The sequence below is a fragment of the Streptomyces sp. NPDC002680 genome (genome assembly GCF_042889145.1).
GTDB classification, from domain to species: domain Bacteria; phylum Actinomycetota; class Actinomycetes; order Streptomycetales; family Streptomycetaceae; genus Streptomyces; species Streptomyces adonidis.
This window is the reverse complement of sequence record NZ_JBIAQP010000013.1, coordinates 1-113834: the sequence shown is the minus strand read 5'-3', so window position 1 is coordinate 113834 and position 113834 is coordinate 1. Positions and strand designations below refer to the sequence as shown.

Below are 113834 nucleotides of genomic sequence, written 5' to 3'. Positions count from 1 at the left end.
TCGAGGAGATGAGGAAGTCGTTCCAGGCGCTGAGGCCGACGATGACGCCCACGGTGATCAGCCCCGGCCGTACGACAGGCAGCAGCACGCGGTGGATCAGCTGGAAGAGGTTGGCGCCGTCGATGCGTGCCGCCTCTTCGAGTTCTTTGGGGACGTTGAGGAAGAAGGTGCGCATCAGGAAGGTCGCGAACGGCATGTTGATCGCTGCGAGGATGACGCCGACCACGAAGACGTTGTCGAGCAGGCCCAGTTCGGCGACGCCGGCGTAGAGCGGGAAGATGAACAGCTGGATCGGGACCGTCATGGCCATGGTCAGGTAGACCATGACGGCGGGCCACATGCGGATCTTCTGTCCGGCCAGGACGTACCCGGCCAGGGACGAACAGACCAGCACGACGACGACCGTGGTCCCGGTGAGCAGCACGCTGTTGAGGAAGCCGCTGCCGAACTTGCCGTACTCCCAGGCGGTCTTGAAGTTCGTCAGGCTCAGCGACTTCGGGAGCGAGAACGGGCTGCTGGTGACACCGGCGTTGGTCTTGAAGCTGTTGAGGAGGACCAGCAGGAGCGGGAAGAGGGCGGTGGCGGCGAACACCAGGAGCACGACGTGGGCCACCACGCCCTTGGAACGGTTGGTCATGCTGTGCGTGTTCATGCTGTGCTTGGTCATGAGGTGAGTTGCCTCCGGCTCAGCCAGGTGTAGACGCACGAGGCGATCAGTCCGAAGAAGCTCATGATGATTCCGACGGCGGCCGCCTTGCCGAACTGGAACGCCGAGAACGCGAAGGCGTAGGCATAGGTGCCCATCACCTCGCTGCCGTGCGCGGGGCCGCCCTGCGTGAGCAGGTAGACGTAGTCGAAGGCGAGGAAGGAGAAGATGACCGTCATCACGCCCATGAGGAGCAGCGTGGGGCGGATGCTGGGGAGGTAGACGTGCCGGAAGACCTGCCAGGAGCCGGCGCCGTCGACGACGGCCGCCTCCACGTGTTCGAGCGGGGTCTGTCGCATGGCACCGAGGTAGACGACGGTGAGGAAGCCCCAGTAGTGCCACATGTCGACGGCGGCGGCAGCGTAGAGCGCGCCGTGCACGCTGGACAGCGGTGAGTCGATGTGCAGCGCCCCGGTGACCCCGCCGGTGGGGTTGTAGATGATGCTCAGCCACACCATCGCGTTGACCACGGGTGCCAGGACGTACGGCATGAGGAAGACGACCTGGTAGAAGGTGCGCGTTCGCCGTCTGTGGAGCAGGAGGGCCGCGGTGAGCAGGCCGACGGCGGCGGGGACGGTGAGGAAGAGGGCGAGCCATTTGATGTTGTTGCCGAGGGCGGTGGCGAAGACGGGGTCGTCCAGGATGTCGCGGAAGTTGTCCAGGCCGACGTAGTTCGCGCGGAAGCCCACGCCCGTCCAGTCGGTGAACGCGGCCAGCGCGGTCAGGACGCCGGGTACGACGACGACCAGGACCGACAGGAGCAGGGCCGGTGCGACCAGCAGATGGTTGACCAGGGACCGGCGCCGTCGGTAGGAGCGCCGGGCCTTGGGGTCCGGCCTGGGGGTGTGGCCCGTCGGGTGGGGCGCCAGAGTTGCCGAAGCTGTCATGCTCGCATTCCTCCGAGCGTCGGATGCCGCTGTGCGTGCCCGCGGCATCCGACGGGTCTGGGTCGGTGGGACCGGGCTGTCAGCCGGCGGGCTCGGGAATCGGCGGCACCAGCCCCTTGGCCTTCTCGGCGGCGAACGTCGTCTGGATCTTGTCCAGGAAATCGGTCGTGCTCTCGGTGCCGAGCCAGACCCCGTCGATGTCGGTGAAGGCGGTGGCGGTGGCCGGCGGGAAGAAGGTGCCGGCGAAGAAGCCGTAGTTGCCCTTGGCGACGGTGGCGACCGTGTCCTTGACCGACTGGACGTACGCCTTGGACAGGCCGGTGTAGGAGGCGGGGTCCAGGTCGAAGTTCTTCAGCGGGACGCCCCAGTATCCGGGCCAGGTCTTGTTCATCTGCTGGGCGAACCTGTCGCTCATCATGTAGTCGATCACCTCGGCGGCCCCGTCCTTGTGCGCGGAGTGGGCGTTGATCGACAGCGAGGCGGTGGTGCCCAGGGTCCCGCTGGGTGAGGGCAGGCCGGGCGTGATGTTGGGGAAGGGGGCGAACCCGAGGTCCGAGGTGTTCCCGGCGGCGTCGTTGAAGGAGTCACTGGCGAACTGGAAGGCCAGGGTGGGGCCGAAGAAGAACGGCGACTTGCCCTGGGCCAGGAGCTGCATGGACTCCTGGAAGTTCAGGTTCGCGTAGTCCTTCCCGCCGAGGTAGCCCTTCTTGTAGAAGGCGGCGGAGTCGTCGACGGCCTTGACGATCTTCGGGTCGGTCCACTTGATCTTGCCCTGCAGCGCGTCGTAGACGGTCTTGCCGCCCGCCACATGGGTCAGGAACATCGAGATGTAGTTCTGGTTGACGGGCTTCCAGCCCTTGTTGCCGGTGACCGAGGGATACATGCCCGCCTTGGCGGCCTTGTCCATGGCGGCGGTCAGCTCGGCGTAGGTGGTGGGCACCCCGACGCCCAGCTTGGCGAGGACCTTCTTGTTGTAGAACACCCCGAGGTTGTTGATCGAGTTGGGCAGCGAGTAGAGCTTGCCGTGCACGGTCCCCGACTCGTACATCGGCGCCAGGATCCGGTCCTTCCACCCGTACTTCGTCGCGTACGGGGTCATGTCGGCCAGCTTGTTCTGCACGGCGTAGGCGGCCGAGAAGGCGGGTCCGGACCCGTAGACGATGTCGGGTCCCTCGTTGGCGGACAGCGCCACCTGGACGTTCTTGTCCACGGCGTTGTTGAAGGTGACCTTGAGGGCGTACTTGCTCTGCGACGCGTCGAACCCGTCGACGAGGACCTGCTGCATGGTCTTCTGCTGCTGGGGCGACGCGCCCCAGAACCACAGCTGGAGGGTCTGACGACCGCCGGAGGCCGAGGAGTCGCCGTCGGAACACGCGGAGAGCACGGCCGCCATTGCGGCCAGTCCCGCGCCGAGCACTCGGATCCCTGATCTGCTGCTCATGTACCCGCTCCTTCTGCTACCGCACACCCGGCCCGTGCCCGGGCCGCCAGGAGCACCGCTAACTCCGTCGTTATTGGTACTGACTTCAGGACCATAGGACCATTGATTTGTGGTGTCAACGATTCTCGGCCACCGATTCGAACGACGCGGGCACCCAATGGGCACCCCCCGACGCGGCCCTGGCAGCATCGAGACGGGCGAGCTGGACCACTCCGCGCAGTGCGACGTCGATGGCGGCCACATGGCCCGATCCGGCGACAAAGGGCTTGTCGGCAATGGCGTTGTCGGCGACGGAACAGACCGATCCACTGCGTTTGCCGAACAGGCCGGCGAGCGTCACCACGGCCGCGGACTCCCGGTCCCCGTTGAGTACGCCGGCCCGGGCCCAGGTCTCCAGGATGTCCAGATGCCATGGCTGAAAGTAGCCACCCACTCCGGGGCGGCCCACCCCGCAGAAGTCGGAGTCGCTGGACCTGGTGACCCCCTGGTGGAAGGCGCAGCCGAGTTCGACGGCGGCCCGCGACATCGCGAGGACCACCTCGTGGTGGGCGACCGCCGGAAAGGACGCCGGGATGTAGGCGCGGGTCATCCCCTCGTCGCGGACGACCCCGGTGCTGACCACCACGTCCCCGGGGTTCACCCGGGGATGGATGCCGCCCGAGCCGCCGACCCGTACGAAGGTGTCCGCGTCGGTGAACTCCAGCAGCTCGTGCATGATCAGCTCGGCCTCGGGAGAGCCGCTACCGCCCGCGACGACGGTCACGGGCACGCCCTCGCTGAGTCCCGAATACGTCGTGAACATCCCCGAGTCGCCGATCCGTTGGGCTTCGTCGAGCCGCCGCGCGATCTGCTCGGCCGGATACTCGTCGTAGGCGCAGAGCGGATCGCGCACGGTCAGCAGGACATAGCGGGCCACGCGCCGCGGGTCGATGCCGGACAGGGCCGGCCTGCCGTTGCGGAGCAGTCCCCGGCGAGGCAGATGACCGGCGAAGCGGTACTCGTCGTAGAGCCGGGCGGGGTTCCAGCCCGGGCCGCGGGCGCCGGTCTCATCGGCGGTCACCGCGCCCTTGGCCATGCCTTGCTCGGTGGGTGCACCTGCGGCATCGGGCATGTCTGCTCCTTCGTCATGTGGTGATCGCGGTCACCGTCACTTGGCGGGCGGCGCGCCGGGTCTCTTCGCGCTCGCGGGGACCGACGGACGGGGCGCCGTACTGGGCGATGGTCAGGGAGGCGGCGGCCGCGGCTGCCCGCGCCGATGCCGGGGCATCGCCGGTCGCCGCGTACGCGGCCAGGAAGGCGCCGGAGTAGGCGTTGCCGCCGCCGGTCGGATCGGTCACCGGTCCGGGAGCCACCCCCGTCCGCCAGGTCCTGCGGCCGTGCCGGACCAGGGACCCGGCGGCGCCGCACCGCAGGACGACCACGAGCCCGTTCCCGGGCAGCGCGGCCAGCGCTTCACGTGGGTCGGGCTCCCCGGTCAGGGCCGTGGCCTCCGTGATGTTGAGCGACAGGACGTCGACGAACTCGGTCAGCTCCCGCACCCGGGCGAGACCCGCCGGGGTGCATGAGTCGGCGGAGATCTCCCACAGGACCGGGCCGCTCCACAGCGGGCGGTGCGCGGAGACCTCGTTCCAGTACTGCTCGTCGGTGTCGTGGAAGAGATACGCGCCCGTCAGCCGTTCCGGTCCGACCGGTGACCGGCTGGGGAACGGGGTGTGCGCCGCGAAGTGGGCGTCACCGAGTACGGACTCCTCGACGCGTTCCCCGTCGTCGAGGTAGCGCACGCGGGTGACGGGACTGTGCTCGCCGACGTCGAACAGTCCGGCGGGGTCGATCTGGCGCCGCCGGAACCACGCGCTCAACCGCTCCCGGTCCGCCGCGCCCACGCCCGACACGATGGCCGTGGCCCAGGGCGCCGACACCAGGCTCGCGCCGACCGCGGCGTAGGCCCCGGCCCCTCCGACCGCGCGGGCCGCCAGTGCGCCGTCCGCCGTGTACACCTCGTCGGTCACCACATGGGAGAAGACCGCAACCAGCCCCTGGGACACCGTCGTTCCTCCGCGTGCTGCCACCGCCCGTTGATTCTTCTGGTTGTTATACCTACCATACCTTTCGCGGTCCCGGTGCGAACCGGGCGCAGGCCCGGTACGGGCCCGGTGCAGGAAAGGCGCACATGAAGAACCTTCTGATCGACACCGACCCAGGTATGGACGACGCCCTCGCGATCGTCCTCGCGCTCAAGTCACCCGAACTGCGGACCCGCGCGATCACCGCCGCGACCGGCAACCTGACCTCGGACAGGACCGCCGCCAACGCGCTGCGCGTCCTCGACCTGCTCGGCCGTGACGACATCCCGGTCGGCCAGGGCCCCCTGCTTCCACTGGACGGCGACTACCCGGTGGACCCCTTCTCGCACGGCAGCGACGGCCTCGCCGAATCCCACTTCCCGGCCTCGACCCGGACCGTCGACCCCCGGCCGGCCGCGCAGTTGATCGTGGACACCGTCAACGCCCACGCCGGCGACATCTCCATCGCGGCACTCGCGCCGCTCACCAACATCGCCCTCGCCCTGGACATCGACCCGCAGCTGCCCGAGAAGGTGACCGACCTGGTCATCATCGGCGGCTCCTACGGGCTCACCCCCTACGCCTGGTCCCAGGCCACCGGCGACAACGCGGTCAGCGAATGGAACATCTTCGTCGACCCCGAGGCGGCCCACCGGGTCTTCAGAGCCGGGTTCCACCTCGTGGCCGTCGGGCTCGACATCGCCACGCATCCCCGCATCAACTTCCGCGCCGGCGACCTCGACCGGCTGCGCCGCGCGCGGACCCCCGAAGCCGCTCTCGCAGCCCGGGTCGTCGACTACGTCGAGGGCCGCGGCTACCAGTCCTACTGCTCCCTCATCGACAGCGTTGCCGTCGCCGCTCTCATCGACCCCACCCTCATCGAGTGCGTCGAGGTCCGCTGCGACATTGAACGGCGCGGTGAACTGACCCGAGGTATGACGGTCGTCGAGCGGCGCGCGCATCACGGACGCGAGGATCTGCCCGTGATCAAGGCGGTGTCCGGACTCGACTTCGACCGCTTCCTCGACCTGGTGACCACAGCGCTCAGCGAACCACGTCCCTGACTTCCGGGACGCCGATCGCAACCTTGTGCAGGGTCGGCCGTGTCACGCCAACGGGCCCCGGATCTGCGCTCGGTTCACACGTGAAAGCCGATGCACCGGATTGCGGTCTGCTCCTGCGGGAGCAGTCCGTCGACGGCTTGGACGATGTCGCTCATGTGCTCGCGGCGGGTGTGGCCAACCCCGTCGTCTCCGGCTCTGGTTCTCCTCACCTTTCGGAACCCGGTGAGTCACCGGAGCAGACGGCCGAGGTGGCCCGGCCGGCGTTTCCCAAGGGCTGCCTGTGCAGTCCGATGGCGGTGGAGTCCAACCCCGCGCGTGCGAGGACCACCACGACCGTGGCCGGAGCGAGGATCGCCGTCCGCTTGTAGTCCGTCTATGAACGCCGGCCCCAGGTCACTCAACAACTTCACATTGGCAGCGGAAAGGAAGACCGCACCCGCTCGAGCTGCCATGCTCACAGGCGCCGAAGGAGGTGGCTGTGACCTCGATCGCGGAAACTCTGGGATCGTCCGAGCCCGCTGCGCGTACCACCGCGGAGCGTCTCGTGGACCTTGCCGCCCGACAGCAGCGAGCCCTTGCCGGCGGCTCCGCGCAAGCTGTCGCCCGGCAAGCTGCCCGTGGCCGGCTCACGGCCCGCCAACGCGTCGAGCGGTTGCTGGACGCGGGTTCCTTCGTGGAGACCGGCGCCCTGGTGCGCGCCCGCACGGGGACCGGCACCGATGCCGGTGCGTACGGCGACGGCGTGGTCACCGGGACCGGGACCGTCGGCGGACGCCAGGTGTGTCTCTTCGCGCAGGACGCCACCGTCCACGGCGGGAGCATGGGTGAGGCGTTCGGCGAGAAGGTGGTCAGGACGATGGAGCTGGCCCTGAGCATCGGGTGCCCGGTCATCGGCCTCAACGACTCCGGCGGGGCCCGCATCCAGGAGGGCGTGGCCTCCCTCGCCCTCTACGCGGAGCTGGCCCACCGCAACGTCCAGGCGTCGGGCGTCATTCCGCAGATCTCCGTGATCATGGGCCCGTGCGCGGGCGGCGCCGCCTATTCGCCGGCCATCACCGACTTCACCGTGATGGTGGACGGCACCTCGCACATGTTCGTCACCGGCCCGGACGTCATCGAGGCCGTGACCGGGGAACGTACGACGGCCGAGGAACTCGGCGGCGCCCGCGCCAGCAACTCCGGGAACGGCAACGCCCATTTCCTCGCCGAGGACGAGGACGACGCCCTCGACCTCGTCCGGGTCCTGCTCGCCTACCTCCCGGCGAACAACCGGGAGGGTCCGCCCGAGTACGCCTTCGCACCGCGCACCCTCGACCCCACCCCCGACGACCTGCGCCTCGACGGCATCGTCCCCGACCGGCCGGAGGCCGCCTACGACATGCGCGAGATCCTGCGCACCGTCGTCGACGACGGCGAACTGCTCCAGGTGCACGAGCTGTTCGCGCCCAACATCCTCTGCGCCCTGGCCCGCGTCGAGGGCCGCTCCGTCGGAGTCGTCGCCAACCAGCCGCTGCACGGTGCCGGGGTGCTCGACATCGACGCCTCCGAGAAGGCCGCGCGCTTCGTACGGTTCTGCGACGCCTTCGGCATCCCCCTGCTGACCTTCGCCGACGTCCCCGGCTATCTCTCCGGCACCCACCAGGAGCAGGCCGGGATCATCCGGCGCGGCGCCAAACTGCTGTACGCCTACGCCGAGGCCACCGTGCCCAGGGTCACCGTCGTGGTCCGCAAGGCCTACGGCGGGGGATACGCAGTCATGGGCTCCAAGCACCTCGGAGCCGACGTCAACCTCGCCTGGCCCACCGCAAGGATCGCCGTGATGGGCGCCGAGGGCGCGGTCAGCGTGCTGCACCGCCGCGAACTCGCCGCGGCGGCGGCCGTCGGCGAGCAGGCCGCGGCGGAGCTGAGGGCGAAGCTCGTGGCGGAGTACGAGACGGCCTGCGCCACCCCCTACGCGGCTGCCGCGCGCGGCTACATCGACGCGGTCATCGCGCCCAGCACCACCCGGGCGCACCTCACCCGGGCCCTGCGCACACTGCGCGGCAAACGTGCCGCCGTCCCCGACCGGAGGCACGGCAACATCCCGCTGTGAGTGCGGCGCAGCCGTAACAGCACCCCCTGACCAGGGGACACGACCAGTGACGTGAGGAGCTCCCCCATGCCCGCGCGCGCCCTTCCGCACGCCCCCAGCACATCCCCCGCAGCACCGGAACACCTGGCCACCCTGCCCGCCCATCTCGCGCACTGGGCGCACCACACACCCGGCCGCCGCGCCTTCACCTTCGCCGACCACCCCTCTTCCGGCCTGCGCGGCAGCCTCCGTACGCTCACCTGGCATCGCCTCGACATACGAACCCGCGCGGTCGCCGCCCGACTGGCCGAGACCGTGGCCCCCGGCGAACGCGTCGCGCTTCTCTGCCCCCAGGGCACCGACTACGTCATCGGCTTCCTCGCCGCGCTCAGGGCCGGCATCGTCGCCGTCCCCCTGTTCACCCCCGATCTGCCGGGACACGCCGACCGCCTCGCCGGGGTCCTGGCGGACGCGCGGCCCGCCGCAGTCCTCACCACCAGCGGCGCGGCCGGGACCGTACGCGCCTTCCTCGACGCGCACGGCCTGCCCCTCCGTCTGATCGTCACCGACCTCGTCCCCGATGATCAGGCCGGCGCCCCGCTGCCACCCGCCCCGGACACACAGGCGACCGCCTATCTCCAGTACACGTCCGGATCCACCCGGTTCCCCGCCGGCGTCGAGATCTCGCACGCGAACGTCGTGGCCAACGCCCGCCAGGCGCTCACCGCGTACGGCGCCGACACCCGCCCCGTCACCATGGTCGGCTGGCTGCCGCTCTACCACGACATGGGACTGGTACTCAGCGTCGCCGCTCCCCTCGTACGCGGACTGCTGTCCGTCCTGATGGACCCCGTCGCCTTCCTGCGGCGGCCCGCCCGCTGGCTGCACCTGCTCTCCGACCATCCGGGCGCCTTCACCGCGGCGCCGAACTTCGCGTACGACTACTGCGCGGCCGTCGTCACCGACGAGGACAAGGCAGGCCTGCGGCTCGACCGGGTCGCCGTGCTCGCCAACGGCAGCGAACCCGTACGGCCCGAAACCGCCGACCGATTCCACGCGGCCTTCGCCGGGCAGGGCCTTCCGGACACCGTCCACTGCCCGTCGTACGGGCTCGCCGAGGCCACCGTCTTCGTCAGCGCCCACCGGCCCGGACAGCCACTGCGCCGGTATGTGCTGGACCGCGAGGCGCTGGCGGCGGGCAAGGCCCTGCCCGTCGCTCCCGACGACCCCGGCGCTGTCCTGCTCGCGTCCTGCGGCGAACCCGTCGGACAGTCGGTGCGCATCGTCGACCCGGGGTCCGCGATCCTCCTGCCAGCAGGAGAGGTGGGCGAGATCTGGGTCCAGGGACCCAACATCGGGCGTGGTTACGCGGGCCGTGAGCAGCAGACCCGCAAGACCTTCCACGCCCGGCTGGGGCGGCTGCCCGGCCATTGGCTGCGCACCGGCGATCTCGGCACGATCCTCGACGGGCAGCTCGTGGTCACCGGACGGCTGAAGGGCCTGATCATCGTCGACGGCCGCAACCACTACCCGCAGGACGTCGAAGCCACCGTCCAGGCCGCCCATCAGGCGATACGTCCCGACCGCCTCGCCGCTTTCGCCGTCCGCGCCGGCCAAGCCCCCGGTGACGGCCCGGTGGCCGGGGCCACCATCGCCGTGGAGCACGCGGTGGTCGTCGCCGAGCACGGCCGCGACCTGCCCCCGCAGGACCGCGACCCCAAGGAGGTCGCCGCCGCCGTGCGCGCCGCCGTCTCCGCCCGGCACGGCCTGCGACTGGCCGACGTACTGCTCGTCCCGCCCGGGGCCGTGGCCCGCACCTCCAGCGGGAAGGTCTCCCGTACGCTGACCCGCTCGCGCTATCTCGACGGCTTCTACGACAGCGTCGAGCGGGGCACGGAGTGAGCGCGCTCCCGGCCGACTCCGCCGCCCTGCGGCGGCTGGTCGTCGAACGGATCGCCCACTGGTCCGGGGTGCCCGATGCGGACATCGCGGGGGACCGGCCGCTGGCGGAGCTGGGGATGTCCTCCCGGGACGCGGTCGCCATCGTCGGAGAGCTGGCCGACCTGCTCGGCCGGGAACTGCCCGCGACGCTGCTGTGGGAGACGCCCACCGTCGACGGGCTGGTCACCCTCCTCGGCGGTGGCACGGCCCCCGGTCCGGAGGCCGTGCGCATCCCTTGGTCCGACACAGAAGAGGAACCGGTCGCCGTGGTCGGCGTCGGCTGCCGCCTCCCCGGCGGGGTGCGCGGACCCGACGACTACTGGCGGCTGCTCGTCGAGGGCGCCGACGCCGTCGGCCAGGTGTCCGAGGAGCGGCGGCGGGACTTCGTCACCCGGGTGCCGCCTGACGCCAGTCCCTGGGGCGGTTATCTCGACGACGCCACCCTCACCGGATTCGACTCCGCCTTCTTCCGCATCCCCCCGCGCGAGGCCGACGCGATGGATCCGCAGCAGCGGATGCTGCTGGAGGTTGTCCAGGAGGCTCTGGACCACGCCGCCATCCCCGCCGCCTCGCTGGCCGGAACCGCCACCGGGGTCTTCGTCGGCGTCTCCGCCCCCGACTACGGCCGGCTCACCAGCGCCGACCCGGCGGCCGTCGACGCCTGGGCGACCACCGGGGCCGCCTCCTCGGTCGCGGCGGGCAGACTCAGCTACGTGTACGACCTGCGAGGCCCGAGCGTCGTCGTCGACACCGCCTGCTCCTCCTCCCTCGTCGCCGTCCACCAGGCCTGCGTCGCACTGCGCGGCGGCGACTGCGACACCGCGCTCGCCGCCGGGGCCAACGTCCTGCTCTCCCCGGTCGTCACCGTCGCGTTCGGCCGTGCCGGTGCCCTCGCGCCCGACGGCCGGTGCAAGCCGTTCTCCGCCACCGCCGACGGCATCGGCCGCGCCGAGGGCTGCGCCGTGGTGGTCCTCAAGCGGTTCAGCGACGCGCTGCGCGACGGCGACCGGGTCCTCGCCGTCATCACGGCCACCGCCGTCAACTCCGACGGCCGCTCCAACGGCCTCACGGCACCCAACCCGGCGGCCCAGCGCGCCCTTCTGGAGACGGCGTACGCGCGCGCCGACATCGATCCGGCGATCGTGGACTACGTGGAGGCGCACGGCACGGGCACCCCGCTCGGCGACCCCATCGAGGCAGGCGCGCTGGCCGCCGTCCTGGGCCGGACCCGTCACCCCGACCAGCCGCTGCTGCTCGGCTCGGTCAAGGGCAACCTCGGCCACCTGGAGGCGGCCGCCGGGCTGGCGGGGCTGGTCAAGGCCGTCCTCGCCCTGCACCACGGCGTCATCCCCGGCTCGTTGCACTGCGACCGACCGGCCCTGGACGAACAGCCGTTGAGGGTCGTCACCGAACCCGAACCCTGGCCCCGCTACGGCGGCACCGCGACCGCCGGAGTCTCCGCCTTCGGCTTCGGCGGCACCAACGCGCACGCCGTACTGGAGGAGTGGCAGCCCGGCCGACCCGCACCTGTACGCACCCCCCTCGTCCACGGCACCGCCACCCTGGTGCAGCTCAGCGACGCCGATCCGGCCCGGGTCCGGCACACCGCCGGACGGCTCGCCGACTGGCTCGACACACCCGACGGGAGCGCCACCAGGCTCCAGGACATCGGACGTACCCTCGCCGGGCGCGCGGGCCGCGGCCCCGCCCGCGCGGCCGTCGTCGCCCCCGACCGCCTCGCACTCACCGCCGCCTTGCGCGCACTGGCCACAAGCCGCCCCCATCCGTACGTCAGCACCGGCGACGGGGACCGGCTCGGACCCGGCCCGGTCTGGGTCTTCTCCGGCTACGGCACCCAGTGGGCCGCCATGGGCCGCCAACTGCTCGACCGCGAGCCCGCGTTCGCCGCCGCCGTGGAGAAACTGGAGCCGGTCCTCGCGGCCGGGTGCGGCATCTCCCTCCGCGAACTGCTCGACACCTGCACGGACGACGACCTGCGACGGGTGGAGACCGCCCAACCCCTCCTCTACGGCACCCAGTTGGCGCTGGCCGAACTCTGGCGCTCCTACGGCGTCGAACCCGCCGCCGTCATCGGGCACTCCATGGGCGAGGTCGCGGCAGCCGTCGTCGCCGGAGCGCTCGACCCCGCCGACGGCGCCCGCGTCATCGCAGTACGGTCCCGGCTGCTCGCCACGTTGCGCGGCGGGGCGATGGCGGTCGTGGACCTGACCGACGACGAACTCGGCGACCTCGTAAGGCAGTTCCCGGGCGTGCATGTCGCCGTGCACACCTCGCCCGGACAGAAGACCGTCACGGGTGAGGCAGCGGCCGTCTCCCGGTTCGTCGAACACCTCACCGCGCTCGGCCGAACAGCTCGCGTCATGCCCGTCCAGGGCGCCGGGCACTCGCCCCAGGTCGAGCCGCTGCTGCTCGAACTGGCCACTCGCCTCAGCGGCATCCGGGGCCGGACCGGCGGTGCCGTACGCGTCTACTCCACCGTCCACGAGGACCCCACCGGCCCCTGCGACTTCGACGCCGCGCACTGGGCGGCGAATCTGCGCAACCCGGTCCGGCTCGCCGGTGCGCTGGCCGCCGCCGCGGCGGACGGGCACACCACCTTCATCGAGATCTCCCCGCACCCCGTGCTCCTGCACCCCCTCGCCGAGAACCTGCCCGACGCCCTCCACCTGCCCACCCTGCGCAGAGGCAACGACCCCGCCCTCACCTTCCGTGCCCAACTGGCCGCCCTGCACGCCGCGGGCCACCCCTTCCCGGCCCGCCTCCTCCACCCGCACGGCGAGGTCGTCGACGTACCCCTCCCGTCCTGGCGCCACACCCGGCACTGGTGGACGCACAACGAGTGCACGCTCCCGGTGGCCGATTCCCTGCCGCCGCCGGAGCCGGGGACCGGTACGGGTGCCGGGTCGGTCACCGAACGGCTCATCCGCCATATCGCCGCCGTCACCGGACACCCCCCGGAGCGGATCACCCCCGACACCCCGCTCACCGACCTCGGCCTCGACTCCCTCATGGCCGTACGGCTGCGCGAGGCCGCCGTGCGTGAGTTCGGCGCCCCGCTCTCGCTGAGCGACCTGCTGCTGGCCGGCACCGTGCAGGCCGCCGCCGACGTGATCGCCCTCTCCCCGCACGACGACCGGCGGGACCGCCTGCCGGCCGCTCCCCGCCCGGCGGCCAGGTCCATGCCGTACCCCCTGCGGGCCCTCCGGCCGGACGGCGACCGCCCGCCGCTTGTCCTGGCCCACGCCGCCGGCGGCACCCCGGACGTCTACCGGCCGCTCGCCGCGCTGCTGGCCCCCGGGCAGCCGGTGTACGGCCTCGACCGGGTCGAGGAGGCGGACACCGTCGACGCGAAGGCCCGGCTGTGCGCCGAGGCGATCCGCAAGGCATGGCCCGACGGCCGCTACCGGATCGGCGGCTGGTCCTTCGGCGGGTTCGTGGCCCAGGAGACCGCCCGGCTGCTCGCCGCCGAGTTCGCACCCCCCGACGCGGTGGTGCTCATCGACGCCGTACGCCCGCTGCCCCGCCCGCCCGGCCGGACCGCGTGGGACGTGGCACGCGAGCACTTCGAAGGCTTCGCCGCGTATGTGTCCCGCACCTACGGCGCCCGACTGGACCTGCCGTACGGGAAACTCGCCGGGCTCGACGACCGGGCCCGCATCGACCTGGTGCTGGACGCCCTGAGCGCGGTCGCCGACATCCCGCCCGCCGCGCTGGAGCACCAGCGCACCTCGTACCTCGACCTGCGGACCGGCGAGGCGCACACCCCCCGCTCCTACGACGGCCGGGTGATCCTCTACCGCGCCACCGAACCCGCGCCGCACACCGTGCGCGACCCGGCGTACGAGCGCACGGACGACGCCCTCGGCTGGGACGAACTCTGCCCGGACCTGGAGATCGTCCGCATCCCCGGACACCACCTGTCGCTGCTCGACCCGCCGCACGCCCAGGCCATCGCCGACCACCTGAACCGGGTGCTCGGCTGAACACCCCGCTCCCCGACAGCACACCGCAAGGAGCCGCCCGTCATGTCCGACCGCCCGTCCGTTCCCTGCCTCGGCCTGTCCCGCCGCACCCTCGCCAAGGCCGCCGCCCTCGGTGTCGCGGGCGCGCTCACCGGCACCTGGAGAGCCTCGGCCGCCGACGTCACCGTCACCCAACTGGGGCCCCGCACCTACGACTTGGGCATCCCCTCGGCCGCACTGGGCCGCACCGCGCCCGTACGGATCATCCTGCCGACCTCCTACGCCGCCCGGCCCGACCGCACCTGGCCGGTGCTCCATCTGCTGCACGGCGCGCACGACGACTACAACTCGTGGACCCGTGAGACGGACATCGAGGCGTTCACCGCGAACCGGGATCTGATCGTCGCCATGCCGGACGGCGGGCCCACCGGCATCCCCACACGCTGGAAGACGGGCCCCGACTACGAGACCTTCCAGCTCCAGGAGGTCACCGCGGTCCTGCGCGCCGCCTACCGGGCCTCCACGGTCCAGGCCGTCGCCGGGGTCTCGACCGGCGGATACGGCGCCATGGCGCACGCCGCCCGCCATCCGGGAACGTTCGTGGCCGCGGCGTCGTACAGCGGAATACCCGCCACCACCGTGACGAACATGCCGACGATCGTCCAGGCGATCGTGGGCCGGGAGGGCCTCAACCCCCTGTCGCTGTGGGGCGCGCCGGCGCTCGACGCCGCCACCTGGCAGGACTTCAACCCCGTGGCACGTGCGAGCGCCCTGCGCGGCACCGCGCTCTACGTCTCCGTCGGCACCGGCAGCCTCACCGGCGGGCTCGACACCGTCATCGCCCTCGCGCGGCTCATCAGCGGCGGCATCGCAGCTGTGCTGCCCGGGGTCCTGGAGAGCCTGGTGGCACCTTCCACGCAGAACTTCGTCACCGCTCTCGGGCAGTTGGGCATCCCCGCCACCCAGCACCTCTACCAGGGCGGCGGGCACCAATGGAGCGACTGGCAGCGGGAGTTCACGGCCTCATGGCCGGTCCTCGCCGGGGCGCTCGGGCTGCCGGTCTGACCCGTACGGAATTGTCCGTACGGCTTTGTCACGCTCGGACAACACCTGGGTTTCGACTTGTAACTCCGGTACAGGCCAGGGCAGTTGGGTGGGGGATATCGTCGGTGGTGCCGCCTGACCGACGGCTAGGAGCAAACTGTATGGACCCTTTCGCCGTTGCCCCCCGCCAACTGGCAGAATTTCTGCGCCCGCATCTCGACGAGATCGCCGACGAAGTCGCCCGCGAGGTGCAGCTTGAGGTGCCCGAGTACGCACGGCCGGCCGACGACACGTACGTGCGGACCATCAGGGCCGGAGTCACCCAGGCCCTGACACTCTTCGTGGACCGCATCGCCGGCAGTGGCCAGGAGCACGACCGGGAGCGCGTCGTCCGTACCTACCAGGAGATCGGGCGCGGCGAATCCGGTGAGGGACGTGGCCTCGAAGTGCTCCAGGCCGCGCTCCGGCTCGGCGGGCGGGCCGCGTGGCGGCGCATGATGAAGGCCGCCGACGAACTCGCCCTGGACTCCAGCGACGTGGCCGCGCTCGCGGACGCGGCCTTCACCCACATGCACGAGATCATGCAGGCGGCCACCGAAGGCCACACCGAGGCCCGGTTGCGCAGCACCGGTGAGTTACAACGGCGCCGACAGCGCCTCCTCGACCTGCTGTTCGCCGATCCGCCGGCCTCGGCGGAGGCGGTCGGGGAACTGGCCCGCACCGCGCGCTGGCCGCTGCCGCAGCGGGTCGCCGTCATCGCCGTGGGCGGGCCCGAACGGGAGGACGACGAACGACTGCTGCTGCCTTCCGGAGTGCTGGCCGACATGACCGCCCGCCCGGCCCGGCTGGTCATCCCGGACCCGGACACGACCGGCCCCTCGCACGGGCGCGCTCTCGCCCCGGCACTGCATGGCCGGCTTGCCGCGGTCGGCCCGACGGTCCCGCTCGCCCAGATCGCGGACTCGCTGCGCTGGGCGGCCCGCGCTCTCTCCCTCATGCGGCGCGGTGTGCTGCCCGCCGAGGGCCTGATCCGGTGCGCCGACCATCTCTCGACGCTGATCCTGTACGCGGACGAGCCCCTGGTACGGGCCCTGTCGTACCGGGTTCTCGCGCCGCTGGCCGGAATTCCGGCCCCTCAGCGCGACCGGCTGGCGGAGACGCTGCTGGCGTGGCTGCAGAGCGAGAGCAGTGTCGGGGGCACCGCCCAGCGACTGCACCTCCATCCGCAGACCGTGCGGTACCGGATGCGCCAACTGGAGAAACTGTTCGGTGAGGCCCTGCGGGACTCGGAGACCCGTTTCGAGCTGGAAGTGGCCCTGCGGGCCGGCGCGGCCTCCGGGCCGTCGCGCGAGCACGCCCGAACGGCACCGGAATCCGTCCGCTCCCCGGTCTCCCCGCTGCACCCGACCGACGCCTGACCCCCGGGCCGTGGGGCTCGCCGTTGCCCGGGGATCAGGCGTCCGGGGCCAGACAGACCGGGAGGGGATTGGCCGAGGGCGCCGGGTCGGCGAGGTGGGCGGCGGCGCGTTCCGGGCCGAGGAAGGGAGCCAGCACGGAGAAGGTCAGTCCGGGCAGGAGTCCGGGCAGTTCGGCGGTCCGGCCGGCGGCGATCCGCCGGTGGATCGCGGAGTACACCCCGCCGACGACCGTGTCGACCAACTCCTGTGCGGGCACGGGCAGTTCGACTTCGGGAAGGTCGGTGAAGAAGTCCCGGAAGCGGGCCAGCAGCGCCTCGCGGGCCTCCCACCCGGCGGGTCCGACCGCGTCGATCTCCACGATGGCCATGACCGCGAACGCGGGCGCCTCCGCGAGGATGCCGAGCAGCGCGCCGAGCCCGGCGCGCACCGCGCCCGGCCAGTCGGCGGCCTGGGCGTGGGCCTCCTCCATGGCTTCGACGACCAGGGCGGTGCCGTACCGGTGGGCGGCGAGGAAGGCGTCCTCCTTGCCCTTGAACAGCTCGTAGAACACCGGCCTGGTCACGCCCGCCGCCTGGCAGATGTCGCTGACCCGGGTGCGGGCGTAGCCGGCCTGGGCGACGGTGCGGACGAAGCCGTCGAGCAGCCGGTCGCGCTGGTTCGCGGCGACCACCTCGGGCGGGGTACGTCGCGGACCTCGCCGCAGCGAGCGCTCCGGGTCACGTCCCGTGCGCGTGCCGGGCAGCACCAGGGGCGGTTGCGCCGACGTGCCTGTGGCCATTCCACATCCTTCTCGGGAATTGGCACGCAGTGTGCCTTGACTTGAATACCCGTCAGGTTTACAACTCTCACAGGTTTTCTTCTTGCGCGGACCTCCGGCGGGGAAGCCGCCGGCGCCGCCAGTTTCACGCACCCGCAAGGCCGCCAACAAGTCACCCGCGTCCCTGACGTCGGATCAGGAACGCGCACCGGTCCGGCCGTTCCCGTAGCCCGGGGACCGCCATGCCCGGGCACCGCCCTCGCCCCGAGTCGGGAGGGCGGCGACCCGGCCGCACCGCCCACCCTCGTCCCTAGGACACCCGCATGCGCAGAAACACCGTCTCCGCTCTCGCCGCCACGGCCGCCCTGACGGCCCTGGCGCTCCTCCCCGGCACGGCCGTCTCCGCGGACAGCGCCGTGCTCACCCACGGCAGCGCCGCCGGCACCGCCGTCTCCGTCGGCGACGTGCTCACCGCCTCGCTGGCGAGCGGCACCACGGCGACCCTCGCCTCCAGCAGCAGCGGCACCTCCGGCATCACCTGCACCGGCTCCTCGCTCGCCGCCACGGTGACGTCGAACCCCGCCGCGCCGGGCACCGCCACCGAGTCCGCGACCTCCCAGACCTTCAGCGGCTGCACCAGCAACGTCCTCGGGGTCACCTCGGTCCGGAGCATCACGGTCAACGGCCTGCCCTACACCACCTCCGCCTCCTCCGACGGCACCGTCACGGTGACCCCGTCCTCGGGCGGCACGATCCGGACCACGGTGGTCCTCGCCACCCTGCTGGGCTCCGTCACCTGCGTCTACCAGGCGCCCAGCCTCTCCGCGGTGAGCTCCAACAGCTCCAACAGCCTGACCTTCACCAACCAGGCGTTCACCAAGGTCTCCGGCTCGGTGCTGTGCAACGCGAACGGCTACTTCACGGCCACGTACGCGCCCGTGGTCGACAGCAGTGTCGGCGGCGCCCCCGCCATCTACACCAACTGACATGCCGTCCGGGAGGACTCCCGTGAAACCGTTCCCGCAGAGGGCGCTCATCGCCGTCCTGGCGCTCGTCGCCTCGATCACCCTCGGCCTCGCCACCCCCGCCCAGGCCATATCCGCCAACCCCTACCAGCGCGGCCCGGACCCGACCTGGGCGAGCATCACCGCTGTCACCGGCCCGTTCGCCATCACCTCGGTCAACGTGCCGTCGGGCAGCGGCCCGGGCTTCAACAACGGCACCGTCTACTACCCCACCGACACCGGCCAGGGCACCTTCGGCGCCATCGTCGTCATGCCGGGCTTCTTCGCCTCGCAGTCGCAGATCGCCTGGTACGGGCCCCGGCTGGCCTCCCAGGGCTTCGTGGTGATGACCCTGGACAGCAACGCGCCGTGGGACCCCCCGGCCGACCGCGGCCGGCAGCAGCTCGCCGCGCTCACCTATCTGACGACCAGCAGCGCGGTGAAGAGCAGGATCGACCCGTCTCGGCTGGCCCTGATGGGCTGGTCGATGGGCGGCGGCGGCACGCTGCAGAGCGCGGCGAGCACGCCCTCGCTCAAGGCGGTCATCCCGCTGGCGCCCTGGGACGTCACCAACGTCGGCGATCAGATCACCGTACCCACCATGATCTTCGGTGCCGACGGCGACACCGTCGCCTCCGTCGACACCTTCGCGCTGCCCGCCTACAACGCTCTGACGAACGCCCACGACAAGGCGTTCATCGAACTCAAGGGCGCCGACCACTTCACCTTCGCGAGCCCCAACACCACGGTCGCCGAGTACAGCCTGTCCTGGCTGAAGCGCTTCGTGGACAACGACACCCGCTACGACCAGTTCCTCTGCCCGAACCCGAACGACCCCAACACGGTCGTCTTCGAGAGCACCTGCCCGCTGTAGACCGATCCCGGAGCGCGGCAGGCACGGGCCGTCACCACGGCCCGTGCCTGCCGCGTTCCCGCACGTGGCCCCACGAGCTGGACAAGAGCGCCCAGGGCACACCGGGATTCGGCCCCGTGCCGTCGAACGCCGTCGACGGGCTGCGACGCAACACAGGGGTCGGCCATCTGCGGCCTGCCCTCGACCGCCCGAACCTGACGGTGGTGGGCGACTGCCCGGTGCTGAGGGTGGTCATCACCGGGGGCCGTGCCACCGGGGTCCTCGTCGAACGGGGCGGGCGGCGCACCGTGCTGGAGGCGGGCGAAGTCGTGCTCTGCGCCGGGGCGTTCGCCACCCCGCACCTGTTGCTCCTGTCGGGTGTCGGACCGCGTGCGGATCTCCAACGCCTGGGCCTGCCTGTGGCGAAGGACGCCCCCGCCGTCGGCGCCCGCCTCAGCGACCATCCCCAGGTGGTCCTGGAATGGGCCCCGCGCCAGGATCTGCCCGACCCCACCGACTCCTGGCTCGGCGGCTGCCTCCACCTGTCCACCTCCGACGGCGCCCACCCCGGTGATCTGGAGGTCCTCCAGTCCCTGGCCCCGATGGCGGCCCTGGTCGGCGGTACCGTGACCGCCCCGGGAGCCCCTCTGGCCTTCCTGGTGTCGGCCCAGACCCCTCGGCGGACGGGCAGGCTGCGCCTGGGCTCGGCCGACTCCGCGACGCCCCCGCGCATCGACTACGGCTATCTGCGGGCACCCGAGGACCGGCGCCGACTGCGTGAAGTGGTCCGCGCCACGGCGTCGTTGACCGCCACCCACGCATTCGGCGAGGTGTCCCGTATCCTCCTCGGCCCCGACCCCGGCACACTCGCCGACGACCGTGCCCTCGACGCGTGGATCTCGGCGCACCTCGGGACCGCCCAGCACACCTGCGGCACGGCACCGATGGGACCGGCCGACGACCCCGCCACCGCCGTCGACCAGTACGGCCGGGTCCATGGCATCGCCGGGCTCCGCGTCGCCGACACGTCGATCCTCCCGGAGGCACCCGTGCGCGGCCCCGCGGCCACGGCCGTCCTCATCGGCGAACTCGTCGCCCACGCCATGCGTCACGACCTGCGCTGATCAGTGGTGCGAGACGTGGGTCCCGCCGCTCCTCAGGCCCCACCCTGGGCCGGGGTGCGCATGGCTGTTATTCGGCCGGTTCCATACCTGCTTCAGTGGTATGGACCATCGATGTTCGGTGGGTGGGCCGCCGGGCTCACCTACTCGTGTAACGGCGTGCTGACCAGCACTTGAGCCCCTCGCGCCCTATCCGCCCCATCGGCAGCCCCGACGGGAAACAGTCGAATCGGTTGCCTGGTCGACCTGTTGAACACCTGTGGTTTTCCGCCATGTCTCACAGTGCGGCCACAAAGGGCTCACAGTTTCTCCACTATGTTGACCAAGTCGAAGCGGAACGGCTGGCCCCTGAGGGAGATGCCGGCGTCCCGCCCAGGAGTTACGTCCGCTCCCAAGGAGCCGAACTCCGTCCCGCGCAAGGAGTATGTCCGCTCCCAGAGAGCCGTGCTCCCCCCTGCCCCGAGAGGGAACCTCACCGCATGAAGCGGACCACACGCACTGCCGCACTGGCGGCGGGCGCGCTCATCGCCGCGCTCGGCCTGCCCGCCGGTACGGCACACGCCGACACGACACCCCGAGTGGACCTGCGGGTCCTCGTGGTGAGCGATGGGGGACCGGCGACCGACGCCATCACGGCGGAACTCGACACCGTCGGTACGCCGTACACGGAGATAGACCTCGGTGCGGCCGGCCGGCCGATCATCAACGCGGCCTTCCTCGCGGACACCGTGGGCGGCCTGCCGCGCGCCAAGTTCCAGGCCGTCGTGCTGCCCAACGACAACCCGTTCGCGGCCGGTTCGGCGGAGATGGCGGCGCTCGCGGCCTACGAGCGGACGTACGGCATCCCCCAGGTCGACGCGTACACCTATGCCCGCCCGGCGGCGGGACTGCAGGACGTCGCCCAGGGCGGCTACGCGGGCACCGTCGACGGCGTGCAGGCCGCGGTGACCACGGCCGGTAAGGCGGGCCCCTTCGGCTACCTCGACGGCCCGGTCCCCTTCGAGAACAACTCCCCTACGGTGAGCGAGAGTTACGCGTACCTGTCGACACCCGCGGCGGGCGCCGACTTCACGTCGTACGTCGACGCCCCGATCCCCGGGAAGTCGACGCGGGGCTCGCTGGTGGGGGAGTACCGGCACGACGGACGGCGCGAACTCGTCGTCACCTTCGTCTACAACCAGAACCAGCAGCAGTTCCGGCTGCTGGCCCGCGGCATCGTCGAGTGGATGACCGGCGGGGTCCATCTCGGCGCCACCCGCAACTACTTCGCCGTGCACGTGGACGATGTCTTCGCGTCCGACGACCGCTGGAACAGCACCCTCAACTGCACGCCCGGCGACGTCGACTGCACCGACCCGAACGCCACTTCGGACCCGATCCGCATGACCGCCGCGGACGTCACCTTCGCCACCGACTGGCAGACCCGGCAGGGCCTAACCCTGGACCTGGCCTACAACGCGGTCGGCACCGTCGACCAGCGCGCCGACAACAACGGCGTGGACCTCCTGGCCGACTCGCTCCTCGCCAGGAAGACCCAGTTCCGCTGGATCAACCACACCTACACCCACGCCTTCCTGGGCTGTGTGCAGAACATCACCGTGGTGCCGTGGAAGTGCGACACCAACGCCAACGGCACCACCAAGTGGGTCAGTACGGCCGACATCTCCACCGAGATCGCCACCAACCGCGCCTGGGGCCAGACCGCCGGACTCCCGCTGAACAACAAGGAGTTGGTCACCGGCGAGCACTCCGGCATGAAGGTGCTGCCGCAGCAGCCGGTCGACAACCCCAACCTGGCCCTCGCCCTCTCCCTGAACGGCATCACCTGGCTCGGCTCGGACAACTCCCGTGAGCCCGCCCAGCGTCTGCTCGGCCCGGCCACGACCGTGCCCCGCTACCCGGTGAACGTCTTCTACAACGCGGGCCGCGCGGCCGAGCAGGTCGACGAGTACAACTGGATCTACACCAGGCGCGCCCAGGGCGGCAGCGGCATCTGCGAGGACAACCCGGCCACCACCACCTGCCTGCCGGCACCGCTGAACACGGCCACCGGCTACGCCGGCCACATCGTGCCGCAGGAGGTCCGCGCCGCGCTCGGGCACGTGCTCTCGGGCGACCCCAAGCCGCACTTCATCCACCAGTCGAACCTCACCGAGGACCGCCTCGCCTACCCGGTCCTCAACGGCGTCCTCGACGGCTACCGAGCCCTGTTCGCGGACAACACCCCCGTGGTGAACCCGCGGATGGAGGACATCGGCATCGAACTCCAGCGCAGGGCCGCCTGGCAGAAGGCACTCCAGGCCGGCCAGGTGACCGCCTACCGCATCGGCAACGCGGTCACCGTCCAGGCACCGTTCGGGCTGGCCGTCAGCGGCTCCGCGCCGATCGGGACCACCGTGGCCGGCGTTGCCTTCGGGACGCCGTACGCGGGCCGGCTCTCCGGCTGGAACATCTCCAACGGCCTCCCGGTCACGCTCACCGTCCCGGCCTCCGCCACGGCCACCGTCGCCTCCGGGAGCCTCACGGCGACGACGCCCGCCCCGGACACCCGCGTCCCCGCAGGCGTCACCGAGCAGGCTCCGGACACCGCGACCAACTGAACGGCGCACCGACCCACGCACAGGACCGAACGGTGCGCCCCTCCACCGGGGGCGCACCGGGCGGGAACCACCCCACACCTCGGCCGTGGAGCCCATTGATGCACGTTCCCCACGACGCGCGACGCCCCAGCCGGGCGCGCGTCACCCTGCTCACCGAAGGCACCTACCCGCACAGCCACGGCGGCGTGAGCGTCTGGTGCGACCAACTCGTCCAGGGCATGCCCGACTTCGACTTCGACGTCATAGCCGTCACCGGCACCGGACGCGAACCGCTCGTCTGGGAACTGCCCACGCACGTCTCGCGGGTCAGCTCCGTCCCCATGTGGGGCGATCCGCCCGAGGGCCGCGCGCCCCGGGGCCGTGCCCGCGCCCGACTGGCCGACGCCTACGAGGAGTTCCTCACCGCCCTGCTCGACCCGCACGCCGAGGCCCGCTTCCCGCGCGCCCTGTACGTGCTGGCCCGGGCGGCGGCGGGCCGGACCCTCAGCCCCTTCCTGCGCGGCGACCGGGCGATCACGATCCTCACCTCGGTGTGGAACCGGCCGGGACCGGCCGTGCGCGAGGCCGCCCCGAGCCTGCACGACGCGCTCACCGCGACCGCCCTCCTGGAACACGCCCTGCGCCCGCTGGCCGTACCGCTCCCGCGCACCGGTGTCACGCACGCGGTCAGCGGGGGTCTCGCCGTCCTGCCGGGCCTCGCGGCACTCGACCAGCACGGTGTGCCCCTGCTGCTGACCGAGCACGGCGTCTATCTGCGCGAGCGTTACCTGGGCTACCGCATCGCGCCCTACCGCTGGCCGGTGAAGGCGGTAGTGCTCGGCTTCTTCCGGCTGCTGGCGCAGGAGAGCTACCGGCGGGCCGCCCTGATCACCCCCGGCAACCGCTACAACCGGCTGTGGGAGGAACAGGGCGGCGCCGCACCGGAGTCGATCCGCACGGTCTACAACGGCGTGGACCCGACGGCCTTTCCACCCGCCGGACCCGAGCCGCAGGGACTCACCCTCAGCTGGGCCGGCCGGGTCGACCCCATCAAGGACCTGGAGACCCTGATCCGCGCCTTCGCGCTCGTACGGGCCCAACTCCCGGACGCCCGGCTGCGGTTGTTCGGCGGTACACCGCGCGGCGGCGAGGCCTACCGGGAGCGCTGCGAGGCGCTGGCCGCCGAACTCGGGCACGCCGACGCCGTCACCTTCGAGGGCCGCGTCGACGACATCCGGGACGCCTACGCGGCCGGCAGCGTGGTGATGCTGTCCAGCATCAGTGAGGGCTTCCCGTTCACCCTGATCGAGGCTATGTCGTGCGGGCGGGCGACCGTCTCCACCGACGTGGGGGGCGTACGGGAGGCGGTCGGCGACGCCGGATTCGTGGTGCCACCGCGTGATCCGGCGTCGATGGCCGCGGCGGCGCTGGAACTGCTGGGCGACCCGGCGCGGCGCCGGGCGATGGGCGAGGCGGCGCGGTTGCGGGTGATCGAGCAGTTCACGCTGCGCCACACCATCGACACCTTCCGCGCGATCTATCGTGAACTGCCCACGCTGGACCGCGAGTTCGAGTGCGTACCGGTCCTGGCGGAGCCCCTCGTCGGGGTCGCCGGATGAGCGGGCCGATCTTCCTGGAGCCCAGCGGTGCCGAGCAGGACACGCTGATGCTGCGGCTCTCCGACCTCCAGCCGCCACGCCGTCGGCCGCGTTGGGCCGTGAACGACTCCACGCTCACCATCCGGCTGCCCTGGCTCGGTCCCGACGAGGAGGCGGTGAGCCGCCTCGCCGCCGAACTCGCCGACCGTATCGGGCCCGCCGTCCACCCCTACGAGGTGGCCGCGATCCTGGAGGCGGAGGGCCTTTCGGCATCGACGATCAGGAACCGGTACGGCCACCCCGACCTGTTCTCGCTGGCCGCCGCGCTGTTCGAGCTGGTGCCACGGACGTTCGCGGAACCGGCCCCGGCGGCCGACCCGTGGCGTCCCGACACGGCGCGCTGTCTGCTGCGGGGGGTGCTGTTCGCCCTGCCGGGCCTCGCGTACCTGCTCACCGCGCCGCTGTGGAACGCGGGGGAGCACGCCGCCGCGCTGATCATGGCGGGGCTGGTGTCCTGGGCCTGGGGCCAGGCGCTCGGTCACCGCGCCCACCTGCGGCTGGCGACCGGACGGCGCGAAGGCGGCCGTACCCTGCTGGCAGGTGCGCCCCTGGGTGCGCTGGTGGCCACCGCGGCTGCCGCACCGCTCGCCGACAGCGGGCCGTTGCTCCTGGCGGCGGCAGCGCAGTCGGTGTATCTGGCGGCGGCCGGGGTGCTGCTGGTGCTGGGCCGCGAGCGACTGCTGCTGGCCGCGCTCTCCCCGCTGATCGCCGGGGCCGCCGTACTGCCCTGGTGGGAGCCCGGGGACCTCGTGCGGGCCGAGCTGCCGACGCTGGCCCTGATGGGCACGCTCGTCGCGGCCGTCCGGGCGCTCAGGGAACCCCTCGCGACGCCCGCCGTGCCCGGCGCGGTCCGGCCGCGGGTGCGGTCCTCCCTGCCGTACGGCCTGTTCGGCCTGGCGGCCGGGGTGCTGGTGCTCTTGGAGGCGCGCCAGGAGCCGTACGCGGTGATCGTGCTGACCGTCAGCATGGGGCCTGCGGAGTGGCTGCTGTACCGCTACCGAGGGTTGTCGGTGGCCGCGCTGCGCGCCGCCGCGACACCGGCGGAGTTCCTGCTGCGCACGGCCGGCATCCTCACGCTCTGCCTGATCGGCCACCTGCTCCCGCTGTGGCCGGTGGCCCTGCTCACCGGCGTCGGACCCGCCGCGCTGCTGTCGCTCGCGGCGGTCCTGTGGATCGCCCTGCTGCTCCAGGCGTTCGGGGCGGCCTGGCCGTCGGCGCTCGTCTGCCTCACCGCGGCGGGCGGCGCCGGGGCCGTGACACTGCTCGGCCTGCCGCCGGGCCCGGCCGACGCGCTCGCCCTGTGGTGCGGCACCGCCGCGCTGTATCTGTCGGCCTGCGCGCTGTGGCTGCTCGGCCGTCCCGCGCCCCACGCGTGAGCGGCCCGCCCCACACGCGTTCGCCGCTCACCTCCCCACACCTCAACTCATCGGAAGGACCACCGAGTTGACCTCCGCACCGATCGCCGCCGTCACCGGAGCCGAGGGGTTCATCGGCTCCCATCTCACCGAGGCACTGGTCGCCTCCGGGCACCGGGTCCGGGCCATGGCCCAGTACAACTCCTTCTCCTCCTACGGCTGGCTGGAGACGCTGCCGAGCGACGTCCTCGACCAGGTCGAGATCGTCCTCGGTGACGTACGGGACCCCGGCTCGGTCCGCGGCCTCCTCGAAGGCGCCGACTGCGCCTACCACCTGGCCGCCCTCATCGCGATCCCGTACTCCTACCAGGCACCCCACAGCTACGTGGACACCAACGTCACCGGCACCCTCAACGTCCTGGAGGCGGTCCGCGCCCTGGGCACACCCCGGCTGGTGCACACCTCCACCAGCGAGACGTACGGCACCGCCCTGACCGTACCGATCACCGAGCACCATCCGATCAACACCCAGTCGCCGTACGCCGCTTCGAAGGCGGGCGGGGACCGGCTGGCCGACAGCTACCACGCGAGCTTCGAGACGCCCGTGGTGACACTGCGGCCCTTCAACACCTTCGGGCCGCGTCAGTCGATGCGGGCCGTGATCCCCACCGTCATCGGTCAAGTGGCCGCCGGGGAACGGACGATCACCCTCGGCGACCTGCGCCCCACCCGGGACTTCACCTATGTCAAGGACACCGCGCAGGCCTTCCTGGCCGTCGGCACCGCGCCCGCCGAGCGGGTGGTGGGACGCACCTTCAACGCCGGTACCGGCGGGGAGATCTCGGTCGGCGACCTGGTCGCGCTGATCGGCAAGGTGATGGACACCGCGCTCGACGTACGCGAGGACAGCGCACGCGTCCGGCCCGCCAACTCCGAGGTGATGCGGCTGATCGCGGACGCGAGCCGGCTCACCGCCGCGACCGGCTGGCAGCCCCTGCACACCCTGGAGGAAGGCCTGGCGCACACCGTGGAGTTCTTCCGCGACCCCGCCAACCTCGCCCGCTACAAGACCGGCATCTACAACATCTGACCCGTCGGGCACCGCCCTCACGAACCTCACCAACCCCACGAAGGAGGAGTCCCATGCACGCGGTGATCCTGGCGGGAGGCAAGGGTGTCAGGCTGCGGCCCTACACCACGGCGCTGCCCAAGCCGCTCGTCCCCATCGGCGACCAGCACGCCATCCTGGAGATCGTGCTGCGCCAGCTGGCCACGGCAGGCTTCACCCACGTCACCATCGCCATCGGCCACCTCGGCGAGATCATCCGCGCCTACGTCGGCGACGGCGCCCGGTGGGGCATGGACATCGACTACGCCACCGAGGAGAGCCCGCTGGGCACCATGGGCCCGCTGCTCACCCTGCGCGAGAAGCTGCCCGAGACGTTCCTGGTGATGAACGGCGACGTCCTGACCGACCTCGACTACGCGGACATGCTGCGCACGCACGAGGAGTCGGGGGCGCCGCTGACCATCGCCACGTACGCCCGCAAGGTGCACATCGACTTCGGGGTGCTGACCACCGACCTGTCGAAGGTGGTCGCCTTCACCGAGAAGCCGAGCATGGACTACCGCGTCTCCATGGGTGTCTACGGAGTCTCCCGCGACACCCTGGACGGCTACACGCCCGGACTGCCGCTGGGCTTCGACGAGTTGGTCCTGGACCTGATACGGGATCAGAACCAGCCGCACGCGTACGACTTCGCGGGCTACTGGCTCGACATCGGGCGTCCCGACGACTACGACCGGGCCAACGCCGAGTTCACCTCCCGCAAGTCCCATCTCCTCAAGGGGGCCTGAGCAAAACATGCGCATTCTCGTCCTGGGCTTCACCGGCTTTCTCGGAGCCCATGTCGCCGAACGGCTGCGCGCCCTGCCGGGCGCTCAGGTCCTCGGTGCCGGCCGCTCCTCCGACGCGGACCACGGCGTCGACCTCGCCTCCGTCCGTCCGGAGGAGCTGGCCAAGACCCTGGCCTCGGTGGAGCCCGACGCGGTGGTCAACTGCGCCGGCGCGACCGGCGGCGACGCCGTGACCCTCGCCGAGGTCAACGCCCGTGGCCCGGCGGTACTGTGCGCCGCGCTGCGGGAGGCGGCCCCGGAGGCCCGGCTGGTCCACCTGGGCTCGGCCGCCGAGTACGGGCCGGGCGAGCCGGGAATCCTGGTGACGGAGTCCGCGGCGACCCGCCCGACAGGCCCGTACGGGGCGACCAAACTGGCGGGCACGGTCGCCGTCACCGCCTCCGGACTCGACTCGGTGGTACTGCGGGTGGGCAATCCGGTCGGCCCCGGGGCGCCGCCCGCCGGGCTGCCGGGTCGGCTGACCGCGCTGCTGCGGGACGCCGGCCGCGGCTTCGACGCGGTGCTGCGGGTCGGCGACCTGTCCACCCACCGGGACTTCGTGGACGTACGCGATGTGGCGCGGGCGGTCCAACTCGCGGTCACCGCGCCCGAACCGCTGCCACCGGTGCTGAACATCGGCTCCGGCAGGGCCGTCCCGGTGCGCGAACTGGCGCACGGCCTCGCGGCGAAGGCCGGTTTCCGGGGCCGGGTGGAGGAGAACGCCGGGAGCGGACGCTCGATCCGCTCCAGCGAGGTGTCGTGGCAGTGCTCCGCGATCGGCGCCGCCGAGGAGGCCCTGGGCTGGCACCCCCTCCACACCCTCGACGAGGCGCTCGCCGCCCTGTGGGAAAGCGACGGCTCACCGTGAGTCTGCTGGTCCCGCTGTATGTGCACCCGACCGAGGACCCGGCCGCCTGGCACCGCCTGATCCAGACGGCCGGGCGGCACACGTACGGCGTGGTCCTCAACCCCGCGAACGGGCCCGGCGAGCATCCCGACCCCTCGTTCACCGCGGCGGCCAGGGCGCTCAGGAAGGGCGGCGCGCGGCTCCTCGGCTACGTCGACACCGACTACGGGGTGCGCCCACGGGCCGAGGTCGCGGCGGACCTGCGGCGGCACCAGGAGTGGTACGCGGTCGACGGCTGCTTCCTCGACCGGGTGACGGCGACACCGCACGCGCTGCCCGCCTGCCGACGGCTGGTGCGGACGCTGCGCAAGCTGGGCGCCGGGACGCTGGTCCTCAACCACGGGATGCACCCGGCACCCGGCTACGCCAAGCTGGCCGACCTGACCGTCACCTTCGAGGGCCACTGGTCGACGTACGTGTCGGTGTTCAGCCGCCCGTCGTGGGCGATGCGCCTGCCGCCCGAGCGGCTGTGCCACCTCGTGTACGGCGTTCCCGAGGCGCTGGTGCCGCTCGCGGTACGCACCGCGAGAGAGCGGGGCGCCGGGATCAGCGGCCCCGTGACCGGTGGACTACCCAACCCCTGGGCCGAGTTGACGCCCGCACTGACCGGAACGGATCAATGAGGCACACGGCACGAGCGATCCTGTTGGCACTGGCCCTGTCCCTGGCGCTGGCGGGCTGTTCCGGCACGGAGCCGGAGGACGGCCGCTGGCAGCCTGGCCCCGGGCTCGACTGGCAGTGGCAGCTCGACAGCAGGGTGGACCCGTCGGTGGACGTGCCCGTCTACGACATCGACGGCTTCGAGAACACGGCGGCGGACGTGGCCCGGCTGCACCGCGACGGCCGCAAGGTCATCTGTTACGTCAACGTCGGCGCGTGGGAGGACTTCCGGCCCGACCGGGCCGCCTTCCCCAAGTCGGTGCTGGGTGAGGAGAACGGCTGGGCGGGCGAACGCTGGCTGGACATCCGGAAGCTCTCCGTGCTGCGGCCGATCATGGAACGCCGCTTCGACATGTGCCGAGGCAAGGGCTTCGACGCGGTGGAGCCGGACCTGGTGGAGGGCTACAACAACGACACCGGGTTCCCGCTCTCCGCCACCGACCAGCTCCGCTACAACCGCGTGATCGCGGACATCGCCCACGACCGCGGACTGTCGGTGGGCCTGAAGAACGACCTGCCCCAGATCCCCCAGCTCCTCTCCGACTTCGACTTCGCGGTCAACGAGGAGTGCGCCCAGTACGACGAGTGCGCGGAACTCACGCCGTTCGTCGCGGCCGGCAAGGCGGTGTTCCACGTCGAGTACGCCGTTCCGACGGGCCGTTTCTGCGCCGAGTCGCGGCGGCTGAACCTGTCGTCGATGCAGAAGCGACTGGAACTCGGGGTGTGGCGCAAGCCGTGCTGAAGCGGGAACACGTGGACGTCGCCGTGTGGATCAGGGCCAGGACGGACCGTGTCACGTGCCTCGCAGGCCGGGGAACAGCGCGCGGGCGCGGTCGGGGTCCGGTGAGACGAAGACGCCGTCCGCTGCCACCAGGACGGTGGAGAGGTCCTCTTCGGTGGTGATGGTGCCGGACACGGAGATCCTGCGGTCCTCGACCCCGGTGACCCGGGCGTACACGCGCAGGGGCGTCTGCAGGGGAACGGGACGGCGGTAGCGGGTCTGGAGAGAGACGGTCATCCCTGGCATCCCGGCCGCGGCGCAGGCCCACCCCATCAGCTCGTCCAGGAGCATGGCGCTCATGCCTCCGTGTCCGTAACCGGGCGGCCCTTCGTGGGCGATGCCGAGGACGCAGGTTCCCGCGACTCCGCCATCGGCCGGTGCGACGCGCACGGGGGGTGCGAGCGGGCTGCCGGCTCCGGTGACGGGGCTGTACATCCGCACTCCTCCCGGGAACTCGTCCACCGACGGGATCTCGGCGCGGGCGCGGCGTCGCCCGGTCAGCTGACCGGTGAGCGTGCGGACTCCGTCCGCCACGCGGTGCAGGGTGTCCGGCGAGGCCGCGGTACGGACGGTGGCGTCGACCAGGGCACGCAGTTCGTGACCCAGTACGGCGATCGCCGCCCGTTCGTGGTCCGGTTCCTTCCGCGCCGGTCGTTCCTGGACGGTGCTCGTCGTGGAGTGGTGGTCGAGGGGTGATTTCATCGGTTTGTCTGGGTGTCCTTGTGCCGTGTGCCGCGGCTCGGTGGTGTGGGGTCAGCCTGCGGTGGGGGAGAGGGGGGTGTCGCGTACGAAGACGGGCTTGAGGTGCTTCTCCGGTAGTGCGTCGGGGAGTTGTTCCCAGTCGAGGACGTGGGAGACGACGCGTTCCGGTGAGACCTTGCCGGAGGCGGCGAGTTCGAGGGCGTCGGGGATGTGGTTGCGGACGTTGTCTCGGGCGATACGCAGCGTGACGCCGGTGAGGTACATGTCGAGCAGGGGTAGTTCGCCGGGGCGGAAGTGGTTGCCGGCGGACTCACAAATGCCTTCGGGAGCAAGGGACTTGACGGCGAGGGCGAGCTGGTCGACGCGGCCGGTGGCCTCGACGGCGATGTCGAAGCCGTGTCGCACCGGTTCGAGCGTCTCGGCGGTGGCGGCACCGTAGCCCCGGGCGAGTTCGCGGTGTACGGGGTCGGGATCGACGTACAGGACGTCGGAGGCGCCGAGCGCGCGGGCGATGTCGCAGACGTAGAGGCCGATGCTGCCGCGGGCGACGACGAGGACGCGGGCACCGGGCTTGTTCTTGAGGTGCGGGGCGACCAGGCGCCAGGACAGGGACCAGTTGTCGCTGGCCGAGGCCATGGCGACCGGGTCGAGGCCGGCTGGCAGGGGTACGAGCATGGCGTCCGCGAACGGGACGCGGACCAGGTCGGAGAAGAGTCCGCCCCAACTGCCGCCGAGCGGCGCGCCGTACATGGCCATGTGCGGTACGGCCGTGCAGTGCGCGGTGAGTCCGGCGAGGCAGTGGTCGCAGGTCCCGCAGTTGATGGACCAGGGGACCACCACCAGGTCACCCGGGGTCACGGTGGTGACGTCGTCGCCGGTCTCGACGACCCGGGCCACGCACTCGTGGCCGAGGGCGAAAGGCGGGTCGATGAAGCCCCGGCCGGCCAGGATCATGGAGTCGACGTCGCAGGAGGTGGCGGCCACCGGAGCGACGATCGCTTCCCGGTCGGCCTGGAGCTTGAGGTCGGGCGCCTCACGCCACTCGACGGTGTTCCGGGCGACGTAGTTCAGCTCACGCATCGGCCTGCTGCCCCTTCGCCAGCGCCACCAGATCGGCGTAGCGGATGACGGAGCCGCTGGCGCCCCAGGTGCCGTCGGGCTGCTCGTGCACCAGCACCCACACGCGTAGGGCATCGGCGGGGGAGAGCCCGGCCGAGTCGAGCACGGTCCTGGTGGCGTCCTCGACCAGGCCGGCCTTACGCCGCTCGGACAGCGCGCCCTGCGGAACCGTCACGTCGACGAGGAAGCGCGGTGTGTCGTCCTCGGCGGTGGTCTGCGCCCCTTCGGGCAGCTCGACGAGGTAGCTCCAGGCCTGGGCGCGGAAGAACGCGGTGTCGGGTGCCCCTTCCCAGCGCAGCAGGACGGCGGCCAGGTCGCGTTGGACGGTCTTGCGGCTCCCCTCGGTGAGGGAACCGTGCGGGACGGTGAGCCGGATCATCGGCATGAGGAGATCTCCTTTCGGCGGGCGCGCGGGCTATGACGATCGTTATAACCGGAGATCACGCTAGACTATGACGAGCGTTATATCCAGATGGGAGTACGGTCTTGGCCAAATCCAGCACGCCGTCGCGCGAGCGCATCGTGGCCGGTGCGGCCGACCTGATCAGCAGGCGCGGCCTGAACGCCGCGAGCATCCGCAACCTCGCCAAACACGCCGGGGCGCCGCTCGGTTCGACCTACCACTACTTCCCCGAGGGCAAGCAGCAACTGGCCACCGAGGCGGTGCGGTACGCGGGCGGGACCGTCTCGCGCATCCTGCGCAAGGAGCTGGGGGAGGGCCCGGTCGCCGGATTGCGCGCCTTCCTGTCCCTGTGGCGCGGCATCGTCGTCGAGAGCGACTTCCGTGCCGGTTGCCCCGTACTGGCCGTATCCGTCGAGGAACCGCCGGCTGACGGGATCCCGCCCGCCCTCGTCGCCGCCGCCGAGGCGTTCGAGGACTGGGAGCGACTGCTCACCGCGTCGCTGCGCGAGCGCGGAGTGGCCCCCGACCGGGCCGAGGGTCTCGCGGCCCTGGTCGTGGCATCGGTCGAGGGCGCCACCGCCATGTGCCGCGCCAAGCGCAGCGCGCGACCCCTGGATCAGGTCGCGCAGCAGCTCGAAACCCTTGTCGTCGGCGCGCTCGACGGACCGGCTTGACGGCGCGGTTCTACCGGGTCAGGCGTCGATCGCCGCGCGGATCGCCTTGGCCTTCTCCTCGGTGAACACGCCGCCGGCCAAGAGGGTGAGGATGGACAGGACGCCGCCGCTCGGGCCCCAGCTGCCCTCGTCGATGACCCGGAAGTTGACCCACCAGGCCGGCGACGGCCGCGGCAGACCGCAGGCCTCGGCAAGGGCAGCTCAGGCTGTCGTCCGCGCCGTGCGGTGGTACGACGCCACCAGACCGGCCGTCGAACTCGGCGCCCCCCGGGGGGTCCAACTGCCCCCGGGACACGTACTCGTCGACCTGTTGGTGACGGCCGCTCCGGAGGTCCGGTGCGTCGCCCTGGACGAAGGCATCGACCGCGTCGCGCGTACCCCGCCCCGACACCAGGAAGGAACCACACCATGACCGCCCCCATCGTCGCCACCACGGCAGGAAAGGTCAGCGGCATCGAGATCGACGACGGGATCGTCACCTGGCGGGGCATCCCCTACGCGGCGGCCCCGCTCGGCGACCTGCGCCCGCGTCCGCCCCGGCCGGCCGAGCCGTGGAACGGGACGCGCGCCGCGACACGGTTCGGCGCGCCAGCCGTCCAGCCACCCCTGGCTGGAGTGGCTGCCCTCGCTGCTGCCCGCAGGTGCACTAGTCGGTAGGGGCCCGTCCCACGGGGACCGGACCGTCGAGGATCTCGGACACGTGATCAGCCAGGTCCGGCGGCAGCGCGGGGCCCGTGGGCGCGGAGAGTTCCGGCAGGGTGCACCAATGTGCGCCGTGGCGTGGTGGTCCCGGCCGGCGCAACCTGACCACGAAGAGGAACTCCTCGTGTCGGGTCACCTCGCCCGCCACGACGGACGAGACCGTCCGCCGGTGCGGGTGCCGCGGCCCTGGCTCCGTCGCCGGAAGGGCGAGGTCGGCGAGCAGGGAGTCCGCTGTCCCTTCGGCGGATTCGTCCGGTCGGCGGCGAACGCCTGGCAGGGTCCAACGCGGTGCGGTGCCGGGCCGCTCTTCTCCGACCAGGAGTATCCGGTCGTCGGTGTCGACGGCGATGAGCCGGACCCAGTACTCGGTGGGCCTACGAGGAATGATCACCCGGGCCGCACAGGGGTCCGGGAACCGGTGGAGTGCGCGATCGAGGCCGGGAGCGGTGTGCCGGAGCACGCGGCCACGAAGGCGGCGAAGAGCGCCTCGTCGCCGGAGATCTCGGGGTGCCACTGCACGCCCACCACGAACCGTCTCTCCGGATCCTCGACGGCTTCCGGCAGACCGTCGTCGCTGCGGGCGGTGACCCGGAGCCCGCCGGGGTCGGCGACACCCTGGTGGTGATGGGAGTTGACCCGCGTGGAGGGCCCGTACACGGCGGCTGCCCTGCTGCCCGGGGCGAAGGTCAGCTCGTGTTCGCCCAGAACCCCTTCGCGGGGGAGATGCCGGGTGTGGCCGAGGACGTCCGGCAGATGCTGGTGCAGCGTGCCGCCGTACAGGACGACGAGCAGTTGCAGGCCGCGGCAGACGCCGAGCACGGGCAGGTTCCGGTCCAGGGCCGCGCGGAGCAGCAGGAGTTCGCCGGCGTCCCGGTCCGGGCGGGGTTGGTCCGTGGCAGGGTGGCGGTCCTGGCCGAGGTGCGCCGGGTCGATGTCCGCGCCCCCGGGTAGGAGCAGACCGTCCAGCCGGTCCAGCACATCGGCGTCCCGGTCGTCCGGCGGCAGCACGACGGCTCTTCCGCCGGCCTGGGTGACGCCGTGGACGAAGGACTGCTGGATGACCGTGGCGTCGGTGTCCCAGATGTTCCAGCGGGCCTGCTCGCGATAGGCGGCAATGCCGATGACGGGGCGACGGCTCATGAGGCCACCCCCACGGCGTCCAGCGCCACGGTGTCCGGACCCACCGTGTCCGGACCCACCGTGTCCGGACCCACCGTGTCCGGACCCACGGAGTCCAAGCCGCCCTCGCGCAGGGTGCGCAGCGAGTTCGAGGCGAGGGCCAGGGCCGTACGCAGGAGAGGGGAGTCCGCGTCGAGGCGGGCGCCGACCCGGGGGCGGCGGCGGAGCCGGGCGGTGCGGTCGGCCAGTTCCCCGTACGATCCGTCTCCCTGTACGGCGGCCGAGAACACGTCGGCGAGTTCGACGAGGTCGGTGCCCGACAGGCCCTGATACGTGGGTTCGTTCAGGCCGATCCGTACGCCCTGTCCGGTGAACCCAGGCAGCCCGTCCAGGAAGTTGACCTTGATACCGGCCGCGGCGAGCCGGTCACTGGCCGTCTTCGGCGGTATCCCGTCGGCCGTGGTGTCCAGCCACAGTTGGTGCCCTGCGGAGTAACCCCGGTCGGCCGCCACGACCGTGAGGCCGCGCTCGGTGAGCAGCCGGCCGAACTCCTTGGTGTTGGCGACCACGTTCCGGGCGTACTCGATGCCGCCGAAGTCGCGGAACTCCAGCAGGGCGATGCCGAGACTGATCGTGGCGGCGAAGTGATGGCTGCTGATCAGAAAGTCCTGGGTGTCCCGGATGCGTTTCTCGATGTCGGGGTCCCTGGTGAGCAGGACCGCCTTCTGGGGCCCGGGGAACGTCTTGTGCGTCGAGCCGCCGTAGCTGTCCGCGCCCAGGTCGAGCGGATTGGGGAACACCCCGGCGAGGATCAGCCCGAACCAGTGGCTGGCGTCCACGTGCACCAGGGTCTCCGGGGAGGCCTTGCGCACGGTGGCCACCAGGCTCGCCACGTCCACGGGGAAGAGGCAGTGCGACTGGTCGACGTAGACGAGCGCGGGCCGCACCCGGCCGAGCAACTGTGCCGCGTGGTCCAGGTCGAGGCTGTGCGGGTCGGGCCCGCGCAGGTATTCGACACGCAGTCCCAGCCGCTGGGCGACGCTGGGGGTGGCGTAGTGGCCGCCGTTCTCGGGGGCGATCGTGACCACGGTGGAGCCGGGCTCCCCGCCGAGTGTGCCCAGCGCCAGCGTCATGGCGTTCAGTCCGCTGAGCGGCCGGGCGGACACATAGCGGGCCCCTCCGAGCTCCTCCAGGAGAGGCACGGTGAGGGCCGTCTCCAGGTCGCGCAGGCGCTCAGCGCCACGGAAGTGCCAGCGGTCGTCCTGGCCGCTCTCGTTGAAGAAGTAGCGGTGGTACGGGTCGAGTAACAGGGGGAGTTTGGCGAGGCCCGAGGTCGCGTTCTCGGAGGGGACCATGCTCAGGGTCCGGCCCGCCTCCTCCTCGTGTTCGGCGAGGAGCCGCAGGATGTCGTCGAGCGTCAGAGCGGTTTCTGGCACCTGTCTGCCTTTTCTCGTGTCGGGGAGGAGTGGTCAGTGGGAGCGGAGGGAGCCGCGCAGCTCGGTCAGCTCGACGTTGGTGGGGGCGGTGATCCGTACGCCGGAGACACGCCCGGGGCTCGTCCCGTCGAAGGCGCGGACGACCACACCGCGGTCCAGGAAGAACCGGTGGGCGGCGAGCGAGTCGTCGACCGCGACGAACCGGTAGTGGACCGGGACTCCGCGCACCACACCGTCGAACCGCTCGGCGAGGATCCCCTCCAGCTCGGTGGCGTCGCGCAGCAGGGCCGAGCGGGTGCGGTCGACCCAGGCGAGGTCGGTGAGGGCGGCGGTGGCCAGCACGCTGTCGATGTGCGAGAGCGTCCAGTTGAGCTTGCGCTCGGCGACCCGGCGCGCGATGTCGTCGTTGAGCGTCCACAGCGCACCGGTGCGGGTGCCCGCGATGCCGAACAGCTTGTTCGGCGACCTCAGGACCACCACGTTGGGCAGCCCGCCGCGCACCATGGACAGCTCGTGGTGGTCGGGGACGAACTCGATGTAGGCCTCGTCGACGATGAGGACGGACCGGGGGTTGGCGCGGGCGAGCGCGGTCAGGTCGTCGCGGTGCAGATAGAGGCCGAGCGGGTTGTTCGGGTTGGACAGGAAGACGTACGGATGGGTCCGCAGCGCCCGGCCGACCCGTTCCAGGCGGGTCCGTACGGTCTCCGTGGTTCCGGGCGGCGGGGGCAGATGGGTGGGGAACCAGCGGATGGTGTCCGTGTAGTCGGGGGTGATCACCGCGACCCGGTCGGTCGGCAGCAGCTGGGCGAGGACCCGGATGAACTCGGTGATGCCGCGACCCGGTACGAGCCGCTCCGGGTCGGCTCCCATGAACGCGGCGTAGGCCTCGGTGAACGCCTCCTCGGAGCCGTAGGGGTGGGCGAGGATGTGTTTGGGGTCGATGTCGCGCAGGGCGGTCGCGACGGACGGCGGGGGCCCGTACCGGTTCACGCAGGTGCCCAGGTCGAGATAGGGCCCGGCGGGAAGGCTCCGGAGGTCGCCGCCCTGGGACTCCAGCAAGGTCTGCACGGTCTGTTTCTCCTCAGGCGGGGGTGGGTGACGGGGGCCGTGCGGCGCGGCGGTACCGGTTCCAGACCACTGCCAGCGCGATGAGGGTGAAGACGACCATGCCGCGGATGAACACCCGGTAGCCGAGGACCGAGCCACCGATGCCCATGAGCATCGAACCGAGCGGAATGGTGGAGAAGACGGTCAGCCGCCGCAGGCTGAAGACACGGACGCGGATCGCGGCGGGAGTCAGCCGCAGCCAGACGGCACCGCCGACGGCGACGAGGACGGAGAACAGCCCGCCGGAGGCGGCCATCGCCACGACGACGGTCGCGGGCCAGGGCACGATCGTGGTGACGAGCAGCACGGTCAGGATGAGAGCGAAGGCGATGCTCGCCAGTCGCAGGCTCGCCCGGGTGTCGGCCGGCGGCGGGACCCGGACCAGGACCAGACAGCCGACCAGCATGCCCACGCCGTACGCCGAGGACGCGGTGCTGTACAGGGCCGCCTGCTGGCCGGTGGAGATGCCGTATTCGGCGTTGAAGGCGGGCAGGACGGAGTAGAAGGGGAAGACGATCAGATTGCCCAGAGCCCCGAAGAACACCAGGAACACCAGCTCTGGGTAGCTCCGGATGAGCCGGAGCGATCCGGCGGCGTCCCGCCACACGTTCCGCAGCAGGTTCACCGGGTTCAGCGAGTTCGCCGTGATGGGCGTACGGGTGTCGGCGCGCGGTTGCGGTACGGCCGCCGCCGATGCGGCGACCGCCCGGCCGAGCAGCGGGACCGCGCCCAGGGCGAGCAGTGCGCAGACCAGTGCCGCCAGGGCCACCCAGCGAAGACTGCCGTAGGCGAGCAGCGCGCCGGCGGTCAACGGGGCGATGACCCGGGCCACTTGGGGATGGATCTGGGTGAGCAGAGCGGTCCGGGCCGGTGGCCAGGAGGTCGGCGCGAGGTCGGCGCCGATGTTCTCGACGGCGGCCATGTAGATCTGCTGGAGGGAGTAGACGAGCACGTAGCAGGCGCCCGCGGCCAGGAGGGCGAGAGTGCCGCCCGGGCTCAGGCCGAAGAGGTGCAGCAGCGCCGCGAGGGGGATGAGCAGCGCCAACAAGACCGTGACGACGGTGCGCCGACGGTCGGCGGAGTCGATCACTCCGGCCAGCAGCAGGACACTGACGAGCGAGACGGCACTGGCGAGCCCGACGACGATCCCCAGATGGGCACCCCCGCCCGGGGCCCGACTGATCCACCAGCTCAACCCGAAGACCGCCAGCCCGGTCCCGATGACGGTGACCACGCTCGGCACCCACACCCCGACAAAGGGTCCGACCCCCGGCCCCGTACCCACCGGAACGGCCGGCCCACCGGCCGAAGCAGTGACCGTCGGCTGCTCACTCGGGCGGGTCATGACGCGGTCCTTCCGAGCGGGTGCGGGTGCGGCTGTCCGGGCGGGCCCGGAGACCCGAGCGGGGCGGGGAAGAGGCCGAGGTCGCCGACGGCCGTGGCGATCTCCTGGGCGAAGCGGATCAGCACGGGCTCGCTGCCAGCGGGCCCAACCGCCTGTAGGGGTACGGGAACGCGTGGCTCGGGGGTTACCGCGACGGGGAAGGTGATCGCCGGCAGTCCGGCGAAGCTTGCGACGGGGGAGAAGCCGACGCGCTGGTCGAAGTCGGTGTCGTCCGGGTGCGGAATCGTGGACGCGGACGCCGAGGACTCCTGCGGGGCCCGGGGGAGCCGGGGGTCCACCGGGAGCAGCCACAGGTCCACCCCCTGGTCTGCGAAGAGGGCGGGGACCCGGGCTCGGGTCCGGTCGAGCGCGGTGCGTATCTCGTCGTAGCGTGCCGCCCCGATACCCGCGCCGGCCTCCAGCGCGAGTCGGGTCGAGGCGGAGAGGCGGTCGTCGAGCCGGTCACGAGCGGCCCGGTACGCGTCCCAGGCCGTCCGTACGCACAGTTCGTACGTGGTCGCCCGGTGCCGCCACAGTTCCCCGAGCCGCACCGGGACCAGGTCGTGGCCCGCCCGGGCCAGCGCGTCGTGCACGGCGTCGAGGCCGGCCCGTATCTCCGGGGCGAGCGTGCTCTCCAGTGCCTCCCGCACGACACCGATCCGCAGCCGCGTGTCGTCCCGTGGTCCGGGCGCGGTGCCCAGCCCGCCGAGTCCGGTGCGGTACCAGAAGTAGGCGAGGTCGTCGGCGGTCCTGGCCAGCCAGCCGGGTGCGTCCAGCGGTGGGGAGAGCTGGAACACCCCGTCGAGCAGCTGGGGCTGGTGCGTTAGCCGCAGCCCGACGACGCCGCAGGCGGCGGCCGGGTAGCGCACGGACGCGACGGTGTCGGTGCCCAGTGCCACGTCGCAGATGTGCGCGGCGACGGCCACCGCGCTGCCGGTGCTCGAACCGGACGGATCGACGGCGGGGAAGAGCGGGTTCGAGCAGCCGTGCTCCTGGCCGATGCTCAGTTCCGGCGTCACGAGCTTCGCGACGACGGACACGCCGCGCAGCTCCCGCAGGGGCGCGGCGGACCGGGTGGGATGGTGCCGGTAGCGCCGCAGCCCGAGCCGCGTGGCGAAGCCGGCCACGTCCACGGTGTCCTTCACCCCGACCCGCAGATCGTGCCCCGTGGGCGGGACGGTACGCAGCTCGGTGGTCGCCCGGTACACCTGGTCGGCGTCCGTGGCCCACCTGTTGGCCGTGGCCCGCCAGGCCACCGCGTTGAGCCGTCCCGAGGCCAGCAGCCGGGCCCGCTCGGCGAGCGGGAGCCGAAGGTCTCCGGGGGGCTGAGGACGCGGGGGACCGGGATCGGGATCGGCTACTCCCACGGGCCGGGCGGCCGTCGGGGTCGGCGTGACGGGGGTCAACGTCCCCGCTCCGCGCCGCCGTTGACCTGGAGGATCTGGCCGGTGACGTGACCGGCCGCCGGGGACGCCAGCCAGTGGACCGTCTCCGCGACGTCCTGCGGAGTTCCGGCCCGCCCGTTGAGCGTCTGGCCGACGAGGGTGCGTTCGCGCTCCGGGGAGAGGGCGCCCCGGAAGAACTCCGTCTCGGCGATGTACCCGGGGGCGACGACGTTGACGGTGATGCCCCGGCCGCCGAGCGCGGCGGCGAGATCGTAGGCGTACGGATGCAGCGCGGCCTTGGCTCCCCCGTAGGAGCCGGACCCCGACCCCCGGTACGCGGCGATCGAGCTGAGCAGGACGACGCGTCCGCCGGGCCCGGTGAGCAGGTCCCGGAGGGCCTCGGTGAGCAGGACGGTGGTCAGGACGTTGGCCCGGAAGTTGCCGGTCCAGTGGGCGGCGGCCTGCTCGGCCGGGCTGCCCGGTGTCGGCGGAACGCCCAGGGCCGTGTTCCCGCCGGCGCTGTGCACCAGCACGTCGACCCTGCCGTACCGCTCGTTCAGGATGTCCCGGACCCGGTCGGCCTCGGTGGCCTCGGCGAGGTCGGCGGCCACCGCGGCGACCTTGACCTCGGCTCCGGCCGCCGTGATCTCGGCCGCCGTACGGTCGAGCACGTCGGTGCGCCGGCCCACGACGACCACCTGGTCCCCGTCCCGGGCGAACCTCTCGGCGACGGCCCGGCCGATACCGGTGCCGCCTCCGCTGACGACGACTACGCGTGACATATGGCTCTCTCTTCCTCGGTTCTCGTCAGTTCTCGTCGGCGGGTGCCGGATCGGCTGTGGTCTCCGCCTTCACGACCAGGGGTGTCTTCTGTGTCTGCCGGTTGACCACGAGTTCGTCCACGACGCGGACGGTGAAGCGGTCGGGGGAGGATCCGACGGCCCAGCCGAGCTTGTAGACCTGCGTCAGGATCCGCTGGTGGGCGAGGCGTTCGACGGCCTCGCGCGGGGTGCCCGGCTCGACCAGGAGCCGTACCTCCATGCGCTCGTCGGGCCGGCCGTGCCGGAACAGCACCAGCTGCACGTCCCGGACGCCGGGTACGGCACGGGCCACCTCGGTGATGTCGGTGGGCAGCAGCAGGATGCTCACGAACTTCAGCTGCGGATCGTCGCGGCCGAGCACCTGGAGCGCGCGGTCCGGGCGCCCGCACGGGCAGTCGACGAACCGGCCGAGGTCACCGACCCGGTAGCGCAGGATCGGGTTGACGCACTCCGGGTGGGTGTTGGTCACCAGGACGACGCCGTCCTCGACCTCGACGTGCTGGTACGGCAGTACATGGAAGGTGTCGACCGGGCAGTCGGGCTCGTTGGTCCCGATCACCCAGCTCTCCGTCGAGCCGTACACGCCGTAGAGGCGGCCGTCCGGCATCAGCCGCCGGGTGATCTCGGCCGCTCGCCGGCTGTAGCCCTCGCCGGTCCACAGAAGTTTGCGGAACGCGGGCAGTGGGCGGCCGGTGGATTCGCAGAACTCCAGGATGCGGGCGATCTGGCTGGGCGTGGCGTCCAGCGCGGTCGCGCCGAGCTGGCCGACGAAGTCCAGCCAGTCCGCGAGTTCGTCGTTCTCGACCGAGCCCAGCGGGACGGTGACGGCGCCCGCGTGGTGGGCGACGGCGTTGAAGAAGTTGTGCGAGGACCACATACGGCCGGGTGTGTTGAAGTTGACCAGGATGTCGTCGGCGGCGAGGGGCTGCCAGTGCGGGACGATCTCCGGGACGAACATGCTCGTCGGTACGAGGCTGAGGCGGGGCGTGCCGGTCGTGCCGCCGCTGCCGTACACGTACGCGCCGTGCGGCCGGGCGCGGGCCGTCCGCACCACACCCGCCAGGGCGTCGGCGAGCCGCTCCTTCGTCAGCACCGGGAGATCGGTGAGCGTCACGGTGTCGTCCGTGAGGAACTTCTCGTAGACGGGGCGCAGTTCGGGGACGGCCGCGACCCTGCCGAGGACGTCCCGCAGGGTGGCGTACGGCAGACCGGAGGCGACGAGTGTCATCGGGGTGTCCCTTTCAGCTTCAATTCGCTCGAATGGCTCGGGTGGTGGGCGTCTGCCCGTACCGCGCGCGGTGTCTGCCAGTGGGGCAGCAGCCGGAACGCGGCCTCTTCCACGGCCTGTCGCGCCTCGGGCCCGCCGCGGGTGAGCACCTCGTACCACTCGCCGCGCACCGGGTCGTCGACGAGGAGACAGACGGGCGCGGCGGCGGGCACCGCGGCGCGCAGACTGTTCTCGACGGCCCGCAGATCGGCCCTGCGGCCGTTGATGTTCACGATGCGCCCGCCTCGGCCGACCAGCCGGTAGGTCCGGTCGCCGGTCGTCTCCACCACGTCGTCCAGGGTGTGTTCGGTGGGGAAACCGCCGCCGGCCGGCCGGGCCAGCCGGGGGCCGCGTACGGACAGCAGTGCCTGTCGGCCCGGTACGGGCGGCTCGGTGAGGGAGACGTCGGGGGCGAGTGTCCAGTCCTGGCGGTCGTCCTCGCGCAGCCCGACCATGCCCGTCTCCGTCGAGCCGTGCACCTCGAACAGCCCGATGCCTGGCTGTCGTTCACGGACCCGGCGGGCGGCGGGCGGCAGCCGTCCGGTGCTGTGCGTGACCACCAGCCGTTCGTACCGGCCCAGTTGACCGGCGTACCGGTCGAGCAGCCACCAGGACGACGGCACGGCGACGACCAGCAGGCGCCCGTGGTCGACGGGCAGTGGATCGACGGTGCGCGTGTAGTACGCGGGACGGCCCAGGAGCGCGGGCAGCAGTGCGCCGAACAGCATGCCGTACAGGTGGTGCAGCGGGGCGTGCACGACGAACGTGTCCGGTTCGGCGCCGGTCAGGGCATGGGCCAACGCCGTTGTCTCGGCCACCAGTTGATCGCGGGTACGCAGCCACACGGCCGGCGGTCCGGTCGATCCGGAGGTGGCGAAGGGGACTTCGGCCGGGAGGAGTCCGAGCAGGTCGGCGGGGTCCCGGATGCCCAGCCGGGACCAGTCCACGATGCCGTCGACGGGGGTCTCCTGACGGGCCAGCACTCCTTCGAGGCACTCCTGCGGTGTGGGCCGTACGGATTCACCGGGCATCAGAACCCGCTCTCCAGCACCGAGGCCGCCGCCTGCTTGCGCAGCACCAGCCGGAGGATCGACGTGACGCTCGCGAAGGTCACCCGCAGGTCGTCCTCGACGAGGTCGACGATGACCCCGGTGCGTTTCTCGACGCCCGCCACGGAGTCGATGACGGCGAGACTGTCGTACTGCTCGTAGAGGGTGCTGAGCGCGAGGTCGTCCTGTTCCGGGTCCAGGGAGACCCGGAGCACCTCCCCGACGACGTCCCGGACCGCCTCGCGCAGCGCCCGCTCGATGTCACTCATGGGGCGCCCCTTCGGCCAGGGAGGCCCCGGTGAAGTGCAGCCCGGGGTCCACCGGGTCGAACTGCACGAAGACGCGTTCGGGCGCGATCCGGGGCCCGAGTTCCCGTACGACCCGTTCCGCCAGCTCCCGGCGGAAGGCGGCGGTGCGCGCCCGGTCGACGGTCAGGCGTACGAAGGCGAAACCGGTGGTGAGGGGGAAGGGGCCGCTGAAGACGTCGTGGTCGCGCAGCTGGGTGAACCGGGTGATGACATGGTTGATGTCCACGCCCTGGGTGCGCAGCCAGAGACTGAGGTTCTTGGTGAAGGCCTTCCGCAGCGCGGGGTCGTCGGCGGAGAGGTCGACCGTGATGGTGGGCATGAACTTCCTTCAGACTTCGGGGAGTTGGATGTCCGTCAGAGGTTGATCGCGGGCAGCCGCGAGGAGTGCGTGAGCAGCGTGCCGAGCGCCCCGGCGAGCGGACCGCCACCGCGCCGGCCCAGCGGGCTCCAGGCGAACGTGTCGTCGGGTAACCGCACTCGGGCCAGGAAGCGGCTCAACTCCGGGCCGTCCAGGGGCAGTTCGAGCGCCTGGAGGGTGAGGACGACCTGGTAGGTGGAGACCAGGTCCGGGATTCCGCGCGACTGCGAGGCGTAGCCGCCCAGGCGGGAGGCGTACGGAGACAGCAGCCGGCCCGCGATCGTGCGGAGGCCGTCCGTGTCCCGGCCGTCGTCCAGCAGGTGGAGCAGCCGCAGGGCCTGGGCGGTGCTCGCGGCGGTCACGGCGGCGCCGGGGGAGTAGCGATAGCCGGTGTCGGTCCGGCAGGAGTCGGCGAAGGAGCGCAGCGCCGCGGTGTCGAGTTCGTCGGCGGGGCGGCCCAGCGCGGCGAGGATGTCCAGGGCCGAGACGGTCGCCACCATGTCGGAGGCCCTGCCGTGCCAGTAGCCGAAGCCTCCGTCGGTGTTCTGCAGCAGCCGCAGCCAGGCGACGAGCCGGTCGGCGTCGAGCTGCTCCCGGCGGGCGGCGGCGAGTGCCGATACGGCCCACAGCGTGCACCGGACCTCCGCACCCCGCCCCGGCATGTACATCACGCCGCCCTCGTACGGCAGATGAGCCGCGTGCAGCCAACGGGCGAGGCCGTCCAGGGTGTCCAGGTTCCGATCCGCGCCACCGCCGTTCGCCGTCCCGGTCAGCAGCAGGGCGGCGGTGGCCAGGCTGTCCCCGGCGTCGCCGGCTCGGCGATAGGTGAAACCGCCCTCCGGCAGTTCGCACTCCTGGAGAAAGGCGACCACGGCCGCCGTGTCGCGGGGTGTGCGGCCGAGCGTCTGCAGGGCGCCGACCGCGCTGAAGGCCGCCCAGACGTCGGCGTCCGGATAGTCGTCCCAGCGGGTGAAGGAGCCTGCGGCGGGCTGTCTGCTGATGACCCAGTCCACGCAGTCCGCTTCGCGGTCCGGTCTCTCACCGAGTGCCGCCAGCGCGCGTACGGCGCGGAACGTGGCCCACAGGTCGTCCGCCTTGGCCGACTCGTCGAACACGAAGCCGCCCGCCGGGGTCTGCCGCTCGTCCAGCCATCCGACCAGCGCCGGATGCGCCCACGGCCGCGGTTCGTCACCGAAGGACGCCCGCCAGGCCGTCGCCGCGTAGTAGCAGGCCCGTACGTCGGACTCGCCCGCGCCGGGATACCAGCCGAGGCCGCCGTCGGTCCTTTGCAGCGAACCGAGCCAGGACTTGAGGTCGTCCGGCCGTGGTATTCCGGTGCCGAGTATCTCGGCATAGGTACGGGTGGCGTAATAGGTGGCCCACACGTCGGGGCGTTGTCCGGGGGTCATGGCGAATCCGCCGGAGGAATCCCGTGTGGTGCCGATCCATTCCTTCAGTTCCGCCAGGTGCGGAATCTCGGCGCCCAGGTCGGAGAGTGCCTGGGTGGAGTAGTACGTGGCCCAGACGTCCGAGGTCAGGCCCTTCTGCCAGGCGAATCCGCCGTCGGAGTTCTGCGCGGCGGAAAGGAATCGTACGGTCTTCTCGGGATCGGCCGGTTTCTCACCGAGCCAGGTCAGGGTACGGACGGCCGCGTAGGTGCACCACAGATCGGCCGTGCCCTGCCGGGCCCCGCCGTCGGACGTCCGTAATTCGCTGAATGGAAGAACATCGAGAGGCACTGCTTCATCCCACCCACTGGATGTTGGTTCGTTTCCAGTTCTTCTGGCTGCCGCCGGACTTGTTCAGCTGCGGGAGTTCTTCCACGGAGATGACCTGCGTCCATTCGACACCGATGTCGGCGAATTCCTTGTGCAGCTGTTCGTGGAGATCCGACGGATCCCCGGAGAAGTCGACGTCCCGTTCCACGACGAGTCGTGCCGAGGCGCCGTCGGGACGCTTGAGCTGGACCAGATACCCGGTCACCCCGGGCGTCGAGTAGACGATCTCCTCGACCGCCGCCGCCGACAGCGGAACACCGCTGACCGTGATGCCTTCCGCGTTCCGGCCGTGGACGGTGACGACCGGCAGGCCGAGGCCGCAGCCGCAGTCCCGCGCGCTGTGCAGCGTGACCAGGTCACCGGTCGCGTACCGGAGAAGCGGCCGGGCGAAGTTGTTGAGCGTCGTCACCACCAGCTCGCCGGTCCGCCCTGCCTCGGCCGGAACCGCCTGGTCATCCGCCAGCACCTCCACCAGATGGCTCTGCAGCAGCAGATGCAGCCGGTCCTCCTCGCAGCCGGCGGCGATGGTTCCCGTCTCCGTGCTGCCGTACGACACGTCGATGACGCGTGCGCCCCAGATCTCCGCGAGGCGCGCCCGCAGGGACCGGCTGCTCACCTCGCCCAGCAGCATCAGGGACTCGACGCCGTCGCTGATCTCGGCGAGCCGCCCACGGCGCTTGAGTAGGCGGGTCCACTGCAGGATCACACCGGGCGCCGCGAACACGTGCTGCGGCCGGTAGGTGGTGAACAGCGACTCCAGCCGGTCCCAGTCGCAGATTCCCTGCGTGAACGGGTAGGCGCGCAGCATGGTGCAGTCGAGGTATTCCGTCACCCCCGCCACGAGGTCGCACACCGGCGCCACATCGGACGGCAGCAGCGCGGCGACCCGGTCGCCCGGACGGAGAACACGGCTCCAGATCGTGGCGACGGAGACGGTGTTCCAGATCGTGTCCTCCGGCAGCCGGGGAGTCGGCGTCGGGAGGCCCGTCGAACCCGATGTCTCGTAGTACTTGTGATAAGGAGCATCGGTGTGTCGAAGGAACACCGCGGGGTCTTTCTTGAGTGCGGCCTTGGGGGTGATCGGGACATCGGCCAGAAGTCGTCTTCCGATCGCCGGATGCGCCGCGTAGTAGGGACTCTGATCAGCCCTCTCCCAAAGGCTCCGTAATTTCTTCCGCTGGCTCTCGGAGACTAACTCCGAGGTGAATCCCCCTTCGACCAACCGCAATCGCTCCGCGTGCGCGTCCGACAGATGAGAATTTCTCGCAAGGCCGGAGTGAATCAAAGTACAGAGCCCCTTCCGATGAGGGTCGTGCCCCGGACGAAAAAAATCCTTGCATGGGCCAACGGCCGGGTACAGGGCTCCGGTTGGATCGCAACAGCAAGCAATGAAACTTACACGATTGATCAATCAACTATCGGAAGATATAGGGCAAAGCACCCTGTTGTTGCGTGCGTGTATCAGCAAAGTGAATGGGTGTGAATGGGCGTCAGGGCCGGACGTGACGGGCGTCAGCCCGCCCTCGGCAGCCGTACGGGACCGGCGTCGACGCCTTCCTCCGGGGCTGCCTCGGTGCGCGGCCGGAGGGGGAGCACGCCCGCCTCCGGCACGGTGACGGGCGAGGCGGCTTCGACGGTTCGGCGCCCGGCCGACCGGCGGGACTCGATTGCCGCGACGCCGTACCACGCCAGCAGTGGCGCGACCGCGGCCGACAGCGTGCCGAGCACGTGGTGGTCCGGGGTCAGTACCGCCGTCGTGACCGCGAGCAGTGCGACGGCCGTCGCCGCGGCCCGTACCGGGCGCCTCGCCGTGAGGGCGACGACCGCCAGCGCCATCAGCACGTACCCGCCCGCCCGCACCCCCGGCAACGCCAAGTAGCCGCCGACGAGGGCCGCCTCGTCCGCCGGGAAGCCCCGGACCGAGGCGAAGACGGCCAGACCGGCCGCGTTCGACACGAACAGCGCGAGGGCGCCGCGCAGATAGACCGGCTGATTCCGGGAGGCCAGCCAGAGCAGGGCCAGCGCGATCAGGGGCCAGGCGGCGAAGGTCTCGACGCGGCCCAGGGCCGCCGTCGTGGCCTGGCTGAACGTCGCCCAGCCGGTTGTCACGGCGGCCCCGAACGGACGGGCGTTCTCGGCGGCGGACCCCACCCAGCCGGTACCGAAGATCGGGTTGTCGTCCGCCGTCACGGCGAGCAGGCCGCCGTACACCAGACCCGTCCCCGCCACACCCGCCGCCCCGCGCCGCAGGCTCCTGCCCGTGATCACCTTCGGCGGCGCGAGCCGCCCCGGGAGTTCCGTGCGGCGTGCGCGGCGGCGAGGGGTACACGCGGTGATGCAGCTCATCGTCCGACAGCCTCCTGATCGGCCGAGGACGCGTCACCTCGGTGGACGCATCGACACCCTGTCCTTGGATCAGGTAACTGGACTGAAGTCTCCGCTTATTCCCGTCGCGAGGAGTGAGATGGGTGTGGTGGGTGTGATGTGCGAGACATCGAATCGGGCGCGCGGAGTCGGTCCCTGAGAGTGGCCGTCACGGCCGGTTCGAGCCCAGGCCCTTCGTCTCCGCGTGGCTGAGCAGGGCCCGCTCCGCCTGCAACGGTGTCGGCGCGGCCGGCAGCGGATCCGTACGGTCCGCCCTGCACGCCGTCAGCAGGAACGCGACCAGGCGTCGCCACGCGTGCGGCGCGGCGCACCGGGTCACCCCGACGACCCCGGCATTGGCCAGGAGGAACAGGAGAACGTCCTCCGGAACGAAGTCGTCCCGCAGCGCTCCGGCCTCCTGGGCCTGGCGCACGAGCCTGTTCAGGGCATCGGACTGCCGGTCGCACAGCATCGTCGCGACCTCCGAGTCGGGCAGCCGGAGGGTGAACAGGTCGCTGAGGCCGCGATCGGTCGCCATGGCCTCGCAGAGCCGCTCGACGTACGTGCTGAACCCGACCCAGGGGTCCGCACAGCGCAGCGCCTCCTCGGTGATGGCCGCCACGCTCCGCAACTCGTCCTCGAAGGCCGCCTCGACCAGCTCCCCGCGCGTGGGGAACCGCCGGTACAGCGTGCCGGCGCCCACCCCGGCGCGCTCCGCGACCTCGTCCAGCGGCGCGTCGAGCCCCTGCTCCTCGAAGATCCGGCGAGCGGCCGCCACGATCCGCTGCCTGTTCCGCAGCGCGTCGGCCCGCAGCCCCCGCTCGCCCGCCTTCGTGCTCTCCGTCGCAGCCATACGTCCAGCCTAGCAACCGGACGACAGTCTCCGGTTACCGTGCGCCACAGCGGTCGGGAACGTCCGGTGGCTCGTGTCCGCTCACCCGGTCGCGAGGGAGATCTCCGTCGACTTGATCAGGGCGACGACCGGTGAACCGGTGGCCAGGCCCAGGTCCTGCACGGCGTCCGTGGTGATCGCGGCCGTGAGTTCGCCGCCCGTGACGGCCACCTTGACGGAGGCCATGGCGGCGCCCGTGGTGATGCCGGCGACCGTGCCGGGGAGCTGGTTGCGGATGGAGACGCCCTTGACGGCGGCGGTGGCCAACGAGACCTCCGTGGACTTGACCAGGGCCCGCACGGCGGTGCCCTCGGCGAGGCCGAGTTCCGTGACGGACTCCCGGGTGATCGCGGCGGTGATGTCCTGACCGCCGTCGAGACGGACCTTGACGGTGGCCATGGCCTCTCCGGTGGTGACGGCCGTGACGGTACCGGGGATCTGGTTGCGAATGCTCAGGCTCATGGCGGAACGCCTCACAGGGGGGGGAGTGGGTACGGAATGTCGGCCTTGGTGTTTTTGTGAACCTCAAGCTAACCGGGGCGGGCGCGGGGTCCGGGTCAGGCCGGGTGCGCGTGGCTCTGTGTCGCCCAGAGGGTCCGGGTGTCGCCTTGAGGGTCCGACTGGTCCCCTCGTCGACTACCCGTCCTGGGCGCGACACCCGATGCTGTACGACGGGTCACGCAGACCCTGCCCTGGTGACCCGCCCGGAAGGTGGCACATGCTGCTCCGTCAGCTGGAGTACCTCGTCGCGCTCGCCCGGGAGCGGCACTTCGCCCGAGCCGCTGCCGCCTGCTTCGTGTCCCAGCCGTCCCTGTCCGCCGCGATCCGGCGGCTCGAACACGAACTGGACGTGCCGATCGTCCGGCGGGGCAGGCGGTACGAGGGGCTGACCCCCGAAGGTAAGGTCGTCCTCGCCTGGGCGCATCGCATCCTCGCCGAACAGGACGCCCTGCGGCAGGAGTTGGCCGCGATGCGCGGCGGCCTCACCGGGACCCTGCGGCTCGGTGTCGTACCCACCGCGCTGCCCGCCGCCTCCCTGCTCACCACCCCGTTCTGCGACCGGCATCCCCGGGCCGGGGTGAGCCTGGAGTCCCTGTCGTCCGCCGAGATCACCCACGGGCTCGCCGAGTTCGAGCTGGACGCGGCGATGACGTACCTCGACGACGACAGCCTCCGCCACGTACGCCGGTTCCCCCTCTACGAGGAGCGGTACATGCTGCTCACCCCGGTCGACGGCCCCCTCGCCGGTACTTCCGAGGCCCGCTGGGCGCAGGCCGCCGACCTCCCGCTGTGCCTGCTCAACTCCCGTATGCGCAACCGCCGCATCATCGACGAGTGCTTCGCCGCCGACGGCGCCACGGCCGCGCCCGCCATCGAGTCCGACAGTGTCGCCGGGCTGTACGCGCATCTGCCGGGCGGCCGCTGGTCGAGCGTGATCTCGCACGCCTGGCTGCACATGTTCGGCGTACCGGACGGCATGCGGGTCGTCCCGCTGGAAGGGCCCGCGCACGGCCCGAGGGTCGGGCTCGTCGTCGTACGGGACGAGCCGCAGTCCGTGCTCGCCGGGGCGCTGTTGAAGGTGGCGCGGGAGGCGGGCGTACGGGACGCCCTCGACGAACTCCTCAACAGCTACCTGGGCGACGGGAGTTGACGAGCGGTCGGTGAGAGTTGATAGGCGGCGGCTATCCCGACATAGCGACGTTCGCTTTGACCTGCGCAATCGACTCCGACGATCGTGAAGAGCACGTTCCCGCAACGGAGTTGAGGAGCCGCGACATGGCAAAGGTGCTCTGCGTCCTGTACGACGACCCGACCGACGGATACCCGACCTCGTACGCCCGCGACGACCTCCCGCGCATCGACCACTATCCCGGCGGCCAGACGGCCCCCACCCCCGAGGCCGTCGACTTCACCCCGGGACAGCTGCTCGGCAGCGTCTCCGGTGAACTCGGGCTGCGCCGCTTCCTGGAGGAGCGCGGCCACACCCTGGTCGTCACCTCCGACAAGGACGGCGACGGTTCCGTCTTCGACCGGGAGCTGCCGGACGCCGACATCGTCATCTCGCAGCCGTTCTGGCCCGCCTATCTGACCCCCGAGCGGATCGCCGCCGCGAAGAACCTCAAACTGGCCGTCACCGCCGGCATCGGCTCCGACCACGTCGACCTGGACGCGGCCATCGCGCACGGTGTGACGGTGGCGGAGGTGACGTACTGCAACAGCATCAGCGTCGCCGAACACGTGGTGATGATGACGCTGTCCCTCGTCCGCAACTACCTGCCCTCCCACCAGGTGGTGCTCGACGGCGGCTGGAACATCGCGGACTGCGTGGCCCGTTCGTACGACATCGAGGGCATGCACGTCGGTACGGTCGCCGCCGGGCGCATCGGACTCGCCGTCCTGCGCCGCCTCGCGCCCTTCGACGTCAAGTTGCACTACACGGACCGGCACCGGCTGTCGGAGGACATCGAGCGCGAGCTGGGGCTGGTCTGGCACGAGAGCGCCGTCGACATGGCCCCGCACTGCGACGTGATCACGATCAACGCGCCCCTGCACCCGGAGACGGAGGGCCTCTTCGGTGACAAGCTGCTGGCCACGATGAAGCGCGGGGCCTATCTCATCAACACCGCCCGCGCGAGGATCGTGGACCGGGACGCCGTCGAACGCGCCCTGCGCAGCGGGCAGTTGGCGGGCTACGCGGGTGACGTCTGGTACCCGCAGCCGGCCCCCGCCGACCACCGCTGGCGCACGATGCCGCACCACGGCATGACCCCGCACATCTCCGGCTCCTCGCTCTCCGCGCAGGCCCGTTACGCGGCGGGTACCCGCGAGATCCTGGAGTCGTGGTTCGGCGGGCGGCCGATCCGCGACGAGTATCTGATCGTCGACGGTGGCGCGCTCGCCGGCACGGGCGCGCACTCGTACTCCGTGAACACCTGACTCACGGGCCGCCCCACCGTCGACTCCCGCCGGTGGGGCGGCAGTTCACGCCCCCAGCTCCTTGCGGATGCGGTCGAGCATGAACGCCGAGGACTCGTGGGCCCGTTCCTCCCAGGCGAAGACACAGGCGGTGGCGACACCGTCGAAGTCCAGCTCGCGCAGGGTGCCGAAGAAGGCGCTCCAGTCGACCTCGCCCTGGCCGATGTCCAGGTGCTGGTGGATACGGGCCGTGGTGCCGGGCGGGTTGAGGATGTAGCGCAGGCCCGAGGAACCCTTGTGGTTGAAGGAGTCCGCGATGTGCACATGCTGGAGCTTGTCGCCCGCGTACCGCATCATCGCCGCGATGTCCGCCCCGACCTCCGACGCGCCGGAGAGATGGAAGGAGTGCGGGGCGCAGTAAAGGTAGTTCACCCAGGGCCTGTTGACGGCGCGGACCAGATCGACCGCCGGGGTGTTCTCCTCGCAGAAGTCGTCCGGGTGCGCCTCCAGGTTCAGCGCGATGCCCTCCCGCTCGAACAGCGGCAGCAACTCCTCCAGCGAGCGCCAGAACGCGGCCTCGCTCTCGGCGGCACGCTCGGGGCGGCCGTTGAACTCCGAGTTCATCAGCGGGCATTCGAGGTCGGCGGCGATCTCGATCATCCGCTTCCAGTAGCGGACGGCGGCCTGCCGCTCGGTCTCGTCCGGTGACGACCACTTGTACAGCGGCAGCACGGACGACAGCTTCACACCGTGCGCGCGCAGGGAGTTCTTCAGCCCGGCGATCCGCTCGTCGTCCGCGCGCGGATGCAGGAAGAACGGCATGAAGTCGTCGCGCGGCGACAACTCGATGTACTCGTAGCCGAGTTCGGCCACCGTGCGCACCATGTCGTCGATCGGCAGCGCACGGAACATGTACGGGTCGAGGGCGATCTTCACGCGGCACCTCCGTAGAGCGCGGGCCGGGGCTTGAGGTCGGTGGCGACGACGGTGCCCGACTCCAGGGCCTCGACGGTCGCGCTGGTGATGACGGTGGCGGCATAGCCGTCCCAGGCGGACGGGCCGGTGGGCTCCGCGCCCGCCGCGACACCGGCGATCCACTCACGGAACTCGGTGTCGAAGGCGTCCGCGAAACGGTCCACCCAGTCCGTGAGGATCTCCGTGCTGTGCCGGCCCGCGCTGCGCAGCCCGACGGAGGCGGGGTCGGGCAGCCTGACGACGCCCTCCTCGCCGACCGCCTCGCACTGGATGTCGTAGCCGTACTGGCAGTTGACGAAGACCTCCAGGTCGATACGGACACCCTTGGCGGTCTCGAAGAGCATGATCTGCGGGTCCCTGAGATGGTCGAACCGCTTGCCGGTGGCGCGCGGGACGACCACCTGGGCGGAGACGATCTCGTCGTCCAGCAGCCAGCGCAGTACGTCGACCTCGTGCACGGCCGTGTCCAGGGCGGCCATCGCCGACGTGTACGACTCGGGGACCGTCGGGTTGCGGTGGGCGCAGTGCACGATCAGCGGCTCGCCGATCCGGCCCGAGTCGATGACCTGCTTCAACTTCCGGTACCCGGCGTCGTAGCGCCGCATGAACCCGACCTGGACCAGACGGTGGCCGAGTGCTGTCTCCGCCTCGACGATCCGCAGACAGTCCTCGACGGTGGTGGCGAGGGGCTTCTCGCAGAACACCGGCTTCCCGGCGGCCACCGCGTTCAGTACGTGCTCGGCGTGTGTCGGGCCCCAGGACGTCACGAGGACCGCGTCCACGTCGTCCGCCCCGATCAGGGCAGCCCCGTCGGGCAGCACCCGGGCCCCGGCCGGCGCAGCCTGCTCGGCGCGCGCGGCGTCGATGTCGGTGACCGCGGTGACACGTGCGCCGGTGACGGTGTCGGTGAGGCGCCGGATGTGCTCCTTGCCTATCCAGCCGGCGCCGATGACGCCTACACGCACAGTCATGAGTGGTGTTCCTTTCCGCGGGGACACACAGGGTTCCCTTATCGCTCTGCCGCGCTCTACTAGCGCGCGCTAGTTCGCTGCTGCGAGTACGATGACCCCTGTTCAAATGTCCTGTCAATGGCTTCGGAGGGTTGGTTCACAGGTGGACGCATCGGGCAGGCAACGGCCCACGATGGCGGACGTCGCCGAGAAGGCGGGCGTCTCCCGGGCGCTCGTCTCGATCATCTTCCGCAACCAGCCGGGAGCCGGCGAGGAGACCCGGGAACGGGTGCTCCGGATCGCGGACGAGATCGGCTACCGCCCCGACAACGCGGCCCGGCTCCTCGCCCGGGGCCGCAGCCGCACCCTCGGCGTGATGTTCACCGTCCACCAGGCCTTCCACACGGACCTGATCGAGGGCATCTACCCGGCCGCCGAACACCTCGGCTACGACGTGCTGCTCTCCGCCGCCGCCCAGGGCCGCAGCGAGGCCAAGGCCGTCGAGGCCCTGCTCGGTCACCGCTGCGAGGCGCTCATCGTGCTGGGCTCCTTCGCCGATGCCGCCTACCTGGACGCGCTGGGCCGGCGCACGGTCGTCGTCTCGGTCAGCCGCCGCGTTCCCGGCGCCCCCCTGGACTTCGTGCACAGCGCCGAGGGCAAGGGCGTACGGCAGGCCATGGACCACCTCGTCGAACTCGGGCACCGCCGGATCACACACATCGACGGCGGACGCGGCCCCGGCTCGGCCGACCGCCGGCGTGCCTATCGGGCGGCGATGCGCCGGCACGGGCTGGAGCCCGAGGTCCGGGTGATTCCCGGCGATCACACGGAGCGGTCGGGCATCGAGACCGGGCAGCTGCTCCTCGCGGAACGCGACCAGGGGCAGCCGCTGCCCACCGCCGTCCTCGCGGGCAACGACCGCAGCGCGATGGGCCTGTTGATGGCCCTGACCCGGGGCGGCGTCGAGGTCCCGCGCGATCTGTCCGTCGTCGGATACGACGACAGTCATCTCTCCCACCTGATGCCGATCGGCCTGACCACCGTCCGCCAGGACGCGGTGCTGATGGCGGAGCACGCGGTGGACTTCGCCGTCCGACGGCTGGAGCACCCGGAGCTGGCGCCCCAAGAGGCGGTGCTGGAGCCGAAGTTGGTGGTACGGGGCTCCAGCGGGCCACCCCCGGAAGGGGTGGCCTGAGCCGGTCAGCGCGTGCCCTTCGCGGCGAACGCGGCGACGGAGTCGGCGTTCTCCTTGGTGATGAAGGCGGGTCCGGTGAGGACGGGTGCGGTGCCGCCGCCGCTGAAGTTGCCGTTGGTCCTGTACAGCCACAGGGAGTCGACGGCGAGGTAGCCCTGGAGGTAGGGCTGCTGGTCGACGGCGAACTGCACGGTCCCGTCCTGGACCGCCTTGACCAGGTCCTTGTTGAGGTCGAAGGTCGCGAGCTTCGCCTTGCTCCCGGCGTCGGTCAGTGACTGGACGGCGGTCAGCGCGATGGGAGCGCCGAGTGTGACCACCTCGTCGATCGAGGGGTCCTGAGTGAGCTTCGCGGTGATCGTCGACTTCACGGACGGCATGTCCGTACCGTTGACGTAGAGGTTGTCCGTCTTGCCGCTGAAGCCCTTCTTCAGACCGGCACAGCGGGCCTCCAGGGCGACCTGGCCCTGCTCCTGGACGACACACAGGGCGTGCTTGGCGCCGAGCTGGTTGAGGCGTTCACCGAAGGCCTGCCCGGCGATGTTCTCGTCCTGGCCGAAGTACTCCAGCATGCCGAGCTGCTTCCAGTTGTCGAGGCCGGAGTTGAAGCCCACGACCGGGATGCCGGCCGCCGTGGCCTTGGCGACCACGTCCTTCATGGCGTCCGGCTTGGCCGCGGTCAGCGCGATGCCGTCGACCTTCTGGTCGATCGCGTTCTGCACCAGGTTGGCCTGGTTCCCGGCGCTGGGGTCGCTGGAGTAGATCAGCTTGATGTTGTCCTTGGCCGCGGCGGCCTGGGCGCCCTTGCGGATCAGGTCCCAGAAGGTGTCGCCGGGGGCGGCGTGGGTGACCATCGCGACCGTCATCCGGGGCGTGGTCGCCTTCCCGGCCGAGGCGGCGTCCGCGCTCTCCTCGGACTTCTTGCCGCCGGAGCCGCTGGAGCAGCCGGCGGCGAACAGCACGCCGGCCAGAACGGTGGCGGTCAGGCCGGTGGCTCGCTGGATTCTGCGCATGTCCCGTGCACCTCGCTGTGCTGGTCAGGATGGGAAAAGGCCATCGGCGGGGCCGCCCGCCGGTGCCACTGGAGCGCTTTAGTAGCGCGCTCTAGTGCCCGTACTATGGAGCCGCCCAACGGCGATGTCAACGGGTATGTCAGGACGTCCCAACAAAAGGTCCGGCGCTGTTCCCGGTGCGCTCGGCGTGTGCACGCACCTGACTCCCCGTCAGTTCCCTGCTTCCTCCCCCGACGCCCACAGGCGAAGCCGGAAGAGTGGCCGCGCAGCCACCCCGATCAGGGCCCCTGCCGTCCCCTCATGCCTGAGGAAGCCATGACACCCACACCCCACGCCCCCACACGCGCCCTCGCCAGGAGCCGCCCGGCCCCGTTCCAGCCCGCCTCCCGCTCACTCGGACCAGCCCCCGGCACCGCCACCGCCACGGTGGAGATCGTCATCCCCGTGTACAACGAGGAGCGCGCCCTGCCCGGCTGCCTGCGCACCCTGCACGCACGCCTCGGCGACGGCTTTCCCTTCCCCTGGCGGATCACCGTCGCCGACAACGCCAGCACGGACGCGACGCTCACCACCGCCCACGGTCTCGCGGACGAACTGCCCGGCGTGAGCGTCGTACACCTGGACCGCAAGGGCCGCGGTCTGGCGCTGCGCACCGTGTGGGCCGGCAGCGACGCCGACATCGTGGCGTACATGGACGTCGACCTGTCGACCGGCCTGGACGGACTGCTCCCGCTCGTCGCCCCGCTGGCCAGCGGCCACTCCGACCTGGCGATCGGCAGCCGCCTCGCCGCCGGTGCCCGTACCGTGCGCGGACCCCGGCGCGAGTTCATCTCCCGCTGCTACAACGGCATCGTCCGGCTCACCCACGGCGTACGGTTCACCGACGCCCAGTGCGGATTCAAGGCGGCCCGCACGGAAGTACTGCGGCCCCTGCTCGAAGTGACCCGCGACGACGCGTGGTTCTTCGACACCGAACTCCTGCTGCTGGCCGAGCACAACGGACTGCGCGTCCACGAGGTGCCGGTGGACTGGGTCGAGGACGTCGACACCCGCGTGGACGTCGTCTCCACCGCGACCGACGATCTGCGCGGCCTGTGGACCATGGCCCGGCTGAAGGCGTCCGGCGCCGGACGCGTCGAACTGCCCCGCCGTCCCGAACCGGCCGCCGAGCACCCCGACGCGGTCCTGGCGCCCACCGGCCGACGCGGCGCGCTGTCCTGGGAGGTCGGCTGCTTCGTCGCGATCGGGATCGTCTCCACCCTCGGACAGGCCCTGCTGTACTGGCTGTTGCGCTCCTGGTGGTCACCCGCGACGGCCAACCTCGTGTCGCTGCTGGCGCTCACCGTCCTCAACACCGAGGCGAACCGCCGGCTCACCTTCCGGCACACGGCGGCCCCGCCCGCCCGCGCCCATCTCGGCGCGGGAGGCCTGTTCGTGCTCGGCTACCTGGTCACCTCGGCCGCCGTCCTGTGGTTCACGCACGCCGTTCCCGGCGCGTCGACGGCCGCCGAGACCGCCGTACTGGCCGTGGCGTCCGTCGTCGTCACCGTCGTGCGGTTCACCGTCCTGCGCTCGGCCGTCTTCCGCAGCCCCCACCGCCGTACGTCCTGACGAGAGCGACCCCCCTCCTCATGAGCGACTCCACGCACACCCTGCCCTCCCCGGCACCCGCCTCCGACCGGCCCCCCGGCCCCGCCCGCCGCGCCCTGCCCTCCTGGGCGGCGCCCGCAGCCCTCGCCGCGATCCTCGTCCTGGCGACCGCCCTCTACGGCTGGGCCCTCGGCTCCCTCGGCTGGGGCAACAGCTACTACTCGGCGGCCGTGAAGTCGATGGGCCGGAGCTGGACCAACTTCCTCTTCGGCGCCTACGACCCGGCCGGCGTGATCACGGTCGACAAACCGCCGGCCGCCCTGTGGCCGCAGGTCGTCAGCACCAAGATCTTCGGCCTCCACGGCTGGGCGCTGATCCTGCCTCAGGTGATCGAGGGCGTGGCCGCGGTGCTCGTCCTGCACCGCACCGTGCGCCGCTGGGCGGGGGAGGCCGCGGCGCTGACCGCCGCCCTCGTCCTCACGCTCACCCCCATCACCGTGGCGATCAACCGGGACAACAACCCCGACACCCTCCTCGTCCTGCTTCTGCTCTCGGCGGCGTACGCGCTCACCCGCGCGCTGCAGGCCGACGGCAGGACCGCGACCCGGTGGCTGTGCGCGAGCGGCTTCCTGATCGGATGCGGCTTCCTCACCAAGATGCTCGCCGCCTGGATGGTCGTCCCCGCCTTCGCCGTCGCCTGGCTCGTGGCAGGAAGCGGCGCCTGGGCACCGCGAGTCCGGCGGCTGCTGGGCGCGGGCGCCGTCCTGGCGGCGTCCTCCCTGTGGTGGGTCGCCATGGTGGCCCTGTGGCCGGGAGACCGTCCGTACATCGGCGGCAGCGAGGACGGCTCCGCCTGGGACCTGGTGATCGGCTACAACGGACTTGGCCGCGTCTTCGGCTCCGAGGGCGGAGGCCAGGGCCCCGGCGGTGGCGGATTCGGGGGCGGCGGGTTCGGCGGTGCCTCCGGCCTCGGGCGTCTCTTCAACGATCAGGTCGCGGGGCAGATCAGCTGGCTGCTGCCCCTCTGCGCGGTCGCCCTGGCCGTCGCGGCGGGCTGCGCGGTGCTGCGCCGACGCGGCCGACTGCCGGACTCCGTACCGCTGCCCGCCGCCGGCTGGCTGCTGTGGGGCACCTGGCTGGTGGTCTGCGCGGCCGTGTTCTCCACCCAGCAGGGCATCTTCCACCCGTACTACACGACCCAACTCGCCCCAGCCATCGGCGCGTTGTGCGGTGGGCTGGTGGCCACGCTCGTACGGGCCCACCGTGCCGGACTGCGCTGGGTCCCCCTGGTCGGTGTCGCCGCGGTCGCGGTGAGCGTCGGCTGGGCGGTGGCGCTCGTCCGCCGTGACCAGGACTGGAACGGCTGGCTCGTCTGGCCGGTACTGCTGTCCGGCTGCCTCGCGATCACCCTGCTCCTGCTGTCCCGGCGGGGCGGGCGGCCGCTCACCGCGGCGGCCGGCGCGGCGGTCGTGTCGGTGCTGCTGGCCCCCGGGGCATGGGCGGTGAGCGTGCCCGCCTCGACTAGCGCGATGGGCGGGACCAACCCGACGGCGGGGCCGACGGTGCTGGGCTTCGGCGGGGGAGGGGGTCGGCCCTCGGGCATGCCGTCCGGAATGCCCTCGGGCATGCCCGACCTCCCCGGCGGCACGGGAACGGGATCGGGATCGGCCCCGGGGCAGTCCGGTGAGCTGCCGTCCGGTGGGCTGCCCACCTTCCCCGGCAACGGCAACGGCTCCGGCGCACGTGCCGGAGCCGGAGAAGGCGCAGGACTCGGCGGCCTCGGCGGCGGTGCGCAACTGACCGACGATCAGCGCAAGATCCTCACCTACGTGGTCGAGCAGGCGCCCGACGCCCGTATCAAGCTCGCCGTCGAGGGCGGCGCCATGACCACCAGCGTGTTCATCCTCGGCAGCGATGAGACGGTCGTCGGCATGGGCGGCTTCTCCGGCTCCGACGACGCGCCGTCGGTCGGACAGCTGGAGAAGTGGACCGAGAACGGCGACCTACGCTACGTACTGGGCTCGGAGTCGGGCGGCGGCGGACTCCCGGGCGCGTCCGGCGGCCCGTCCCAGCAGCGCTCCGACTGGCTCGCGGAGAACTGCGCCGAGGTGCCCGCCTCGTCGTACGGCGGCACGTCGTCCCAGGCCGACGGCGCGGGCACGACGGGATTCGGCGGCGCCACCGTGCTGTACGACTGCGCCGCCGACTGAGCCACCACGTACGACGGCACCACAGAACGGACGGACCGGCGTCATGACCGAACGGACCGCGGCCGAGGCCCGGCGCAGGCTTCTCGTGGTGGAGGACGAACCCAGCATCCGCACCCTGCTGGAGTCCACCCTCCGCCTCACGGGATACGAGGTGACCAGCACCGACAGCGGCCGAGCGGCCCTCGCGGAGACCGAGCGCCTCGTCCCGGACCTGCTCCTCCTGGACGTGACCCTGCCCGACCTGGACGGATTCGAGGTGACCCGGAGACTGCGGGCGGCGGGGAACGACGTACCCGTGCTGTTCCTGACCGCCCGCACCGGGCTCCACGACCGGCTCACCGGACTGGGCGCCGGCGGAGACGACTACGTGCCCAAGCCCTTCAGCATCGAGGAGGTGCTGCTGCGCATCGAGGCGATCCTGCGCCGCACCGGCGCCGCGCTCCCGCCCGCCGAGGAGGAACAGCGGCTGGCCTTCGCCGACCTGGAGCTGGACGAGCACGCGCACGAAGTGCACCGCGCAGGCGCGTACGTCCCGCTCTCGCCCACCGAGTTCAAGCTGCTCGGCTACCTCATGGAGAACGCCACCCGGGTGGTGAGCAAGGCCCAGATCCTCAACCACGTGTGGGGGTACGACTTCGCGGGCGACGCACGCATCGTCGAGACGTACATCAAGTACCTGCGCAGAAAGATCGACCGCGTCGATCCACCGCTGATCCACACCGTGCGCGGAGTCGGCTACTGCCTGCGGCTGCCCCGCGAGCGGACAGGAGCCGACGGCCGGTGAGACCACTTGTGCACCGGCCGCCCGGTTCGCTGCGCACACGGCTGATCCTGGGCGTCACCGTCCTGGCCACGGCGGCGGTGCTGGCCTCCCAGCTGATCGGCTTCGCCGTGCTGCGCTCCTGGCTGCTGGACCGGGTCGACCAGCAGCTCGCCGACTTCCACCCGCCGACACGCGCCTACACCGACGCGCTCCGCGACGACCTCCCCGACGCCCGCCCTGGCGCAGGCACGCTGCCCTCCGACTTCCGGGTCTACTTCTACGACTCCGAGGGCCGACGCCTGAACCTGTCGATGGGTACGGGAAAGCGGGCCGGGCCACGGCTTCCCGACTCCGCCGACGGTCTCCGGCTGCGCGAGGCACGTCCGGCGAGCGTCCCGGCGGCGGACGGCGACAGCAACTGGCGGGTGGTCAGGTACTCGGGCCCGGACGGGATGAGCGCGGTGGTGGCGCTGCCGCTGGACACCGTCGAGGGCGCCCTGTCGCGGCTCGGGTGGCTGAACCTCGGCCTGCTGGCGGTCACGGTCCTGGGCCTGATCGCCCTCGGCCGATGGGTGGTCCGGCTGGGGCTGCTGCCGCTGACCCGTATGGAACGCACCGCCGAGGACATCACCGCGGGCGATCTCGGCCTGCGGCTGACCGACACCGACGCGCGCACCGAGATCGGCCGGCTGGGCAGGGTCCTCAACACCATGCTCGACCGGCTGCAGCGGGCCCTGCGGGAAGGGGAGGCGTCGGAGGCGCGGATGCGGCGCTTCGTCGCCGACGCCGGCCATGAACTGCGTACGCCCCTCACCGCGATCCAGGGATACGCCGAACTCGCGCTGCGTCCCGAAGCGCGGTCGGAGCACGAGCGACGGCAGGCCAACCGGCTCATCGTGCACAACGCGGAGCGCATGAGCCTGCTCGTCGACGACCTCCAGCTGCTCGCCACCCTCGACAAGGAACCCTCCTACCGGCGCGAACCGGTGGACCTCCTCTCGCTCGCGGCGGACGCCGTCAGCGCCGCCGCCCTGCACGGCACCACCCACCCGGTCGACCTCGGCCCGCTGCGCACCGAGGCCGACCCCACCGGCACCGACGAACTCGAACTCGTCGAAACGGTGGGCGATCCGCACCGCCTGCGGCAGATCCTGGAGAACCTGCTGTCCAACGCGCGGACCCACACCCCGCCCGGCACCGCCGTGCACATCCGGGTGGGCACAGGCCGCCAGGGGCGCACCGGCGCCTCGACCGCCCTGCCCGAGGGGGCTCCCGTGGCGGTGGTCGAAGTCGCCGACGAGGGCCCGGGGCTCCGCCCGCACGACGCCGCGCACGTCTTCGAACGCTTCTACCGGGCCGATCCCTCCCGCTCCCGCGCCCACGGCGGCAGCGGGCTCGGACTCGCCATCGCCGCCACCATCGCCGAGGGACACGACGGCCGCCTCGAACTCGACACGGCCCCGGGCCATGGCTGCGTCTTCCGCCTCGTCCTGCCGAACCTGCCCGCCGAGTGGCGGACCGACGGCGCCGCAGACTCATAGCGGTCTCTTGGGTCCGGCTTGAAGGCGTCGTTGGCCGGTCTTGGCCCGCCCCTCATCTCGTGTACCGACGACCTTCACACCGAGGCCACCAGACCCTTCCGTGCCGTTCGGTACCCCTGGGAAACTCCAGGCGCCCCCATTCCGTCACGTAACGCTCATCGCCGTCATCAGGACGAGAGGCCCTTCACCCATGCCCGAAGTCAACCGGCGCCGCTTCCTCCAACTCGCGGGCGCGACCACGGCGTTCACCGCGCTCTCCAGCAGCATCGAGCGTGCCGCCGCCCTTCCCGCGCACCATCGCACCGGCACGATCGAGGACGTCGAGCACATCGTCGTCCTGATGCAGGAGAACCGGTCCTTCGACCACTACTTCGGTGCGCTGCGCGGAGTGCGGGGCTTCGGCGACCCGCATCCGGTCACCCTGGACAACGGCAAGTCGGTCTGGCACCAGTCGGACGGCACCAAGGACCTGCTGCCCTTCCACCCGGAGGCCGACGACCTCGGCATGCAGTTCCTGGAGGGCCTCCCGCACTCCTGGCCCGACGGTCACGCCGCGTACAACGGCGGCAAGTACGACAAGTGGGTGCCCGCGAAGGGCGCCACGACCATGGCGTACCTGACCCGCGAGGACATCCCGTTCCACTACGCGCTCGCGGACAAGTTCACGGTCTGCGACGCCTACCACTGCTCGTTCATCGGCTCCACCGACCCCAACCGCTACTACATGTGGACGGGTTACACCGGCAACGACGGCAAGGGCGGCGGCCCGGTCCTCGGCAACGACGAGGTCGGCTACGACTGGACGACCTACCCCGAGCGGCTGGAGGGGGCCGGGGTCTCCTGGAAGATCTACCAGGACATCGGCGACGGTCTGGACGCGGCCGGCTCCTGGGGCTGGATCCAGGACGCCTACCGCGGCAACTACGGCGACAACTCGCTCCTCTACTTCAACAAGTACCGCAACGCCAAGGCGGGCGACCCCTGGTACGACAAGGCCCGCACCGGCACCGACGTGAAGAACGGCGACGGCTACTTCGACCGCCTGAAGGCCGACGTCAAGGCGGGCACGCTCCCGCAGATCTCCTGGATCGCCGCCCCCGAGGCGTTCTCCGAGCACTCCAACTGGCCCTCGAACTACGGCGCCTGGTACATCTCGCAGGTGCTGGACGCGCTCACCTCCAACCCCGAGGTCTGGGCGAAGACGGCGCTGTTCATCACGTACGACGAGAACGACGGCTTCTTCGACCACCTCGTACCGCCGCTGCCGCCGAAGTCCGCCGCGCAGGGCAAGTCCACGGTCGACGTGACGCTGGACCTCTACAAGGGCGACGCGAGCCGGGTGGCCGGTCCGTACGGTCTCGGCCCGCGCGTGCCCATGCTGGTCGTCTCGCCCTGGAGCAAGGGCGGTTACGTCTGTTCCGAGACCCTGGACCACACCTCGATCGTGCGGTTCATGGAGGAGCGCTTCGGGGTTCGCGAGCCCAACATCTCGCCCTGGCGCCGGGCGATCTGCGGCGACCTCACCGCCGCCTTCGACTTCTCCCGCAAGGACGCGCACCCGGTCCCGCTGCCGGAGACCGACGGCTACGAGCCGCAGGACCGCGACCGCCACCCCGACTACAAGCCCACCCCGCCGGCCGACCCGCGCATGCCCCGCCAGGAACGCGGCACCCGTCCGGCCCGCCCGCTCAAGTACGCCCCGTACGTGGACGGTTCGGCCGACCCGACGGCCGGAAAGTACACGCTCGCCTTCGCCTCCGGCAGCCACGCGGGCGCCGCCTTCGTGGTGACGTCAGGCAACCGCACCGACGGCCCCTGGCACTACACCACCGAGGCCGGCAAGACCGTCTCCGACACCTGGAACTCGGCCTACTCCAAGGACGTGTACGACCTGACGGTGCACGGCCCGAACGGCTTCCTGCGGGTCTTCAAGGGCCGGGGCAAGGGCGCCGCCGGACCCGAGGTGACCGCACGGCACGTCGGCGACGACGTCGAGCTGACCCTCACCAACAAGGGCTCCGGAACGGTGGAGTTGACGGTGAGCAACGGGTACGGGGGACAGGCCCGCAAGATCAAGGTGCGGTCCGGGGCGACCGTACGGCACCGGGTGGACCTGGGCGCCAGCAGGCGGTGGTACGACCTGACGGTCACCTCCCGCGCGGACGCGTCGTTCCTGCGCCGGTTCGCCGGGCACGTGGAGAACGGCCGGGTGGGCGTGAGCGATCCGGCGATAGCCGCCTGCTGACGCGGCCTGTCGGGAGGGCGGAGAGTGGGCCGGGGTGCCTTGACCGGGACATGGTTGTCATCCAGCCATGCCACGGTAGTGTGCCCCGGTGACCACGCAATCGAACATACCTGCAGGTTGGTACCCGGATCCCAACGGAGCCCCCCAGACGCTCCGCTACTGGGACGGATCTCAGTGGACCGACCACACCAATGCCGACCAGCAGCAGGCGCAGCAGCCCCAGGCCCAGCAGCCGCAGGCGGCGCCGGTCCAGCAGCCCCAGCAGGGATTCGGTCAGCCCCAGGGCCAGCCGCAGAAGGGGTTCGGGTCGGCGCAGCCGGCCGCCGGTGCCGATGCGCGGGTCCAGCGGCAGGTGCAGCAGCAGGCCGGGGTCGCGGCGGGCGGGGCCGGTGGCGGGACACTGTTCAGCGAGCCGGTGCTGGTGGTGAACCAGAAGGCCAAGCTGATCGAGCTGACCAACGAGTACAAGGTCATGGACCAACAGGGCAAGGAGCTGGGCTCGGTCGTCCAGGTCGGCCAGAGCGCGCTGAAGAAGATCCTGCGGTTCGTCTCCAGCCTCGACCAGTTCATGACGCACAAGCTGGAGATCCGGGACGCCTACGGGCAGCCGGTGCTGCTGCTGACGCGGCCCCGGAAATTCCTGAAGTCCCGCGTGATCGTGCAGCGCCCGGACGGTTCACCGGTCGGCGAGATCGTCCAGCAGAACATGTTCGGGAAGATCAACTTCGCGATCAATGCGGGTGGTCAGCAGGTCGGCGCGATCAAGGCGGAGAACTGGCGGGCCTGGAACTTCGCGATCGTCGACCACGCGGAGAACGAGGTCGCCCGTATCACCAAGACCTGGGAAGGTCTGGCGAAGACGATGTTCACGACCTCGGACAACTACGTCCTGCAGATCCACTACCAGCTGCCCGAGCCCCTGCTGAGTCTGGTGGTGGCGACAGCGCTGACGGTCGACACGGCGCTGAAGCAGGATTCACGCGGTCTGGGCTGACGGGGGCTGTTCACGGCTGACGGGGTGGTTCGGTCGGTTCACAGGGGCCGACCGAAGTCACTGTTCACGGGCGTGTCGATGGCGGCCGCCGGTTCACAGAGACCGGTCGGTTCACAGGTGTCGGCCGGTTCACGGAGGGGCGTGGTGGCCCGGCTCCGCGGCGTGTTCACAATGACCGGTCAGTTCACAGAGACCGGCCGGTTCGCAGAGGTGTGAGGGGCCCGGCCTCCGAGGTCGGTTCACAGGAACCGGTCGGTTCACAACGAAGTGAGGTGTCCCGGCTCCGATGGTTGCCGGGGCATCAACGACGGTTCGTACGGCGCCGGATGGGCCGGGTGGGCCTCCAGCGCGAGGACCGACGCCACCGGGTGCTCTTCGTCGTCCAGGACCGAGACCTCCACCGTGGCCGGAATCGGGGCGGACACCGCGACCGGGTCCGGTGTCGACCGTGACAGCGTCACCACACCCCACCCCGCGAGCCCCGCGCCCGCCAGTGCCAGCAGCAGGCCCGCCGCCCCGCCCTGGAGCCGCTCGCCGAGCAGCGTCAGGCCGATGACCGCCGCCGCGACCGGATTGGCCAGCGTCACCAGGGCCAACGGGCCGCCGAGGCCGCCCCGGTAGGCGGTCTGGGACAGGATCAGACCGCCCGCCGCGAACGCCGAGACCAGCAGAGCCACCCCGATGACCTGCCAGCCGGGCAGCGCACCCGAGCCTTCCGTCGCCGCCACCGTCACCGTCTGGGTGAGCGCCGAGGCCACCCCGGACGCGATGCCGGACGCGCTCGCGTGCCGCAGCCCGGGCTTGGCACCGGGGCGGGCCAATACCCCGATCAGCACCATCGTCGTACCGGCGACCGCGAGGGCCTCCGGGAGACTCAGCACGTCGTCGGGCGCCGGACCGGACGCCGTGACCAGGATCGCCGCCAGACCGAGCAGCGTCAGGGCGGTGCCGCGCCACTCCACCGCGCTGACCCGCCGCCCGGCGATCCGCGCGCCCAGCGGCACCGCGGCGACCAGGGTGAGCGCGCCCAGCGGCTGCACCACCGTGAGCGGGCCGTACTTGAGGGCGACCACGTGCAGCAGCGCGCCCGACGCGTTGAGCAGCACCGAGCCCCACCAGGCGCCGGTCGCCAACAGCCGTCGTATCCCCGCGTCGGCGTTGCGGGAGGCGAGGCGTTCCTGGGCGACGGCCGCGGCGGCGTAGGCGACGGCGGAGAGAAGGGAGAGGGCGACGGCGACGAGGGTGGCGGTGTTCATCTGCCTGCCCCCAGTCCCGCGCCCACGAGGGCGGGCTCGTCGGCCGGGGCGAGCCTGCTGCCCTGGCCCTGTCCGGCCGTCGACTCGGTGCGGTGCGGCAGGTGGACGACCGCGAGGGCGATGCCCAGCAGGGCCGACGCCACGATCGCGTCGAGCCAGTAGTGGTTCGCCGTACCGACGATGACCACCAGCGTCACCAGCGGATGCAGCAGCCACAGCCAGCGCCAGCGGGAGCGGGTCGCGACGATCAGGCCGATCGCCACCATCAGGGCCCAGCCGAAGTGCAGCGACGGCATCGCGGCGAACTGGTTGGACAGGGTGTCGGCCTCGGGGGAGGCGCCGTAGACCGTGGGCCCGTACACCTGGCCGGTGTCGACGAGGCCGGCCGCGCCCAGCAGCCGGGGCGGGGCCAGCGGGAAGATGAGGTGGATGACCAGGGCGGCCCCGGTGACCACGGCGAGGACCCGGCGGGCCCAGACGTAGTGGGTGGGGCGCCGCAGGTAGAGCCAGACCAGGAAGGCGGCGGTGGCCGGAAAGTGCACGGTCGCGTAGTAGGTGTTCGCGACGTGGACCGCGGTGTCGCTGTGCAGCAGCATCGACTGCACGGCGCCCTCGCCGGGGAGGTGGAGGGCGCGCTCCCAGTCCCAGACGCGGGTCGCGTTGTGGAAGGCCTCGGCGGTGTGTCCCGTCGCCAGCTGCCTGCCGAACTTGTAGACGAGGAACAGGCCTGCGACCAGCAGGAGTTCACGGACGAGCGGCGGCCGTCGTATACCGGCGGGTTCCGCCTTGGCAGGCGCGGTGCGGGCTTCCATCCCCCGACCCCTATCGGTAGTGCGTTTATGGGCGTGAACTCGTCTGTACGGGTGCTCCGCTCATCGATACGTTGGTGTACCGATACGAGAGTGTACCGAAACGAATCCGTTCCGGTACACTGGCGTATCGATGGACTTACGCCACACTGGAATCGGGAATAAGCCACAGAGCGGCCCGACACGAACGACAGAAGCGACAGGAACGAGGAGTGCGGTCATGACGTCGCAGGCAGCGGAGGGACCGGAACCGGTCGTCGCCTCCCGCCGCTCCAAGATCACGCCGGAGCGTGAGCAGGAGTACTTCGACGCCGTGCTCCTCCAGATCCGCGAGTGCGGATACGAGGCGCTGACCATGGAGGGCGTCGCCGCCAGCGCGCGCTGCAGCAAGTCGACGCTCTACCGGCAGTGGAAGACGAAGCCGCAGTTCGTTGCCGCCGCGCTGCGCGCCAACCGGGGCTGCCGCTTCGCCGCCGTCGACACGGGGTCCCTCGCCGGGGACCTGCGCGCGGCGGCGCGGGTGTCGGGCGAGCGGTCGGGGCAGGACACCCAGCTGATGCAGGCCCTCGGTCATGCCGCCATGCAGGACCCGGAGCTTCAGCAGGCGCTGCGCGAGGCGCTGGTCGAGCCGGAGCTGGCCGCGTTCCGCGAGATGATCCTGCGCGCGGTCGAGCGGGGCGAGATCGCGGCCGACCATCCGGCGCTGGAGTACGTACCGGCGCAGATGCTGGGCGTGCTGCGGGTCCGCCCGGTCCTGGAGGGTCAGTACGCCGACCCGGAGTATCTGGTCAGATTCGTGGACGCCGCGGTGCTGCCCGCGCTCGGCGTCACCTGAGACGCAGGCCGCCGCCCGTGGCATGACCGGACGGTGACCTGTTCGCGCCGACCCGTGGGGACGGGGGCGGCGCGCACCCCCCGGCCGGGTGGGGTTCCTCTTGAGCGGAGAGGCGCTCCACCCGGCCGATCCATTCGGTCACACGTTCTGCCCGCTGCCGTCTCCGGACGAGACCTTGATGCCGGCGGTGATCTCGTCGATCACCGACTCCTTCTGGTCGGCGTCGACCCCGAACCGGACGACGACGATCTGCTGCGGGTTGGCGGGCGCGGGGAAGGCGAGCGACTCGACGAACCCGTCGGCGCCCTTGCTCGTGATCGCCTTCCAGCGGACCAGATAGCCCTTCTGCCCGGCCACGGTCACCGCCTTGGAGGCCAGCACCTCGTGCGAGGTGATCTTCCCGTAGGTCGTACCGCCGTACGACTCCTCGGCGTTGGCCTCGATGTCCGCCTTGGCGACCGCCTCGGCGGTGCTGCCCGAGGTGCCGAGCGCCAGTGCGGGCGCCGAGTACGCCCCGCCCTTCGTGCAGTTCTTCGTCGTGTCGCCCGGGCACTTGTACGAGCTGTCCGAGGTCACCTGCCCGCCCACGCTGAGCGACTGGCCGTACCAGCCGTCGGGGATCGGGAGGCTGATCCCGTTGACCGAGTCGGGCACGGACCCGCTGTCGATCCTCGGGCTCTCCGAGGGCTCGGACTGCTGGGGATCCGGCGTCTGTCCGCCCGAACCGCCGCCGGTGCCACCACCGGGCCCGCCCTGACCGCCACCGCTCTGGCCACCGGGCCCACCCTGCCCACCGGTGCCGCCCTGACCACCGGGCACCTGCGAGCCGACATTGCTGCCGCTGCCGCCGTCGTCCTTGGTCAGCGCGTACACACCGCCGCCTATCCCGGCGAGGACGGCTATCGCCACCGCGACGGCGATGCCGGTGCGCAGCCCGCGCCGCGTGCCGGTGTCCGTCGGCGAATGGTCCGGGTATACCGGATACGCCCCGCCGGCGGCCAGCACCGGTGGACCCCAGGCGGCGGCCGAGCCGTCGGGACGGGTCTGTTCCGTCCATGTCTTACCGTCCCACCAGCGCTCGGTGGCGGGGCCGTCACTTGTCTGCCCGGGGTCGGGGTACCAGCCGGGAGGAGTCTCCTGCGTCATGCCCCCACCGTATGAGGCCCGGGTGAAAGCCGGATGAGAGGAGTCGCCTTTCCTCGGGGAAAGGCGCAGAAAGGCGGGCCAAGATCCCGAGATAGCGGGATACGGGAGGTCGGGCGCCGTCCGCCGGCAGCCGCAGCGGGGACTTCTGGCCGCCGGGGGGAGCCGCGCCCGTCCCGGCTGGGGGATGCTCGGGCGTCGGGCGCTGGTGCTTTCCGGGCTGGTGTCCGGGTAGCCGCGTAGGTGGGCGGAGGTCCCGGGACGGCGAGGGGCAGGCCCTCTCGACCACCAGCCGCACAGGCGCCGTTCCGCCCGCCGACGGCAGTCGCAGGCCCTCCCGGCCGGGTGTGTGCGAGGTCGTGGGTGGCCGGGAGTTCGAAGCCGCGAAAGCGTGCGCCTGCGTCGTGGGGGAGTGCAGCCCCGGCTCGGCGGGTGGTCAGGCCTCGTCCACCATCAGTCGCACTGGCGTCTTCTCCGCCGTCGGCGGCAGTCGCAGGCCCTCCCGGCCGGGTGTGTGCGAGGTCGTGGGTGGCCGGGAGTTCGAAGCCGCGAAAGCGTGCGCCTGCGTCGTGGGGGAGTGCAGCCCCGGCTCGGCGGGTGGTCAGGCCTCGTCCACCATCAGTCGCACTGGCGCCTTCTTCGCCGCCGGGGGCAGTCGCAGGCCCTCCCGGCCCGGGGTGATCGAGCCGAGGATGCTCGGGTGGTGGGCGCCGGTGCTGTTCGGGTGGGTGCCCGGTAGGCCGTGGGCCGTCAGGAAGCCGAGGATCGCGAAGGCGTAGGCCTCCTTGGCGGTGGACGGCAGGCCCAGTTCGTCCGAGGTGCGTAGTGGCAGCGCCGGCAGGCGGGCTTCGAGCATTGCCATCAGTACGGGGTTGCGGGTGCCGCCGCCCGACGCGATCACCTCTGTCGCGCCCACCGTGCGAACGGCGTCCGCGACCGTGCGGGCCGTCAGCATCGTCAGCGTGGCGATCACGTCCTCGGCGGACAGGGTGCCCAGACCGGCCAGAGCGTCCTGGAGGTAGCCGAGGTGGAACAGCTCCTTGCCGGTGGTGCGGGGCGCGGGCAGCGCGTAGTACGGCTCGTCCAACAGGCGTCGCAGCAGCGGGCCGTGGACTGTGCCCCGGGCGGCCAGGGCGCCCTCGGCGTCGTACGTGAGCCTGCCGCCGCTGAAGCCCTTCGTCGCCGCGTCGATCAGCGCGCAGCCCGGTCCGGTGTCGAAGGCGGTGCCGTCCGGGGCGGTGAGGTTGGCGATGCCGCCGATGTTCAGGGCGACGGGGGTGCCCGGTCGGCCGCGCAGCCACAGCAGGTCGACCAGGCTGACCAGCGGGGCGCCCTGGCCGCCGGCGGCGATGTCGCGCGGGCGGAAGTCGGCGACCACGGGCAGTCCCGTCGCCTCGGCGATCCAGGCCGGTTGGCCGAGTTGGAGCGTGCCGTGCGCCCGCCCGGCATCCACCCAGTGGTACATGGTCTGGCCGTGCGAGGCGATCAACTCCGCCTTCCCGCCGCAGAGTTCGTGCATTGCGTGGACGGCCGCCCTCGCGAAGGCCTGCCCGATCCGGGTGTCGAGGCGGCACACCTCGGACAGGGAGGTGGCGGCCGGGGGCAGTGCCGCCGTCAGCGCCTCCCGCAGTTCGGCGTCGTACGGCTCGCTCACCATTCCCAGCGGGCGCAGTACGAGGCTGTCGCCGACGAGGGTCAACTCGGCCGCCGCCGCGTCGATGGCGTCGTACGACGTCCCGGACATCAGACCGATCACCCGCATGCCCTCAACCCGCCTTTCCGGCAACGACCTTGGGGGAGGCGGCGAGCGCGAGCACGCTCACCGCGCACACCGTCGCCGCGTAGTACGCGGGGATGTCCACGTTCCCCGTCCGCTTCACCGTCTCCGTGATGATCAGGCCCGCGCACCCCGAGAACACCGCGTTGGAGAGGGCGTAGGCGAGACCGAGGCCCGTCCAGCGCGCGCTCGTCGGGAACAGCTCGGCGAGCATCGCCGGGCCCGGACCCGCCATCAGCCCGACCACCGCGCCCGCCCCGAACACCGCGACCCCCTTCACCGCGTTCGAAGTACCCGCGTCCTGAAGGAGGTTGAGCAGCGGCACCGCCAGGACCACCACCAGCGCCGCCCCGGCCAGCATCACCGGCCGCCGCCCCACCCGGTCGCTGAACCAGCCCGCCGGGACGATCGTCGCCGCGAACCCCACATTGGCCAACACCGTGGCGAGCAGCGCCTGTTGGAAACTCGCGTGCAGGGTGCTCTGGAGGTAGGAGGGGAGCACGACGAGGAAGGTGTACCCGGCGGCGGCCCAGCCCATGATCCGCCCGGCGCCGATCGCGACGGCCCGTGCCACCTCGCGGGCCGGCGGGCTCTGCGCGACCGGCGCCCGTGCGAAGGCGGGTGTCTCGTCCAGCCGCAGTCTCAGCCACAGCGCGCCCAGCCCCAGCGGCAGCGTCAGCAGGAACGGCAACCGCCAGCCCCAGTCGCCCAGTTGGGCCTCGGTGAGCAGCGTGGCGAGCAGTGCCGCCACGCCCGCCCCGGCCAGCAGCCCCAGCGCCACCGTGAACGACTGCCACGACCCGTACAGCCCGCGCCGCCCCGGTGGCGCGAACTCGGTCATCAAGGAGACCGCGCCCCCGAACTCCCCGCCCGCCGACAGCCCTTGGACCACCCGGAGCAGCGTCAGCAGCCAGGGCGCGAGGGCGCCGACCGTGTCGTACGTCGGCAGCGCGCCGATCAGCGTCGTGGCGCCCGTCATCAGCGCGATCACCAGGATCAGCACCGGCCGCCGGCCGATCCGGTCGCCCAGCCGGCCGAACACGGCCGCGCCCACCGGCCGGAAGAAGAACGCCAGTGCGAAGGACGCATAAGTCTTCACCAGCGCCTCACCTTCGCTCCCGCCCTCCGGGGTGAAGAAGCGGGCCGCGATCACCGTCGCGAAGTAGCCGTAGACGCCGAACTCGTACCACTCGATGAAGTTCCCCACCGAGCCTGCGAACAGGGCTCTGCGGGACTGCTCCGACCGGGGGGTCCGCAGGTCGGGGGCGGGCGCCGGCGCGCTCATGGAGATCCTTTCCGGGGGCGCGGACAGAGCGGTCGAGGGGGCGCGACAAGGGGCGGATGTGCGCCCGCCGCGACGGAAAATTAGCTTCATTTCAGGGGCTGTTGACTGTCAATAACTTTCACGACCGCTGGTGGCGGGCCCGCCGCGTCGCCCTGCCGCACTCCCTGTCACTCGTCCCGGCAACACCTGCGCGGACCCGCCTCCACTTCGGCAGCCGGACGGCTAGTCTCAAGTTCTGTACGTCGTTCAGGCGATACCGGGGAGGTAGCGGGATGACGGAGGAACGGCCCGGGACGGCCGGCTCTGCCGCCCTGTGGGAGCGCGACACACAACTCGCCGCCGCCGAGCGGGCGATCGACGCCCTGTGCGCCGACGCCGCCTCCTCGGGCAGCCTGCTGCTCCTCACCGGCGAGGCGGGCCTCGGCAAGACCGCGCTGATGGCCGAAACCCGGCGCCTCGCCGAGCGGCGCAACTGCACGGTGTGGTCGGCGCGCGGCGGCGAGACCCTCAAGTCGGTCCCCTTCAACGTCGTACGCCAACTGCTGCAGCCCGCGCTCCTGTCGCTGATGCCGGAGGAGGCCCGCGAATACCTGGGCGACTGGTACGACATCGCCGGCCCCGCCCTCGGTATCTCGGAACCCGGCGACCGCATGGCCGACCCGCAGGGCGTGTGCGACGGCCTGGTCGCGGCCGTACGACGGCTCGCCAAGCGCGACTGGCCGCTCGTCCTGCTCATCGACGACGCCCACTGGGCCGACCAGGAGACCCTGCGCTGGCTGGCCGCGTTCGCCGAGCGGCTCGACGACCTGTCCGTCCTGGTCGTGGTCGCCCGCAGGCCCGACGAGGCCACTGGCGACCGCGCCGACCACCTGGAGGCGATCGCCAGGACGGCGGTCGGCCCCGTCGCCGCGCTCGACGCCCTGACCCCGGCAGCCGCCGCCGGCCTCACCCGCGCCACCCTCGGCCCGCACGCCGACGGCCCGTTCTGCCGCGAGGTGTGGGCGGTCACCGCGGGCAACCCGTACGAGACCGTAGAACTCCTCGCCAAGGTCCAGGACGCCGGACTGGCCCCCGTCGAGGCGTCCTGCGGAAGCCTGCGCGAACTCAACAACTCGGCGCGCGGCGGCGGCCTCGTCGCCCGTCTCCAGGAACTGGGCCTCGCGGCCACCCGCTTCGCCCAGGCGGCGGCCATTCTCGGCTCGGGCATCAGGGTGGACCTCGTGGCCCGGCTGGCCACCCTGGGTCCCAACGAGGCCTACCGCTGCGCCAACCTCCTCTGCACCGAACGCATCCTCACCGAACCCGATCTGACGGCAGGTCAAGTCATCGACAGCGAGCTGGAGTTCGTCCACCCGCTGATCGCCACCGCCGTGTACGACTCCATCCCGGACGGCATGCGCACCGCCATGCACGGCATCGCCGCCCAGGTCGTCACGGAGTCCGGCAAGGGTGCCGCAGCGGCCTCCCGTCACCTCCTGCACGTCTATCCGGACGACGACGAGGAACTCGTCGACCAGCTCCGAGAGGCGGCCCGCGAACACCAGGCGGTCGGCGCACCGGACGCGGCCCGCAGCTGTCTGGAGCGCGCCCTGCTGGAACCGCCCCGCCCCGAGAGCCACGCGCACGTCCTCTACGAACTGGGCTGCGTCACCCTCCTCACCTCGCCCGCCACCACCATCGGACACCTCCAGACCGCACTCGCGCTGCCCGGCCTGGAGGGCGCCCTGCGGGTCGACGCGATCGTCCGTCTCTCCCAGGCCCTGCTGCACAACAACCAGATGGAGGAAGCGGTCCGCACGGTCGAGGAGGAGGCCGCCCGGCACCAGCCCGGCCCCGCCCGTATGCGGTTGCAGGGCGCGCAGTTCATGCTGGAGTGCCTCCATGGGGGCGACGCGCCCGCGCCGGGCCGCTCCGAGCGTCTCGCCGAGCTGGCCCGCCCCTGCACCGGCCGGGACAACTCCGAGCGCGCGCTGCTCATGCTGCGCGGCTTCGACGCCATGGCCCACGGCGAGAACGCCGAGGAGGTCGTCGAGGTGTGCGACCGCACCCTCGTCAACGGCCGCCTCGCCCCCGGACTCGGCTGGACCGACCCCGAGTGGGGCATCGAACTGCTGCTGATGCTGGCCTGCTCGTACGCCTACACCGACCGTCTCGACCGCGCCGAGGCCCTCTACAACGAGGCCCTGCGTGCCTACGAGGCGGCGGGCTGGAGCGGCGGCCACCTCTCCCTCGCCCATGCGTACGTCGGTCTCGGGCACCGCAGGCGGGGCCGGCTCAGAGAGGCCGAGACCTCCCTGCGCGAGTCCCTGCGCCTCGCCGAACGCGTCGGGCGCGGGCTGCCCCTGTACTGGTCGGCGACCTGCAACCTCGTCGACACGCTGCTCGCCCGCGGCCATGTCCAGGAGGCCTGGACCGTTGCCGAGCAGTACGGCTTCGCCCCGCCCTACCCGTCCACCATCGTGCTGCCCGAACCCCGTGCCGTACGCGGCCGGTTGCTCCTCGCCGTCGGCCGCACCAAGGAGGGCATCAACGAACTGGAGGCCGCGGAGAAGGCGGCGACCGCGCGGGGCTTCCACAACCCGGTGCTCGCCACCTGGGCCGTCGACCTCGCCCGGGCCCTGGCGACGGAGGACCCGCTCCGGGCCGCCCAACTGGCCGCCGACGCCCGCCGGCACGCCGAACACTTCGGCACGGACACCGCCATCGGCGAGGCCCTCCGCTGCCTGGCGAGCCTGGAGACCGGCCAGCGGGCGGTCCGGCTGGCCGCCCAGGCGGTCGCCTACCTGGAGGCGTCGCCCTGCCAGTACGAACACGCGGCGGCCCGCGTCGAGTACGGCATCCTCGCCCGCTCGGTCTCCGAGATCCAACGCGGCCTGACCCTGGCCAAGTCGTGCGGCGCCGACGGCCTGGTGGCCCAGGCGAGGGATGTCCTGGAGACGGGCCGGGGCCTGCGCTGACCGACGAGGCGCCCGGTACGGGGGTCAGACCCGGAGCAACTGCTCCGTGACCTTCTCCAGGCGCCTCCGCACTCCCTCGTCGTAGGCCTCCTCGTGCGCCCGCGCCGGGCTCGTACCGTCGAAGTAGCGCCCGCTGCCCGACTCCCGGGTCACCAGCGCGAGAACGCCCGCCGCGCCGTCGGCGACGCTCGACCAGGGGGTGACACCGGCCTCGCGGACCATCGTGGTGTCCATGTAGGTGGCCGGGTGCAGCACATTGACGGAGATGTCCCGGGCCGCCAACTCCTCGGCCAGGGTGAAGGTGTGGGCGGCGAGCGCGAACTTGCTGCGGACGTACGCCGTGGTTCCGCTGTAGCCGCGGGTGAGTTCGGGATCGGCGAGGTCGAGGGGCGCCTGACCGGCCGAGCCGACGTTCACGATCCGCGAGGGCGCGCCCGCGCGCAGCGCCGGCAGCAGGGCGCGGGTCAGGACGACCGGTGCGAGATAGTTCACCGCGAGCCGCAACTCGTGCCCGTCGGCGCTCAGTTCACGTCCCGAGCCGCGCGGACCGGCCCCGACGCCCGCGTTGTTGACGAGCACGTCGAGACTCGGGTGCGCGGCCGAGACCTCGGCGCCCAGTTTCCGCACGGCGGCCAGCGAGGCCAGGTCCGCGACGAACCCCTCGGCCGCGCCCTCGGTCCGCAGCTCCATCACGAGTTGCTCGGTGCGGCCGGGGTCGCGCCCGTGGGCGAGCACGGTGTGACTGGAGCGGACCAGCTCGAAGGCGACGTACCGGCCGAGCCCCGAAGTGGCGCCGGTGATCAGAACAGTGGACATGTCTCCACGGTAGGCACGGGAGGCAGGCGCGTACGAGATGCTGCTGGGACTACGACCGGCAGGGTCACCCTTCCGCGGCGTCCTCCTCGGCCAGGACGCGCTGCGCCGCCGCGAACGCCGAGTTGGCCGCCGGAACCCCGCAGTACACGGCCGTCTGGAGCAGCACCGCGCCGATCTCCTCGGGGGTGAGGCCGTTGCGGCGAGCGGCCCGGACATGCATCGCCAGCTCGTCGTAGTGGCCGTGGGCGACCAGCGCGGTGAGCGTGATCATGCTGCGCTCGCGCCGGGTGAGCGTAGGGTCGGTCCAGATCTCGCCCCACGCGTAGCGCGAGATGAAGTCCTGGAAACGGGCCGTGAAGGGCGTCTGCCGCGACTGCGCCCGGTCCACGTGCGCGTCGCCGAGCACCTGCCGCCGCACATCCATGCCCCGCCGGGCGACCGTCCCGAAGTGCGGGCGCAGCGCGGCCAGTACGGCCTCCGGGCACTGCGCGACCGCCAGATGCGAGGCGCCCGGCAGCTCGACGAGCGTGGCGCCCAGCACGGCGTCCGCGATCTCCCGCAGATGGGCCGGGGGAGTGGCCGGATCCTGCCGCCCGGCGACGAGCAGCGTGGGCACGCCGATCTCCGCCAGCCGGTCGCGTACGTCGAAGGCGCCCAGCGCGTCGCAGCAGGCGGCGTACGCGTCAGGATCGGCGTTCCGGTGATCCGCCACCAGCTCCGGCACGGTGAAGCCGGACGTGAACCAGCGCGCGTCGGCACTCTCCGCGAGCCCGGCCAGCCCTTCGCTCCGCACCAGTGCGGCCCGCTCCTCCCACGGCTTGCTGCCGTTGAAGTGGGCCGAGGAGCAGAGCACGGCGAGCGAGGACACGCGCTCGGGGTGGTGGAGGGCCAGATGCAGACCGACGGCACCGCCCAACGAGACGCCCGCGTAGGCGAATTGCTCGATCCCGAGCGAGTCGGCGAGCGCCAGCACCAGCGCGGCCAGATCACCGACGGTGGCCCCCGGCCCGATCAGCTCGGGCGCCGAACCCCCGTGCCCCGGCAGGTCCCAGCGGACCACGCGATGCGTGACGGACAGCTCGGGCGCCACCTTGTCCCAGAGGGCGTACGACGTGCCGAGCGAGGGCCCGAGCAGCAGCGGGGGAGCGGTGGCGGAGCCCTCGACGCGGTGGTGCAGCAGTTTGTCGGTCACGGTCGCTCCAGAGCGCGGTCGGTGAGGTCTCCGGCGGAGCCGGTGTAACGGGTGGGGTCGGTGAGGTCGTCGAGGGGGAGATCCTTCAACTCCGGCTCCTCGGCGAGTAGTTCGGCAAGCGTCCGGCCCTCGGAGTAGGTACGGGCGGCCACTTCGGTGAGCAGGGCCTTCGCGCGGGCCCGGCCCAGCACGGGCGCGAGTTCGGCGGCGAGGCGCTCGGAGACGATCAACCCGTGGGTGAGGCCCAGGTGTTGTCGCATGGTGTCCGCGTGGACCCGTAGTCCCGTGGTCAGTTCGGCGGCGTCCAGTGCGGCGCCCCCAGTGACTCGGAGCACCTCCCTGAGCGGCTCCCACTCGGCGTGCCAGGCACCGGCCGGCCGCTCGTCCTCGGCGACGAGAGCGCCGTACAGGGTGGCCGCGAGCTGCGGCGCGCGCCGGGCGGCGGCCGCGATCAGCGTCGACCGTACGGGGTTCGCCTTGTGCGGCATCGCGGACGAACCGCCGCCGCTGCCCTCGGACACCTCGGCGATCTCGGTACGGGCCAGCGTCAGCACATCGGCGGCGATCTTCCCGAGGGCCCCGGCCGTGAAGGCGAGTGCTCCGGCGAGGTCCGCGACCGGGGTGCGCAGGGTGTGCCAGGGCAACACCGGTTCGGCGAGGCCGAGTTCACGGGCGTAGGCCGCGACCAGGGCCTGTGTGTCGGTGGTTCCGAACACCGTGAACGCGGCCAACGTGCCTGCGGCGCCGCCGAGTTGGGCGGGGAGAGTGTGACGTACGGCCGTCAGACGGTCGCGTGCGTCCAGGACCAGCGAGCGCCAGCCCGCCGCCTTCAGGCCGAACGTCGTCGGTACGGCGTGCTGGGTGAGGGTGCGGCCCGGCATCGCGGTGTCGCGGTGGTCGGCGGCGAGCCGGGCGAGGACCTGGGCGGTGCGGTCGAGGTCCGCGAGGATCAGGTCCAGGGTGCGGGCGGCGACCAGCATCGTCGCCGTGTCCAGAATGTCCTGGCTGGTCGCACCCCGGTGGACGTACGGCCCGTACTCCGCGCCGACCGCCGCCGTCAGGTCCGCGACCAGCGGGATCACCGGGTTGCCGCCGGACCGGGCGCGCAGCGCGATCGACCGCACGTCGAAGTCGGACAGGGAGCCTGCCGCTGTGTCCACCGTCTCCGCCGCTTCCGCCGGAGCCAGCCCCAGCCCGGCCTGGGCACGGGTCAGCGCGGCCTCGGCGTCCAGCAGGGCCCGTAGATACGCGGTGTCGCTGGTCGCGGAGGCCGCCGGGGAACCGGCCCACCCGGGGGAGAGCAGGCCGGTGTCGGCGTCGTCGGCGGTAGCGGCATCGGCAGGTGGTGTCACTCGAACTCCAGGAAGACCGTTTCGCCCTCGCCCTGAAGGCGGATGTCGAAACGGTACGTCCGTCGCTCGCCCTCGGCGGCGATCAGCGTGGCGCGCCGCTCGGCCGGCAGGGAGTCGAGCAGCGGGTCGGCGCCGTCCGCCAGATACGCACGTGTGTACAGGTGGTGCAGCAGACCGCGCGCGAAGACGCACACGCTGATGTACGGCAGGCCGGCGTTGCCCGGGGGCAGCGTGTACAGCGCGAAGTGGCCGTCGGCGTCCGTGGCCACCCGCCCGAAGCCCGTGAAGTCGGTGCCGTTGCGGCCCAGGTAGCCGCCCGTCACCGGGTTGCGGCGCAGGGAGCCGGGGGCGCCGGTGAGGGAACCGTCGGGCGCCGCCTGCCAGAACTCCAGCAGGGCGTCCGGGATCGGGTTGCCCTCGCCGTCCAGGACGTACCCATGGAGGGTGATCGTGTCCGGGTGGCCCTTGGGCGCTACCTGCTCGCCCTCGGGGAAGGGGAGCGCGTAGCCGTAGAAGGGGCCGACGGTGTGGGACGGGGTGGGGAGAAGTTTCCCGGGGGAGACGCTCATCAGTCGCGGCCTTCTTCGATCCAGGTGGCGGAGGGACCGTCGAGGACGATGTCCCACTCGTAGCCGAGCGAGAACTCGGGCTGGGACAGGTCGTGGTTGTACTGGGCGACCAGCCGGTCACGGGCGGCTTCGTCGGTCACCGAGCGCAGGATCGGGTCGTAGCGGAACAGTGGGTCGTTCGGGAAGTACATCTGCGTCACGAGCCGCTGCGTGAACGCCGTGCCGAACACCGAGAAGTGGATGTGCGCGGGCCGCCAGGCGTTGGTGTGGTTGCGCCACGGGTACGCGCCCGGCTTGATCGTCGTGAACCTGTACCGTCCCTGATCATCCGTCAGGACCCGCCCCACGCCGGTGAAGTTGGGGTCGAGCGGCGCCGGGTGCTGGTCCCGCAGATGCGCGTACCGGCCGGAGGCGTTGGCCTGCCACAGCTCTATCAACTGCCCGCGCACGGGACGGCCGTTGCTGTCGAGGAGCCGGCCGGAGACGGTGATGCGCTCGCCGAGCGGCTCGCCCTGGTGCTGGACGGTGAGGTCGCTGTCGATGTCGGTGATGTCGGTGGCACCGAACACCGGTCCCGACAGCTCGACCGTCTCCGGGTCCCCACCGTTCACCGCGACCAGCGGCTGTTTCGGGTAGCGCAGCAGCGAACTGCGGTACGGGGCGTAGTCGCGCGGCGGATGGTTCTGTACGGGGGCGCCTTCGGCGACGGCCTTGTCGTAGGCGTCCTGGAGGTCGCCGACCTCGATGTCGATGTCCGACTGGGAGAGAGCCATGGGGAGTTCCTAGCGTTCGAGGACGAGGGCGAGGCCCTGGCCCACGCCGATGCAGAGGGTGGCGACACCGACTCCCGTGCCCTGGCGGGCGAGTTGGTGGGCGACGGTACCGGCGAGACGGGCGCCGGAGGCGCCGAGCGGGTGGCCGAGGGCGATCGCCCCGCCCTGCGGGTTGAGGATCGCCGGGTCGAACTCGGGCCATTCGGCGACACAGCCGAGGACCTGGGCGGCGAACGCCTCGTTGAGTTCGAGCGTTGACAGGTCGTCAAATCCTTTGCCCGCCTTGGCGAGTGCCCGGTTGACGGCCTCGACGGGGGCGAGGCCGAAGTAGTCCGGGTCGAGCGCGTTCACACCGGTCGCGGATACCCGGGCGAGGGGCTCGCGGCCGGTGGCCTTCAGACCCTCCTCGTCGACGAGGAGGAGAGCGGCGGCGCCGTCGTTGAGGGGGGAGGCGTTGCCCGCGGTGACCGTGCCGCCCTCGGTGCGGAAGGACGGCTTGAGCTTGGCCATCGCCGCGAGGGAGGCGTCGGCGCGTACGCATTCGTCGGCGTCGAAGACGACCGGGTCGTCCTTGCGCTGGGGGATGGTCACGGGGGCGAGTTCGGCGTCGAACAGGCCCGACTGCTGTGCTGCGGCGGCCTTCTGGTGGCTGGCGAGGGCGAACTCGTCCTGCTGCTCACGGCTGATCTTGTGCTTGTCGGCGATGAGTTCGGCGGACTCGCCCAGGGGGATGGTCCATTGGGGGTTCATGGCTGGGTTGGTCATGCGCCAGCCGAGGGTGGTCGAGTACAGCTCGGTGTGTCCGGCGGGGAACGGGCGGTCGTTCTTGGGCAGGACATACGGCGCGCGGGTCATCGACTCGACACCGCCGGCGAGGGCGATGGAGGCGTCGCCGACGGCGATGGCGCGGGCGGCCTGGATCACGGCTTCGAGGCCGGAGGCGCACAGGCGGTTGATCGTGACTCCGGGGACGGAGGTGGGCAGCCCGGCGAGGAGGCCGGCCATGCGGGCGACGTTGCGGTTCTCCTCGCCGGCGCCGTTGGCGTTGCCGAAGTAGACGTCCTCGATACGGGAGGGGTCCAGGTCGGGCGTACGGGCGAGGAGTTCGCGGATGGCGTGGGCGCCGAGGTCGTCCGGGCGGACGCCGGCCAGGCCGCCGTTGTAGCGGCCGATCGGAGTGCGGACGGCGTCGACGATGTAGACGTCCTTGAGACGGCTCACGCTGCTCATGGCTGGATCTCCTCGGTGAGCTCGTCGGGGATGCGGACCTTCGCGGCGGTCTTCGTCAGGATCTCCTCGACCGTGACGCCCGGCGCGGTCTCGACGAGGACGAGGCCGTCGTCGTTGACGTCGAGAACACCCAGATCGGTGATGACCCGGTTCACACACGCCTTGCCGGTGAGCGGGAGTTCACACTGCTCCAGGATCTTCGGAGAGCCGTCCTTCGCGGTGTGCGTCATGACGACGATGACCGTGCGGGCGCCGTGAACGAGGTCCATGGCGCCGCCGATCCCGGTGATCAGCTTGCCCGGGATCGCCCAGTTCGCCAGGTCCCCGCCCGCCGAGACCTGCATCGCGCCCAGCACGGCGACGTCGATGTGCCCGCCCCGGATCATCCCGAAGGACAGCGCCGAGTCGAAGAAGGAGGCGCCCGGCAGAACGGTCACCGTCTCCTTGCCCGCGTTGATCAGATCGGGGTCGACCTGGTCGTCGGTCGGGTAGGGGCCGGTGCCCAGGATGCCGTTCTCCGACTCCAGGATCACCTCCACCCCGGCCGGGAGGTAGTTCGGGATCAGCGTCGGCAGACCGATGCCGAGATTGACGTACTGCCCGTCCTCAAGCTCACGGGCGGCACGGGCGGCCATCTGTTCACGTGTCCAGGCCATCAGCTGCTCACCGTCCGCTGCTCGATCTTCTTGTCGGCCGCCTGCTCGGGGGTCAGCGCGATGACCCGCTGCACGAAGATGCCCGGCAGATGCACGGCGTCCGGGTCGATCTCGCCCGGCTCGACCAGCTCCTCCACCTCGGCGATCGTGATCCGGCCGGCCATGGCCGCGAGGGGGTTGAAGTTCCGGGTGGACCTGTTGAAGACGAGGTTGCCGTGCCGGTCGCCCTTGGCGGCCCTGACCAGTGCGAAGTCGGTGCGGATACCGCGCTCCAGCACGTACTCCGTGCCGTCGAACTCCCGTACCTCCTTCGGCGGTGAGGCCAGTGAGACGCCGCCCTGGCCGTCGTACCGCCAGGGCAGTCCGCCCTCCGCGACCTGGGTGCCGACGCCGGCCGGAGTGAAGAAGGCGGGGATGCCGGCGCCGCCGGCGCGCAGCCGCTCGGCGAGCGTGCCCTGCGGGATCAGCTCGACCTCCAGCTCACCGGCCAGATACTGACGGGCGAACTCCTTGTTCGCACCGATGTACGAGCCGGTGACGCGGGCGATCCGGCCCGCCGCGAGCAGCACCGCGAGGCCGGACTCCATGGCACCGCAGTTGTTGGACACCACCGACAGGCCCGAGACCGCGCGCTCGTACAGCGCCTGGATCAGCACGTTCGGCACACCGCTGAGCCCGAAACCGCCCACCGCGAGCGACGCGCCGTCCGGCACATCGGCCACCGCCTCCAGGGCCGTGGCGACCACCTTGTCCATCCGTGAAGCCCCATCTCTTCCGAGCGTCTTCCGAGCCTCCGCTGTGGCGATTACTCAGGGCACTGAGTATTTCAGCGAGGTTTCCTTCACGCTGCCACTCGGGGGGCATGCCGTCAAGGGGGGCGAGGAAATCGCAGGTGGAGGCAGGTGGAGGCCCTGTGTCCAGACTGGAGACAGGGGGAGGGATGCGCTGTATCGTCAGTACACCAACGAAAATCTGCGCGCTCAAGCAGACGACCCCAGGAGCGGACATGGCCGCGGTGGACCTCTCCACCCACCCCGGGCACCTCGCCCGGCGACTGCAGCAGGCGCACTACCTGCTGTGGAACACGATGGTCTCCGAGGAGATCACCTCACCGCAGTTCGCGGTCCTGAACGCGCTGGTCGCCGAACCCGGCATGGACCAGCGCACGGTCGGGGAGCGGGTGGGCCTCGACCGGTCCACGGTCGCCGAGGTCGTCAGCAGGCTCGGCCGCCGGGCCCTCATCGACAAGGTGCGCGACCCGGAGGACGGCCGCCGCTCCCTGCTGCGCCCCACGGACGACGGGGTGCGCACGCACCGCAAGCTGACCGTGCGGACGGCCCGGATGAACCAGGTCTTCCTGGCCCCGCTCTCCGCCGCCGAACAGACCGTGTTCCTCGACCTCATCCAGCGCGTCGCCGACGCGGCGGAAGGTCTGCGCAACCCGGCGGAACCGCTCGCCTCCCAGCGCTGACCTGCTTCCCTCCTCGCTGCCGGGTCCGCTCAGCGGACCTGGAACGGATACCGTGCAGGGCGAGACCGCCGCCCGGACCATGGGACGGCCGGTCCGGAGCCGAGGAGGAACAGGAATGGCAGCCGGAGCATCCGGGGCAGGGGCCGCGACCGAGTCCGAACCCGCGGGGATGCGTACCGTCCAGCGGGCCATCGACATCCTCGGACTCTTCGACGAGGTCCGTCCCGCGCTGACCATCCGCGAGATCGTCGGTGCCTCCGGGCTGCCGAAGACCACCGTGCTGCGCCTGCTCCAGACCCTGCGCCTCAACGGACTCCTCTGGGTCGACGAACACGGCCGCTACATCGCGGGCCCCGCACTCCTGCGCTGGTCCCGGCTCGCCGAACAGGCCTGGCGGCTGCCGGCCACGGCCCAGGCACTGCTGCGCGACCTCGCCGCCGAGCACAAGGAGACCGTGCATCTGTACGTACGCCGGGACATCCGCCGGGTCTGCATCGCCCAGGAGGAGGGACCGCAGGCGCTGCGCCAGGTCGTGCGTGTCGGCGACGAACTCCCGCTCTGGGCGGGCGGCGTGGCCAAGGCCCTGCTCCTCGACGCCCCGGACGCCCTGCTGCTCCGGGTCGCGGAGGCCTCACCGCACGGGGCCGCACATCTGGCGACCCTGAGGACCTGGATCGAGGAGGCCCGCGACCACGGGTACGCCGTGAGCCACGGCGAGCGCGAGGAGGGCCTGTCGGCGGTGGCCGTTCCGGTGCGGGGGAGGAACGGTGCCGTGGTGGCCGCGCTGTCCTTCGGCGGGCCGAGTACGCGGTTCACGCAGGAACGGGTGGCGCGGTTCGCGGGGGCGCTGCGCGGGGCGGCGGGGGAGCTGGGGCGGGCGGGGCTGCCGTTCGAGGCGTGAGGTGGTCGGTCCGCCAGGGCAGTCACGGTCGGCGACGGAGCGGCATTGGTCCGCTGGCCGGACCAAGTGTTCCGCTGTACGGATCACAGGGTTACCCTGGAAGCCCGCACAGCACGCCACCGGCACGGAAGGCGAACCCCCGTGAGCCCGACCCTCGTCACCCGGCCCCCGCACACCCCCGCCGACTGGTGGGTCACCGCAGACCAGGCCCGCCGCACGGCGCAGGACGGTCTCGCCGACGCCGCGACGGCGCCCGACCTGCTGCGTACGCTCGCCGAACTGGACCGCGCCCGCCGTGCCTCGCTCGTGGCCGCCGGAGCCGCCGCCGAGGCGCTGCTCGCCGCCGGCACCGGCTGGCCGGAGATCGCGGCGGCCCTCGGTTTCGCCTCGGCCGACGAGGCTCGGGAGGCGCTCGGCGTCGCCCGGGCGGACGCGGAGTCGGCGATCGAAGAACGGCTGGGCCACCGCGCCTGAGCCCTACGAGGCGTCTGAACCCTACGCGGCACCTGGGCCCTACGCGCGGCCGGACTCGGTCAGGCCGTCGCGAACACCACCCACACCTGCCCCTGCGCGAAGTTCACCGGCGTACCGTCCGCCGTCGTGAAGTCCGTCCCGTCCGTGGCCGCCCCACGCCGCCACTCCACCTCGAACACCCGCCCGTCACGCAGGACTTGGGCCCGGCCCGAGCCCACGGTCTGGGTGTACGGCGAGTTGTTGCCGAGGACGTCGTGGAACCGCGACTCGCGCACCTTCACGTACTGCACGACGACCGTCGGAGCGGCGAGCCGCGTGCCGTCGGTCGCGAGGGTCGGGGTGCCGTCCATCGACACCAGCCAGCCGTGCCGGTCCGCGGCCCAGGTGAACGTGAAGCGCGCCGACGGGAAGCGGACGGTGCGCGACTTCGCCGGGGTCCCGCCCTCGGGGGCGGCGCCGTACCGGAAGCCGGTCGTCAGCGCGGCCGCTCCGGGCACGGTGTCGAGCAGCCGCTGCGGTCGCAGGTAGAGGTTGTGCGGCGCCACCTTGCCGGCGCCCCGGTAGTAGGCGCCGGAAGCGGCCGACGACGGTGACTCGGCGTTGAGTGGCGCCTTGTCGATCAGCGGCAGCAGCTTGCCCTGGGCGCCGGAGAAGGCGAGCGTCGGCTCGTGGAACTGGCGCAGCAGCTCCAGGTCGGACTCGCGTGCGCTGCGTACCGGCCCGACGGCCTTCGGCAGCCGGGTCGCGTACACCGCCATCAGCCGGCTCAGACCGCCCTCGACCTGCTCGGCGTACACGATGTCCGCCGCCTCCAGGCCCGTCTGCGGGCGGGCCGCGGGGACATTGTCGATCTTCACGGCGAGGGCCGAGCCGACGCTCATCGGGTCGTGCCCCTCGGATTCGCGCTGGTCGGGTTCCTGGCTGCGGCTGTGGGTCTGCCCGCGCCCGTCGTCGGAAGGGCGGTCGCCCGAGGTGCAGCCGGCCATCAGGGAGGCCGTCACGGCAGCGGCAGCCACCAGCGCCGCCGTGGCCGTTCCGCGGCGCCGTGTGCGTGCCGTTCGCGCGATCTGTCGCATGTCCACCGTCGCCACCAGTCCGTATCTCTACGATTGTGCGCTTATCTGTTCATTGGTGGCCATACCCGATTGATTCTGATCGCGCGCGGCGAAGGGTCGACCGGCCCACGGCTGAGGTCCCCCGGCGGTGGCCTCAGCCCTCCGGGCCGAGGATCTCCGCGAGGTCGTACCCCACCGGCTCCTCCAGCTGGTCGTACGTGCAACTGTCGGCCGTACGATCCGGGCGCCAGCGGCGGAAACGGGCCGTGTGCCGGAAGCGCACCCCGTTCTCCATGTGGTCGTACGCCACCTCGGCCACCAGTTCGGGCCGCAACGGGATCCACGAGAAGTCCTTCTTCGCCGACCACCGGCTCGGCGCCCCCGGCAGCCGCGAGGCCTCGTGCGCCGCCTCGTCCGCCCAGGCCGCCCACGGATGCTCGCTCACGTCCGCCAGCCGCAGCGGCTCCAGCTCCTCGACGAGTTCGGCCCGCCGCTTCATCGGGAACGCCGCGCTCACCCCGACATGCTGGAGGGTGCCCCGGGCGTCGTACAGCCCGAGCAGCAGCGATCCCACGATCGGCCCGCTCTTGTGCAGCCGGTACCCGGCGACCACGACATCGGCCGTCCGCTCGTGCTTGACCTTGAACATCACCCGCTCGTCCTGCCGGTAGAGCAGGCTGAGCGGTTTGGCGATGACCCCGTCGAGCCCGGCCCCCTCGTACTGCTCGAACCAGCGCTGCGCGACCTCGATGTCGGTGGTCGCCGGCGCCACATGCACGGGCGCGGATACGCCGGACAAGGCCATGGTGAGCAGCGCGCGCCGGTCGGTCAGCGGAACGTCGAGGAGCGACTCGTCTGCCAGCGCCAGCAGATCGAACGCGACGAACGAGGCGGGGGTCCGCTCGGCCAGCGTCCGCACCCGGGACGCGGCCGGGTGGATCCGCTCGGTCAGCGCGTCGAAGTCGAGCCGCCCACCGAGCGCGATCACGATCTCCCCGTCCACCACGCAGCGCTCGGGCAACCGCTCCCGCAGGGCGTCTACCAGCTCGGGGAAGTACCTGGTCAGGGACTTGCCGGTGCGGCTCCCGATCTCGACCTCGGCCCCGTCCCGGAACACGATGGCCCGGAAGCCGTCCCACTTCGCCTCGTAGTGCATGTCCGGGGGGATCCTGGCTACGGACTTGGCGAGCATGGGTTTTACGGGGGGCATGACCGGAAGATCCATGGTTCGATTCTGCGCGCCCCCGACCGTAATCGCCCGGTATGCGAGCTTCACTCGGGACGCCTACCGTGACTCCCATGGGCGAAGCGGTGGAGCTGGAGGCGTTCGGGCGGACAGTACGGCTGTCCAGCCCCGGCAAGGTCTTCTTTCCGGAGCGTGGGTTCACCAAGCTCGATCTCGCCCAGTACTACCTCGCCGTCGGCCCCGGCATCCTGCGCGCGCTGCGTGACCGGCCCACCACCCTGGAGCGGTACCCGGACGGCGTGGCCGGCGAGAACTTCTTCCAGAAGCGGGCGCCCAAGAACATGCCCGACTGGATTCCGACCGCCCACATCACCTTTCCCAGCGGTCGCAGCGCGGACGAGATGTGCCCGACCGAGGTCGCCGCCGTGCTGTGGGCCGCCCAGTTCGGCACCCTCACCTTCCACCCCTGGCCGGTGCGGCGCGCCGATGTCGACCGCCCCGACGAACTGCGCATCGACCTCGATCCGCAGCCGGGAACGGACTACGGCGACGCCGTCCGCGCCGCGCACGAACTGCGGGCCGTGCTCGACGAGTTCGGGGGGCTGCGCGGCTGGCCCAAGACCTCCGGCGGTCGGGGTCTCCATGTCTTCGTGCCGATCGAACCGCGGTGGACGTTCACACAGGTGCGGCGGGCGGCGATCGCCGTCGGGCGGGAGTTGGAGCGGCGGATGCCGGAGCAGGTGACGACCAAGTGGTGGAAGGAGGAACGCGGGGAGCGGATCTTCGTCGACTACAACCAGACGGCCAGAGATCGCACCATCGCCTCCGCCTACTCCGTACGGCCTCGGCCTCACGCCCCCGTCTCCGCGCCGTTGACGTGGGACGAGGTCGGCGACGCTCGGCCCCGCGACTTCGACCTCGCCACCATGCCCGAGCGGTTCTCCCAACTCGGAGACGTGCACGCCGACATGGACGACCACGCCTTCTCCCTCGACGCCCTGCTCGAACTCGCCCGCCGCGACGAACACGAGCACGGACTCGGTGACCTGCCGTATCCGCCGGAGTACCCGAAGATGCCGGGCGAGCCCAAGCGTGTGCAGCCAAGTCGGGCCCGGAAGGACTGAGTTCGCCGACTTGGCTGCCACGGAGACTGTCTAGTTCTCTCTGACTCGCCTTTCTGTCAAGGGTGTTGGAGGTATCGCCCGTCTCACAGGTCCTTGATCCGGATGTCCCGGTACGAGACCACGTCGGTCGTGCCGTGCACCTGGAGGCCGATGTATCCGGACGCGAACCGCCGTCCGTCCGTGCCCGGGTCGTCCGAGCGGGGCGGGGTGAAGTCCTGGCCGCCGATGTTGTCGAACTCGTTGATCAGGACGCCGTTGCGGTAGATCGAGTAGTGCTGGTCGACCACCCGGATCTCGTAGTCGTTCCAGGTGCCCTTCTGGGTGACACCCGCCCCGGCCAGTCCTACGCGGTCGAAGCCGTAGACCGAGCCCGTCTTGTACATGTCGCCGTCCGGGCGGTCGAGCACCTGCACCTCGTGCCCGTACTTGATGGCGACCCACTCCGGGCGGGCCTCCTCCGGGTGGTCGTGGACCCACGGGAAGCGCACGAACACACCGGAGTTGGCGTTGCCCGTGCCCGGTGCGTCGTCGCGCCACTGGAGCTTGAGGGAGAAGTCGCCGTACTTCCGCTCCGGGAACCACAGCATGCCCAGACCCCCGACCGAGGAGCCGCTGGTGATCGACCCGTCGCCGTTCGGCGCGAACGAACCGCCGCCCACCTGCTGCCACTTGGCGAAAGACGCGGGCGTACCGTCGAGGATCGTGCGGTAGCCCTCGGTCTGTCCCGGCTTGCCGATGCCGGACTCGCGGGCTGCCTCGTCGATCGCTGCGTCCTCGCGTTCGTCGATGGCACCGTCCTTGAAGAGCTGGTCGAGGACGGTCCGTACGTGCTTGAGGAACAGGGCGTGGGACGTCCATTCGCGTTCGTCCTCGATCAACTCGCCTATCCGGCAACGGTTGTTCGTCACCCGGTTCGGCACACCCGAGTCGACCGTGCCGACGATCACCGTCAACCGCTCGTCGTACTCGGGGCAGTTGGGCGCCGGGACTCCACCGCCCGCCACGATCGTCAGGCTCACCGAGCGCGCGTCGCTGGTGTTGCCCGCCTTGTCGCTCGCCCGGTAGGTCACGGTGTGCGCGCCCGCCCGGTCGACCACCACCGGCGCGGTGTACGCCAGATAGGGCCCGCCGTCGAGCGAGTACTCGACCGTGGCGACACCAGAGCCGCCGTGGTCCGTGGCGCTGACGGTCACCTTGGCGTTGTTGACGTAGGCGCCGTTCGCATTCCGGGTGCCCTCGACGGTCACCCCGGTCACGGGCGGGGTCGTGTCCTCGGCGGGCTGCGCCACGACCGTGAACGCGACGCTCTTCTCGGCGGAGATGTTGCCCGCCTTGTCGGTGGCCCGGTAGCGGACGGTGTGGCTGCCGACCTGATGCACCATCACCGGCCCGGTGTATGGCTGCCAACTCCCGCTGTTCACCGCGTACTCGACGGTGTTGACCCCGGACCCGGTGTCCGACGCGGAGACGGTGACCGTCGCCATGTCGAGATACGCCCCGTCCGGGTTCTGCTCGCCGCTCACCGTCGCCGAGGTCTCAGGCGGCGTTGTGTCATCCGTGGGCGGCGGGACCACGGTGAACGCGACGCTCTTCTCGGCGGCCGCGTTGCCCGCCTTGTCGAACGCCCGGTAGCGCACCGAATGGCTGCCGACCTGGTTGATCACGACGGGTGTGGTGTACGGCTGCCAGGCGCCGTCGGCACCGATCGCGTACTCGACCCGGTCGACGCCCGAACCCTCGTCGGTCGCGCCGATCGCCACGCTCGCCGAACCGACGTACTGGCCCTGCGAGTTCTGCGCACCGGTCACGGTCGCCGAGGTCACCGGGGCCGTCGTGTCGGAGCCGGAGCCCTCCGTGACCACGAGGATGCCCTGCATCTGGCCGTGGCCCGGAATCGTGCAGTAGTAGCGGTAGCGGCCGGGAGTGAGCGTGACCTCGGCGGTGTGCCGGCCGCCCTGGTCGTCGTTCGGGTTGGCCAGGATGTTGATCGGCACGTCGTTGTTGTACTCGGGGTCGACGACGTCGAACGTCAACGTGTGCGGCATTCCCATGGTGCTGCCGGTCGCCGTGCTGTTCTCGAAGACGATCGTGGTCGCGCCCGCCACGGCCGTGGTCGGTGCGGAGGCGTACTTGGTGATGTCGTCGCCCGCCGTCCAGGTGAGGACCTGAGCGGCGGCGGGCTCGGCCGTCGGCTCGGCAGCGGTGCGTGCCCCCGCCGCCGACGTCAGTCCGAGGACCATCAACAGGGACGCCAACAGGGCCGTCCAGAGGTGTCTGCGTCCGCGTGTCACTCCGCTGCTCCCCTCGCGAGATCGCCGACCGCGGGCGTCGGGCCCCCGCCGGTGTAAGTGACCCGCCACAGCGCCGACTTGGCGTCCGAGGTGAAGAAACCCCGGCCGTAGTCGAGGACGTAGAGCGCGCCGTCGGGACCGAACTTCCAGTCCATGAGGTTCTTGATGCCGTCGTTCCCGATCGGCACGATCTTCTTCAACGACTCGGAGTGGACGGGCAGTCCGCCGTCGCCCTGGGTCTTCGGGTCGGTGATCACCGCGTTGCGCGGCTGGTCCGCGTCGTAGAAGTCGCCCACGAACCACTTGCCGTCCCAGTAGGCCGGCCACTTGGTCGTGCTCGCGCTCGCCGCGTCGTAGCGGTACACCGGACCGTTCATCGCGGCCTGGCCGCCGCCCTTCAGCCATGGCAGCAGGTAGGTGCTCTCCGCCTGCTTGTAGGACGGAATGCCGTTCGCGTCGCGCGGGAAGTCCGGGCCGCCGCCCTGGGGCGAGTACCAGATGTTGTTGCCCGTGACCGGCGGGAGGTTGACGAGGCCGTCGTTGTTCGGCGACTCGTTCTTCGGGTGGTCGCAGTCGTACCAGCCGAGCGGCTTCGACGGATCGGGCAGATTGCGGTCACGATAGGGCTGCTTGTTGCCCATGCAGTACGGCCAACCCCGGTTGCTCGCCTTGGTGATGACGGCGAACGTGTCGTACTTCGCCGGACCCCAGGTCGTCGAGGGCGCGCCCGCGTCCGGACCGACCCAGCCCGCGTACAGCGTGTCCGTCGTCCTGTCGACGGCGATACGGGCCGGGTTCCTGACCCCCATCACATAGATCTCGCCGCGGGTCTTGCCGCCGCCCTCGTCGGTTTCCTGGCCCGTGAACAGGTTGCCCTGGGGCAGGGTGTACGTGCCGTCGGCCTCCGGATGGATGCGCAGGATCTTGCCGTTGAGGTTGTTGGTGTTGCCGGCGGTGCGGCGGGCGTCGGCGAACGACACGCCCTTGTAGGCGGGTTGGGGGTTGTTGCCGGAGTAACCCTCGCTGAACTGGCTGGAGTTGTTGTCACCGGTGGCGATGTACAGATTGCCCTTGGAGTCCCAGGCCATCCCGCCGCCCGAATGACAGCAACTGTGGATCTGCACCGGCCACTTGAGCAGCACCTTCTCGCTGTTCAGGTCGAGCCGGTTCGTGGTGAGGTCGAGCGTGAAGCGGGAGACGTACCGCTCGGCCATCCTCGTGTCACGGTTGATCCGCGAGTGGGGCGTGTAGTGGAGATACACCCAGCCGTTGCGCTCGAAGGACGGATCCAGCTCGACCCCGAGCAGCCCCTCCTCGACCTTGATCAGCTCGTCCCCGCCGCCCTTGTTGCCGAAGACGGTCAACTCGCCCGCCAGAGTGACCTTCTTGGTCCTCGGGTCGTAGACGTGGATCTGCCCCTTGCCCTTGCCGATGTTCGGGTTGTTCCAGTCGGTGACCACCGGCTGGGAGGAGTCGGCGCCGCCCCGGCCGATGTAGAACACCCGCCCGTCGGGCGCGGTCACCAGCCCGTGCGGCTCACCGATCTGGTCGTTCTGCCCCGCCTGGTTGGGCTGCGTCAGCCGCTCCGCCTTGTAACTGGCGTTGATCGTGGCTTTGCAGTCGGCCTGCGCCAACCGGGTCGTCCACAGCAGCGCCCCGCGCAGATGGGTACGGAAGTCCGTCTCGTCGTACGACGACACCGTGCCGCCCATCGCGGTGTAGAAGGAACGCCCGCCGTCGTAGTCGCGGCACCAACTCACCGGGTGGTCCCAGCCGTTGGCGCTCGCACCGGGCGTGTACGTCGACTCGCGCACCCGGGCCACGGTGTGCACCTCGCCGGACGGGTTCTTCACCCAGTTCAGCCACTGGTCCGGCCGCTTCCACTGCACCGGCAGGTCCTTGGTGGCCGGATGCCGACGGTCGCCGACCTCAACGGTCGCCCGCTGCACGGACGTTGGGCTCGTCGCCGCCGGCCGGGCGCCCACCAGCCCGGTGAACCAGTCGGAGTACGGTTCCGCCCGGGCCGCGTCATGGATACCGACGAAACCGCCGCCGGCCTCCATGTACGTCTCCAGCCCTGCCTCCTGCTCCGGGTCGAGGACGTCACCGCCCCCGGTGAGGAAGACGACCGCGTTGAAGGTCCCGAGCCGGGCCCCGTCCGTGAACACGGAGGCGTCGTCCGTGGCTTCGACCTCGTAGCGCTGTTCCACCGGGCCGGACAGCCCGATCCGCTCGATCGCCTCGATCCCGGCGTTCACGACCGGCGACTCGTCCCCGGCCGCCGCCGAACCGTGGAAGACCAGGACACGTACCCCGCTGCCGCCGGGCGGCGACTTGACGGACATCGTTGTCACGGACGGGTCGGGGGCCGGTCGCGCACTTGCAGCCGGCCCCGACAACAGCCCTGCGGTGACGACCGTGGCGGCGACGGTGGCCGCCCAGGCCCGTCTGCGCCCACTCAACTCTCGTAAAACCATAGGTTTTTGATGCGATGTGAACCGCACGTGGTCACCCACCCCTCTTCGGTCACAGCAAACGCCAAGGAAGCTAGACCCCTTTGGACGGCCCGCCAAGAGGTATGACCGGGATCGCACGAACTTTGTCCTGGGTGTGGATAAACGGGTGGCGGGCCGCTACCGTCTCAGCGGTTCCTCTCGTTCCCGCTGCGCATCTTCCGTACCAGGGTGGGGAGTTCGGCATGGACAGACGTGACTTCAACCGGCGTGTGCTGCTCGGGGGCGCGGCCGTCGCGACATCGTTGTCGGTCGCCCCGGAGGCGGGCAGCGCTACCGCCGCAGCCGTCCTGCCCCCGAAGACGGCCCCGGCCGGTGGCGAGGTGCGGCACATCCAGCTGTACGCCGAGCGGCTCGCCGACGGGCAGATGGGCTACGGCTTCGCGAAGGGCACCGCGTCCGTCCCCGGCCCCCTGATCGAGCTGAACGAGGGCGACACGGCGCACATCACCCTGGAGAACACGACGGACGTGGCCGTGAGTCTGCACGTCCACGGCCTGGACTACGAGATCTCCAGCGACGGCACGAAACTGAGCCGCAGCGAGGTCGAGCCCGGCGGCAGCCGCACCTACACCTGGCGCACCCACTCCCCGGGCCGTCGCACGGACGGCACCTGGCGGGCGGGCAGCGCCGGTTACTGGCACTACCACGACCATGTCGTCGGCACCGAGCACGGCACCGGCGGCATTCGCAAGGGCCTCTACGGGCCGGTGATCGTCCGCCGCAAGGGAGACATCCTCCCGGACACCACGTACACGATCGTCTTCAACGACATGACCATCAACAACAGGCCCGGCCATCAGAGCCCCAACTTCGAGGCCACGGTGGGCGATCGCGTCGAGTTCGTGATGATCACGCACGGCGAGTACTACCACACCTTCCATATGCACGGTCACCGCTGGGCGGACAACCGCACCGGCCTGCTCACCGGCCCCGACGACCCGAGTCAGGTCCTCGACAACAAGATCGTGGGCCCGGCGGACTCCTTCGGCTTCCAGGTGATCGCGGGGGAGGGGGTCGGCGCGGGCGCCTGGATGTACCACTGCCATGTGCAGAGCCACTCGGACATGGGGATGGCGGGGCTGTTCCTGGTGAAGAAGACGGACGGGACGATTCCTGGGTACGAGCCGCACGGTGCGGCGAGTGCTGCGGGCTCCGCGGGTGCTGCGGGTGTTTCTGGTGGGGCGGGGGAGTCGCAGCCGTCACACGAGCACTGACCTGTCGCACGAGCACCGACCGGGTCCGAGAGCGCTCTCATCCGGCGCCCGGCCGGGACTATCCTGATCGGCAACCGCCGATGAGGAGCCCCGAAGTGACCGAAACCGCGTCGCGTCCCACCCTGGAGGCCGTCGCCGCACGGGCAGGGGTCTCCCGGGCCACCGCGTCGCGGGTCGTGAACGGCGGGGACGGCGTACGCGAACCCCTCGTCGAACGGGTCAGGCAGGCCGTGGAGGAACTCGGATACGTGCCCAACCAGGCGGCCCGCTCCCTGGTGACCCGGCGGCACGACGCCGTCGCAGTCGTCATCGCCGAACCCGAGACGCGGGTCTTCGCCGACCCCTTCTTCGCCCTCCAACTCCGGGGCATCAGCAAGGAGTTGACCGCCCACGACTCCCAGCTCGTGCTGCTGCTCACCGAAGGGCGCGACGACCACTCCCGCGTCGGCCGGTATCTCGCCGGCGGGCATGTCGACGGCGCGCTCGTCTTCTCCCTGCACCTCGACGACCCGCTGCCCGGCCTGGTCCAGCGCGCCGGTGTGCCCACCGTGTTCGGCGGCCGGCCCGGCTGGAGCGAGGGCACACGCGACGCCGTGTACGTCGACAGCGACAACCGGGGTGGCGCCCGGGCCGCCGTCCAGCATCTCGTCGACCTCGGGCGGACGCGCATCGCGCACATCACGGGTCCCCTCGACCAGACCTCTGCGGCGGACCGGCTCGACGGGTTCCGGGAGGTCGCGCCCGACGCCGACCCGCGGCTGATCGCCGAGAGCGACTTCACACCGGCGGGTGGGGAGCGGGCGATGCGTGAACTGTTGGACCGGCGTCCGGACTTGGATGCCGTGTTCGCCGCGAACGATCTCGCTGCCTCGGGTGCGTTGCGTGTGCTGCGTGAACGTGGGCGGGGGGTGCCGTCGGATGTTGCGGTGGTCGGGTTCGACGACATGTTGGCTGTCGCCGAGCAGACGGATCCGGCGTTGACCACGGTGCGGCAGCCCATCGAGGAGATGGGGAGGCTGATGGCGCGCCTGCTCTTGGGGGGCGGGGTGAGCGCGGCGTCCAGCGTGGTCCTGCCGACTACGCTGGTACGGCGCGCCTCTGCTTGAGCGTGGGACAGGTGGTTCGTTCGCTGCCGGCCGGTGGGGGCTTGTCGCGCAGTTCCCCGCGCCCCTTAGGTAGGACCAGGCGCGCTCTTGATTACGGCGAACCGGGCTCCGTACGGGTCCGTCAGCTTGGCCATGGTGCCCACGCCCTCCACCTCCGTGGCCGGCATGCGGACCTGGCCGCCGAGTTCCTGGGCCTTGGTGACCGTCGCACCGGCGTCGGGGACCTCGAAGTACGGGAGCCAGTACGGGGTGGTCTCCGTGCCGGTCGGGTCGTCGGCGATGTCGATGACGCCGCCGAACATCGCGTCCTCTCCGGCACCCGCCGGATTGACGCAGGTGTACGAGCCGCCCGGGAACTCCACCCCCGACGTCTCCAGGCCCAGCACCTTGCCGTAGAACGCGGCGGCCTTGGGCACGTCATGCGTGTACAGCTCGACCCAGCACAGGGAGCCGGGGTCGCCGGCCACTTCGAGGCCCTTGATCCGGGCGGGCTGCCAGAGGCCGAAGACGGCGCCGGCGCTGTCGGTGAGGACGGCCATCCGGCCCGCGTCCATCACGTCCATGGGCGGCATCGGCGCGGCGCCCCCGACCTGCTCGGCGGCCTTGACGGTGGCGTCGACGTCCGGGGTCTGGAAGGACACCGTCCAGGACGGCGCACCCCCCTGCTCCTCGGTCATCTGCATGCCGCCCCCGGCGGTCCTCCCGCCCAGCTGGAAGAAGCCGTACCCGCCGGCCTCGGGGCCCGCCGACCGGAAGTCCCAGCCGAAGAGCGCACGGTAGAAGGCGGTGGCACCCTCGATGTCGGGGGTGCCGAGATCGATCCAGTTGGGAGCGCCGGTCACGAAACGGGTGGTGAGCATCATTGCCCTCCTCTGTGGGGCCCCGCCTTCTGCGAGGGACCCGTTGCCTGCTCTGCCGAGTCTTGCACCGCCCACTGACAATCGCTGCCGGAGTGCCCCAGCGGGCGACAGGCGCTGGAGGCGGTCACCCTGGGTGAGGGCGAAGACGCGCCTTGTTCCAACACGTTCCGCGCGCCGCCGTGCGCTCGCGCATCCGGTGGGAGCATGATCCTACGAACGGCGGGATGCCGGGGCCGCGCGATGGACGGCCCCTGCATCGGGCGTTGATCGGACGTTGAGCGAACGTTTTTCACCGTCCGGCACGATCTCGTGCATGCACTACGAGACGATCACCCCGATGGACGGCGCCTGGCAGGCGCAGGCCCTCTGCGCGGAGACCGGGGCCGACTTCTTCTTCCCCGAGCCGGGCAGCTCGGTGCGCGAGGCGAAGCGCATCTGCGGGATGTGCGAGATGCGCCCCGCCTGCCTGGAGTACGCGCTCAGCAACGACGAACGGTTCGGCGTCTGGGGCGGCCTCTCCGAGAAGGAGCGGCTCCACCTCCGGCGCACCTCGGACACCTCCCACTGACTTCCCGCCCACCTCCCGCTGACCTCTCGGACGGCAATTCCCGTACGCGGACCGCTTCCGAGCGGGCACAATCCAGCTCATGCCCCGTACCCCGCACCAGCAGGTCGACAGTCTGCTGAACGCTCTCGATCCGCTTCCGTATCCGCAGCGCATGCGTGAACTCGTCGCACGCGCACGGGAGTTCACACCGTTGCGGCCGGTGCTGACGGAGCTGGAGGAACGCGGGTCGTACGGACGTGACCTCGCGATCGTCGCGGCGGCCGTCGGGCGCGACACCGAATGGATCGCGGACCGGATCGCCGATCCCGACCCCTTTGTGCGCGGCCACGCCCTGCGGGCCGCCGACAGCCTCCAAGTCCCCGACTCCGCCTACGAGTCGGGTCTTGTCGACGCCTCCGAGACGGTACGCCGGGATCTGCTGCGCGCGATCGTCGCGGGCGGGCGCACCGCACTCGCCGACCGGCTGCTGGACGGAGTACGGCAGGACTGGGGAGACACCGAGGCGGCACTACTGCTGCCCGGGTGTTCGCCGGAGACGGTGGCGCGGCTGCTCCCGGAGATGTTCCACGCCTTCGACGGCTCCCGGGCGCTCGCCCGACGCCATCCGGACCTCCTGCTCGACGTGCTGGAACGGGAGTTGGCCGAACTGCCGACCGCGCTGTACGACTCCTGGTGGGAGCCCTTCGGCGGAGCCGTGGCCGCCGTCGCGCCGCACGATCCGCTGCGCGTCCTCGGCTTCCTGGAGCGGCGGCCGCCCAGGGTGTTCCCCCGTCAACTCATCTCCCGCATGGGCCTGTTCGCCGCCGTGGCCCCCGAGCGCGTACTGCGTCTGCTCGGCACGCCCGGCTGGGCCGGCCTGGGTGTGCGCTCGCTCAACACCTCCGTCCTGCGCACGCTGGCCCGTTCCGGAGCCACCGAACTCCTTGCCTACGGCAGGGTGTTGGCGGCTTCCGGAGACCTCCCCGTACTACTCGCCGCCATGCCGCCAGGCCGGCGCCACGCCTTCCTCACGGCCGTGCAGGAGGGGCGAGGCACGGCTTCCGTCACCGTCGACCACGCGATCCTGGCGGCGCTGCCGCGCACCCACGCACCCGACGAGGCCCGCCGGATGGCCGCCGCTGCCCGTGAGCGGGGCGCCGCCTGGCACGCCGTACTCCTCGTCGAATCGTTCCTGCCCGTCGACGAGGCACGCCCCGCGCTCATCGACGCCACCCGCCGCCCCGCCGCCGAAGACCGCGCCCTGGCCTGGCCGTTGCTGATCCGCAACGCCGAGCGCTCCGCCGAACCGGACGCCGTCACCGCCGTACTGGCGGACATGGGACGGCTGCGGAACGAGCAGGACCCCGTTCGCTCGGCCGCGTTGGGGGCGCTGGCCGACGTCCGTGCGGCGCTGTTCACCGAGGACGCCGAACCGCACCTCGACCGGATCACCGCGGACGCCGTCGAGGCCCGGGACTCCTCCGCCCTCACCCGGCAGCGGCTCAGCGCCCTCGCGCTGGCGGTACTGCGCGAGCACGCGGCGAGCGGGCCAAGGGAGTTGGTGAACTGGGCGCTGCGCACCCTCGTCCGCATCACCGGCCACACCGGCACCGCCGACCTCGGCCGGCTCGACCGAACCCTCCCGCGCGGCCAGGAACACCGTGTGTACGAGGCGCTGCGCCCATGGATCGAGGCGGGCGCCGAAAAGGCCGACTACAGCCTCGCGTTCGCCCTCACCCGGGCCGTCGGACGCCGCGCCGCCGGCATGACCGAACTCCAGGACCTGCTCTGGCAGGCGATCCGCTACGGCGGCAAGGACGCGACCGTCCGCACGGCGATCGACCTCTGGCTGGAACCGCAGGCCAGCCGTGACGAACGCGTCGCGCGCATCCTCGCCCACGAACCCTCCGCCGGAGCACTCCCGTCGGTGTGGCGGGTCCTCGCCCACCGCCGCACCGACCTGCTCGACCCGTTCCTCGCCGAGACCCCGCCGTACGGCCGCTTCCTGCCGAAGCGCGAACCCTGGACCGCACCGGGTCATGATGGCGTCCGACGCTGGCGGCCCCGCCAACGGCAAGAGTTGGTACGGCAGTTGGCGGATGTCGCCGACGACTCCGCGCTGCCGCTGTACCGTCGGGTCGGCGCCATCCAACAGGCCGCGTACGTCCCGGAGTTCGGCGCCGCGCTCGTGCGTCAGTGGACCGGGTCCGGGGACATCGTCCTCGCCGAGGCGGCCCTCGCCGCGCTCTCCCGGACCGACCGGCCGCACGAGGCGCTGCCCGAACTGCTCGCGCACGCGGGTGGCGACCGGGCCCGCGTCGCCGTCTACGCGGCCACCCGGGCGTCCCGGCACGCGCCGCCGTCGCTGCTGGCCGGACAGCTGGCGGAGGTGCTGCGCGCCCCGGACGTCAAGGTGACCAGCCGCAAGGAGGCGGTCAGGCTCGCCGCGACCCGTCTCCCGGCGCGGTCGGCCGCCACGCTGCTCTGCGAGACGTACGGGCGGCCCGGCGCCCACCGTGACGTCCGTACCGCGTGTGTGGCCTTCGCGGGCGCGCTCGTCGCCCACGAACCGGTCTGGGAGGTGCTGCGTGACGCGGCCGGCGCCGAGCCGGTGCTGCGTCGGGCCGTGCTGCGGGTCCGCCCCCTCGACCTGCCCGAACCCCACCGCGAGCGCTACGCCCACCTCGTGCACGCCGTGTGCGCCACCGACGACCCCGAGACCGCGGCCCTCGCTCTCGGCGCCCTGGCCCACTGGACGCCCTGGTCGCCGGACGCGCCCGCGGTGCTGGTCCGGGCCGCGACCAACCTCGACGACCGGACGAACTGGCAGGTCGCGGCCAGAGGCCTGGTGATCGTCGCCGAGGGCTCCCCGGAGGGCGCGCACTGGCTCCTGGAGGCCCTGCGGACCCTCGCGGAGCACCGGGCGGCCGACGACGCGGACCTGGACGCGGGGGAGCGGCGCGACCGTCCGGCCCGTCGGCGTGTGGAGTACGTGGTCTCCTGCCTCGTCCAGTACGGCAGGCCGGCCGCCGAAGCCGCCCGGCCCGCCGCCCTCGCCGCGAGCGAGCTGCTCGCCGGGTACGACACCCACGTACCGCAGGCCGCGACCCTGGCGGCGTACCACCTGGACCTCGACGCACAACCGCCCCACCTCGGCCGGCTGGCCGCGCTCACCGCGGGCCGCCCAGCCCTCGCCGTCCGCACCGCCGCTGAACTCGGCACACGCCTGGAGCGCCGGGAACAGGAGGGCGACCCCGAGGCGCTACTGGCCGAGGTAGGCCGTCTGACCACCCACGGCGGCCATGCCGAGGGACTCCTCGCGGTCGCCGTCACCGGAGCACTGGGCAGCCGCACGGACTGGGCCGCACCCTGGCGCGAGCGCCTGACAGCACTGCGCCGCCACCCCGAGGCCGACGTACGGGACGCGGCGCTGGATGAGGTGACGGCGTACGAGTGAGTTTGTGATGCCGGTGGCTCCGCTGAGGGCCTCCGGCGGGCGAGCAGGCCCGCCGGGATCACCGGTGTTCGTGGTCGCTGTCATCGGGGTGTTGCGCGCCCGTAGCGCCTTGGCGTGAGCGTCTGGCAGCACTGCGCCGCCACCCCGAGGCCGACGTGCGGGACGCGGCGTTGGACGAGGTGACGGCGTACGGCTGAGATTTCCCGGCGGGCGATCCCCGGACCCCCAGCAGAAAGGCGGGTCGGGCGGCATCGCCCGCGCCGAGGCGGGTCAGCCCGCCGCGCGGGCCGCCATGCGGGCCTTGCGGGCCGCGAGCTTCTCGTCGAACTTCGAGGCCTCCGCGTCCAGGCCGCCCATGAACATGCCCAGCTCCTCCTGCGCCTGCAGGCCCTCGGGGCCGAGGTCGCTCATGTCCATGACCTTCAGGTGGCGCAGGACCGGCTGGAGGACGTCGTCGTGGTGGATGCGCATGTTGTAGACCTCGCCGATCGCCATCTGCGCGGCGGCCCGCTCGAAGCCGGGCATGCCGTGACCGGGCATCCGGAAGTTGACGATCACGTCACGGACCGCCTGCATGGTCAGGTCGGGCGCGAGGTCGAAGGCGGCCTTCAGCAGGTTGCGGTAGAAGACCATGTGCAGGTTCTCGTCGGTCGCGATGCGGGCCAGCATGCGGTCGCAGACCGGGTCGCCGGACTGATGGCCGGTGTTGCGGTGGGAGACGCGGGTGGCCAGCTCCTGGAAGGCGACGTAGGCCACCGAGTGCAGCATCGAGTGCCGGTTGTCCGACTCGAAGCCCTCGGCCATGTGGGCCATACGGAAGGCTTCCAGCTTGTCCGGGTCGACCGCGCGCGAGGCGAGCAGGTAGTCGCGCATCACGATGCCGTGCCGGCCCTCCTCGGCCGTCCAGCGGTGCACCCAGGTGCCCCAGGCGCCGTCGCGCCCGAACAGGCTGGCGATCTCGTGGTGGTAGCTGGGGAGGTTGTCCTCGGTGAGCAGGTTGACGACCAGCGCGATCCGGCCCAGCTCGGTGACCTTGGACTGTTCCTTGCCCCAGGCCTCGCCGTCCTCGAAGAAGCCCGGGAAGTTGCGGGCGTCGCTCCACGGCACGTACTCGTGCGGCATCCAGTCCTTGGCGACCTTCAGATGCCGGTTGAGTTCGGTCTCGACCACTTCTTCCAGGGCGAACAGCAGCCGGGCGTCGGTCCAGGCGCCGGACGGACTGCCGAGGTGCGGAGAAGTGATCGTCATGAATGCTCCAGAATGACGTACGAGCGGAATGCGGGGAGGGAACTCAACCTACGGCATCGTAGGCTACGTTCCCGTAGGTTACGACACCGTAGGTTAAGAGCGTTGTAAAGACCGCTGATCAGCGGGTTCGCGCCGATACGCGTCACGGCCCCGGTCCCGCAGGTCCAGGGCTGAACGGGTACCCCGATCCGCCGGTCAGATGTACAGGTCGCGCAGTCTCACCGAGAGGCATGTCACACAGCCCTCGAGCTTCTCGAACTCGCTGATGTCGACGATCACCGGCTCGTGCCCGAGGTCGGCGAGGAGTTCGGCCGTCTTCGGCGCGCTCGCCGCCATCAGGAGCTTCCCGCCGCCCAGCAGCACCACATGCGCCCCCGACTCCTCCGGCACCGGCAGGAAGCGCGGGAAGAGGGACGGGGTGTCCACCAACGGCGGGTACCCGATCACGGTCCCGTCCGGCAGCGCCGTGACCGCCGACTTCAGATGCAGCACCTTGCTCACCGGTACGGCGACGACCCGCGCGCCGAGCGGTTCGAACACCGCCTTGAGCTGCTGCACCCCGGCGGCGTTCGTCCGCCCGCCCCGCCCGACATAGAGGGTGTCGCCGATCTTGAGGACGTCGCCGCCCTCCAGGGTGCCCGGCTCCCAGACCCAGTTCACCGAGCAGCCGAGGCGGGCCACCGCCTCCTCTACACCGCCCGTCTCACCGCGCCGGGACTCGGCGCCGGGCCGGGCGATCAGCGCGACGTTCCGGTGGACGACCACGGCGTCCTCGACGAACACCGAGTCCGGGCAGTCGTCCGCCGGATCGACCTCGACGGTCTCCCAGCCGTGCGTGCGCAGCGCCTCCGCGTACGCCTCCCACTGCCGCGCGGCGAGGCCGGCGTCGACCTCCTCGCGCTCGATGTGCGTGACGAGGCCTTCGGCCAGGCGTGGGCTGGGGCGACGTATGAGGGCCTTCTTGCTGGGCACGGGCGGAACTCCGAATCGAAGGGGGCGTCCGCGCACATCATGCAGGCATGGCCTGCGCGGACAAAAGCCCCGGAGGTCAGACCGGGGCCCGCACCCCTGCCCCGATCGCCCCGATCACCTCATGGGTCACCCCACCTCCTCCGGGGAGATCTCCCTCAGTTCGCCGTCCAGGAGCAGCCACCGGGTGATCCCGATCGACTCCAGGAACGGCAGGTCGTGACTGGCGACGATCAGCGCGCCCTCGTACGACTCCAGGGCCGTGGTGAGCTGTCGGGCGCTCGCCATGTCCAGGTTGTTGGTCGGCTCGTCCAGCATCAGCAGCTGGGGTGCGGGCTCGGCCAGCATCAGGGCGGCCAGGGCGGCGCGAAAGCGCTCGCCGCCCGACAGGGTCCCCGCCGGCTGGTCGGCACGGGCGCCCCGGAACAGGAAGCGGGCCAGCCGGGCGCGGACCCGGTTGTTGGTGGCGGCGGGCGAGAACCGGGCCACGTTCTCGGCGACGGTCAGCTCGTCGTCGAGAACGTCGAGCCGCTGCGGCAGAAAACGCAGCGGCACGTGCGCGCGTGCCTCCCCGGAGACCGGCGCCAGCTCCCCGGAGACGGTCCGCAGCAGGGTCGTCTTGCCGGCCCCGTTGCGCCCGATCAGCGCCACCCGCTCCGGCCCGCGCAGATCGAAGGAGCCCACGCTCGCTCCGTACGCCAACTCCAGGTCCAGGAGCGTGAGGACGGTACGGCCCGGCGGTACGGCCGTGTACGGCAGGTCGACGCGGATCTCGTCGTCGTCCCGTACGGCGTCCACCGCCTCGTCGAGCCGCTCCTTGGCGTCGGCGAGCCGCTCCTCGTGCATGATGCGGTGCTTGCCCGCCGACTCCTGGGCGGACCGTTTGCGCGCGCCCATGACGATCTTCGGCTCGCGCTTCTGCTCGGCCATCTTCTGCCCGTACTTCTTGCGACGGGCCAACTTGACCTGAGCGTCGACCAGTTCGCGCTTCTGCTTCTTCAGGTCGGCCTCGGCGACGCGCACCATCCGCTCGGCCGCCTCCTGTTCGGTGGCGAGCGCGTCCTCGTACGCCGAGAAGTTGCCGCCGTACCAGGTGACCTCTCCGGAGTGCAGGTCGGCGATCTGGTCGACCAGGTCCAGGAGTTCACGGTCGTGGCTGACGACGACCATCACCCCGGGCCAGGACGAGACGGCCGTGTAGAGGCGTCGACGCGCGTACAGATCCAGGTTGTTGGTCGGCTCGTCCAGCAGGAGGACGTCCGGACGGTCGAGGAGCAGCGCGGCCAGCCGCAGCAGGACCGACTCGCCGCCGGAGATCTCGCCGATCGTGCGGTCCAAGTCGATGTGCCCGAGCCCGAGTTCGCCGAGCGTGACAAGGGCGCGTTCCTCCACGTCCCAGTCGTCGCCGATCGTCTCGAAGTGCCCCTCGGCCACGTCACCCGCCTCGATCGCGTGCAGCGCGGCCCGCTTGGCGGAGATACCGAGTGCTTCGTCGACGCGCAGGGCGGTGTCGAGGGTGACGTTCTGCGGGAGGTAGCCGATCTCGCCCGCGACACGGACGATGCCGTCGACGGGCCGGAGTTGACCGGCGATCAGCTTCAACAGGGTTGATTTTCCCGAGCCGTTGACGCCGACGAGTCCGGTGCGGCCGGGGCCGAAGGCGACGTCGAGGCCCTCGAAGACGGCGGTGCCGTCGGGCCAGGCGAAGGACAGGGAGGTGACGGCGATGGAGGTGGTGGCGGACATACGGCCTCGCGGTTGCTTGATGGGGTCTGGGCAAGCGCGTATCGAGACACCGACTGGCGGCGGGCGGGAGTGTCCGGGTGACACGAGAAAGGCCCTGCTCCGGAGGGAGGCACGGACGGCTCGAACACCGAGGTCGCACGCTGCGCGGACACACCACTGGAGGGTGTGTGGCGCGGTGTCTCAGGACCTCAGTAGAGCAACGTCCTTCTCCAATCGACGGCAACAGGACCGCTGTCAGCGTAGGAAGAGGCGTTTCAGGCTGTCAAAGCATTAAACGGAGCTGCCACAGGGGCTGTCACAGGGCGTCGCGCATCAGCTCCGCCAGGTCGTGGTCCAGGTCGGTCTGGAGGTGTTCCAGGCCGACGGGCACCAGCTCGGTCGTGGACGCCAGGAAGCGCCGCAGCTCGCCCGAGCGGACATGGACGACCGCGGTGCCCTCGGGGGCGTGGAACTCCAGGACCGTGCGGTCGTAGCCGTACGGCCGCACCCGGACGTCGCCGTGGCCCTGCGGCTCCCGCATTCCGTCGGAGAGGAGTTCACGGGCGAACGTCCAGCAGACCTCGACGCCCTCCAGCGTGGCGGGCGCGGGGAAGGTCATCCGGACCGCGAACGGGTCGCTCCGGTCGTAGGTGAGCGTTGCGGGAATGCTCGGCATCCGCGGGGCGGCGGCGACGAGACGGGCTTCTACGAGTTGCTCGATGACGGTGGTGGACAACGCCTGCTCCCTTGTGACGGTTGGCCGGACTCCTGGATGGAACGGGCCGCACACTGAAGGAGACGCCGGAATGAGCCAATCAGTGCACCTGAATTTCTAGTGACCTCTGTCACCGAGTTCAATCCCTGCTACTTTCGCCCGCCATGAGGATCTTGGGAACGAAGCGACAGCCGGGACGGACGATACGGACGAGGCGCGCAGGGCGCATGGCGGTTGCGGGGGCGTACGCGGCCGCCCTCGCCGCCGTGGCCGCCGGACTGGCCGCCCCCGCGCAGGCGTACGAGGCGACGGGCGCCGTCTCCGGGCACCGGGCGCCGCACTGGGCGGCGAAGGACAGCGGCGCCGCCGACGTGCGATTCCGGGGAGTGTCCGCCGTCAGCCGGAACACTGCCTGGGTCGCCGGTACGGCGGGCACCGTGCTCCGCACCACCGACGGCGGGGCGAGCTGGCGGAACGTCTCTCCGCCGGGCGCGGCCGAACTCCAGTTCAGAGACATCGAGGCGTTCGACGCGCGGCGCGCCGTGGTCCTGGCCATCGGTGAGGGCGAGGCGTCCCGGGTCTACCGCACCGACGACGGCGGCGAGACCTGGACCGAGTCCTTCCGCAACACCGACGCCAAGGCCTTCTACGACTGCCTCACCTTCTTCGACCGCCGCCACGGCCTCGCGATGAGCGACCCGGTCGACGGCAAGTTCCGCATCCTCTCCACCAGCGACGGCGGACGCTCCTGGAAGGTGCTCCCCAATGACGGCATGCCGGCCGCGCTGGACGGCGAGGCGGGCTTCGCGGCGAGCGGGCAGTGCCTGGTCAGTTCCGGGCCGCGCGATGTCTGGCTGGCGACGGGCGGGGGTGCACGCGCGCGCGTGCTGCACTCCGCCGACCGCGGACTCACCTGGACGGCGTCCGACACACCGATCCCGGCGGGCGACGGGGCGCGCGGTGTCTTCGCGCTCGCCTTCCGCGACCGTACGCACGGACTCGCCGTCGGCGGCGACTACCGCGCCGACCAGGCCTCCCCGCGCGCGGGAGCGGTCACCACGGACGGCGGCCGTACCTGGACCACCTCGGCCACGTCCCCGCCCGCCTACCGCTCCGGCGTCGCCTGGCTCCCGTACAGCCGTACGGCCGCGCTGGCGGTCGGTCCGACCGGCACCGACCTCACCACGGACGCCGGGCGCACCTGGAAGACCGTCGACACGGGCTCGTACGACACCGTGGACTGCACCCCCGACCTGGGCTGCTGGGCCGCCGGGGAGAAGGGGCGTGTGGCACGGCTCGAATCGTGAGGCCTGGGTACCCGTTCACCGACCCGAGCGAAGGGAGTGAACGGCCATGCCACGCGGTTCCAGCCCCAAGCGGGAACGCCAGTACGAACACATCAAGGAGAGCGCGCTCGACCGGGGTGAGAGCGAGAAGCGCGCCGAGGAGATCGCCGCGCGGACCGTCAACAAGGAACGCGCCCGCGCCGGCGAGTCGAAGACCGCCAGCCGTACGTCCACCCAGGACATGTCGTCCGCCGAGCGCGGCGGCCGGCGCTCGCACAAGGGCGCCCAGGGACCGACGTACGACCAGCTCTACGAGGAGGCCAGGCGGCGGAACGTGCACGGCCGCTCGGACATGGACAAGGAGCAGCTGAAGCGGGCGCTGGGCGGCAAGTGACCTGCGCCGCGGGGGCCGTACGCTCGTCGTCATCATGGAGATGACGACGAGCGTGCCCGTTCCGGCGGACTGGCCCACGACCGAGGCGGACGCCCGCGCGGTCCAGGACGAGCTGCGGCTGCGCGTGGTGCTCGACGAGCCGGGACCGCCGGCCGGGACGGGACACGTCACGGGCGTCGACGTCGCCTACGACGACGAGCGGGATCTCGTCGTGGCCGCCGCGGTCGTCCTGGACGCGGCGAGCCTCGACGTCGTCGCCGAGGCCACGGCTGTCGGACGGGTCCCCTTCCCGTACGTGCCCGGCCTGCTCGCCTTCCGCGAGATCCCGGCCGTCCTGGCCGCCCTCGACGCGCTGCCCGTACCGCCCGGCCTCGTCGTCTGCGACGGCTACGGCCTGGCCCACCCGCGCCGCTTCGGCCTCGCCAGCCACCTCGGCGTCCTCACCGGGCTCCCCACGATCGGCGTCGCGAAGAACCCGTTCACCTTCTCGTACGAGGAACCGGGCGCCCCGCGCGGATCGGCGGCCCCGCTCCTGGCGGGCCAGGAGGAGGTCGGCCGCGCCCTGCGCACCAGGGAGGCCGTCAAGCCGGTGTTCGTCTCGGTCGGCCACCGCACGACCCTCGACACGGCCTGCGCCCACGTCCTGGCGCTCACCCCCGACTACCGCCTCCCGGAGACGACCCGCCGGGCGGACGCCCTGTGCCGCCGGGCACTGAAGGAAGCCGCCGGTGACGGACTCAAGTGATCATCTGAGTATGTGTTCTGAGTATCTGTACGGATGTCGGTGGGCCGGAGCTGTCGGCAGGCTGTGTCCATGACCACGCACCGCGCCCCGAAGCCCGCCGCCAGCCCCGCCCAGCCCGTCGAGCGGGCCGTCACGGCCGCGCTGATCGTCGCCGTACTGGCGGGACTCGCCTGGATCGTCGGCATGATCTACACGGTCACGGGCTGGGCCCAGTGAACCTCTGACGGGCTAGTCCGTCAGCGACTCGACGCCACCCGGAACGTGATCCCCGCCTTGCGCAGGCGTTCGATCAGCGCGTCGCCCATCGCCACCGCGGTGGTGACCTGCCCGGACGTCGGCGGGAGGTCGTCGAAGGCCAGGGAGAGCGCCGACTCGGCGAACATCTTCGCCGTCTCGTCGTAGCCGGGGTCGCCGCCCGCGACCTCCGTGAACACCCGCCGGCCGCCGCCCTCACCCACGAACCGCACGGAGAACCAGCTCTTCGCCCGCTTCTCCGCGCTGGGCCCGTCCCCCGGCTCCAGCCGCCCGGACAACCAGCGCCGCACGGGCGGAACCTGGGCCGCCGCGAACACCGCACCGGCCCCGGCCACCCCGCCCACCGCGATGGGCAGCCGCCGTACCGCCGCGTAATGGCGGTAACGGAAATCGGGGCCGTACCGTTCCAGCGCGCGGGCCGAACGCACTACGACCTGCGGGTCGATGGTGGGCAGCGGCAGCGCCCAGGCGTCGACCTCCTTGGCGTACCGGGGAGTGCCCGTGGGGGCGGTCGCCCGGCGGCCCAGCAGCCGGGGCTCGTGCCGCCTGCGGTCGCGTGCGGCGGCCAGCAGCTGCGGGCCCCGGGAGAGCTGGTTGAGCGCGGAGGCGAACGTACCGCCCGAGAACATGGCGTCGGCGCGCACGAACCCGTCCACGGTCAGCGGCACCCCCTCGGGCAGCTGCGAGACCGTGAAATACGCGCCCAAATCGTGCGGGATCGAGTCGAAACCGGCCGCGTGCACCAGCCGGGCGCCGGTCTCCCGCGCGCGTGCGTCGTGCCGGACGTACATCAGGTCGACGAACTCGGACTCACCGCTGAGGTCGAGGTAGTCGGTGCCGGCGTCCGCGCAGGCGGCGACCAGTTCCTCGCCGTACGTCAGATAGGGGCCCACCGTCGTGGCCAGCACGCGCGCGTGCCCGGCGAGCGCGCGGACCGACGCCGGATCGGACACGTCCGCCTCCAGCACCCCGACCTCGGCGGCCTTGCCGACGCCCGCGAGGCGCTCGCGCAGCGACTCCAGCCGGTCCCGGCTGCGCCCTGCGACCGCCCAGCGCAGACCGTCGGGCGCGTGCGCGGCGAGGTACTCGGCGGTGAGGGTGCCGACGAAGCCAGTGGCTCCGAACAGCACGATGTCGTACGGGCGTTCCATCCTGCTCGGCCTGCTCATGACACCTCTCGTTGTGCGGTCCCGCGCCGTTGTCGGTGGTCGAGGCTAGCGTGAGGGGGTGTGGGGTCATACGCCCGGTCCGTCGTCGATTCGTCGGCCGGTCCACGGCCGGAACGAGGGAGTTTTAGCCAAGCGCTTGCTTAATTTGTGCCCGGTGAAGCCTTGTGCGGAGCAGCGGGGCGTTCCTAGCATCGCTGGTGTCATGTCGGTTGTGTCACGGGAGTGGGGGGCTCGATGTCGGTGGCAGGGGAGGCGGGCAGCGGTCCGCTCGCGGGGGTGCGGGTGGTCGAGCTGGCGGGCATCGGGCCCGGTCCGTTCGCCGCCATGCTCCTCGCCGACCTGGGCGCCGACGTGGTCCGCGTGGACCGGCCCGGGGGCACCGGACTCGCCATCGACCCCGAGTACGACGTGACGAACCGCAACAAACGGTCGGTGATCGTCGACCTGAAGGCGGCCGACGGCCCCTCCAGCGTCCTCGACCTCGCCGCCCGCGCCGACATCCTGGTCGAGGGCTACCGCCCCGGTGTCGCCGAGCGCCTCGGCGTCGGGCCCGAGAGCTGCCACGCCCGCAACCCGAGGCTCGTCTACGGCCGGATGACGGGCTGGGGCCAGGAGGGCCCGCTCGCCCGCCGCGCCGGGCACGACATCGCCTACCTCGCCCCGACCGGCACCCTCGGCCTGATCGGCAGCCCGGACGCCCCGCCGCCCGCCCCGGCCAACCTCCTCGGCGACTACGCGGGCGGCTCGCTCTACCTCGTCGTCGGCGTCCTCGCCGCCCTCCACCACGCGCGCGCGACGGGGGCCGGGCAGGTCGTGGACGCCGCGATCGTCGACGGCGCCGCCCATCTCGCCACGATGCTCCACGGCATGCTCGCGGCGGGCGGCTGGCAGGACCGGCGCGGTGCCAACCTCCTCGACGGCGGCTGCCCGTACTACGGGACCTACGAGACCGCCGACGGCCGGTACATGGCGGTCGGCGCGCTCGAACCCCAGTTCTACGAGGAGTTCCTCGACCTGCTCGGCATCCACGACCACTCCGGCGCCCGCAAGGACATCACCCGCTGGAACGACCTGCGCGAGGCCGTCACCGCCCGCTTCAAATCCCGTACGAGGGACGAGTGGACGGCCGTCTTCGAGGGCTCCGACGCCTGTGTGGCGCCCGTACTCTCCCTGCGCGAGGCCCCGCACCACCCGCACCTGGCCGCCCGCGGCACCTTCACCGACCACGGCGGCATAACCCAGCCCGCCCCCGCGCCCCGCTTCTCCGTCACCCACACGTCGATCCACAGCGGCCCCGCCCAGCCCGGCGCCGACACGGCGGACGTGGCGCGCGACTGGGACGTGCCCCGACTCCTGCAGGATGGCGGCTGACCACGGCCGACGCCCGCTCGCCCACCCCACCCGAAAGGCCCTCCAGTGAGTACCGAAGCGTACGTGTACGACGCGATCCGCACCCCGCGCGGGCGCGGCAAGGCGAACGGATCCCTGCACGGCACCAAGCCCGTCGACCTCGTCGTGGGCCTCATCCACGAGATCAGGAACCGCTTCCCCGACCTCGACCCGGCCGCGATCGACGACATCGTGCTGGGCGTCGTCGGACCGGTCGGCGACCAGGGCTCCGACATCGCGCGCGTCGCCGCCGTCGTCGCGGGACTGCCGGACACGGTGGCCGGCGTCCAGGAGAACCGCTTCTGTGCGTCGGGTCTGGAAGCCGTCAACATGGCCGCCGCCAAGGTGCGTTCGGGCTGGGAGGACCTCGTCCTCGCGGGCGGCGTGGAGTCCATGTCCCGGGTGCCGATGGCCTCGGACGGCGGCGCCTGGTTCAACGACCCGATGACTAACCTCGCCGTCAACTTCGTGCCGCAGGGCATCGGCGCCGACCTCATCGCCACCATCGAGGGCTTCTCGCGGCGCGACGTCGACGAGTACGCGGCCCTGTCCCAGGAGCGGGCGGCGACCGCCGTGAAGGACGGCCGCTTCGAGCGGTCCCTCGTCCCGGTGAAGGACCGCAACGGCCTGATCGTCCTCGACCACGACGAACACCTGCGCCCCGGCACCACCGCCGACTCCCTGGGCCGGCTGAAGCCGTCGTTCGCGGACATCGGCGACCTGGGTGGCTTCGACGCCGTGGCCCTCCAGACGTACCACTGGGTCGAGAAGATCGACCACGTCCACCACGCGGGCAACTCCTCCGGCATCGTGGACGGCGCCTCGCTGGTCGCCATCGGCTCCAAGGAGGTCGGCGAGCGCTACGGGCTGCGTCCGCGCGCGCGGATCGTCTCCGCCGCGGTCTCCGGATCCGAGCCCACCATCATGCTCACCGGCCCGGCGCCCGCCACCCGCAAGGCGCTCGCCAAGGCCGGGCTGACCATCGACGACATCGACCTCGTCGAGATCAACGAGGCGTTCGCGGCCGTCGTCCTCCGCTTCGCCCGCGACATGGGCCTCTCCCTCGACAAGATCAACGTCAACGGCGGCGCCATCGCGCTCGGCCACCCGCTGGGCGCCACCGGCGCGATGATCCTCGGCACGCTCATCGACGAACTGGAGCGCCAGGACCAGCGGTACGGCCTCGCCACGCTGTGCGTGGGCGGCGGGATGGGCATCGCGACGATCGTCGAGCGGATCTGAACTCCCAGCGGATTCAGCTGATTCAGCCGATTCGGTTGATTCGACTGATTCAGTCGATTCGGCGCCACCAGAGAACTTCTGAAGACTTCTGAGCCTCCACGGAGATCCCCGTCATGACACAGAGCACCACCATCCGCTGGGAACAGGACCGCACCGGTCTCGTCACTCTCGTCCTCGACGACCCCGACCAGTCCGCGAACACCATGAACCAGGCGTTCCGTGACTCCCTCGCGGTGGTCACCGACCGTCTGGAGGCCGAGAAGGACACGATCCGCGGGATCATCCTCACCTCCGCCAAGAAGACGTTCTTCGCGGGCGGCGACCTGCGCGACCTCATCCGGGTCACCCCCGAGACGGCCCAGGAACTGTTCGACGGCGGCCTCGCGATCAAGCGGAACCTGCGCCGCATCGAGACCCTGGGCAAGCCGGTGGTCGCGGCGATGAACGGCGCGGCCCTGGGCGGCGGTTACGAACTCGCGCTGGCCTGCCACCACCGGGTCGCGCTCGACACGCCGGGCACGAAGATCGGCTGCCCCGAGGTCACCCTCGGTCTCCTCCCCGGAGGCGGCGGAGTCGTCCGTACGGTACGCATGCTGGGCATCGCCGACGCGCTGCTGAAGGTGCTGCTCCAGGGCACCCAGTACAGCGCCCCGCGAGCCCTGAAGAACGGCCTCATCGACGAAGTGGCAGCCACCCAGGACGAGTTGCTGGCCAAGGCCCGCGCCTTCATCGACGCCAACCCCGAGTCGCACCAGCCCTGGGACAAGCCCGGCTACCGCATTCCGGGCGGCACCCCCGCCAACCCCAAGTTCGCCGCGAACCTGCCCGCCTTCCCCGCCAACCTGCGCAAGCAGACGAACGGCGCGCCCTACCCGGCCCCGCGTGCCATCCTCGCGGCGGCCGTCGAGGGGGCCCAGGTCGACTTCGAGACCGCGCAGGTCATCGAGGCCCGCTACTTCGTGGAACTGGCCGCCGGACAGACCTCGAAGAACATGATCCAGGCGTTCTTCTTCGACCTCCAGGCCGTCAACTCGGGCGCCAACCGGCCCAAGGGCTTCGAGCCGCGCCCGGTCCGCAAGGTGGCGGTGCTCGGGGCCGGGATGATGGGCGCCGGGATCGCGTACTCGTGCGCCCGCGCGGGCATCGAGGTGGTGTTGAAGGACGTGTCGCCGGAAGCGGCGGTGCGGGGCAAGGGCTACTCCGAGAAGCTGTGCGCGAAGGCGGTCTCCCGGGGGCGTACGACCCAGGAGAAGGCGGACGAACTGCTGGCCCGCATCACGCCGACCGCCGACCCGCAGGACGTGGCCGGCTGCGACGCGGTCATCGAGGCGGTCTTCGAGGACCCGGCGCTGAAGCACAAGGTGTTCCAGGAGATCCAGCACATCGTCGACCCGGATGCGTTGCTGTGCTCCAACACCTCCACCCTGCCGATCACGGTCCTCGCCGAGGGCGTCGAACGCCAGTCGGACTTCGTCGGGCTGCACTTCTTCTCGCCGGTCGACAAGATGCCGCTCGTCGAGATCATCAAGGGCGAGCGGACGGGGGAGGCGGCGCTGGCGCGCGCCTTCGACCTGGTCCGCCAGATCAGGAAGACCCCGATCGTCGTCAACGACTCCCGGGGCTTCTTCACCTCACGGGTCATCGGGCACTTCATCAACGAGGGTGTGGCGATGGTCGGCGAGGGCATTGAGCCCGCGTCGGTCGAACAGGCGGCGGCGCAGGCGGGGTACCCGGCGAAGGTGCTGTCCCTGATGGACGAACTGACGCTGACCTTGCCTCGCAAGATCCGGGCGGAGTCCAAGCGGGCGGTGGAGGAGGCGGGCGGTACATGGCCGACGCATCCCGCGGAGGCGGTGATCGACCGGATGGTGGACGAGTTCGGGCGTACGGGGCGGAGTGGGGGCGGCGGGTTCTACGAGTACGGGGAGGACGGCAGGCGGGCCGGGCTGTGGCCGGGGCTGCGGGAGCACTTCGGGCGTGGTGAGGGCGCGGAGGGTGTGCGGATCCCCTTCGTGGACATGCAGGAACGGATGCTGTTCTCGGAGGCGCTGGACACGGTGCGGCTGCTGGAGGAGGGCGTACTGACGTCGGTCGCCGACGCCAACATCGGCTCGATCTTCGGGATCGGGTTCCCTGGTTGGACGGGGGGTGTCCTCCAGTACATCAACGGCTACGAGGGCGGCCTGCCGGGATTTGTGGCGCGGGCGCGGGAGTTGGCGGAGCGGTACGGGGAGCGGTTTGCTCCGCCGGGGCTGTTGGTGGAGAGGGCGGAGAAGGAGGAGCGGTTCGGGGACCGCTAGTTGGTTTCGCCCCCGCCGCCCCTACCCGTCCCATCCTTCTGGGGGCTGCGCCCCCAGACCCCCCTTTGTCCTCAAACGCCGGACGGGCTGACTATCCAG

At 71.5% G+C, this 113834-nt stretch carries 98 protein-coding genes (1 of these 98 running past the window's edge); 47 read left to right on the top strand and 51 right to left on the bottom strand.

The window, feature by feature from the left end:
* From ACFYXF_RS31600 to ACFYXF_RS31580, 5 genes are all read right to left on the bottom strand, one after another.
* On the bottom strand, positions 1-667 hold the 5' portion of the coding sequence (locus ACFYXF_RS31600; protein WP_389354758.1) for a carbohydrate ABC transporter permease. Its footprint begins 188 nt before the window's first position; 667 of the gene's 855 nt are visible here — the first part of the coding sequence; its start codon is at positions 665-667; the stop codon falls past the left edge of the window.
* Positions 664-1593 carry a carbohydrate ABC transporter permease gene (locus ACFYXF_RS31595; protein WP_389354756.1) on the bottom strand — a complete coding sequence of 310 codons (930 nt, stop codon included), beginning with the start codon at positions 1591-1593 and terminating at the stop codon, positions 664-666. Before ACFYXF_RS31595 ends, ACFYXF_RS31600 begins: the two co-directional genes overlap by 4 nt.
* A 79-nt stretch (positions 1594-1672) precedes the next feature.
* Positions 1673-3034 carry an ABC transporter substrate-binding protein gene (locus ACFYXF_RS31590; RefSeq protein WP_389354754.1) on the bottom strand — a complete coding sequence of 454 codons (1362 nt, stop codon included), beginning with the start codon at positions 3032-3034 and terminating at the stop codon, positions 1673-1675.
* A 115-nt stretch (positions 3035-3149) separates the two neighbouring features.
* Positions 3150-4145 (bottom strand): nucleoside phosphorylase, encoded by a 996-nt coding sequence (locus tag ACFYXF_RS31585; protein ID WP_389354752.1) that lies wholly within the window; start codon positions 4143-4145, stop codon positions 3150-3152.
* Positions 4146-4158: 13 nt separating this feature from the next.
* A complete protein-coding gene (locus ACFYXF_RS31580; RefSeq protein WP_389354750.1) occupies positions 4159-5079 on the bottom strand; it encodes a carbohydrate kinase family protein in 921 nt (306 codons plus the stop codon).
* A gap of 125 nt (positions 5080-5204) precedes the next feature.
* Between ACFYXF_RS31580 and ACFYXF_RS31575 the strand changes: the two genes are divergently transcribed.
* The 7 genes from ACFYXF_RS31575 (at position 5205) to ACFYXF_RS31545 (ending at position 16618) form a co-directional block, all read left to right on the top strand.
* The gene (locus ACFYXF_RS31575) at positions 5205-6161 is read left to right on the top strand and encodes a nucleoside hydrolase (RefSeq protein WP_389354748.1); all 957 of its coding nucleotides are present in this window, start codon (positions 5205-5207) and stop codon (positions 6159-6161) included.
* 80 nt (positions 6162-6241) lie between these two features.
* Positions 6242-6529: a hypothetical protein gene (locus ACFYXF_RS31570; protein WP_389354746.1), complete on the top strand. Its 288-nt coding sequence runs from the start codon at positions 6242-6244 to the stop codon at positions 6527-6529.
* Between the two features lie 110 nt (positions 6530-6639).
* Positions 6640-8253, top strand: coding sequence for an acyl-CoA carboxylase subunit beta (locus ACFYXF_RS31565; protein ID WP_389354744.1), 1614 nt, complete (start codon positions 6640-6642; stop codon positions 8251-8253).
* 66 nt (positions 8254-8319) lie between these two features.
* A complete protein-coding gene (locus ACFYXF_RS31560) occupies positions 8320-10134 on the top strand; it encodes a fatty acyl-AMP ligase (protein WP_389354743.1) in 1815 nt (604 codons plus the stop codon).
* Positions 10131-14177 carry a beta-ketoacyl synthase N-terminal-like domain-containing protein gene (locus ACFYXF_RS31555; RefSeq protein WP_389354741.1) on the top strand — a complete coding sequence of 1349 codons (4047 nt, stop codon included), beginning with the start codon at positions 10131-10133 and terminating at the stop codon, positions 14175-14177. Before ACFYXF_RS31560 ends, ACFYXF_RS31555 begins: the two co-directional genes overlap by 4 nt.
* Positions 14178-14219: 42 nt before the next feature.
* A complete protein-coding gene (locus tag ACFYXF_RS31550) occupies positions 14220-15221 on the top strand; it encodes an alpha/beta hydrolase (RefSeq protein ID WP_389354739.1) in 1002 nt (333 codons plus the stop codon).
* Between the two features lie 140 nt (positions 15222-15361).
* Complete coding sequence (locus ACFYXF_RS31545) at positions 15362-16618, top strand: PucR family transcriptional regulator (protein ID WP_389354737.1); 1257 nt, start codon at positions 15362-15364, stop codon at positions 16616-16618.
* A gap of 34 nt (positions 16619-16652) precedes the next feature.
* Here ACFYXF_RS31545 and ACFYXF_RS31540 read toward each other — a convergent pair whose 3' ends face one another.
* Positions 16653-17396: a TetR/AcrR family transcriptional regulator gene (locus ACFYXF_RS31540; RefSeq protein WP_389354736.1), complete on the bottom strand. Its 744-nt coding sequence runs from the start codon at positions 17394-17396 to the stop codon at positions 16653-16655.
* Between the two features lie 302 nt (positions 17397-17698).
* Here ACFYXF_RS31540 and ACFYXF_RS31535 point away from each other — a divergent pair, with 302 nt between their 5' ends.
* From ACFYXF_RS31535 to ACFYXF_RS31485, 11 genes are all read left to right on the top strand, one after another.
* Positions 17699-18361 carry a Tat pathway signal sequence domain protein gene (locus ACFYXF_RS31535; protein ID WP_389354734.1) on the top strand — a complete coding sequence of 221 codons (663 nt, stop codon included), beginning with the start codon at positions 17699-17701 and terminating at the stop codon, positions 18359-18361.
* A gap of 1 nt (position 18362) precedes the next feature.
* Positions 18363-19253: a dienelactone hydrolase family protein gene (locus ACFYXF_RS31530; protein ID WP_389354732.1), complete on the top strand. Its 891-nt coding sequence runs from the start codon at positions 18363-18365 to the stop codon at positions 19251-19253.
* Between the two features lie 116 nt (positions 19254-19369).
* Positions 19370-20356, top strand: a complete 987-nt coding sequence (locus ACFYXF_RS31525) for a GMC family oxidoreductase (RefSeq protein WP_389354730.1) — start codon at positions 19370-19372, stop codon at positions 20354-20356.
* Between the two features lie 476 nt (positions 20357-20832).
* Positions 20833-22953, top strand: a complete 2121-nt coding sequence (locus ACFYXF_RS31520) for a hypothetical protein (RefSeq protein ID WP_389354728.1) — start codon at positions 20833-20835, stop codon at positions 22951-22953.
* A 98-nt stretch (positions 22954-23051) separates the two neighbouring features.
* On the top strand, positions 23052-24551 hold the full coding sequence (gene pelF, locus ACFYXF_RS31515) for a GT4 family glycosyltransferase PelF (protein WP_389354726.1): 1500 nt from the start codon (positions 23052-23054) through the stop codon (positions 24549-24551).
* Positions 24548-25966: a hypothetical protein gene (locus ACFYXF_RS31510; protein WP_389354724.1), complete on the top strand. Its 1419-nt coding sequence runs from the start codon at positions 24548-24550 to the stop codon at positions 25964-25966. Before pelF ends, ACFYXF_RS31510 begins: the two co-directional genes overlap by 4 nt.
* 67 nt (positions 25967-26033) lie before the next feature.
* Positions 26034-27035 (top strand): SDR family NAD(P)-dependent oxidoreductase, encoded by a 1002-nt coding sequence (locus ACFYXF_RS31505; RefSeq protein WP_389354722.1) that lies wholly within the window; start codon positions 26034-26036, stop codon positions 27033-27035.
* Between the two features lie 53 nt (positions 27036-27088).
* Entirely contained in the window at positions 27089-27802 is a 714-nt protein-coding gene (locus ACFYXF_RS31500) for an NDP-sugar synthase (protein ID WP_389354721.1), read from the top strand.
* 7 nt (positions 27803-27809) lie between these two features.
* A complete protein-coding gene (locus ACFYXF_RS31495) occupies positions 27810-28709 on the top strand; it encodes an NAD-dependent epimerase/dehydratase family protein (protein WP_389354719.1) in 900 nt (299 codons plus the stop codon).
* The gene (locus tag ACFYXF_RS31490; RefSeq protein ID WP_389354717.1) at positions 28706-29371 is read left to right on the top strand and encodes a spherulation-specific family 4 protein; all 666 of its coding nucleotides are present in this window, start codon (positions 28706-28708) and stop codon (positions 29369-29371) included. The genes ACFYXF_RS31495 and ACFYXF_RS31490 overlap by 4 nt, the downstream gene beginning before the upstream one ends.
* Positions 29368-30150, top strand: a complete 783-nt coding sequence (locus ACFYXF_RS31485) for an endo alpha-1,4 polygalactosaminidase (protein ID WP_389354715.1) — start codon at positions 29368-29370, stop codon at positions 30148-30150. Before ACFYXF_RS31490 ends, ACFYXF_RS31485 begins: the two co-directional genes overlap by 4 nt.
* 51 nt (positions 30151-30201) lie before the next feature.
* Here ACFYXF_RS31485 and ACFYXF_RS31480 read toward each other — a convergent pair whose 3' ends face one another.
* From ACFYXF_RS31480 to ACFYXF_RS31470, 3 genes are read right to left on the bottom strand one after another with little or no spacing between them, the layout of a single operon-like run.
* A complete protein-coding gene (locus ACFYXF_RS31480) occupies positions 30202-30891 on the bottom strand; it encodes a PaaI family thioesterase (RefSeq protein WP_389354714.1) in 690 nt (229 codons plus the stop codon).
* A gap of 51 nt (positions 30892-30942) precedes the next feature.
* Positions 30943-31971 (bottom strand): zinc-binding dehydrogenase, encoded by a 1029-nt coding sequence (locus tag ACFYXF_RS31475; RefSeq protein WP_389354712.1) that lies wholly within the window; start codon positions 31969-31971, stop codon positions 30943-30945.
* A complete protein-coding gene (locus tag ACFYXF_RS31470; RefSeq protein WP_389354710.1) occupies positions 31964-32395 on the bottom strand; it encodes a 4-oxalocrotonate tautomerase family protein in 432 nt (143 codons plus the stop codon). Before ACFYXF_RS31470 ends, ACFYXF_RS31475 begins: the two co-directional genes overlap by 8 nt.
* A 101-nt stretch (positions 32396-32496) precedes the next feature.
* Here ACFYXF_RS31470 and ACFYXF_RS31465 point away from each other — a divergent pair, with 101 nt between their 5' ends.
* The 3 genes from ACFYXF_RS31465 (at position 32497) to ACFYXF_RS31455 (ending at position 33744) form a co-directional block, all read left to right on the top strand.
* Positions 32497-33087 (top strand): TetR/AcrR family transcriptional regulator, encoded by a 591-nt coding sequence (locus tag ACFYXF_RS31465; RefSeq protein ID WP_389354708.1) that lies wholly within the window; start codon positions 32497-32499, stop codon positions 33085-33087.
* Positions 33088-33178: 91 nt separating this feature from the next.
* Positions 33179-33499, top strand: a complete 321-nt coding sequence (locus ACFYXF_RS31460; protein ID WP_389354707.1) for a hypothetical protein — start codon at positions 33179-33181, stop codon at positions 33497-33499.
* On the top strand, positions 33496-33744 hold the full coding sequence (locus ACFYXF_RS31455; RefSeq protein WP_389354706.1) for a carboxylesterase family protein: 249 nt from the start codon (positions 33496-33498) through the stop codon (positions 33742-33744). The genes ACFYXF_RS31460 and ACFYXF_RS31455 overlap by 4 nt, the downstream gene beginning before the upstream one ends.
* Here ACFYXF_RS31455 and ACFYXF_RS31450 read toward each other — a convergent pair.
* From ACFYXF_RS31450 to ACFYXF_RS31375, 16 genes are all read right to left on the bottom strand, one after another.
* Positions 33734-34180 (bottom strand): hypothetical protein, encoded by a 447-nt coding sequence (locus ACFYXF_RS31450; protein ID WP_389354704.1) that lies wholly within the window; start codon positions 34178-34180, stop codon positions 33734-33736. The two genes, ACFYXF_RS31455 and ACFYXF_RS31450, sit on opposite strands and share 11 nt — an antisense overlap.
* The gene (locus ACFYXF_RS31445; protein ID WP_389354702.1) at positions 34177-34929 is read right to left on the bottom strand and encodes a gamma-glutamyl-gamma-aminobutyrate hydrolase family protein; all 753 of its coding nucleotides are present in this window, start codon (positions 34927-34929) and stop codon (positions 34177-34179) included. Before ACFYXF_RS31445 ends, ACFYXF_RS31450 begins: the two co-directional genes overlap by 4 nt.
* Positions 34926-36344 carry a hypothetical protein gene (locus ACFYXF_RS31440; protein WP_389354700.1) on the bottom strand — a complete coding sequence of 473 codons (1419 nt, stop codon included), beginning with the start codon at positions 36342-36344 and terminating at the stop codon, positions 34926-34928. Before ACFYXF_RS31440 ends, ACFYXF_RS31445 begins: the two co-directional genes overlap by 4 nt.
* Before the next feature lie 33 nt (positions 36345-36377).
* Positions 36378-37412 (bottom strand): aminotransferase class I/II-fold pyridoxal phosphate-dependent enzyme, encoded by a 1035-nt coding sequence (locus ACFYXF_RS31435; protein WP_389354698.1) that lies wholly within the window; start codon positions 37410-37412, stop codon positions 36378-36380.
* Positions 37413-37425: 13 nt separating this feature from the next.
* A complete protein-coding gene (locus tag ACFYXF_RS31430) occupies positions 37426-38796 on the bottom strand; it encodes a hypothetical protein (RefSeq protein WP_389354696.1) in 1371 nt (456 codons plus the stop codon).
* Positions 38793-40241 (bottom strand): amidase family protein, encoded by a 1449-nt coding sequence (locus ACFYXF_RS31425; protein ID WP_389354694.1) that lies wholly within the window; start codon positions 40239-40241, stop codon positions 38793-38795. Before ACFYXF_RS31425 ends, ACFYXF_RS31430 begins: the two co-directional genes overlap by 4 nt.
* Positions 40238-41002, bottom strand: a complete 765-nt coding sequence (locus tag ACFYXF_RS31420) for an SDR family NAD(P)-dependent oxidoreductase (protein WP_389354692.1) — start codon at positions 41000-41002, stop codon at positions 40238-40240. Before ACFYXF_RS31420 ends, ACFYXF_RS31425 begins: the two co-directional genes overlap by 4 nt.
* 25 nt (positions 41003-41027) lie before the next feature.
* Positions 41028-42269, bottom strand: coding sequence for an AMP-binding protein (locus ACFYXF_RS31415; RefSeq protein ID WP_389354690.1), 1242 nt, complete (start codon positions 42267-42269; stop codon positions 41028-41030).
* Positions 42266-43339 carry an AMP-binding protein gene (locus tag ACFYXF_RS31410; protein ID WP_389354688.1) on the bottom strand — a complete coding sequence of 358 codons (1074 nt, stop codon included), beginning with the start codon at positions 43337-43339 and terminating at the stop codon, positions 42266-42268. The genes ACFYXF_RS31415 and ACFYXF_RS31410 overlap by 4 nt, the downstream gene beginning before the upstream one ends.
* A complete protein-coding gene (locus tag ACFYXF_RS31405) occupies positions 43339-43626 on the bottom strand; it encodes a hypothetical protein (protein WP_389354686.1) in 288 nt (95 codons plus the stop codon). Before ACFYXF_RS31405 ends, ACFYXF_RS31410 begins: the two co-directional genes overlap by 1 nt.
* Positions 43619-43984 (bottom strand): hypothetical protein, encoded by a 366-nt coding sequence (locus ACFYXF_RS31400; protein WP_389354684.1) that lies wholly within the window; start codon positions 43982-43984, stop codon positions 43619-43621. The genes ACFYXF_RS31405 and ACFYXF_RS31400 overlap by 8 nt, the downstream gene beginning before the upstream one ends.
* Positions 43985-44019: 35 nt before the next feature.
* Positions 44020-45762 (bottom strand): prenyltransferase/squalene oxidase repeat-containing protein, encoded by a 1743-nt coding sequence (locus tag ACFYXF_RS31395; protein WP_389354682.1) that lies wholly within the window; start codon positions 45760-45762, stop codon positions 44020-44022.
* Between the two features lie 4 nt (positions 45763-45766).
* Positions 45767-46846, bottom strand: coding sequence for a phenylacetate--CoA ligase family protein (locus ACFYXF_RS31390; protein ID WP_389354680.1), 1080 nt, complete (start codon positions 46844-46846; stop codon positions 45767-45769).
* A gap of 467 nt (positions 46847-47313) precedes the next feature.
* Positions 47314-48147: a hypothetical protein gene (locus ACFYXF_RS31385; RefSeq protein WP_389354678.1), complete on the bottom strand. Its 834-nt coding sequence runs from the start codon at positions 48145-48147 to the stop codon at positions 47314-47316.
* Between the two features lie 187 nt (positions 48148-48334).
* Entirely contained in the window at positions 48335-49018 is a 684-nt protein-coding gene (locus tag ACFYXF_RS31380) for a TetR/AcrR family transcriptional regulator (RefSeq protein ID WP_389354676.1), read from the bottom strand.
* Positions 49019-49099: 81 nt separating this feature from the next.
* Positions 49100-49519: a molybdopterin-binding protein gene (locus tag ACFYXF_RS31375; RefSeq protein WP_389354674.1), complete on the bottom strand. Its 420-nt coding sequence runs from the start codon at positions 49517-49519 to the stop codon at positions 49100-49102.
* A gap of 256 nt (positions 49520-49775) precedes the next feature.
* Here ACFYXF_RS31375 and ACFYXF_RS31370 point away from each other — a divergent pair, with 256 nt between their 5' ends.
* Positions 49776-50708 carry a LysR substrate-binding domain-containing protein gene (locus ACFYXF_RS31370; RefSeq protein ID WP_389354673.1) on the top strand — a complete coding sequence of 311 codons (933 nt, stop codon included), beginning with the start codon at positions 49776-49778 and terminating at the stop codon, positions 50706-50708.
* 125 nt (positions 50709-50833) lie between these two features.
* A complete protein-coding gene (locus ACFYXF_RS31365) occupies positions 50834-51994 on the top strand; it encodes an NAD-dependent formate dehydrogenase (protein WP_389354671.1) in 1161 nt (386 codons plus the stop codon).
* A 45-nt stretch (positions 51995-52039) separates the two neighbouring features.
* Here ACFYXF_RS31365 and ACFYXF_RS31360 read toward each other — a convergent pair whose 3' ends face one another.
* Both ACFYXF_RS31360 and ACFYXF_RS31355 read right to left on the bottom strand, forming a co-directional pair.
* Positions 52040-52909 carry a sugar phosphate isomerase/epimerase family protein gene (locus ACFYXF_RS31360; RefSeq protein ID WP_389354669.1) on the bottom strand — a complete coding sequence of 290 codons (870 nt, stop codon included), beginning with the start codon at positions 52907-52909 and terminating at the stop codon, positions 52040-52042.
* Positions 52906-53919: a Gfo/Idh/MocA family oxidoreductase gene (locus tag ACFYXF_RS31355; protein WP_389354667.1), complete on the bottom strand. Its 1014-nt coding sequence runs from the start codon at positions 53917-53919 to the stop codon at positions 52906-52908. Before ACFYXF_RS31355 ends, ACFYXF_RS31360 begins: the two co-directional genes overlap by 4 nt.
* A 172-nt stretch (positions 53920-54091) precedes the next feature.
* Here ACFYXF_RS31355 and ACFYXF_RS31350 point away from each other — a divergent pair, with 172 nt between their 5' ends.
* The gene (locus ACFYXF_RS31350) at positions 54092-55093 is read left to right on the top strand and encodes a LacI family DNA-binding transcriptional regulator (RefSeq protein WP_389354665.1); all 1002 of its coding nucleotides are present in this window, start codon (positions 54092-54094) and stop codon (positions 55091-55093) included.
* Positions 55094-55098: 5 nt separating this feature from the next.
* On the opposite strand, the gene ACFYXF_RS31345 is transcribed toward ACFYXF_RS31350, so the two are convergent.
* Positions 55099-56103, bottom strand: a complete 1005-nt coding sequence (locus ACFYXF_RS31345) for a sugar ABC transporter substrate-binding protein (RefSeq protein WP_389354663.1) — start codon at positions 56101-56103, stop codon at positions 55099-55101.
* A gap of 315 nt (positions 56104-56418) precedes the next feature.
* Here ACFYXF_RS31345 and ACFYXF_RS31340 point away from each other — a divergent pair, with 315 nt between their 5' ends.
* From ACFYXF_RS31340 to ACFYXF_RS31315, 6 genes are all read left to right on the top strand, one after another.
* Positions 56419-57714, top strand: a complete 1296-nt coding sequence (locus ACFYXF_RS31340; RefSeq protein WP_389354661.1) for a glycosyltransferase — start codon at positions 56419-56421, stop codon at positions 57712-57714.
* 20 nt (positions 57715-57734) lie between these two features.
* Entirely contained in the window at positions 57735-59903 is a 2169-nt protein-coding gene (locus ACFYXF_RS31335) for an ArnT family glycosyltransferase (protein WP_389354659.1), read from the top strand.
* Between the two features lie 43 nt (positions 59904-59946).
* Positions 59947-60687 carry a response regulator transcription factor gene (locus ACFYXF_RS31330; RefSeq protein WP_389354657.1) on the top strand — a complete coding sequence of 247 codons (741 nt, stop codon included), beginning with the start codon at positions 59947-59949 and terminating at the stop codon, positions 60685-60687.
* Entirely contained in the window at positions 60684-62207 is a 1524-nt protein-coding gene (locus ACFYXF_RS31325; RefSeq protein ID WP_389354655.1) for a sensor histidine kinase, read from the top strand. The genes ACFYXF_RS31330 and ACFYXF_RS31325 overlap by 4 nt, the downstream gene beginning before the upstream one ends.
* A gap of 190 nt (positions 62208-62397) precedes the next feature.
* Positions 62398-64452 carry a phosphocholine-specific phospholipase C gene (locus tag ACFYXF_RS31320; RefSeq protein WP_389354653.1) on the top strand — a complete coding sequence of 685 codons (2055 nt, stop codon included), beginning with the start codon at positions 62398-62400 and terminating at the stop codon, positions 64450-64452.
* Between the two features lie 88 nt (positions 64453-64540).
* Complete coding sequence (locus tag ACFYXF_RS31315; RefSeq protein ID WP_389354651.1) at positions 64541-65446, top strand: phospholipid scramblase-related protein; 906 nt, start codon at positions 64541-64543, stop codon at positions 65444-65446.
* A 257-nt stretch (positions 65447-65703) separates the two neighbouring features.
* On the opposite strand, the gene ACFYXF_RS31310 is transcribed toward ACFYXF_RS31315, so the two are convergent.
* Together ACFYXF_RS31310 and ACFYXF_RS31305 are read right to left on the bottom strand one after the other, a co-directional pair.
* Positions 65704-66702 carry a hypothetical protein gene (locus tag ACFYXF_RS31310; RefSeq protein ID WP_389354650.1) on the bottom strand — a complete coding sequence of 333 codons (999 nt, stop codon included), beginning with the start codon at positions 66700-66702 and terminating at the stop codon, positions 65704-65706.
* The gene (locus tag ACFYXF_RS31305; RefSeq protein WP_389354649.1) at positions 66699-67514 is read right to left on the bottom strand and encodes a phosphatase PAP2 family protein; all 816 of its coding nucleotides are present in this window, start codon (positions 67512-67514) and stop codon (positions 66699-66701) included. The genes ACFYXF_RS31310 and ACFYXF_RS31305 overlap by 4 nt, the downstream gene beginning before the upstream one ends.
* Before the next feature lie 217 nt (positions 67515-67731).
* On the opposite strand from ACFYXF_RS31305, the gene ACFYXF_RS31300 reads away from it, so the two are divergent.
* Complete coding sequence (locus tag ACFYXF_RS31300; RefSeq protein WP_389354647.1) at positions 67732-68346, top strand: TetR/AcrR family transcriptional regulator C-terminal ligand-binding domain-containing protein; 615 nt, start codon at positions 67732-67734, stop codon at positions 68344-68346.
* A gap of 138 nt (positions 68347-68484) precedes the next feature.
* On the opposite strand, the gene ACFYXF_RS31295 is transcribed toward ACFYXF_RS31300, so the two are convergent.
* From ACFYXF_RS31295 to ACFYXF_RS31285, 3 genes are all read right to left on the bottom strand, one after another.
* A complete protein-coding gene (locus tag ACFYXF_RS31295) occupies positions 68485-69492 on the bottom strand; it encodes a DUF2510 domain-containing protein (protein WP_389354645.1) in 1008 nt (335 codons plus the stop codon).
* Between the two features lie 598 nt (positions 69493-70090).
* On the bottom strand, positions 70091-71251 hold the full coding sequence (locus tag ACFYXF_RS31290; RefSeq protein ID WP_389354643.1) for an anhydro-N-acetylmuramic acid kinase: 1161 nt from the start codon (positions 71249-71251) through the stop codon (positions 70091-70093).
* Between the two features lie 4 nt (positions 71252-71255).
* On the bottom strand, positions 71256-72551 hold the full coding sequence (locus ACFYXF_RS31285) for an MFS transporter (protein WP_389354642.1): 1296 nt from the start codon (positions 72549-72551) through the stop codon (positions 71256-71258).
* A 272-nt stretch (positions 72552-72823) separates the two neighbouring features.
* Here ACFYXF_RS31285 and ACFYXF_RS31280 point away from each other — a divergent pair, with 272 nt between their 5' ends.
* Positions 72824-75508 (top strand): ATP-binding protein, encoded by a 2685-nt coding sequence (locus ACFYXF_RS31280; RefSeq protein WP_389354640.1) that lies wholly within the window; start codon positions 72824-72826, stop codon positions 75506-75508.
* Between the two features lie 24 nt (positions 75509-75532).
* On the opposite strand, the gene ACFYXF_RS31275 is transcribed toward ACFYXF_RS31280, so the two are convergent.
* The 8 genes from ACFYXF_RS31275 to ACFYXF_RS31240 all read right to left on the bottom strand — a co-directional run bounded on the left by ACFYXF_RS31275 (position 75533) and on the right by ACFYXF_RS31240 (position 82851).
* A complete protein-coding gene (locus ACFYXF_RS31275) occupies positions 75533-76324 on the bottom strand; it encodes an SDR family NAD(P)-dependent oxidoreductase (RefSeq protein ID WP_389354639.1) in 792 nt (263 codons plus the stop codon).
* 64 nt (positions 76325-76388) lie between these two features.
* Positions 76389-77516, bottom strand: a complete 1128-nt coding sequence (gene pcaD, locus ACFYXF_RS31270) for a 3-oxoadipate enol-lactonase (protein ID WP_389354637.1) — start codon at positions 77514-77516, stop codon at positions 76389-76391.
* Positions 77513-78868 carry a 3-carboxy-cis,cis-muconate cycloisomerase gene (pcaB, locus tag ACFYXF_RS31265; RefSeq protein WP_389354635.1) on the bottom strand — a complete coding sequence of 452 codons (1356 nt, stop codon included), beginning with the start codon at positions 78866-78868 and terminating at the stop codon, positions 77513-77515. Before pcaB ends, pcaD begins: the two co-directional genes overlap by 4 nt.
* Positions 78865-79437 carry a protocatechuate 3,4-dioxygenase subunit alpha gene (pcaG, locus tag ACFYXF_RS31260; RefSeq protein ID WP_389354633.1) on the bottom strand — a complete coding sequence of 191 codons (573 nt, stop codon included), beginning with the start codon at positions 79435-79437 and terminating at the stop codon, positions 78865-78867. The genes pcaB and pcaG overlap by 4 nt, the downstream gene beginning before the upstream one ends.
* A complete protein-coding gene (gene pcaH, locus ACFYXF_RS31255; protein WP_389354631.1) occupies positions 79437-80210 on the bottom strand; it encodes a protocatechuate 3,4-dioxygenase subunit beta in 774 nt (257 codons plus the stop codon). Before pcaH ends, pcaG begins: the two co-directional genes overlap by 1 nt.
* Before the next feature lie 9 nt (positions 80211-80219).
* Positions 80220-81440: a thiolase family protein gene (locus ACFYXF_RS31250; protein ID WP_389354630.1), complete on the bottom strand. Its 1221-nt coding sequence runs from the start codon at positions 81438-81440 to the stop codon at positions 80220-80222.
* On the bottom strand, positions 81437-82096 hold the full coding sequence (locus tag ACFYXF_RS31245) for a CoA transferase subunit B (RefSeq protein ID WP_389354628.1): 660 nt from the start codon (positions 82094-82096) through the stop codon (positions 81437-81439). The genes ACFYXF_RS31250 and ACFYXF_RS31245 overlap by 4 nt, the downstream gene beginning before the upstream one ends.
* Complete coding sequence (locus tag ACFYXF_RS31240; protein ID WP_389354627.1) at positions 82096-82851, bottom strand: CoA transferase subunit A; 756 nt, start codon at positions 82849-82851, stop codon at positions 82096-82098. Before ACFYXF_RS31240 ends, ACFYXF_RS31245 begins: the two co-directional genes overlap by 1 nt.
* Positions 82852-83102: 251 nt before the next feature.
* Between ACFYXF_RS31240 and ACFYXF_RS31235 the strand changes: the two genes are divergently transcribed.
* The 3 genes from ACFYXF_RS31235 (at position 83103) to ACFYXF_RS31225 (ending at position 84942) form a co-directional block, all read left to right on the top strand.
* Positions 83103-83567, top strand: a complete 465-nt coding sequence (locus ACFYXF_RS31235) for a MarR family winged helix-turn-helix transcriptional regulator (protein ID WP_389354625.1) — start codon at positions 83103-83105, stop codon at positions 83565-83567.
* A gap of 115 nt (positions 83568-83682) precedes the next feature.
* Positions 83683-84468, top strand: a complete 786-nt coding sequence (locus ACFYXF_RS31230) for an IclR family transcriptional regulator (RefSeq protein WP_389354623.1) — start codon at positions 83683-83685, stop codon at positions 84466-84468.
* Between the two features lie 141 nt (positions 84469-84609).
* Positions 84610-84942, top strand: coding sequence for a hypothetical protein (locus ACFYXF_RS31225; protein ID WP_389354621.1), 333 nt, complete (start codon positions 84610-84612; stop codon positions 84940-84942).
* Between the two features lie 59 nt (positions 84943-85001).
* Here the strand turns inward: ACFYXF_RS31225 and ACFYXF_RS31220 are convergent, their stop codons facing one another.
* Positions 85002-86018 (bottom strand): DUF3048 domain-containing protein, encoded by a 1017-nt coding sequence (locus ACFYXF_RS31220; protein ID WP_389354620.1) that lies wholly within the window; start codon positions 86016-86018, stop codon positions 85002-85004.
* A gap of 133 nt (positions 86019-86151) precedes the next feature.
* Complete coding sequence (locus tag ACFYXF_RS31215) at positions 86152-87222, bottom strand: ATP-dependent DNA ligase (RefSeq protein WP_389354619.1); 1071 nt, start codon at positions 87220-87222, stop codon at positions 86152-86154.
* A 74-nt stretch (positions 87223-87296) separates the two neighbouring features.
* Here ACFYXF_RS31215 and ligD point away from each other — a divergent pair, with 74 nt between their 5' ends.
* Positions 87297-88307, top strand: a complete 1011-nt coding sequence (gene ligD, locus ACFYXF_RS31210; protein WP_389354618.1) for a non-homologous end-joining DNA ligase — start codon at positions 87297-87299, stop codon at positions 88305-88307.
* A gap of 83 nt (positions 88308-88390) precedes the next feature.
* Here the strand turns inward: ligD and ACFYXF_RS31205 are convergent, their stop codons facing one another.
* Positions 88391-90547 (bottom strand): OmpL47-type beta-barrel domain-containing protein, encoded by a 2157-nt coding sequence (locus ACFYXF_RS31205; RefSeq protein ID WP_389355087.1) that lies wholly within the window; start codon positions 90545-90547, stop codon positions 88391-88393.
* Positions 90548-90594: 47 nt separating this feature from the next.
* Positions 90595-93075: a ThuA domain-containing protein gene (locus ACFYXF_RS31200; protein WP_389354616.1), complete on the bottom strand. Its 2481-nt coding sequence runs from the start codon at positions 93073-93075 to the stop codon at positions 90595-90597.
* Positions 93076-93296: 221 nt separating this feature from the next.
* On the opposite strand from ACFYXF_RS31200, the gene ACFYXF_RS31195 reads away from it, so the two are divergent.
* Together ACFYXF_RS31195 and ACFYXF_RS31190 are read left to right on the top strand one after the other, a co-directional pair.
* Positions 93297-94328, top strand: a complete 1032-nt coding sequence (locus ACFYXF_RS31195; RefSeq protein ID WP_389354614.1) for a multicopper oxidase domain-containing protein — start codon at positions 93297-93299, stop codon at positions 94326-94328.
* Between the two features lie 95 nt (positions 94329-94423).
* Entirely contained in the window at positions 94424-95434 is a 1011-nt protein-coding gene (locus tag ACFYXF_RS31190) for a LacI family DNA-binding transcriptional regulator (RefSeq protein ID WP_389354613.1), read from the top strand.
* A gap of 65 nt (positions 95435-95499) precedes the next feature.
* On the opposite strand, the gene ACFYXF_RS31185 is transcribed toward ACFYXF_RS31190, so the two are convergent.
* Positions 95500-96294, bottom strand: coding sequence for a VOC family protein (locus tag ACFYXF_RS31185; RefSeq protein WP_389354611.1), 795 nt, complete (start codon positions 96292-96294; stop codon positions 95500-95502).
* Between the two features lie 313 nt (positions 96295-96607).
* On the opposite strand from ACFYXF_RS31185, the gene ACFYXF_RS31180 reads away from it, so the two are divergent.
* Together ACFYXF_RS31180 and ACFYXF_RS31175 are read left to right on the top strand one after the other, a co-directional pair.
* A complete protein-coding gene (locus ACFYXF_RS31180) occupies positions 96608-96862 on the top strand; it encodes a WhiB family transcriptional regulator (protein WP_389354609.1) in 255 nt (84 codons plus the stop codon).
* Positions 96863-96941: 79 nt separating this feature from the next.
* Positions 96942-100298 carry a hypothetical protein gene (locus ACFYXF_RS31175; protein WP_389354608.1) on the top strand — a complete coding sequence of 1119 codons (3357 nt, stop codon included), beginning with the start codon at positions 96942-96944 and terminating at the stop codon, positions 100296-100298.
* Between the two features lie 270 nt (positions 100299-100568).
* On the opposite strand, the gene ACFYXF_RS31170 is transcribed toward ACFYXF_RS31175, so the two are convergent.
* The 4 genes from ACFYXF_RS31170 to ACFYXF_RS31155 form a co-directional block, all read right to left on the bottom strand.
* Positions 100569-101546: an acyl-ACP desaturase gene (locus tag ACFYXF_RS31170; RefSeq protein WP_389354606.1), complete on the bottom strand. Its 978-nt coding sequence runs from the start codon at positions 101544-101546 to the stop codon at positions 100569-100571.
* Between the two features lie 195 nt (positions 101547-101741).
* Entirely contained in the window at positions 101742-102518 is a 777-nt protein-coding gene (ddaH, locus tag ACFYXF_RS31165; RefSeq protein WP_389354604.1) for a dimethylargininase, read from the bottom strand.
* A 126-nt stretch (positions 102519-102644) separates the two neighbouring features.
* Positions 102645-104261 carry an ABC-F family ATP-binding cassette domain-containing protein gene (locus tag ACFYXF_RS31160; protein ID WP_389354603.1) on the bottom strand — a complete coding sequence of 539 codons (1617 nt, stop codon included), beginning with the start codon at positions 104259-104261 and terminating at the stop codon, positions 102645-102647.
* Positions 104262-104556: 295 nt separating this feature from the next.
* Positions 104557-104916: an SsgA family sporulation/cell division regulator gene (locus ACFYXF_RS31155; RefSeq protein WP_369031044.1), complete on the bottom strand. Its 360-nt coding sequence runs from the start codon at positions 104914-104916 to the stop codon at positions 104557-104559.
* Between the two features lie 266 nt (positions 104917-105182).
* Between ACFYXF_RS31155 and ACFYXF_RS31150 the strand changes: the two genes are divergently transcribed.
* The 4 genes from ACFYXF_RS31150 to mmpA all read left to right on the top strand — a co-directional run bounded on the left by ACFYXF_RS31150 (position 105183) and on the right by mmpA (position 107596).
* Positions 105183-106262 (top strand): WD40/YVTN/BNR-like repeat-containing protein, encoded by a 1080-nt coding sequence (locus tag ACFYXF_RS31150; protein ID WP_389354601.1) that lies wholly within the window; start codon positions 105183-105185, stop codon positions 106260-106262.
* Positions 106263-106308: 46 nt separating this feature from the next.
* Positions 106309-106635 (top strand): plasmid stabilization protein, encoded by a 327-nt coding sequence (locus ACFYXF_RS31145; RefSeq protein ID WP_389354599.1) that lies wholly within the window; start codon positions 106309-106311, stop codon positions 106633-106635.
* A gap of 34 nt (positions 106636-106669) precedes the next feature.
* Positions 106670-107380 carry an endonuclease V gene (locus tag ACFYXF_RS31140; RefSeq protein ID WP_389354597.1) on the top strand — a complete coding sequence of 237 codons (711 nt, stop codon included), beginning with the start codon at positions 106670-106672 and terminating at the stop codon, positions 107378-107380.
* 69 nt (positions 107381-107449) lie between these two features.
* Positions 107450-107596: a morphogenic membrane protein MmpA gene (gene mmpA / locus ACFYXF_RS31135; RefSeq protein ID WP_235473531.1), complete on the top strand. Its 147-nt coding sequence runs from the start codon at positions 107450-107452 to the stop codon at positions 107594-107596.
* A gap of 20 nt (positions 107597-107616) precedes the next feature.
* On the opposite strand, the gene ACFYXF_RS31130 is transcribed toward mmpA, so the two are convergent.
* Positions 107617-108804, bottom strand: a complete 1188-nt coding sequence (locus tag ACFYXF_RS31130; RefSeq protein WP_389354595.1) for a saccharopine dehydrogenase family protein — start codon at positions 108802-108804, stop codon at positions 107617-107619.
* Between the two features lie 234 nt (positions 108805-109038).
* On the opposite strand from ACFYXF_RS31130, the gene ACFYXF_RS31125 reads away from it, so the two are divergent.
* From ACFYXF_RS31125 to ACFYXF_RS31115, 3 genes are all read left to right on the top strand, one after another.
* Positions 109039-110175, top strand: a complete 1137-nt coding sequence (locus ACFYXF_RS31125) for a CaiB/BaiF CoA transferase family protein (RefSeq protein WP_389354593.1) — start codon at positions 109039-109041, stop codon at positions 110173-110175.
* Between the two features lie 45 nt (positions 110176-110220).
* Positions 110221-111435: an acetyl-CoA C-acetyltransferase gene (locus ACFYXF_RS31120; RefSeq protein WP_389354591.1), complete on the top strand. Its 1215-nt coding sequence runs from the start codon at positions 110221-110223 to the stop codon at positions 111433-111435.
* A 113-nt stretch (positions 111436-111548) separates the two neighbouring features.
* Positions 111549-113735, top strand: coding sequence for a 3-hydroxyacyl-CoA dehydrogenase NAD-binding domain-containing protein (locus ACFYXF_RS31115; protein ID WP_389354588.1), 2187 nt, complete (start codon positions 111549-111551; stop codon positions 113733-113735).
* The last annotated feature ends 99 nt before the right edge of the window (positions 113736-113834 follow it).

Excerpts from the sequence above, each read along its gene's own strand:
- ACFYXF_RS31170 (WP_389354606.1), bottom strand. The coding sequence starts at position 101,546 with ATGACGATCACTTCTCCGCACCTCGGCAGTCCGTCCGGCGCCTGGACC.
- ACFYXF_RS31280 (WP_389354640.1), top strand. The coding sequence starts at position 72,824 with ATGACGGAGGAACGGCCCGGGACGGCCGGCTCTGCCGCCCTGTGGGAG.
- ACFYXF_RS31160 (WP_389354603.1), bottom strand. The coding sequence starts at position 104,261 with ATGTCCGCCACCACCTCCATCGCCGTCACCTCCCTGTCCTTCGCCTGG.
- ACFYXF_RS31220 (WP_389354620.1), bottom strand. The coding sequence starts at position 86,018 with ATGCGACAGATCGCGCGAACGGCACGCACACGGCGCCGCGGAACGGCC.
- ACFYXF_RS31575 (WP_389354748.1), top strand. The coding sequence starts at position 5,205 with ATGAAGAACCTTCTGATCGACACCGACCCAGGTATGGACGACGCCCTC.
- ACFYXF_RS31130 (WP_389354595.1), bottom strand. The coding sequence starts at position 108,804 with ATGAGCAGGCCGAGCAGGATGGAACGCCCGTACGACATCGTGCTGTTC.
- ACFYXF_RS31365 (WP_389354671.1), top strand. The coding sequence starts at position 50,834 with ATGGCAAAGGTGCTCTGCGTCCTGTACGACGACCCGACCGACGGATAC.
- ACFYXF_RS31420 (WP_389354692.1), bottom strand. The coding sequence starts at position 41,002 with ATGTCACGCGTAGTCGTCGTCAGCGGAGGCGGCACCGGTATCGGCCGG.
- ACFYXF_RS31400 (WP_389354684.1), bottom strand. The coding sequence starts at position 43,984 with ATGCCCACCATCACGGTCGACCTCTCCGCCGACGACCCCGCGCTGCGG.
- ACFYXF_RS31200 (WP_389354616.1), bottom strand. The coding sequence starts at position 93,075 with ATGGTTTTACGAGAGTTGAGTGGGCGCAGACGGGCCTGGGCGGCCACC.
- ACFYXF_RS31250 (WP_389354630.1), bottom strand. The coding sequence starts at position 81,440 with ATGAGCAGCGTGAGCCGTCTCAAGGACGTCTACATCGTCGACGCCGTC.
- ACFYXF_RS31295 (WP_389354645.1), bottom strand. The coding sequence starts at position 69,492 with ATGACGCAGGAGACTCCTCCCGGCTGGTACCCCGACCCCGGGCAGACA.
- ACFYXF_RS31345 (WP_389354663.1), bottom strand. The coding sequence starts at position 56,103 with ATGCGCAGAATCCAGCGAGCCACCGGCCTGACCGCCACCGTTCTGGCC.
- ACFYXF_RS31445 (WP_389354702.1), bottom strand. The coding sequence starts at position 34,929 with ATGAGCCGTCGCCCCGTCATCGGCATTGCCGCCTATCGCGAGCAGGCC.
- ACFYXF_RS31550 (WP_389354739.1), top strand. The coding sequence starts at position 14,220 with ATGTCCGACCGCCCGTCCGTTCCCTGCCTCGGCCTGTCCCGCCGCACC.
- ACFYXF_RS31150 (WP_389354601.1), top strand. The coding sequence starts at position 105,183 with ATGGCGGTTGCGGGGGCGTACGCGGCCGCCCTCGCCGCCGTGGCCGCC.
- ACFYXF_RS31195 (WP_389354614.1), top strand. The coding sequence starts at position 93,297 with ATGGACAGACGTGACTTCAACCGGCGTGTGCTGCTCGGGGGCGCGGCC.
- ACFYXF_RS31215 (WP_389354619.1), bottom strand. The coding sequence starts at position 87,222 with ATGGATCTTCCGGTCATGCCCCCCGTAAAACCCATGCTCGCCAAGTCC.
- ACFYXF_RS31455 (WP_389354706.1), top strand. The coding sequence starts at position 33,496 with ATGACCGCCCCCATCGTCGCCACCACGGCAGGAAAGGTCAGCGGCATC.
- ACFYXF_RS31245 (WP_389354628.1), bottom strand. The coding sequence starts at position 82,096 with ATGGCCTGGACACGTGAACAGATGGCCGCCCGTGCCGCCCGTGAGCTT.
- ACFYXF_RS31370 (WP_389354673.1), top strand. The coding sequence starts at position 49,776 with ATGCTGCTCCGTCAGCTGGAGTACCTCGTCGCGCTCGCCCGGGAGCGG.
- ACFYXF_RS31310 (WP_389354650.1), bottom strand. The coding sequence starts at position 66,702 with ATGAACACCGCCACCCTCGTCGCCGTCGCCCTCTCCCTTCTCTCCGCC.
- ACFYXF_RS31385 (WP_389354678.1), bottom strand. The coding sequence starts at position 48,147 with ATGAGCTGCATCACCGCGTGTACCCCTCGCCGCCGCGCACGCCGCACG.
- ACFYXF_RS31320 (WP_389354653.1), top strand. The coding sequence starts at position 62,398 with ATGCCCGAAGTCAACCGGCGCCGCTTCCTCCAACTCGCGGGCGCGACC.
- ACFYXF_RS31230 (WP_389354623.1), top strand. The coding sequence starts at position 83,683 with ATGGCAGCCGGAGCATCCGGGGCAGGGGCCGCGACCGAGTCCGAACCC.
- ACFYXF_RS31430 (WP_389354696.1), bottom strand. The coding sequence starts at position 38,796 with ATGACCCGCCCGAGTGAGCAGCCGACGGTCACTGCTTCGGCCGGTGGG.
- ACFYXF_RS31520 (WP_389354728.1), top strand. The coding sequence starts at position 20,833 with ATGAAGCGGACCACACGCACTGCCGCACTGGCGGCGGGCGCGCTCATC.
- ACFYXF_RS31340 (WP_389354661.1), top strand. The coding sequence starts at position 56,419 with ATGACACCCACACCCCACGCCCCCACACGCGCCCTCGCCAGGAGCCGC.
- ACFYXF_RS31540 (WP_389354736.1), bottom strand. The coding sequence starts at position 17,396 with ATGGCCACAGGCACGTCGGCGCAACCGCCCCTGGTGCTGCCCGGCACG.
- ACFYXF_RS31375 (WP_389354674.1), bottom strand. The coding sequence starts at position 49,519 with ATGAGCCTGAGCATTCGCAACCAGATCCCCGGTACCGTCACGGCCGTC.
- ACFYXF_RS31145 (WP_389354599.1), top strand. The coding sequence starts at position 106,309 with ATGCCACGCGGTTCCAGCCCCAAGCGGGAACGCCAGTACGAACACATC.
- ACFYXF_RS31290 (WP_389354643.1), bottom strand. The coding sequence starts at position 71,251 with ATGCGGGTGATCGGTCTGATGTCCGGGACGTCGTACGACGCCATCGAC.
- ligD (WP_389354618.1), top strand. The coding sequence starts at position 87,297 with ATGGGCGAAGCGGTGGAGCTGGAGGCGTTCGGGCGGACAGTACGGCTG.
- ACFYXF_RS31470 (WP_389354710.1), bottom strand. The coding sequence starts at position 32,395 with ATGCCGATGATCCGGCTCACCGTCCCGCACGGTTCCCTCACCGAGGGG.
- pcaH (WP_389354631.1), bottom strand. The coding sequence starts at position 80,210 with ATGGCTCTCTCCCAGTCGGACATCGACATCGAGGTCGGCGACCTCCAG.
- ACFYXF_RS31330 (WP_389354657.1), top strand. The coding sequence starts at position 59,947 with ATGACCGAACGGACCGCGGCCGAGGCCCGGCGCAGGCTTCTCGTGGTG.
- ACFYXF_RS31335 (WP_389354659.1), top strand. The coding sequence starts at position 57,735 with ATGAGCGACTCCACGCACACCCTGCCCTCCCCGGCACCCGCCTCCGAC.
- ACFYXF_RS31175 (WP_389354608.1), top strand. The coding sequence starts at position 96,942 with ATGCCCCGTACCCCGCACCAGCAGGTCGACAGTCTGCTGAACGCTCTC.
- ACFYXF_RS31560 (WP_389354743.1), top strand. The coding sequence starts at position 8,320 with ATGCCCGCGCGCGCCCTTCCGCACGCCCCCAGCACATCCCCCGCAGCA.
- ACFYXF_RS31350 (WP_389354665.1), top strand. The coding sequence starts at position 54,092 with ATGGCGGACGTCGCCGAGAAGGCGGGCGTCTCCCGGGCGCTCGTCTCG.
- ACFYXF_RS31415 (WP_389354690.1), bottom strand. The coding sequence starts at position 42,269 with ATGACACTCGTCGCCTCCGGTCTGCCGTACGCCACCCTGCGGGACGTC.
- ACFYXF_RS31495 (WP_389354719.1), top strand. The coding sequence starts at position 27,810 with ATGCGCATTCTCGTCCTGGGCTTCACCGGCTTTCTCGGAGCCCATGTC.
- ACFYXF_RS31590 (WP_389354754.1), bottom strand. The coding sequence starts at position 3,034 with ATGAGCAGCAGATCAGGGATCCGAGTGCTCGGCGCGGGACTGGCCGCA.
- ACFYXF_RS31535 (WP_389354734.1), top strand. The coding sequence starts at position 17,699 with ATGCGCAGAAACACCGTCTCCGCTCTCGCCGCCACGGCCGCCCTGACG.
- ACFYXF_RS31380 (WP_389354676.1), bottom strand. The coding sequence starts at position 49,018 with ATGGCTGCGACGGAGAGCACGAAGGCGGGCGAGCGGGGGCTGCGGGCC.
- pelF (WP_389354726.1), top strand. The coding sequence starts at position 23,052 with ATGCACGTTCCCCACGACGCGCGACGCCCCAGCCGGGCGCGCGTCACC.
- ACFYXF_RS31485 (WP_389354715.1), top strand. The coding sequence starts at position 29,368 with ATGAGGCACACGGCACGAGCGATCCTGTTGGCACTGGCCCTGTCCCTG.
- ACFYXF_RS31545 (WP_389354737.1), top strand. The coding sequence starts at position 15,362 with ATGGACCCTTTCGCCGTTGCCCCCCGCCAACTGGCAGAATTTCTGCGC.
- ACFYXF_RS31185 (WP_389354611.1), bottom strand. The coding sequence starts at position 96,294 with ATGCTCACCACCCGTTTCGTGACCGGCGCTCCCAACTGGATCGATCTC.
- ACFYXF_RS31510 (WP_389354724.1), top strand. The coding sequence starts at position 24,548 with ATGAGCGGGCCGATCTTCCTGGAGCCCAGCGGTGCCGAGCAGGACACG.
- ACFYXF_RS31155 (WP_369031044.1), bottom strand. The coding sequence starts at position 104,916 with ATGCCGAGCATTCCCGCAACGCTCACCTACGACCGGAGCGACCCGTTC.
- ACFYXF_RS31480 (WP_389354714.1), bottom strand. The coding sequence starts at position 30,891 with ATGAAATCACCCCTCGACCACCACTCCACGACGAGCACCGTCCAGGAA.
- mmpA (WP_235473531.1), top strand. The coding sequence starts at position 107,450 with ATGACCACGCACCGCGCCCCGAAGCCCGCCGCCAGCCCCGCCCAGCCC.
- ACFYXF_RS31530 (WP_389354732.1), top strand. The coding sequence starts at position 18,363 with ATGCCGTCCGGGAGGACTCCCGTGAAACCGTTCCCGCAGAGGGCGCTC.
- ACFYXF_RS31410 (WP_389354688.1), bottom strand. The coding sequence starts at position 43,339 with ATGCCCGGTGAATCCGTACGGCCCACACCGCAGGAGTGCCTCGAAGGA.
- ACFYXF_RS31275 (WP_389354639.1), bottom strand. The coding sequence starts at position 76,324 with ATGTCCACTGTTCTGATCACCGGCGCCACTTCGGGGCTCGGCCGGTAC.
- ACFYXF_RS31305 (WP_389354649.1), bottom strand. The coding sequence starts at position 67,514 with ATGGAAGCCCGCACCGCGCCTGCCAAGGCGGAACCCGCCGGTATACGA.
- ACFYXF_RS31300 (WP_389354647.1), top strand. The coding sequence starts at position 67,732 with ATGACGTCGCAGGCAGCGGAGGGACCGGAACCGGTCGTCGCCTCCCGC.
- ACFYXF_RS31475 (WP_389354712.1), bottom strand. The coding sequence starts at position 31,971 with ATGCGTGAGCTGAACTACGTCGCCCGGAACACCGTCGAGTGGCGTGAG.
- ACFYXF_RS31285 (WP_389354642.1), bottom strand. The coding sequence starts at position 72,551 with ATGAGCGCGCCGGCGCCCGCCCCCGACCTGCGGACCCCCCGGTCGGAG.
- ACFYXF_RS31500 (WP_389354721.1), top strand. The coding sequence starts at position 27,089 with ATGCACGCGGTGATCCTGGCGGGAGGCAAGGGTGTCAGGCTGCGGCCC.
- ACFYXF_RS31180 (WP_389354609.1), top strand. The coding sequence starts at position 96,608 with ATGCACTACGAGACGATCACCCCGATGGACGGCGCCTGGCAGGCGCAG.
- ACFYXF_RS31235 (WP_389354625.1), top strand. The coding sequence starts at position 83,103 with ATGGCCGCGGTGGACCTCTCCACCCACCCCGGGCACCTCGCCCGGCGA.
- ACFYXF_RS31355 (WP_389354667.1), bottom strand. The coding sequence starts at position 53,919 with ATGACTGTGCGTGTAGGCGTCATCGGCGCCGGCTGGATAGGCAAGGAG.
- ACFYXF_RS31595 (WP_389354756.1), bottom strand. The coding sequence starts at position 1,593 with ATGACAGCTTCGGCAACTCTGGCGCCCCACCCGACGGGCCACACCCCC.
- ACFYXF_RS31405 (WP_389354686.1), bottom strand. The coding sequence starts at position 43,626 with ATGAGTGACATCGAGCGGGCGCTGCGCGAGGCGGTCCGGGACGTCGTC.
- ACFYXF_RS31460 (WP_389354707.1), top strand. The coding sequence starts at position 33,179 with ATGGACAGGACGCCGCCGCTCGGGCCCCAGCTGCCCTCGTCGATGACC.
- ACFYXF_RS31205 (WP_389355087.1), bottom strand. The coding sequence starts at position 90,547 with ATGGTCCTCGGACTGACGTCGGCGGCGGGGGCACGCACCGCTGCCGAG.
- ACFYXF_RS31585 (WP_389354752.1), bottom strand. The coding sequence starts at position 4,145 with ATGCCCGATGCCGCAGGTGCACCCACCGAGCAAGGCATGGCCAAGGGC.
- ACFYXF_RS31125 (WP_389354593.1), top strand. The coding sequence starts at position 109,039 with ATGTCGGTGGCAGGGGAGGCGGGCAGCGGTCCGCTCGCGGGGGTGCGG.
- ACFYXF_RS31140 (WP_389354597.1), top strand. The coding sequence starts at position 106,670 with ATGGAGATGACGACGAGCGTGCCCGTTCCGGCGGACTGGCCCACGACC.
- ACFYXF_RS31115 (WP_389354588.1), top strand. The coding sequence starts at position 111,549 with ATGACACAGAGCACCACCATCCGCTGGGAACAGGACCGCACCGGTCTC.
- pcaG (WP_389354633.1), bottom strand. The coding sequence starts at position 79,437 with ATGAGCGTCTCCCCCGGGAAACTTCTCCCCACCCCGTCCCACACCGTC.
- ACFYXF_RS31240 (WP_389354627.1), bottom strand. The coding sequence starts at position 82,851 with ATGGACAAGGTGGTCGCCACGGCCCTGGAGGCGGTGGCCGATGTGCCG.